Below are 114,083 nucleotides of genomic sequence, written 5' to 3' on the forward strand. Positions count from 1 at the left end.
ATGCCTGTTACCCTGCGCTGAGCACACGCACGCCTCTCAGTGAATCATGGCGCTCGACCCGTCGCTCAGAGCGACGTCGACAATGGATCGCTTACAACTAACCCACTTGGGAGAGGGCGTTGGTTTTTTTGCCGTCGATGCTGACTCCACTCAGAAGCAAGCAATGGTGGAAATCAAAGCGTTGGCAAGACGGGGAACAGCTGTGCGGGAAATAGCGTGGCAAACGGGCTTGTCGCACTACACGGTGCACCGCTCCGCTATTTGCACGATGAGCAGGTGGTTCGTTACAAGTAACGTAAGCCACACCTGATGAAATTAGCCACGTTCAAGGGCTGCAGTGCTCGACATCAGCGTCGACACACGAATCACGCTCAATGGCTGTTACAGCCCGTAACGGCTGGCGAGCGATACACGGCGCGAGGTATCGCATGCATCGCGAGGCCGCTGCCGACTTGTTCGAATACATCGAAGTGCTTTATAAGCGCAGTCGTCGTCATTCATCGCTTGGCTTCATGTCGCCAACCCAAGTCATGCAAGACTGGCTTGCAGCTCAGCGGACAAACGATACGGCCGCATAACCCAGGGCCTCTGGAAGGCGAAAAAACGAGGGAACGTCACGCTTTTTGCCACTGCAGCGGACCAATCGTTGACTTTAGCGATGCCCGATGCATAGCGCCTGCTTCAGTAAGCAGCTGGCAATCGCCGGCAGGCTGCCCGGGTACGTTCGTCTGTGAGTCTGCGAACCGAGCGCCTGCCCGTGCGAAGATGACGGTCGAACAACGCGTCATCGCAGAGGCGGGGGAGGCAGAGCGCGAGGTTTCGGGAGACTCGCCGGGTTCTCGCCTATGCCCCAGCCCGTCTGCGCTCTACGCTCCACTCAAGCGACCTTTGAAAGAGGGCCATCTCGATATCGGAAGCGCGCCATGTTAGTCGCTCCCCAGTCATGCTTGGACGAGGAATCGCCGCCTCTTCGAGGCTGGCCTTCAATTCCTTTAGCATTTCAATAAACTTTGCATAGCCTTTGACCATGCTTTTTCTATTGCCATCGAAGATTTTGTCGAAGAACGGCGGCTCTTTTCTGCTTTCAAGTAGAAATTTGCGAATCTGGCTATCGAGAGCACCATAAGTTTCAGGGCGAAGAAATCTGAGAAGTTTCGACGCGTATGAAAGTCCCATGCCCGGAATGTCTAAGGCCGCGTTAATTGCGTCCTCTGGAGTATCGAGTGCTGCTTGAATTCGTTCGAATGCATGGGCGAGGTTGTATGTGCCAAGCTGGAGCTCGAATTTTTCCAATACTCCATTCTGGCTTCCTCCCCAGTGAATCATCTCGCGAATCAGGTAAATTGGAGCTTGGGTAGGTGTAGCTTCAAGGTTGGAAAATCGTCGTTCAAGGCTGCTAATCCACTCAAAATTTGGAAATTCGTCGGCACGATAGCCCCACAGCGGGTGCCTGTCAGCCCATCGATAATGTTTATACAGTTCTGGTATTTCGCTGATGTTAAGTGGCAACTTTATTCCCCGTTAGAAATTTTTCGATGTGTGCGATTAGACTGCTGCGGCCAGTCTTCAGTTCACTCTCTGCGAATTGTACAGTTGTCTTTCCAATCCTTAACTGCTGGCACTGAGCAAATTATCGAGCAGCCGCAGTGTCTCTAGCGCCCTGCCCGAGATTCCTGTTCCTATGGACGACGGAATCGAGTAATCGCGCGGGTTGATGCGAATGACCCGAGGACCGTAGCGCTCGGTGAAGCGTCTGACGGTCGACACTGTCTGGCCGGCGCCCATTTCGACAACGACGAGCCGCTCTACTGAATCGAGCCACGTTGCAAGTCGCCGCTCCTGCTGGTCTGTGCCCCGGTCCACCCATTTACAGTCCCCGAACATCAGGATGTTCGGTCGTGCGAGCCCGCCGCAGTGCGGGCAACTGGGCATCTCGTTTTCGAGCAGGCATGTCGTCTCGTTGACGGTGGGCGTGAAGTCGTCAGCCGGCCAGGTCTCATCGGTACAAGCCTCGACGCATTGAAGCCGGTGGATGGTGCCGTGGCATTCCACAATGTGCTGTGCATCGAATCCTGCTTTCTGGAACTGCCCATCGACGTTGCTGGTGAAAACGAAAGCGCCGTACTTCATCGTCGACGCCCACCGAAGCAGAGTGCCGAAGCCGGCATGGGGAACGGTCGCGCGATAGAGCGCGAGGCGGTGACCATAGAATCCCCAGCTCAGGCGCGGATTGCTCGCAAAGCCCGCGGGGTTGGCGATGTCCTCGAACGAAAATCCATAGTGACGCAGCGCCGGGTATGCACGCCAGAAGCCTTCCGTTCCCCGGAAGTCGGGCAGCCCGGAATCCACGCCCATGCCGGCCCCCGCAGTGATGAGAAGGCCGTCCGCATCGCGAATCCACGCGGCCGCCTGTCTGATAGCAATTTCGTTTTCCATCCACTACCCCGATTACGCTGTTTAATTTGTCGGTGTGCCGTTCAAGCGGTGGTGCCGTAACGCTTCGCCAGTACAGCCGCCTCGCGGGCGAATTCGTCCCGGAGTACGGCCGGCGCCAGAATTTCCGCTGCAGCGCCGAGGGAGCGAAGCCACCATCGCAGCTTTACGCTTGGGACGACCGTCCCGGTCACCTTTATCCGGCCGTCGGGCAGCGGCGTGTGTCGCTGGTCCTCTGACATGCGCCGCTCCTCAAGTCGCTTCGCCTCGGGCGGCTCTAGCGCGAGCTCCAGCACGACAGGCGCCTCCGGAAGAAAGTCGAACACCTGCTCCTTTTCAATCGTCGCCTTCAGATTGAAATCCCGTGGGTACGCAAACGCCGTCCCGGAATCGACCGCCGAGATACAACGGTCCAGTCGATACATAATCCGAAGCCAGTTTGGCTTGCCTTCCTCGGGGCGAGGCGGGTGGTCCGGACTCTGGGCGACCAGGTACATGAGCCCGGCTGATTCGACAAGTGCGAGCGGCCAGAGCCGTTTCGGCTTAATGTCTTCGTCCCTTATCTCCTTGTAGGCCGGCCGATACCGGACAAGGAGTTCGCGCTCGAAGAACGTCGCGGTCACAACCGTCTGGAAGACTTCCGGGTCGATGGGCGGCCGCCCCAGCAGATAGGTAGGCTCCACTGAACCAATCTTGTTTACCCAGGCCCGATAAAGCCGGCTGTCCTCTCCGTCTTGCGAGAGCCGTGTATCGGCGGCCTTGAACAGTGGCTCGATGTCCATGGTAACCGCCGTGGGCAGCTTGTCCGCCACAAAGCGCCGGAGCGCGTGGAACGCAACCGCCTCCGAAGCACTCATCAGGCTAGCCATCTGGTTGGCACCCTGCAGCCACGATTTGCGCTGCCAGAGAAGCTGCTGCCCCTCCATCGTGGATAGTACAAGCTTTTCCCGCTCAAGCCGCGCAAGGCGGCGCCGGACCTGCCGCGGATAGTCGACCTGGTGGCCCCGGTCGGTCAGCAACTGGATAACCCGTGAAGTGGGCATCCACGAGTCCGATTCCCTGTCCGTGGGCAGAATTCGAAGAATCGCTTCATCAAGGCTGGAAGTCATCAGTCTGGGCGTCAGTCAAAGGTGGGGCAGTCGGATTTCAGGCTTGTCGTGATTCTACGAGACGACTGGGACAGTTTTTGTCTCTTGTGTCCCGCATCATTGTCTCCGGCCACAGGAGAGACCTATGACTTCGACCACAAAAATCACCATCGCTGTTTCCGCCCGAGCACTTTTCGACTTCGAGGCAGAGAACCAGGTGTTTCGGGAAGAGGACCCGTCGGCTTACTGCGCGCTGCAGGCCACGCGGCTGGATGTCCCTGCAAGCCCGGGCGTTGCCTTTCCACTGGTGCGAAAGCTCCTCGCCTTCAATAGCGGCGGGAACAACGACGTCGAAGTTGCCATCCTGTCGCGCAACGACCCGGTCACTGGGCTGCGGGTATTCACATCGGCGCGACATCATGAACTGGAAATCAGCCGGGCGATTTTCACCAGCGGCGCGAAGCCCCACCGATACCTCGAGCCGCTTGAGGCGAACCTGTTTCTTTCCGCTCATGCACCCGATGTCAGGGACGCGATGGCGGCCGGATTTCCCGCCGCCCGGGTCTATCCGATTTCAGGTTTGACCACCGCCGGCGACGATGGGGAGCTGCGCATTGCGTTCGACGGAGATTCCGTCCTTTTCAGCGACGAATCTGAGCGCGTTTTCAGGCTGCGGCAATTGCAGGAGTTCAACGCCCATGAGGCGCGCAATGCGCGTTCGCCGCTCCCCCCCGGGCCGCTAAAGCCGTTCTTCTCAGCCCTTTGTGCCCTGCGTGGCCAGCGCTGGTCACGGATGTCGGTACGAACGGCACTCGTTACAGCGCGCAGCGCGCCGGCGCACGAGCGGGCGATTCGCACGCTGATGGCATGGGGTGTCGCGGTCGATGAGGCCATGTTTCTCGGCGGCAAGGACAAGGCGCGCTTTCTCGCGGAGTTCAGGCCAGACATCTTCTTCGACGACCACGTAAGAAACTGCGAGTCAGCCTGCAAACTCGTGGCGACCGGGCACGTCCCGTACGGCATCAACAATGAATCCGGATGTGTTCTTCACTGAGGAGCGAATCGCAGATGAATCGAGAACTCGAAAATGGAATCGTCACGAGCTACCCGGCTCTCTACCGTTCGCTGGAACCCCGTTATTCGGGGGCGTGCCTATTTGAATGTGATGACGGCTGGTACCAAATCATCGACGAGCTGTCGAGAAAGCTTGAGACCCAAGCGAGGAAATCCGACCTGCAAGTCGTCTGCGTGAAAGAGAAACTGGGTAGTTTGCGTGTCTATCTCCGGGGCCCCGCCACGGGCAGGGTCCAGGACTGGGTTGCCACAGCAGAAGGTCTGAGTCGAAACACATGCGAACGCTGTACTCAGGCGGCGATGCTGCGCAGACACAAGGATGGCGGCGGGATACGCACGCTCTGTCCAGCGTGTGCCGCGGCGATGGACTACGTTATTGAGTGACGCAACACGACAGACCTTTCTGCCAGCAACCTACGGATGAACTGCCATGCCACAGCTCCTGGAACATATCGACGCCATCGCGCGAAAATTGAATCGGGATGTGCTTTATCTCGAGTTCCTGAAGGCGCAGCGTCCTCACCACATGGACTACAGGAGTCTGGAGTCCCGCTCGCACATCATGCGATGGCTCGACCGTGAAGGCATCGAGTGGCGCGAATGTGGGCAGGTCGCGTCCGAGACGGTAATGCGCTCCTACGCCGGGGAAATTTTCATCAATGTGCCGTTCGACGAGACCGACGACCAGTACAGGAAGCTCCAGGCATTTCTCGAGTATCCGGACGGAACGATGCGCTTTGAAGACGTGCGGTTCTACGTCGTCTCGCTGCAGTTTGCCATGAAGAACGCGCACCACGATGAGCCGGGCTTCTGGGACCGCTGGGCGGACAACTTCTAATTGGCAAGACAACAGAACGGAGGCGTTGTGAGCACAATCTATATTCGTGATGGTTCGTCAAGAATTGTTGGCCGTATCCAGACCGGCAGCCAGGGGAAGCAATTCGCCTACGTGGGTGGCAGAATGGTTGGAATCTACAATCCGCAACTGGACAAGACATTCGATTCCCGGCTTCACGTGTTTGGAAACGGCAATCAGTTGATGGCTTTGGTCCGTTGCGACGATGACGATTAACGTCGTTGGGGCGACGCATTGGTGAACACCGAATGTGCTGAACCAGTGCACGAGCTTCGAGTAATTGGTTTTGCGACTCAACGGGGCCAGCTTCCCGTCGCTTTTTCGTAATTCTCACATAAATGACATGAGAATCCTCGGTCCGTTCAAAGACTACTACGACAGCGCGATGGCGCATGGAAGTGACCAGTCCCGTGTCTTCGTGCGGGTGCCGGAATCCCGCGAACTGAAGCTCGAGCGCGATGGAAGCGGCACGTTTGACAGGTATGGCCAGCTCGCCGGAATGGCTGGTGCGTTCGACTTAACGCGCGAGTGTGTCGTGCTCGGCGTGTGCGCAATCGTTTTCTGCGGTCGGGTTTATAAGGCACTTCGCGTTCGCCGCGAGCATGGCGTGGATAGAGTCGGGAGGGCGGAGCCGGTTGAACCCGGTCAACATCGGGACACCGATGATATCGAGGAACGCGTATTCTACGAGGGTGCGGGGACCCGGGAGTACCTCAGGGGGCTGCTGGGCGATGAGCGGATGAACAAGAAGCGCGATTCATTCCTCGAGTACGACAACCCCCTTGCCAAGGGAACGCTGAACGAAGGGCTGGAGCGCTTTTTCCAGCGTCAAGGTAGCGACGAACTTATGCAATGGAGCGTAGAAAACCGGACGGCCATCGCCGTATTGCACGTCGGAGGCCGCTTCTATAAATCGCTTTTGGAAATCAATCCCCCACTGAAGGGCATCCAGTTTTATCGCCTCTTCGGTCCGGTCGAGGCCTTTCAGGAACTGGATATGTTCTGGGGTGGAGTTCTGGCTCCCGAATCCCAGCCAATGGTCAGCATTGCTGACAAGGACCGCATTACACAGCATGGCTTTAACAAGCGAAGCTTTCGGAAAGACCCCGCCAAGAAGCGCCGAGCTTTCCTGCATCGGTTCGCTGAAGGCTCATATACGACCGGTGCGGACGGCCCCTCAGGCACGCGAAATACACGCCGCGAGCGGTGCGAAGGGAGCGAAAGCAGCGCGCTTGCGGTCCGCAACAGCCAGGTCATCCGTGCCTCGTCCTTTTGCGTGGGTTCTTCCGGCGCTCGAAGCCGACGACTACTTGTATCGTGCAGAGAGCTTGCGATAGGCCTCCGCAAACTCATCGCGTAACGACTTCGGTTCCAGTACCTCAACCGTGTCGCCGAACGAACGTAACCACCAGCGCAACTTGAGGCTAGGAACGACCGTGCCTTCGACCACAAGGCGTCCGTCTTCCAGATAGGAGGCGGTCTGGTCGGCAGAAATGCGCGACTCTTCAAGCAGATGATTTCCCGCGACGCCGTCGAAGGCGATGCGAATGCGGACCTTGGGCTCGACCAGGAAGTTAAAGCGCTGGTCGTTGTCGATAAAATTGCGCAGCTTGAAGTCAGTTGGATATGGAAAAGTCTGGCTGACTTCTTTGCCGTTGATACTGGCTACTTCCGCCGCATGCAGGATGCGGTCCGCCCGAAGCAGGATGCGCACATCCATTTTATGTCGCGCTGATTGGTTGGCAACACCTTCAGGATGGCTTCATCCAGTACTTGGCTGTCTCGGTCCACGGTGGTCTCCCAGACGCGTTTTCATAGCGGCTGATTTTACGGCAGAAGAGGACAGGTTTTGTCCTCTACCCTGGGGAGAATCGGTTTTCTCGCAACGGCAGTACTCAAGACGTCCGGATTTCAGCCGACATCCGTAGTGCGGGCAGTACATACGAGCCACCCGAAAGGTGGCATTGGGCATGCAACCAAAGGAGAATACGTGGCCGACATCGTGGAAATCGCAGCAGCTCCGGACATTGACTGGTCCGAAGCCGGTACGGAAATGCAACTGAGCACAATCAAGAAAAAGACATTCTCCGCCACGTTCTCGGAGGAGACCGTTTTTCACCTGAGATACGGCGAAAGTGCCGTCAGCAAGATGAACAAGGGTGTACTTGACAGGCTGGTAGCGGCTCATCGCGGGGAGATACTTTCGCTCAAGGACATTAGCGCCTGTCTGGAAGATAAGAGCCAGGGGACCTTCTTCAGTAGAACGCGCGTGGCGTCGTACGTAGGTCCCTTGCTGGTCGAGCTCGGATATGCAGTCTGGGAAGGCAAACGACTTCGGTTTGCGTAAGGGAGTTCAGCACATGCTTCGACCAACAAAAGCAAATCTGGCCCGGTCTTCGGCTGGAATCAGCTTCTGCTCTGGCGACTATTCGCTCAACCAGAACCGGCGTGTCTACAAGTACTACTGGCAGGTGTTTACGGAAGACTCGCCTTGGGAGGATGCCGAGTTTTTCCAGAAGGCGCCCAAGCTCTCCATTGCAGCCTACATGGCGCTCGCTGCGGAGCTTAAGCGCGAAGGAAAGCGCGCGCTAGTCTACAACTCGAAACGGTTGCGCGAGAACCACGGGCTGCCACTCGACATGAACCACCCGCGGTGGAAGGGGACGGTGTTCGCACCGTCCCTTGAGGTCGATACCGACCCAGAGTACGACGGTTGGAAGTAGCCTCCAATGCACGATGAAAACGCCCCTCCGGGCTTTTTCATGTCGAGGGGACGGTACGACCCGTGGAGTAACGGCATGTTCGACGGATTCCTGAAGGACGCCAGGCAGTTCGCTGAAGGCTCCATGGCAACCTGTCGATACCACAACCGGCCGTTTTGATGGCGTAACAATACCAGGAGGAGAGGACACACGGTGTCCCCATCCTCACGTATGGTGAGCAGTCTGCGCAAAACCAGATGGAGAAGAGATGCTGCAACTTGGTGGGGTGAGAATCTATTCGGCGTCGGACCTGGTTTCCTTCCTTGAGTGTGAATACAGCACGACACTCGCGCTGATTGACCTAGAGACGCCGCTGCCGCGAAACCCGGCTGACGAACAGCTTGCGCTCGTGCAGGAACGGGGACTCAAACACGAGAAAGCTTATCTCGCTGACCTGACAGCATCCGGCAAGTCCATCATCGACATCAACGCGGTTGCGGGCAAAGACATCCGGGCGCGCGTGGACGCGACGCTCAAGGCGATGCGCGCAGGCTACGACGTCATCTACCAGGCCGCCTTCCTCGACTCGAATCTTCTGGGCTATGCAGATTTTTTGGTAAAAGTTGCCAAGCCGTCCGACCTTGGGTGCTTCAGCTACGAAGCTTTCGACACGAAGCTCGCGCTTTCGTCGCGCGGCAAGTTCATCACGCAGCTTACCTTTTACTCGCACCTGCTCGCCAAGGCACAAGGCGTCTATCCGGAGCACATGGCGGTCGTTCTCGGCTCGAACAAGGCGACGACTTACCGCTGCACCGAATACCGCCACTGTTTCGATATGGCGCTGTCCCGCTTTCTGGCACGCGTGACAAATCATAAGGCTGCGAGCATCACCGCTGCCGCAGCCGAGACGTATCCTGACCCGTGCGACAAGTGCTCCCAGTGTCACTGGAGCCAGCTCTGCGATAAGCGCCGTGTAGCAGATGACCATCTGTCGCAGGTCGCGGGCATCACGCGCGTGCAGGTGCGCAAGCTTGTCAGTGCAGGCGTGCCTACGCTCGAAGCGCTTGCAACGATGCCGCCCGGCGCGTCTGTCTCCAATATTGCGGACGAGACGCTCGCGCGTTTGCGCTCGCAAGCGGAACTCCAGCGCCACTTCCGCAACACCGGAAAGCGCAAAGTCATTCTTCTCCGTAAAGCCAAGGAGGACACCCGACTTCGCGGATTCGAACGCCTGCCGGAACCGAGCCCTGGCGACATGTTCTTTGACATGGAAGGCAATCCGCTGGAGAGCGGCGGCCTTGAGTATCTGTTCGGGGTCTGGGAAGTCGACCGGCCGGGCGGATATTTTCGTGCGTTCTGGGCGCATAACCGCGCCGAAGAGAAGCTCGCGTTCGAAGCGTTCATGGACTACCTCGACGAGCGCCTGAAGAAGCACCCGGACGCGCACATTTATCATTACGCGCCTTACGAGCCGACCGCACTCAAAAAGCTGATGTCGGTGCACGGCACGCGCGAATCGTCCGTGGACAACCTTCTCCGGCAGGGCAAGCTCATCGACCTGTACGCAGTCGTGCGCGAGGCGCTGCGCGTATCCGAGTCGAGTTATTCCATCAAGTACGTTGAACGATTCTACCGCGGTGTTCGTGCGGGCGATGTCACGAATGCCGGCGCGAGTATCGTGTTTTACGAGCGCTGGAAAGCCCTGCGTGAAGACCCGGAACAGAAAGCTGGTGCGGACAAGCTGCTGCAGGACATTGCGGACTACAACCGCGACGACGTCGTATCGACGTACCAGCTCCTCGAGTGGTTGCTTTCGCTTCGGCCGACGCCGCTTCAATGGTCAAATCGCCGCGACGCGACCGCAGTTGCGGCAGCAGCTGCTGCCGTCAAGGAAGAAGTTCTTCAAGCTCAGCTGCTCGTCGAGTCGATTCTGAAGCCGCTGCCCGCCGATGAAAAGGACTGGACACCAGACCAGCAGTCCCGCGCACTTATCGCGCAGATGGTGTTTTTTCACCAGCGCGAAGCGAAGCCGGAGTGGTGGGCGGTGTTCGCACGAAAGGAGATGTCGGATGTTGAGCTCATCGAAGATGCGGAATGCCTCGGTGGCTTGACGCGAGATACCACGCGCACGCCCGAAGCGGTCAAACGCTCAAAGCGCTACTTTTACAACGCACCACCGCAGGAGACCAAGCTGCGCAGTGACTCGCGCTGCATGGATGTGATGACGGGTAAAGGGCTGTCGAACCTGCTGGTCGACATGGACAGCCTGAGCGTCTCGTTCACCGCGACTTCGGAGCCGGAGAAGTTGTTGTCCATCGGACCGAACGGGCCCGTCGACACCACACACCATCGCGCCGCGCTTGTTCACTTTGCGACGGACTTCCGCGACGGCGGGAAGAGTTACAGCGCCGTTCATGCGCTGTTGCGCCGTGAGCCGCCGCGAATCAAGGGCATCGCGCCTGGTTCCGCGCTTATCAATCAGAAAGCCGACCTGCTGACCCAGGTTATCAATGTCGTCAAGGGCATGGACGAAACGTGCCTGTTCCTGCAGGGACCGCCGGGCGCCGGCAAGACGTTCACCGGCTCGCACGTCATCCTCGACCTGCTGAAGCAGGGAAAGCGCGTGGGCGTCACGTCGAACAGCCATCACGCCATCAACAATCTGCTACAAGCGGTGGAAACACGCGCGCACGCTGAGAAGTTCGTTTTCTCCGGCATGAAGAAGTCCACCGGCCCGGAATCGGAACTGCAAGGCTCTATCATCATTGACGTGGCCGAAGACGATGACGTCTTCTACGGCGAGGCTGACCTTGTCGCCGGCACCTCGTGGCTTTTTGTGAAGGAAGAGATGCGCGACCAGCTCGACTACCTGTTTGTTGACGAAGCAGGGCAGATGGCGCTCGCGAACCTCGCAGCCGTTGGCATGTGCACGAGGAACATCGTGCTGCTCGGCGACCAGATGCAGCTCGCGCAGCCGAGCAAGGGCATGCATCCGGGCCGTTCCGGAGAGTCCTCACTCGATTATCTGCTCGATGGCGTTGCGACTATCCCGTCGGACAAAGGCATCTTTCTTAAGACAACCTATCGCATGCACCCCGACGTCTGCGAATTCATCTCGGACGCCGTGTATGACAGTCGCCTGAAGCCAGCGCCTGGTACCTCCGCTCGCGTCGTGAATGCCCCCTTCGAAGGGCAGCGCGCCGCGCCGATGACGGGCATTCGCTTCATTCCCGTCCAGCATGACGGAAACGCGCAATCGAGCAAGGAAGAAGTACAGAAGGTGGTGAGCCTCGTCAACGAACTCCTTCAAGGGACGCGCGACGACGGCCGACGGATGGTTCCGATGACGCTTGACGACATCCTGGTTGTGGCGCCGTACAACGTGCAAGTCAATGAGCTCAAACGGGCGCTGCCCGCAGGCGCTCGGGTCGGCACTGTCGACAAGTTCCAGGGACAGGAAGCGCACGTCGTCATTATGTCGATGGCGACTTCGAACGCGGAGTACCTCCCGCGCGACATCGAGTTTCTGTTCAGCAAGAATCGCCTGAATGTTGGAATCTCGCGGGCGAAGGCGCTTGCTATCCTGGTCGCTTGTCCCGACCTGCTCACCGTGCCGTGCTCAAAGCCGGAGCAGATGGCACTCGTCAACACGCTGTGCGCGCTCGTGCAGTACTCGGACTGAGGACGGTGGGGCAACCTGGCAAGGCGCGGGTGGTCGTCTGAGCGCGACCCAGGCGAAGCTTGATGCGCTGGATGACGCGACTGGCGCGATACCAGTCGCGCAGGCGAAGGACATGGTTGATGCGGCGCGGGTACCCGGGACGACGTAACGCGTTCAAGTTCACATTGGTCCGCGCGGGTGGTTGGTCTATGAAGCTGCAACAGCTTCATAGACCAACCACCCTTTTGAAGCCCGATATTCTCGCCGGGTTCTTTTTAGAGGGACGTCCTGAGTAGAGGACGTTGCGCTGCTCGGCGTGCTGCCGAAATGCAATCCGCAGCGCGCCGTCTTCAAGGAACCAGTCTCCAGCGACCAGGAAGCCAATATCGAGCAGTCTGTTCATCAGGTCTCACACAGTTCTGTACGAGGGATGCATAGTGTACGTAGCTCTGTTCATGTGCGATAGCGCCACGTAGTTGCTATTGGATTCTGGCATGCCACAAGATGCCGGAGGACTTTGGGCGTATGCGCCTTGCGCTGTGGGCTAATCAAATGGCAGAAATCGACCGATTTGCGGCGCTAACTTTGGCGTAAACTTGATGCGTTAAGGTATCCTCGGACTCATCAACCGTACATGCAATGCCGATAAGTCTCCGCGCATTTTTGGTGAACTTGAACTGCGTAAATGGTTCCAGACACTGCTTGAACGTTCGACCATCAAGCTAGAAGTCTTGTCGTCCACCGCAATTCGCCTTCAATTGTCGGCGCATCCTGCACCAAATGAGTTGAATCCGATTATCGAAAAAGCCTAAACGGAGAAAATATTGAGATTCATCCATGCGGCAGACATACATCTCGACAGCCCCCTCATCGGCTTGAGCGCATATCAGGATGCCCCGGCAGACCTCCTGCGAGGGGCAACGCGCGCCGCGTTTACCAACCTGGTCAGTGAGGCTATCGAGCTGCAGGTCGACTTCATGATTATTGCGGGCGACTTATACGACGGACCGTGGAAAGACCACAACACAGGCATCTACTTTTCCAAGGAAATGGGACGCCTGAAGAAAGCGAATATTCCGGTGTATCTCCTCTACGGCAATCACGACGCCGAAAGCGAGATGACCAAGCAACTACAGTTACCGGACAACGTCTACGGATTTGGGACCAGAAAGTGTTCGACCTTCCGCATCGAGCACCTTAAGGTGGCATTGCACGGTCGAAGCTTCAAAGACGCCGCGACGTATGAAAACCTAGTCACGACCTATCCCGCGCCCGAACCCGGCATGTTCAACATTGGGGTGCTGCATACGGCACTTGAAGGAAATTCGGCGCACGCACCCTATGCTCCCTGCAGTTTGGATGAGTTGCATGCCATGAGCTACGACTACTGGGCCTTGGGTCATGTGCACGAGCATCGTGTTTGGGAGGGGCCTTCGACTATCGTGTTTCCTGGCAATCTCCAGGGGCGGCACATTCGGGAAACGGGGGCCAAGGGTGCTGTTCTGGTGAGCGTGGATAGCACAGGCCAGCGAACGCTTGAACGCCTGTATGTTGACGTTTTACGGTGGCACGACCTGGTCGTGGATGTCTCCGCATGCGAATCGCTGGCTGTGGCCATCCGAACTGTCGAACGCGAGCTGACCCAATTTCTGGATAACGCCAGCGGTAGCCTGACCTATGCCATGAGGGTGACGTTGGTTGGCAAAACGGCCGCGCACGGAGACCTGTTCGGGGAAGAGGCCCAACTCCGCCAGGAAGTGCTGGGGGTCGCTGCAGCGCTGGCACCCGAACGGTTGTGGATTGAAAAAGTGCGGGTTCGAACCGCCATGAAAAATGACGGGGAGACCATTAAGGCACGACACGACGCATTGTCTGACCTCAGTGAATTGCTGGCGACTGCCGAGGGCGACGAAGATTTCTTGAAAGCGCTTCAGGCGGACCTGCTCGGCCTGGTGACCAAGGCACCGTCTGAGCTGCAACAGATGATTGCTTACTTTCCGGAAATCAAATCAGGGAATCTGAGCGCACTGGTCAATGAGGCGCGTGCAGGTCTGCTGGCCCATCTTGAGAAGACGGAGTAACGGCTATGCGCTTCCAACGACTCGACCTGCTCAAGTTCGGCAAGTTCTCTGAACGGTCTCTTGAGTTCCGCGGCTCGACAACTGACTTTCATCTTATCGTCGGTCCGAACGAGGCCGGCAAATCGACGCTGAGAGCAGCGATTCTCGACCTACTCTTTGGCATTCCAGTGCGCTCACCGCACGGGTTCTTACATCCGTTGAACGAACTCAAGTTGGGTGCCTCTGTAAGCAATGGCGAGACGTCACTGGACTTCGTCCGAATCAAGGCCCAACGGCAGACGCTCAGAACGCCAGCAGACGGTGTGCTGCCTGATTTGGCACTTGAGCCATTTTTGGGCGGTATTGACAGAGACTTTTTTGACCGCATGTTCGGTCTTGACCACTTCCGACTGGTTGAGGGCGGCAATGACATCCTGAATGCCGAAAGTGACATCGGCCGAATCCTGTTCCAGTCTGCTGCAGGGGTGGCGAGCCTGGGAACAGTGCGAGACCAACTGGCCACAGAAGCCGACAAGCTTTGGGCGCCCCGAAAATCGGCTGAGCGCGCTTACTATGCCGCTGCTGACCAACTTGAGCAGGCGAATAGCGCTCTCAAGAAAGCCTCGGTTCGCACGAAGGTCTGGGCCGAAGCAAACAGCGCCGTCGAGACGTTACGAGAATCTCTGGAGGCAGCACGGACTAGTTGGCGCGAACTCGATATGCGTCGAGCGCGGCTCGAACGAGTGCGCCGACTGGCACCGCTTATTGACGCGCTCGGTCAAAACGATTCTGCCCTGGAACTCCTTAAAGAAGCGACCGACCTGCCGGAAGATGCGGCTCAAGCGCTGAGCCAGGCAGAACGCGACATCGCTCGCGCGGAAGCCGTGTTGAAGATTCGCAAGGGCGAGGTGACTGCCGCCAGGGAATCGCTGTCGGCGATTTCCGTGGATGAATTCCTGCTGAGCGCCGAGCAGCGCATTGCCGCACTGGAGGCGCGACGCGTCCGGTACGAGCCATACGCAAGGGACATCGAACGACGAAAAAGCGAAATTCAGGCGCTTCAGGGGCAAGTCCGCCGCGCCTGTCTCCAATTGAAATGGGCCTACGACTCAGAAGAAGACTTGCTGCTCAAGCTGCCGTCGTTGTTGATTCGTCGCAAGCTAGGAGACCTTGCGAGGAAAGCCAGTGGGATTGAACAATCCCTCAAGGCAGCGGACTCATCTGAGCGGACAAAGAAGGCCGATATTGAGTCGCTTGAAGCCCAATTGGGCGGTTTGTCCGAGGTCAAGGTAACAGCTGGCCTACGGGCGGCTTTGCGCAGGGCGCAATCCTTGGGTGACCTCGCACAGGTTCAGGAAAGGCAACGTGTCCAGGTCGAAAAAGCTGAGACCGGGCTTGAGACGGCCTTGCGAGCGCTGGGCATTTGGCGCATGGACATTGAGGGCCTGTCAAAGCTTCAGCTCCCATCCGGAGAGGCTATCGCACACCGACTGCGTGAACGGCAGAATCTCGACGTTCAGGTCAAGTCGCTGTCCGAGGACCTGTCCGAGCAAATTTCTGCTGTCGGGGAAGCCGAGCTTCGGGTCAATCAATTCACGGAACTGAGACATCCGACCACCTATGCGATGGTGGAACAAGCGCGAGCTGAGCGCGACGAGAAATGGGGGGCCGTCAAACAACGGGCAGACGATTTTGAGACTGACGCCGAACAGTTCGAATCGGCGATGCATAATGCAGATGCGCTGGCGGATACGCATTTGAGTAACGTCGAAGATGTGACGGAACTTCAATCGCACAAAGATGAGCTCGAAAGACAGCAACATGCCCAAACCCGCCTTGAGCGCCAGTTGGAAACAGCAAAAGGGCAACTGGACACTTTCTCTTCCGAATGGGGTGCCCTAACCGCGGCAGCGGGCCTCGACGGTCTGCCGCTTGATGATGCATTAGACTGGATTCGCAAGAAGGACGTCGCGGTTGAGCGCGGTCAAGCGCTTCTTGAAGCCCAGAAGGACTCTCAGTCCGCGTTGAATGCCATAGCGGACGCGACTCAGGAGCTGTTCACGGTCCTTGAGGAGAACGGGGTTGCCCCGGTGAGCGCTGAGAACTTGAGCGCGCTGTGCATTCAAGCCGAGCATCTTATTTCTGAAGCGGATGGCGTCAAAGGGCGTCGGGACACACTGAACGGTCAATTGGTCACGGCCCGCCAAATCTACGTGGCGCTCCAAGATGACTTGGTCGCGGCCAGAAGGGAGACGGCCTCGTGGGCTGACGATTGGGCTTCCACACTGTCGAATGCTGGACTGGACGCTGCCTACGATACCGGGACTGTCGAAGGCGCCTTGGAACTGATTGGCGAAATCGAGGAAAAGGCACGCAAGGTTTGCCAGATTCAGGCGGAGCGCATCGATACGATGAACGCTGACCTCGCCTTGTTTGCCGAGGATGTTGACGCGTTGTGCGGCGCTATTGCCGTGCCCCTAGACGGCCAGGAGCCTGCGGAGGCGGTGCAACAACTTGTCATCAAGGTGCGGCAGGCCAATGAAGCGCGAGGTGAACGAGAGAGGCTAGCCGCTGCGCTGCGAGCGGCGGAACAGCACGTTGCCGAGTTGGAAACTCGCCAAGCAAGAGGCAGAGGCCGTTGTTGAGCCTTTGAAGACGCGGGCCGGCGTATCTACGCGCGAGGCTTTGGCTGAAAGCATCGCTCAATCCGATGAAAAGCGTCGATTGCTGGAGGAAGCCTCCCGACTAAGGCGCGACCTGACAGCGGGCGGGGATGGCCAATCGAGACAAGACGTTGAGGCTGAGATTGCAGCGGCCAACTTGCCGGAGATTGCCACGGAGATTGCCGCGCTGTCCGGCGACCTTAAGACTGTCGTCGAGCGCCAGGGAGTGCTATCCGCAGAACTGGCGACCGCAGAGTCCACATTGACGGCGATTGGCGGCTCGGACGCGGCGGCGCAGGCAGAGGGTCAGCGGCAAGAGGCCTTGTCGAAGATGGCCGATGCGGCCGAGCGCTACGTGAAGGTGTTCGCTGCTGCCCGATTGTTGCGCTGGTCCATTGACCGCTATCGTCAGGATAAGCAAGGCCCGATGCTGGCCAAGGCCAGCACAATATTTGCGGAGCTGACCCAGGGTTCCTTTGAGCGCTTGGTCGTGGACTTCGACAAGCAACCCATGGTGCTGGAGGGGCGCCGGCCCGACGGCAAGCATGTGGGTATCTCGGGGATGAGCGATGGCACCCGAGACCAGCTATTCCTGGCGCTACGCTTGGCCGCTTTGGAAATTCGCCTGGAGCAGGCGCCCAAGCTGCCCTTCATAGCAGACGACCTGTTCATCAACTATGACGATGCGCGGTCGGCTGCGGGCCTGCGGTCATTGGCGTCCCTTGCCAAACAGACCCAGGTGATTTTTCTGACCCACCACCATCACATGGAAGCACTCGCTCGAGATACATTGGGCGATGCCATCAATGTCGTGCACCTGTAATCAACGACCTATCAGCTTTCGGGTATCGGTTCTGGCGCGACATCGGTTACGCGGTTGGGGCACTGATGGCGGGAATCGTTGCGGACCATTACGGGTTCAGTGCCGCAATCCTGTCCGTTGCCGCACTGACCGTTTTTTTTGGCCTCGTGGTTGCGTTGTGTATGCAAGAGCCTCGTTTGCTCGATTCCTCGCGTGTCGTCTCCAAAGGCACTGCTGCGGAAGATGCGTCTGCGCATTCCGACGAAACCACTAGAGGCGCTGAAATCAAACCATGAGCGAATCTAGCAAAGAATAATTTGTCGAGTCACGGTACTTGCGAAACACCTCAGCACGTGGCGACTCAGTGGTCGTCGTCAATGTCTGGTCTCCGAAGGATTATGACCGTCGTTTCGGTCGCGTTGGACAGAGCGTCGTGCCGCTGAGCGACAAGTTCTGGATACGTCAAGCTGAATGGTGCCGCCCAACATTCTGGTCGCGATGGTGTTTGGCGGTTGGGAACTCAATCAACGGACGTCAGCGTGCACGACTTTGCTCGTGGCTAATCGGCTGCCGGCGAACGGGTCTTGATTCCAATCTACATTTGAACGTTTCGGCGCATCCTGTTGGCGCGATACCTCAACGACGAAATGTTCGAGTGATTGGCCTGCACTGGTCGCCTTGACGACCCATTGAGGGGCTGCGCCGTGGCCATCCCAACTGTTCCCCGCAGCGTCGCGATATTTCACGGCATTGAGTCGACGCTGGTCCTCGGCGATTGAGGCTGCAATGGCCTCTGGGGTGATATCGAACTCGGCCATTCTGCGTTGCAGGTAGGCGACGATGCTATCTCGCTTTCTTTCATCCATCCTGGTTATCTCCACTCGCAACATGGCTGTCAGATTGAGCCTGTGCAAGTCGCGTGAGACGAGGATACCACAGAGCTATCGACTCTCTGTGCGGCCCGGATATGGCGTGCAGCCCGCTCATGCACAAGCATATAGATTCGGGCTTGGCGAGTTCCGCCACGTGTGCTGTTTACCTGTTCGCGTTAGCCGACGACGCTTCTAGGCCCCATCCCACGAAGACGCAGCGCTTGCTTTGCACGCGACCGGCTTCGTGATTAGAGACCTTGGCTGGGGAAACTAACCAACAGTCACCGCATATCGAGCATATGATGTTTGACAGCGCCTGACCGGGTCTCCACCTCAGCGACGAATGCTGCGAACTCGCGGCTGTATCCAGCGGGAAGTTGGGTGTTTTCTTCAATGCTGTGCCAACCCCTGTCCTGAGGGAGCGGGGAACTCAGTCGAAGCCGGGGCTCACGGCAGTCGGTTCGCGCGAGCCCAACAAGGGAAGTCACGTCGTACGCCGACGTCACCCAACGCCTGCTTGACGGAGCTGACGATGACAATGCCATATGAGCGCACGAAAGCAGTTATTGAGACGAGAGAGCTTTTGCAGATGCTCGCTGCTGGTGGCGACATAACCATAGGCAAGCCCGTCCAGATGGAGGCGCTATGCCTGCTCAGGCACTACCCACATGACATCGACCTGGATGTGTCGGCTGCAGCATTGCCCAGAATCTGGGGCGCACCGAAACACAGGCGGTTGGGCTCAGCAGCAGCCTCAAAATTTCGGAGTGGCACTCCCGGACGGGGCAATGCTGACGATATTCGCGGTCATGGAGAAGAAGATAGCGAAACTGCATCCGGTTCCTAACGATTTCCCGAGAGAATCGGCAGTCGGAATTGTATCGGATGCACGGCCCAGCTTCTTGTGCGCAAGATAGGCGGACGGTATCACGCCGGTCCTGCAGACGAGGAGTTCGCATTTGCCGGGCGCAAGGATTCTGCGGGCAGCACGACGGCCGGCCACGCGAAAGCACTCAGAAAAAGAACTTATGCGTCAGGTCCGTCAAACCAATCACGATTTCAAGGGCAATAAGCCCTATGACATACCATTCGAGGCGGTGAACGTGCTTGGTTTCCGCGATTTCTGCCAATGTTTGCGCAGTTCCTGAAATTAGTTGCAGCTTGCGTTCAAGCGCGGCCTGTCGCTCGTGCAGTTCGTATTCGTCCTCCAATAGTGCATAGAGGCCGCTGAGCTCCGGGTGTTCCCAAAGGGTCTCCGGCTTGTCGCCGATTTCAGCCCGGCCGACCATTCGGTGTTCGATTAGGAGCATCGCGCCAATTTTTGAGAGTAGCGTTTTGGCGTCCGCGCTCACCTTTCCTGTTCTTGCCAGTTCCGATGCCAACGGAATGATGCTATCGAACTCGCTCGCGGTCTTGTCTTCGTACATCGACAGCACAAGGCTTTTGCTGAGGCTGTCCGCTATCACCTGAGCCTTTTCCAACGTCAGCGCATCGAGCCAGACTGCACCGCCTTGCACTCCAACGTTCGTCTTGCCGCTCTGGATGGCGATTTCTTCGAGCTGAGGTCGCCCGTAGGCGTTGTACAGCAACTGAGCTAACGACGAGAGAAATCGTTGTTCATCACCAAGCGATACACCAAAAAGCACGACGACGCCGTACCGGAAAAGAACGGCGATGCCGTCAGCCCCCCCTACCGTTACCGTTAGCGGCGTGGTGGCGAGTGAATCGGTGATTTTGAAGTTCTTGAGTTCAATCCGGTCGGCGATGAGATGCGCACGCGCCTGTACCTGCGGAAGCGAACTGATGGCGAGATTCGACATTGGGTCACTTCAATTCGTTGGAGTCATCGAAAGTATAGGTGCGATTCTCAGCGGTACGTCACGTATCGACCCACAACACTTCATTCAAAACTCGTCGGGAAGAGTTTAGCTTGCAGGCATCGCGTCGAATCCAAACAGCCTGCGGAGCAGGCGAACCTTGTGGGTGGTCGCCTTAGCCGCAAACGATTGCGAGGGCGCCGGCATCGGAATGAATATTCAAATGGCGTAAAGTATTCGAATCCTCAGCCGATATTTCAGAAGTACACCGGTATTAGGTCTTGTCACAAGTTCCTGCGAAGCAGGCCGATTAATGTGTTCCTTCCGATAGCGAAGGTCATGCCTGCGACATAAGATTCAAGTACAAAAATGGAGAATTCGTCTGGTCACCGGCCGTCAGAACGACAAGCAGTCTCGCGTGCGTCGCGCTGTCCAGCCCTGCTCACCGACATAGGGCAGTTGACGATTGCGCTGGTGGTCACAACGCTAGCCTACCTCGCCAGCCAAACCCTCAAGGGTGTTGCAGGCGAAATCGCGCCGATATGGCTCAGCAATGCGGCACTGCTATCCCTGCTCATGGTCGCCCCACGTAGTCGCAAGCACTGGATTCTTGTGGGCGGCGTCCTCGGGAATCTGGTGGCCGCCCTTTTTGTGGGCGAGAGTCTAAGGGTACGGTCGGCCGAATTTCGGCGACTCGACCATCATGGGGCTGGAAATCGCGGGTGAGGTGCTGGAAGTCGGCGCCTCGGTCGAAGGCTATAAGGTTGGCGACCGCGTGATGGGCGTGATGGGCGTGGTCGGCGGGGGCGCATACGCCGAACTCGCGCGCATCGACTGGCGCATGGCGATGCCGATTCCGGCGCAGCTCGATTACGTGCACGCGGCGGCCATCCCCGAAGTGTTTGTCACGGCGCACGAAGCGATGATGCATCTCGGACGCCTCAAGCAAGGAGATTCCGTGCTCATTCACGCGGCGGCGGGCGGCGTGGGTTCTGCTGCGGTCCAGCTCGCATACGCGACTGGCGCGACCGTGTTCGCAACCGCAGAGGCATCGAAGCTCGAACGCGTGGTTCAACTCGGCGCCGACCATGCTATCGACTACCGCACGCAGGATTTTGCGGCGGTCGTGGCCCAGAAGACAGAAGGGCGGGGCGTCGATGTTGTGATTGATTTTGTGGGTGAGCCCTATTTCGCGCGCAATATCGCTTCGCTCGCGCATGGAGGACGGCTTGTGCAGGTCGGGATTCTGGGCGGCGGTGGGCAGGTAAGTGTCGACCTGGAGACCATTCTGTATCGCCACATCCAGATTATCGGTACGGTCATGAAGTCGCGTGCACAGGCTGAAAAACACGCCATGGTGCGTCGGTTCCGCGAGTACTGGCTCAATCGTTTCGCCGGCGGCCGGCGTCTCGAACCTGTTGTCGACAGCACGTATCCTCTGGCACGAGCCGCGGATGCTCACCGACGCATGGAGTCGTCGGCGAACGTTGGGAAAATCATCCTCACGACGGGCTGACTTTCTGAGCTGCACCGATTACAGGCGCTGACCCTGCGGCTTTATGTATGCCACGCGAACCGGTCGCGTGGCATCGTTACTTCAAGTGGTAGCGTGTTTCAAGATTCCCTCGTTTTCGTCATCGTAGAACCAGTTTGCTTCAGCCATCGGAACGCCGGCTGGGTCCGATTTTGATTGATTGCAAATGTATCGCAGCCTCAAAGTGGGCCGCCCGCGCTACCATATGTAATTCGGCGACGGCCCTGCTTATGAGACGGCGGCGCCTAATCGAAAAATCGTAGTGCAAACGTCGATACGAAAATCTTACGCTATGCGGTAGGATATGTCGTTCGGGGAACAGCCATATCTGGCCTATTCGCTACGCATAATTTTGGAGGTCATCGCGCTCACGCAATGAGTCGACGGCTGCGAGAATAAAAGGCGTTACGGTGTCACACAATCTTGAAGCGGAGTTAGACAGTCTGCTCGGGACAATGGATTGGGTTCCAAACTTTTGTACTGAGCGTCCTGAACTGCAATCAGAAAGCGCGTCAATCAGGCAGTTCTTTTTGGCGTTGCGCGACGATAAACCGATGATGATGGAGTTGGCGGCGAAGCTTGCTGACCAGATAATTGGCTATTGTCTTCCCCGCAAGCGGCTCGCGAAAGCGATAGTGCGGCATGGGAAAAATCTAGTTGATTTAGCTGCCGCAATGGCGACCCTGCGACGCGACGCACGGCACGCATTTCAGAAATATCGTACGGATTTTCCAGCGCGTTCGGGCGAGGGCGGGGAAATGCTCGCCTACGTATTCGTCGAGCATTTTCTGCGAGCGCCGATGGCGATTGCAAAGATGCATGCGAAGACGAATACCACGATGCCAGTGTTTGGGGCGGATGGTGTCCACGTCAAATATCGGAGCGCTTCGGACCAGCTCGAGGTAATCTATCTCGAGTCGAAAGTGCACAAAACGATTGACTCCGCAGCGAACGACGCCTCAAAGTCAATCGGCGATTTTCGCGATGGGATGAAGCAAACTGTCGAACTTCGCCTAACTTTGGATTTGGGCAACTTTGACCAGCTAGACGAAGCCGCACAACAGGCGCTGGAAGACTTTCTCGACCCTTACTCTGGCGTGCAGACGGCTAAGCGTCTCGACACGCACGCGTGCTTACTCGCATACAACGAGCCGGCGTTCGAGAGCGTGTCTGGTTCCAGCGCGACCGGAGTCCTAGAGAAGGCCTTCAGTGATGGCTGTGAAGCTCGGCGCGCGATGGTTAGCAATGCCTACAAGAAGCGCGACCTTCCTGAGGACAAGATTGTTACCTTTGTCTTAGGCTTTCCGAGTGTGGCTGAATTCCGTGAAGAGTTTGAGAGGGCGTTGAGCAATGGATAACTTTGCTGCGCGACTCGCGAAGCGCATTCGGAACAATCCGTCGTTCCAACGAGATTACTCGTGGTTGTGCGCCAGCGGAATTGCGGCGCTGACCGAAAACGCCGACCTCCAGCTCGATATCGACGATGACGAGGACGAAGACCTTCGGCTGACTAGGCTTGTCGAGTCTGCCAGCTGCTTCGCGATGGACGACGACCATCGCAGTCATCAGCTCGCGCAGACGATTGCGCTGTACGGTGTCGCAGCTAAGCGCGGTCCTGAAATTGTGGCGGCATGCAGCCACATTCTTTCGGAGCTCGGAAATTTCCCAGCATCGCGCTTTATTCGGGACAAGCACGACGTAAGCGAAGACAGCTTGCCGAGGGTCGTGCACATTCGTGATTTTACGCGGCGATACCACAATACCGTCAGTCTGCCGAGCGGCCAGGTCCCGCTTACGGACTTCCAGTTCGATATATGGCAAGACCTCGCACTAGGCCGTTCCACGGCAATCTCGGCACCCACCTCAGCGGGTAAGTCGTTCGTAGTCCGCGAGTATGTCGTCCAGAAAATCAAAGAGGCGTCGGCCGTACACGTTGCGTACATCGTTCCGACCCGTGCGTTGATGGCGGAGGTGCAGGACAAGCTCTCCCTGTCGCTTGGGACGGACGACCCGACACTTCGCATCACGAGTGTTCCGATTGAGGACGCCGATGCCCGCGCGCGGCAGGTCTTTGTCGTGACGCAAGAACGCCTGCTTTCCTATCTCGATGAAGTGCCGTTCGCGTCTTTCGACTTCGTCATTGTCGACGAAGCACAGCAGATGGGTGACGGGTCACGCGGGATGATTCTGCAGGAGTGTCTCGAACGCATCAATCGAGCGAACCCGAGATGCCATCAGCATTTCATTGCGCCTATGGCGAGCCGCGTAGATAACCTTGCCGCTGTCGTCGGTCGGCCGGAAGTAGAGACGCATCTTACGCAGGACTCGCCGGTCGTCTCAACGAAAATCGTGGTGAAGACGAAGGCTAATTCGACGACAGACTTGACGCTCGAGATGATGGACAACAGCCGTCGGGTAACGATTGCTCACCTGCATCGTGAGGATGGTTTCGGGGGGCGGAGTGGGCTGCTCGCTGCAGTCTGCCTAGAGCTCGGCGCGGCAGGCGGCTCGCTAATCTATGCATCGGGCCAAGCAAATGCGGAAGATATAGCCCTCCAGATTGCGACGAAACTTCCCGAAACGGAAAATCCGGAACTTATCGAGCTGGCGCGATTTATCCAAAGCGACGTCCACCGTGACTACACCCTGGAATACTGCATCCGACGTGGCGTCGGCTTTCACTATGGGTTTATGCCAACGCTGCTGAGGCAGGCGCTGGAAGATGCCTTCCGCAATGGCAGTCTGAGCTATCTCGCGTGTACGACGACCCTGTTCCAAGGGGTCAATCTGCCAGCAAGGAATGTGTTCATCGATAAGGTCAAGCGTGGCAAATCAGGCCAACTCGAAGAAGATGACGTATGGAATTTTGTCGGTCGGGCAGGACGACTCTCCCATGACGTCGCTGGCAACGTCTTCCTCGTGGACTACGACAACTGGCCGGAGAAGTTGCTCGACAGTCCTCCGCAAGTGACGGTCGAGCCTGCTCTGAGCAAAGTCCTCGGGCGCGGGCTGACGAAGCTGGAAGAGTACATCGCTAAACGCGGGCAGGTCGACGAGTCGTTCGACGACCCACGTGACTATGAGGCTGCAGCGGGCTTGATGTTAAGTCGCGTACGCCGTGGAACATTCGAGGAAACAATCGCGCGCTCGGCAGCACATCTCGACGCGGAGGACGCGCACAATCTGCGGACGCAACTGGAAGACGCTCTTGGCGAATTGAATGTGCCGTTGACGGTGATGGACCGGAACTGGCTCATTTCGCCGTGGCGTCTCCAGGCGATGTACGAGTTTCTTGAAGCTCGTGTCGAGGATGGCACGTGGCGGGAATACTACCCCACCCATCCTATGCAACCCGATAGTTATTCTCGCCACCAGCAGATGTTCATTGCCATCGAGGAGTTTCTAAAAGGCAAACCGGCAGTGAAGTGGGCCCGATACCTTAACCATCAGGCAAACGCATGGATGAAGGGCGCGACGATTGCCGCCCTGGTCGAGGGGGAGCTGACTTACCGCCGCGCACCGAAGCGCCCGAGAAAAGATGCTCGCGGATTGACCAATTCGAACACTGCCGTGCGGCGAATCTTCGAGCTGCTCGAAAAGACGCTTCACTTCACGTACGTTCAGTTGACGCGCGCTTACTGTGACTGTTTCTCCGCTGCGCTGCGTAAAGCAGGCCTTACGAAGGAAGCTGATGAAGTCTATCCGGTGTCGCTGGCCCTGGAACTCGGCGCCTGCACGCGAACAGTGATTTCGCTGATTGAACTCGGCATGTCGCGCATATCAGCACAACTTCTAGGCAAGGAAATCAGGAGCACGGACTGGACGGCGTCGCAAATTCGCTCTTGGCTGCGCTCGCGGCGTGGAGACGATTTGAAGGTGTCGAGCGTCATCCTCGGAGAATTGTCGCGGTTGAAGTTGCTGCAGCGGGGCTAATATCCCGTTGCGCGCCACGCCTCACTCGTCTGTGGTCGAGTGGGGCGTGGAGAACCGGGCGCGTTTAGTCGACAGCTATAGCGTAACGCGTGCTTTCGTGAACACCAGCACGGCAGCTGTGCGGAGCGGGCGATTGGGAGGTCTTTTGGACGGTCGATGCTTGAGCGTGACTAGCTCGTCCGGATGCGTGGACTTCAGGTCATCTACTCGCCCGACGACATGACGGATGCTTGAGAGTGTTTTCAATAGCCAATCCCTGAACTGGGTCTCGGGTGCCAATGTTGCTACCAGGCCGCGGCATCCCTTCTCCTCCGTGTGAACGATGGTGCCGCGCTTCTTGACGCTCTCCCTTCGTCGCTCAATCTCGAGCAGGTAAAAGACCTTCCAATCTTTCGACTCAGGCACCCGTACGCGGAAGCGCACGACAAGCACCCCTCGTGGCGCCTGCTTTTTGATGTCGCGCGTAACAAATTTTCTGGCATCTGGCGTTGCTGGCTCCGCATTGGCGAAAGGCTGTAGCGCAACAAGTTCCGGGGTCTCTGTGCTGACGAAGCCGTGCTTGACATGCAACCATTCGACAGCGCGGATGGTATCGGGGTGTTCGGCGTGGAGGCGACGCAACTCTTTCCACATTTCAAGCACTGTGCCGTGAGCGACGACCATCCGATGTGCTTCGGCGATAGCATCGGCGTTCGCGGCGTCAACCTTGACTGCTGGCGCGCCTTCGGATTGTGGCGGAATAACGAAGCGGGGTTTGGTTTCGAACCTGACCGTTATTTTGCGTCGTGGGCCGAGAATCAGTCTCCGCTCAGGGGCACCTTTGCTCTCCGGTGGAGCAATTCCTGTGTTGTCGAAGTCGTCGAGCGCGCGTACGACCATCTTCGATTCAGGGGATAGCGTGAAGAGAGGATTACCCTCACGCGCGACGTTATCGCCATCCTCGCGCTCTGAGCGCCACACTTCCTCATCCCTGGTTTTCACCAGGTCAATCGCGGTGCCGCCGGCCTCGGGGTGGGCGTTCAATTCAAAGCGCAATGCGAGGAATGTTCCTGGGCGAACCCAAATACCCTTAGCACTGACCTGCAACGATTTTGAGAACCACGGCGCTACTTGCAGATGTATCCATTTTCGATTTGCATTCTGCTGCGTGCATTGCTGAACGATGCCTTGCACGGCCGCCCGCGACGATGCGACATGCTGAATGTGGGCGAGGAAGGTCGCGTCGCCGTTTTGCATTCGCTCTGTCAGACGAATGACCCATTCACCCTTCGCATTTGTCTCCGGCGTTGTGTTCGTCAGAAACATCCCGAGAGCTTCATCCCAACCCATGCTTGTGAGTGCACGCGGAATCAGGCCGGACACACCGTATCCGCGCAGCAGGAATTCCATACACGGCACAATCATCTTTCGCCCGTCGAGCAAGCTCAGTTCGAGCAGCTTGCTGCGCTCTTCGCGTTCATCCGCATGAAACACGGGATATTTGCCGTTAAGCGGCGCAGGACGGCCGGCGTCAGCCTCTGATTTTGCCGACGTGATGCGCCAGCTGCCGGGGACGAAGTTCGCAGCCGTCGGCTCCAATTTTATGAGCTTGGCTTCTCCCACACGCCGCCGGCTTTGCCACACGGAGCCGAGTTGTAGCGCTTCGAGGTGGGCGAAGGCGATGTCACGGAAAAACGGTACGCCCGGCTTATCGTCCACTCGCTGGAAGGCGACCCGCACTCTGCGGGTCTTTCCGTCTAGGTTCGCGTGCAGAGCGCCGTACCAGAGCACCATCATCGGAAAATCTTCGTTCGGTATTCCTTCGCGCTCGCCTGAAGGAACGTTGCTTTGAGTCCATTCAAAAGGCATAAATCAAATCCCCGTAATGCCAATTCGACTGCTTTCGTTGCGATTTTGCGAACAGCGATAGTTGACTTTCCACAGTGCGAAATAACTGACGACGGCAACGTTTGCGCGCGCAGGTTCGGTCTGTGGTGCACAGAACCATAAACGATGTGAGCGAATTCGAGCCGCAATTTCTACCAGATTTCAACATTGCGGATTAGACGAATTTACCGTATGTTGTGAATTCTTTCCGGCAGTAAGACAAAACCGACACGACATTGAGGTTCGACTCCGGACCTGACGAAAACGCCGCAAGCATCGGCGGGGCGACGCACGTCTGCACGTAGTTCATTACGGCCGACCGAGGCGAAGCTCGAGGTGCGGGTGGTGAACTGAACTTGAAATTCCACGAAGACGTCGTGCGGACAGACAAAGAAAATGAGTGAGACGAATAAAACATTAATTAAGAAAGCGGTAACCCTTACACGCTCGCGCAGGATTGCATCGGGGAAGCGAAGAAAGCTGCGTAGTGCCGTCCGCCCGTGAAGCGCGTCGCGCGGCGAGGGTAATCACGTTCACGCCGACGAGAACATTTTTTTGCTGCAGGTGCTGTAAAGCGGTCTTCATATCAAAACCACAAGGAGCTCTACCATGAAGCAACCTGGACTCGATGGGCGCCATCGCGACAAGGATGGTCAGATTGAGCTGAAGCACGGCAACACGATGAACAAGAACTTGCCGAGGCCTATCGAGGGCTTCGGGCCGGATACGACCTTGAAGCAGATGAGGGATATAACGGGCAAGGAAAGCGAGAGGGCCATCAGGGCGGCGGCGAAAAAGCTCGGCGGTCGATAACCGCCGGGACTGAGTGCCGCGATGAATGGCACGTGGCGCAGCGGCGCGCGATAAAGCTTCGCCTAGGTGACTTGCTAGGCTAGTGCAGCGTGTTGCAGCGGTGGACGACGAACTGGGCGACGCATACGCCTCTTCGATGTCGTCTACAAGGCGGTGCTGCGTCGCCCAACGCGCCGTTCACGCGGTGCCTCAGATGCTTGTTTTCGCTCGGTATTCGCTCCGTATTGGCCGAGTTGAATCAATGAGCCGACGAAGGCCTCTGCAGCGCCGGCTCTTGAGAACTGGAAGCACTCCTGTATACCCTGTGCAGAAGACAGTTTTAGTTCCTCGTATTGGGCGATTGGAATCTGTCGGTTGTTATTGAAACGCCGGTCTGGGGTCCCGTTTTTATTGACGAAGCGCCAAGTGTGCCCGACAACCTGGGAGTCGGACGGAACACGCTCTTCTTCAATGAAACGAGTCAGTCGGGTGTCGATTTTGAGAGAACCGTAGGTACACACGGCCACATGTCTTCCACTAACGACGAAGACACGGTCTGGATAGAAGTAAAACAGATTGCGGCCAGCATTCAAGCAAGGGACGTCGATGTTGCATTTGACGTGTTTCACGCCGCCGGTGCCAAGCGCTGCGGTTTTGCGCTTCAATGTTCTCCCCGCTCCAGCATTGTAGCGACCGTCCAAAACTTGCCCGCTCGCCAGAATGCGCCATGAAGCGCGACAGTCCCTCAAGGCGGAGAAGGTACCTAAAACACGCTCATAAGTCTGCTCGGCGCTACTGTCGAAATCATAGAAGAGAACCGTACTGCGGCGCGCCTCGTCCCACATGTACAGCCAGTAGCTGCCGGCGGCCACCACAATCGACAGAACAGCCAATGTGCCTATCAAGATAGGGTTGGGATTCCCGTCTGCGGGCAGGGCATTGAGCCATAGGATACAGAGCAAGACCAACGGGCAATACCACACAGCGAACTTGCGGCGCTTGCCGTTGATTTCCTTGACCAGGTCAGCGGAGTCAGTGTCGGAGAGCTGCCGAACGTCTGCAGATTGAATAACCTCGAGCGGCGCGACGGTGGCACTACCGCTCGGGATGAATCGCTGCCCTTGTCGCGGCTCCGTCTCCTCAGAGGAGGCCGGCATCGGTGCTGGGACTTGAGTTCCTTGAGAGCGCATCGTCCCCATGGACTTGCGGTATGTGAACCCGCCACCCGACATCGAAATGTAGTTGCCGCGCGGGCCTGTCCCCACCCGAAATCCCGGTACTCCAACGGATACTCCAACGCCAGAACTCGAGAGATTAAATCGAAATGGTCCAGCCTTGATTGACTTCCTGAACGACAGCCCCACGATAATTCCCCGTAGACACTTTAGTTGATATGAGCTGGAGTATGGCTACAAGGTTTGCCCCAGCCGTCACCATGCGAATCGTCCAAATCCGCCTGGACGCTTACGGATGATTCATTTCCTCAAACGAACTAAACCGCCCTCGACAACGACCATCGTCTGAAGTTGTCCGTGGACGAGTGCTCGAGAAATGCGCGCACCGGCCTCAGCAGTTGTCCTGGCCACACCCAGCAACCGGCAAACTGCCTTCGACAGCCCATCCTGCGACGTGCTGCCTTGCTGCATCAGGATGTGTACGGCGGCGTTGCCCAGTTCTTCGAGGTTAATCTCGTCGATACTGCGGCGCGTTTCGGGGTCGCTTCCTGGCACCCGGATACCCTTCCAATCGTTCGGATTTGCATGCTCTGGCCAATAGAAAGTGACGCTATCATCCATCGTGCGGGCCACTTGCCGAGGCACCAATGCACTCAAATGAGCCTCGATGCGGCTACCGACCCTAGACAGCCCCCACGCCCGCGTGACGCGCTTGAATACCACTGCCTGCGATACTGGCCCTTCCGTTTGAATCACCCGAAGTAGTTGAGCAGCCAAGGTCGACATCGAACGGCTTTCATAGAAAAGGTCTGGATTGCCCTTATCTAGGTTGGCCAGTTCATATTCGGGAAGCTGCGCGTCAGGAGCAACCGGCTCCACGACCGACTCGGCTTCGGCGTACAAGGTATGCGACTCTTCCTCGTGCGCAGCTTCTTCTGGTAGTTCAACCGCCGGTTCGTCCTCGGTGGGCACCGTCGCTACCAACTCTTCCAGGCGGGCCACAAGCTTTCGCATCGGCTCTTCCGGATTCAGCCACCAGTCCGTGGACCAGATTCGATGCAGCTCCCAGCCAAGACCCTCAAGGACATGCTGGCGGAGTCGGTCTCGGTCACGAGCCGTCGCGCCCGAGTGGTACATGGCGCCGTCGCACTCAACGCCTAGCAGATAGCGGCCCGGCGCACGCGGGTCCACTACGCCAATATCAATCCGGTAACCCGACACGCCGACCTGCGGGTGAACTATCCAACCTTTCTCGCGAAGAGCGAAAATAACTTGCCGCTCGAACGGACTGTCAGGTTCTCTCCCAGTCGGCATGCTTTGTTCAACCAGGGCGCGCGGGCCCCGGATAGCGAATTCCAAATAGTTCTTCAGGTCTCGAACGCCGGCAGCCCTGACACGCGACAGGTCAATCTGCTCGGGCAACAGCGTACTGAAAATCACGATGCCGACACGGGCACGCGATACGGCCACGTTGAGACGCCGATGGCCACCTTCCAGATTCAACGGCCCGAAGTTGAGACTGACCTTGCCCGACTTATCCGGACCATAGGTGATGGAGAAGAAAATGATGTCGCGCTCATCACCCTGAACGTTTTCCAGGTTCTTGATGAACAGCGGTTCCTGCGCCGCCTGTGCAATAGCCTGGTCCAGCTGCTGGGATGCCCGGCGCCGTTCGTCCAGCATCCGTTCAATCAGGCTCTGCTGCGCTTGATTGAAGGTCACCACGCCAAGCGTCAGACGTCGCTTCGTCGCGTCGAGGTAATGCTGTTCAATTGCCTTGACGATGGCATCGGCTTCCGCGCGGTTAGTCCTCGAGCCGCCGCGGTCGTAGACACCATGAACGCGTTCGAAGTGCACACTCTGGTCGTTTGTGACGGGCGATGGGAAGGTGACCAGCTCATTGTCGTAATACGTGAAATTGCTGAAGGTAATCAGCCCTTCATGCTTGCTTCGGAAGTGCCAGGTCAACCGCAGTTCAGGCAGGCCGATACTAAGGCACTCATCCAGGATGCTCTCCAGGTCCTGGACGTCGTCGCTGTCCACGCCATCGTCAGAGTCATCTGAGCGGGAGAAGAAACTGGTCGGCGGCAGTTGCTTCGGGTCGCCGACGCAGACGAGCTGCTTGCCGCGCGCAATGGCACCGACGGCATCCCACACCGGAATCTGGGAAGCCTCGTCGAAGATGACCACGTCGAACTGGGCGTGCGACGCGTCCAGATACTGGGCGACCGACAAAGGCGACATCAGCAGGCATGGCTTCAGCCGGGTCATCAGGCTCGGCAGGTTTTGCACCAGTTGCCGAATCGGCATGTGCTTGCGCTGCTTCTGCAGTTCGCGTCGCAATTTCCCCAGCTCAGAATCTGCGCCGGGCGTGACCTCGACGCCCGCCGGAATCTGTCCCGCCAGTTTGGCCGCAATATATTGCTGGGTCAGCTTCTGGAAACGCTCGTCGGCCTCCTTGAACTCGGCAATCTTGCGGTCATGCTCGGCACTCGCGAAACTACAGAGTACGGGCTCCCGGTCAATCGCTTTCCGCAGCCACCAGCTCTGGTAGCTGTATTCGAAGAACACCGCCACGCTGGACAACGGTGCCTCACCAGCCTCCAGTGCATCCACAATTCCCTGCAATCCGTTGCTAATTGCATTGGCGCGGGATTTCCGCCACAGGCACCACGGCTGCAATTGTCGCGAGGCCGATTGCCATCCCTGAAGCAGGCTCGACAGTCGAGGAGTTATACCGGCTACGGTCGGGTCCAATCCGAGCTCGGCCTGACACTGTCCAAGCTCAACAACATGGCGGAGTTGGGCCGTGAACTCTCGATAGCAATCTCGGTACGACAGCAAACTTGCGCCAAGAGGCATGTCTGCCTTCAGCATGCTCCGGTTGTCGGAAACAAACGGCTGCAGCTTCGTGCGAAGCGTTTGGGCCAGTTCGATGTCATTGCCGGCAATAGCCGTTACCGCGTCGGCAAAGGATGTTGCCCACCGCTCGGCCGACTCAACGGCGGCCCAGTCCGTCTTCGACGCTGCGAACGTTTCATGCAGCAGCTGTGTCGCATCGTGCGACATGGCCTCGATGGCCTTGTCTTCGGCGTTGACGGCTGTCAGTGCCGTGATGACAGCCGGCACATCTCCACCTTGAGGGCGACGCTGGTCTTGGCGATACAGGCGCAGTTTTCCGGTAACCCCACGCTGGGCAAACAGGCTCTTCGGCCACCAGGTATTGGTTGCTGCCGCCCATTGCAGCTTCAGTTGGGACGCGTTCAGGGTAGCAACGTCATCCACGTAGTGTTTGCCCAGCGGTTCCCACACCTGATTGCGTGCCAGGCCGTGCTGTCGCAAACTGGCCAGTCTATTGCGAACGTACTCGTCATGCGCCGACCGGGCAACATCGACCGGGACGGTGGGTGCGGCAGAAAGCACGTCGGCTAGTACATCGACCGTGCCCAACCCATTCAGGGAAAATGCAATCTTGGGAAGACCCAGCTGATTCAGCAGGTTTAACGCGGCCTCGTCCAGATTCTTGGTTTGGGCATCGAACTTCGAAATCGCATCGATAAACTCCTGCTGCCAGGATGGCGTCCACTCAGTTCTGTGAACGACCGCCAGAGGATGGTTCTGCAAGCTGCTCAACTGGCTAGCCAATGCTCCCATCTGGCGGCAGGCGTCGCGCAGTGCCTCGAGTTGCGTACGGTCATGTACATCGGCATCGGCCCATGGCATCACGCCAGGTCGCCATTCCGCATACTGCAGGCTGGTTCCGATGGCATCGTAAATGGTCAGGTCGTTCGGATGGATGCGATGCAGCGCACGCGCAACGCCGTTGAGGTCTGTTCGAAGCGTCAGTAGCCGTTCCGACTCTCGCTCCCAGTCCTTGACCGTGCGTGTCCCGGCTGCATCGAGGGCGACGCCGAGCTGTTTCAAGACGTCTGCTTTCTTTGCCTTCGACGAATGCAGTTCGAGGCAAAACGGCCCCAAACCGAGGCTGCTGAGCCGGCGGTGCACCACCTCCAGCGCGGCCATCTTCTCCGAGACAAACAGCACGGTCTTTCCGGTAGCCAGCAGGTGCGCAATCAGGTTCGAAATGGTCTGACTCTTGCCCGTACCCGGCGGACCTTCAATGACGAGATTCTTGCCTTCCGCGGCGACGCAAACGGCACGTAACTGCGACGAGTCCGACAGCAACGGGGTGAACAGGTCCCGAGGCCGAAATTTCTCATCCAGGGTGCCAGGTTCGAAGCCCGTTGCGCTGTCAGCAAATGCCTTGCCGGGGTCGTTAATCAGATGAGCGACAACGCTGTTTTCCTGGAGCTGCTTCTGACGGTCCTGGAGGTCTTTCCACATCAGGTATTTCGTGAACGCGAAGATACCCAGATGGACCTGCTCCTTAACCTCCCATCCCTTCAACTCGGCTACATGCAGGCGGAAGGTTTGCAGAATCCCGCTGACGTCGATGCCATGGTCATCGGCGGGCAAGACGTCAAACGACGGCAGCTTCAGGCTGAAGTCCTGCTGCAGCTTTTGCAGCAACGTTGGATTCACGAGCGCGTCGTCGTCGTGACGTGCCAGGCGGAAACCACTTCGGACAGACTGACGGGTCAGCGTGACGGGGATTAGCAGAATCGGAGCCAGGTGGCTGGATTCGGCATCCTTGGTCTCCCGCCATTCCAGCATCCCGAAAGCCAGAAACAGCGTATTGGCACCGCCTTCCTCCATGCCTGTGCTGGCCGTCCGGAATATATCGAGAAGCCGACCTTCCAGCGTTTCTTCCTCGACATCCGTGACGATTTCGTTTCTGCCGAGTGCGTCAGTTGCGAGGTCATCCATTGCAGCCGTGCCGTTTCGACCGGCATACACATCGGCGTCGCGGCCGTCCAAACCGGACATCAGCTTCGGCTTCGCACGAACGCGGAATTCTTTTCCGTCCACAAGCCGGTCTTCCAGTGCACTCAGGTCGGGGCAGATGACCCGCAGCGAAGATTTCGTCGGCTTGAAATTCAGAAGCTTGTTGCGAAGCGTCAGGTCGAGCAGCTTGCTCTTCCATTTCGCCAGACGCCCCTCTGGAGTTTCTGGCGTGACATCATCGCGTAGAGGTATGACGACGGGGTCTAGCCGCGGCAACGGCGGTACGTCCTCGATGACGGGCGTTTCGGCCTTGGCAATCGGGACATTCTGCTCGTCGGACTGCGATGAACGGGACGGGAGCGGGCGAATCTGAACTTCGCGGGCGCGCCGGACATCGACGGCGTACGCGAACTCGGCTTCGTCATTCAGGTGTTCCCCGCCACGGGTGCAGGCCCAGCGAAGCGACGGCTTCTGTCCGCCTGCGACGCCCGTGGTTTCGAAGACCATGAACTCGCCGGATTTCACTCGCTTGCGAACCGCCTGAACATCGTCCACCAATGCGGTCGGGAAACTGGTGTCTATCAGCCAGACACCGACCCAGGCGTGACCTTCCTTGAAGAGCACGACGGGATGCAGACCTGCCTGCTCCAGGCAGGAGGCAAACAGCATGGCGAGGTCCAGACACGTCGCAAGCTTGCCGTCCAGGATGCGTTCCGGCGTCCGGATTTTCTGACCGTCATTTCCGAACGACGCTGGCGGGTTGGAGTATTGGATGTCTTCCGCAACTATCGTGCTGTAGATAGCCGACACCTGTTTCCAGACCTTTTCCCGATTTTTGGACTGGTATCCGTCCATAGACAGGTCGGCCGACGTCTGACGCAACAAGCCGGAGGCACGTGCGAGGAGCTTGTCTACGACCCGCGAGTTCGGCATGCAAAACGCGGCGAGCAGTTCGGGTAACGACCGCGTACCTGCCCACTGGTCGTAGGCGAGCACATCAATGTTGTGCGTTGCCGTTACGAGTTCCGTTTCATCGACGCGCAGCGTCGCTGTGATGATGGCTCGCTCAGACTCGTCGAGCTGGCTGAAATACTGGTGGTCCGGACGTAGGTCGACCGGTGCGAGGCGGCGGCTCTCGCCGGGCGCCAATGCCTCGAAGCGGAAGCGGGCACGCTCGGCAAAAGCTGGCACACATTTGACCAGTAGCTCGACATCAGAGAGCGTCGTCTCCCCATCATTTACGACAAGAATTTCACGGACGACCGGGACATTGTTCTGGATTGCCGCATACCCGATGGTCAGGTCGGCAATAACCTGAACGCTCGGTAGCTTCCTGTCGGTGTCGGTCGTCAAGTTCTCTGCGTCATCTGCCTGTCCTTGCGTCATCACCCCGTTCCTTACTATTCGGACATAAATTCAACCGGGTCGCCATTCCTTTGGACGGCGTCATCCAGGTTGAGCCACGATACTGATTGTGCGATTTCCTCGCATTCGCGCGTAAGAATTTTATTCTCTCTTCACACATGTCGGTTGTGTCAACATCGCGTTTTTATTCCCTCGGCTCAGCCTGAATATCCGGTATTACTGACTACTATTCGCGAGAATTCGCCGAATCCATGCGTAGTGCATAGGGGAGCTGCGAATCGTAATCCCGGTGAACTACGAGGCGACGAAGGATAGTGAGTGAGCGGCAGGAGGCCTTTGCCATCTTCCGACTGCGTCTGGGGATTCATCGCTATCCGTATGGGCGGCAGGTATTTGTATATCGCTCATTGCTCAAAACGCAAATGAGTCGTGTCAGGTTGATTCTACCTATGGTGTGGCGAAGGGCGGCTCGAACCGCATGACGGCGGGTCGGTTCAAGGGTTTTGAGCCCTTTAACGACCATAAAACTTGAAAAATTTCCACGATTTACTACGGTAAACCCACGCCGGTGCAATGCTGGCGTGTAGTTTTGAGAATGGACTTGCCACCGTAATGCTGCCCGCTCGCGCGGTTGTCCCCCTATTTATGAGAGGGTACGACAGGAGGTCGCGATGCGGCTGGGCCTTTTCAGCAAGGCAGTACGCCAGGCGAACAGTCTCGGTGCGCCTTCCCATGGACGGGGCATCCGTCCCCTTCGAATTTCCCACTTTGCTTTGCCCGGTCCCTCACCTTTCGAGTCGTGCCGGTGTACACACCGCTGTGTAGGCATCACGAAGGTAGGTGTTTACCCGTAAACGACCCTTGCGAGCCCCAACGCTGCCAGTTGCAAAATCTCCCTTGCGACTCTGGGAGATTTTCGATTTTATCTCGCAGCTTTTTGTGCGTTTATGGCTATTTTGGTGAATTTTGCTGCTTGATTGGCGAAAGATGTTGCATTAGAGTGCGCTCCGATTCGATTTTTTTCGGCAGCATTCATGCAGTCACATCACGATTCTTTGAGTTCCGCGCCTCCTCCGGGCACCCAAGGCAGTTGTTCTTCCGGAGGTCGCAAGCGCCGACCAGCAAATCCCCGAGCTCAAGCACACGCCAGCACGTCACGCCGCGGGGCGAGGCGTGTCGCAACTGTCGAATCCGTAGCGCGGACAGGTGCGGAGATGCTTGACCAGAAACAGCTCACGGACTTGTTCGACTGGCTCGGCACGCCTGAGGCCGGTCGGCGACTCATTCGGGATAGCCGGGTGCAGGCGCCGGTGCGCGATGTGCAGTCGCGGGGCGGGAACGTCATCACGGTCATGGCCAGCCGAAAGATGGGCTGCGAAATCGCGACCGAAAGCCGCCATATCGAGTTTGCCGCTGCAATCGACCATGAGTTCGACCCGAAGGTGCTCGAGTTCTACGCGCAGCCGTGCAAGTTGCGGTTGGAACTCATCGATGATTCGACCGGCGAGATTCGCAACATTACGCACTACCCGGATTTTTTGCTGATTTGCCGTGACGGTTTCGTACTCGAGGAGTGGAAATCCGAAGCGAAACTGGTGCGCCTGGCCGAAAAATATCCGTACCGCTACGTCCGTGATGTGGATGGTAACTGGCGTTCGCCGCAAATCGAAAAGCAGATGGCTGACTTGGGAATCCGCTATCGCATCTGTACCGAACGCGGCGTTCCACGCCGCCGCGTCGAGAACTTTCTGGCGTTGGCTGACTATTTTCATCCGGCGGCCGAACCGTGCCCGGAAGATGTTCTTACCCGACTGCAAGCTGCACTGAACGAACACGGCGCGTTGTTCTTCTCGGAACTGCTGACGTCCCCATACGATTTCGTAGCCGACCAGCTGAACTACGCCATCGCGCACAAACAGGTCTCCACCGACCTGGGTAACGACTCCCTGACCGAGCCGCGTCGTTTCCGGCTCTATCGCGATGACATGCTGCTCGAGTTCATGCATGCAGAAGTGCAGTCGACACATATGCCCGGACTCGAGAGCTTCGCGTTTAACCCGGCCGCCGGCACCCGGTTCGAGTACGGGGGGCGGGTGCTAACCATCGTTATCGCTGGCGAGACGTCAGTGGTCTGCAATGACTCGGATGGGAAGAGCCTCGAGCTGACGCTCAATTTTCTCCTGAATGCCCACGAAAATGGGCGTATCCGGGTCATTGAGATGGCCGAGCCCGAGGGTATCAATGCGGGGCAGTACAGCCGGGAGGAACTGGAAGAGGCGCTTCGTCGGATGGCGCTAATCGAGACCGGCGACGAAAGCAAGTGCCCGGCACGTAGCCAGCGTCGCTGGGCGGCCATGCAGCGCGAAGCCGAAGCAAATGGCGGGCATCCGATTCTGGCACTGGTGCCTCGCACGAGCGCACGTGGCAACCGGAATTCACGGTTGACCCGGGAGCAGGTCGAGATGCTTGAGCGGACTTATACCGAGTCGTGGGATACCTCGGAAGCGAAAAACTACAAGGTGTGCCATCAACATCTCGTAGTTATCTGCGATGAGGCAGGTATCAAGCCGCCGTCGTATCCAACGCTGATTAAATTCATCGACGCGCGCGCGACGCCGCACAACACTCGAAAACGCCACGGCAAGCGTCTGGCTTACCAGGAGAGCGGCTTTATCGACGTGCTGTATTTCGATACCCCGAAGCATGGCAGCAGACCGCTGCAGTATGTGCATATCGACCACACCTTGTTGGACATCGAACTGGTGTCGGGGCGAACGAGGAAGTCGCTTGGGAAAGCGTGGCTGACCCTGGCTGTCGATGCTTATAGCCGCCGTATCGTTGGCATCTATCTGACCTATGACCCGCCATCGTATCACTCGGTCATGATGGTGATACGTGACATCGTGCGCCGGTTTCATCGTCTGCCTGAATTCATCGTTGTTGATAACGGCACAGATTTCAGGTCCCATGCCTTCGAAGCATTCCTGATGGCGATGGGAACGCACCTGCGTTTCCGGCCGGCAGGGCAGCCGCGGCACGGGGCGATGCTCGAGCGGATGTTCGGTCGGCTGAATCTGGACTATATCCACAACCTGGCTGGCAATACGAAAGACATGAAAAATGTCCGCACCGTCTCTGGTTCACATTTGCCGAAGAAGCTCGCTGAGTGGTCCATCGAGGCGCTGTACTTCGGTATTCAACACTGGGCGACCGAGTTCTACGACACGAATGCCCATCCGGCGCTTGGGGAGTCGCCGCGTGACGCATTCCAGCGTGGCCTTCGCGAGAGTGGTGCTCGTGCGCACATGCGCATTCAGTACAACCGTGACTTCTTGATTGCGACATGCCCGCCCGTCGATAGAACGGGCACGAGAAAGGTCGACGCCCAGCGCGGCGTCAAGGTCAATGACTACCACTATTGGCACCCGGATTTTCGGCAGCCGCAGATTGCTGGGCAGCAATTCCCGGTGCGATATGACCCGTGGGATGCCGCATCCGTCTATGTCCGGATAAAGAACCAGTGGCTGCATGCGACCTGCCGCAACCTGCATGGACTGGGGCAACTTACGGAACTCGAGCGGCGGGCGATGACGGAAGAGTACCTCAATCGCACCGGCGCGCCTATTGATGACGAAAAAGCAGTTCAGCGGCTACGGGAATTCATGGCGACTTTCACGCCGGAAGGGGTAGTAGCGATTGCGCTCGAACGACAGGCAGAAGCCAAGGCGCTGTATGGAAGTCTTCTGGCCGGAAGCATTACGCCTGTTCCGCCGAAACCAAAATTTGGTCTGGCAGATGACGTGCCGGACCACACCGACGTGCAGCCAGATGCTGCTCAAACTTCTTCGTCTCAACAATCGCCTGCTGCGGATGTGGCGGCATGGGGCGACCTGACTGACCTTGACGAGTTTTAAAGAGAATCATGAAACAACAAGAGCAATCCTTGCTGTCGCCGGTGCAACCTTCGGCAGCCTCCCTGAATGGCAAGCGCTTCATGCATCCCCGCATCAAGCAGGTTATCGATGCCGTGCGTGCGGCGGTTTATCCCGGCAGCCAGGACAACCTCATCGCCATTTGTGGTCCGACTGGCGTTGGCAAGACCACGCTGACCAGGTATCTGGTCGAGAAGCAGCTCGAAGAATCAGTTATCGAAATGGATGCGAATCCGGGGATGATTCCGGCTATCTATGTGGAAGCCCCGGCATCTGGAGAAGACGAATTCTCCTGGCGGCTGTTTTACCAGCGCATCCTGGCCCAGCTTGGTGATGACATGGACGTGCCAAAATCTGCCTACGGTGTCGACCAGCACACCGGGCGGATGGTGCGCCCGTACGGCGGGCGCGGTGGTGGTCTGGCTGCGCTGCGCTCGGGCGTTGAGCGAGCTTTGGATGAGCGCGAGGTGAAATTCGTCGTGATTGACGAGGCGGCGCATATTATTCGCCAGACAAGCAGACGCAAGCTGCCTATCCAGCTTGATACGCTAAAGTCGCTGGCGAATGGCGGGACGCAGATGGTGATGGTTGGGTCGTACGATTTGCATCAGTTGATGGCATTGTCCGGACAGTTGACGCGCCGCACGCATGTGATTCATTTTGAGCGTTATCGCGAAGACTGTCCGGAAGATGTCAATGCGTTCAACGCTGGCCTGCGCTCCTTCCAGAAGGTACTTCCCCATCTGTGGGGAAATGACCAGCTGATGCCGTATGCCCAGGCGCTTCTCTCAAATACGCTGGGCTGTATCGGGACGCTGAGCGCAGTATTGAGCCGCGCTGCGCGGCTGGCCGAGGTCGACGGGAAATGGTCGGTGCACGCCTTGGAACGCGCGCTTCTCAATGAGACCCAGCATCGTCAGATTCTGAGTGAAATCCTGGATGGTGAAGCGGAAATCAGGCCGAGCCTGACGCGCGAGATGCCGGTTATCCGGCGTTCGACTCTTCGCCGCGACCGGAGCGTAGCATGAGCGGCGCACCAACGAATCCCCGCTCCGAGTTGCATGCCCTGGAGCCTATCGGACTGGGCACTCCTGCGGTGGAGAGCCTGCTGAGCTATCTGTGCCGACTGGCGGTTTCGCATAGCGTTTCGATGGTAGCCCTGTCGCGCAAGGTGGCATCGACCATGGGCTGGGAGATTTCCGGCCGCGACGATTGGAGCTTGGCGAATATCTGCGGTATGGGCGACGCGGCAAACAACTGGTCGGCGGCACTCTCGGCGATGACCGGTGTCGAGCGCCTGGATAACCTGACGTTGCTGCCGTGGCGAGACGTTGTCTCCCAGCTTGGGTTGACGAACCGGTCGTCGCGCTGGTGCCGGGATTGTTTCGCCCAGGACAAAGCAGACGGCCGGTTGCCGTACTTCCGTCTGGCGTGGACGGTGAATGAGGTGACAGGGTGCCCGGAACACAAGACCGAACTGGTTAACACCTGTCCTGATTGCGGGCGCACGGAAGGACGGCGGAAATCAGCTTACGTCGTGCCGGGTTGGTGCAGTCATTGCGGCGCATTTCTCGGCGCCGGCGGTGAACGTGCCGTGGCCACGCCCGAAGCGTTGTGGAAAGCGAATCAGGTCGGCGCGATGCTCGCCATGCAGCCGACGTTGGCTCATGCTCCTGAACAAGACGTGCTGCGGAGTACCATCCAACATCTCATTACTCGTCTCGACAACGGCAAGAGTGCCCATTTTGCCGAGCGAATCGGGTTGAATCGAGCGACAGTCCATCACTGGATGAAAAGTGGCGGTTGCCCGGGCTTGTCTGGGCATCTGCGTATTGCATCGCAGACCGGACTGTCACTCCCGAAAGTTCTCACCGGTGACATATCTGGCTGGACGCCAGTGTCTGCTAGCGTGCATCAGTTGGCACTGTTGTTTCCCGAGCATGGAACGAGGTCGACTCCGCGAACGCTCGATTGTGACAAGGTCCGAACGGAGATGACGGCGATGGCAAGGTTGCCAACGCCTATCAGCGTCGCCGAAGTTGCACGCCGCCTCGACATCAATCTGCACGGGCTTTACCGGAACGCCAATCGGGAGGCTCGCGTTTTGAGCGAGCGATGGAAGCAGTACATGAAGCGAAAAGGGGAGCAAAGCATCGAGCAGGCCAGGAGCATTGTCGAGGCCGCATGCCTGGGGATGGTTGCTGATGGCCAAGCGGTCAATCTTCGCTCGCTGAAGACGCGACTGACGCCCGAGGAGTTCGGCAAAGTCCAGGGCGCTGTCTACCTGCTGCAGGAGTTCAGGGACGAGCTGACGTAGGCTTGAACCCCAGACTGCTTGCCCTTCTGGCACAAAGAGACCGGCGCGATGCCGGTTTTTTTACGCCCATTATTGGCACCATCCAAAGCAAAACCCTATAAACTACCACCGTCTCGCGATAAAGCATAATGTGGCCCGTCGGGCAATAAACCATAATCTGGCCAGATGGCCACTTTATGCTTAACGGCACATAACGGCACACGAAGGAAGGCATTCGTATCGGGTGGTACGGCCGGGCTTCAAATCCGGTTGGGGGCGTCAGCCGCTCCCGGGTCGGTTCGACTCCGGCTGCCTTCCGCCACCTCACCCCATCAAGACGCCGCTTCGCCTCCGGGGCCCAACGGCACACCTTTTCAGGGTGCCGTCACTCGCCGGTCTCTCTACTCCGATCCTTATTGAAACCGGTGGCATTATGTCGGGGTAATTCATTGCGGAGCGTGCGCGATGAGTGTCACGAAGATCACCAGGCAATGCGCGACTTATGGCCGGCGCGCGGCAATGGTTGCGACCATCGTTTCCCTGGCTTCCGGTGCGCATGCGCATGCCCGGCACGACATCCCGCCGTTCTACACGGCCGCCCCGCAGGCCATTTCCGGCCTGCCTGGTACGCTGATCCGGCGCGAAACGTGGACGGGCAAGACCCCGCCGCATACGCACGCATGGCGCATCCTCTACCGGTCCACCGGACTGCACGGCGAGCCGATTGCGGTGTCGGCCGTGGTCGCCGCGCCGGACGGACCCGCGGCCGCCGGCGGACGGCCCGTCGTTGCGTGGCAGCACCCGACCACCGGTGTCGTTCAGGCGTGCGCGCCGTCGCTGACGCCCGACGCACTGCACACCATCATGGGACTCGCCGCGATGCTGCGGCGCGGATATGTCGTCGTCGCGACCGACTACCCGGGGCTCGGCACGCCCGGGCCGCATCCGTACCTCGTCGTTCGGAGCGAGGGGCGCGCGGTGCTGGACGCCGTGCGTGCCGCCAGCCATATTCCCGAAGCGCATGCGGGCACGCGCTTCGCGACATGGGGGCACTCGCAGGGCGGTCACGCGTCGCTGAGCGCCGGACTGCTCGCGCGCGATTACGCGCCGGAACTGCATCTCGTGGGCGTCGCCGCCGCGGCGCCCGCCACCGACCTCACGTCGCTGATCGTCGGCGATCCCCGCGATGCGGGCGCCGCGCAGTTGACGGCCATGGTGATGACGGCGCGGAACCGCGTGTTCGGCGCACCGCTCGATCCGCTCGTGCCGCCCGCCGACCAGCCTCACGTCGTGCAACTGGCAAGCCAGTGCTTCGCGCCGCTGCTCGACGGCAAAACGCAGCCGCCGGACAAGCCGGTTCCCCCCGTGACCTACCGGATGCTCGCGTTGCCCGGCGACACGCAACCGTGGCGCGGCATCGAGGCAGGCAACAGCACGGGCCCCGTGCCGGCGGACGTTCCGGTGTATCTCGCCCAGGGCGGCGCGGATACGACGATTCCGCCCGCCGTCACCGAACGTTACGTGCGCCGCCTGTGCGACGCAGGCGCTTCTGTACGGTATGCGATGTTTACCGGCGTATCACACCATTTCATCGGCCGCGACGCCGTGGCCTGGATTGCCGGGCGCTTCGCGGGACAGACGCCACCGAACGATTGCCGCTGACCGGGAGGCATCCATCATGAACGTCCGGCAGACCACCGTGACATCAGGATTCCGTAAATTCGCGTCGGCGGTGGCGGCCGGGCTCGTTCGGCTGACGGGAAACCACCCGAACGCCGTCGGTATTGCAGGCACGCTGGCGGCAATCGTCGTCATCGTGGTGCCGCTCGCGGTCGTGGAAGGAGGGCGCGAGAACGTCATCGCCCGCGCGCGGGAAAACGCCGAAAACCTCAATGCGCTCGTCGCCACGGACCTCGAGCAGCGCTTCAAGGTCTACGACGTGCAGTTGCAGGATCTCGTCGCCGTCGCAGAAGATCCCGATACGTGGACGTTCCCGGAGAAAACCCGCGAACGGCAGTTGTTCCGTAGACTGCCCGACGACGCGTACGTCGACGGCAAGTTAATCGTCGGCGCGGACGGAAGGATCATTGCCTCGCAGGGTGACCGGAAAGTGAATCCGGCATTGAGGCTGAACGATCGCGCCTATTTTCTGGATCAACAGAACGACCCGTCGGCGGGGCTCGTCGTTTCGCATCCCTTTCGCTCCCGGTTGCATGCGGGACGGCTTTCCATCGCGCTGACGCGGCGCATCAACGGGCCCGACGGATCGTTCGCCGGCATCGCCTTCTTCGAAATACAGCTCGAGCTTTTCGGCAGGCTGTTCAGCCGGGTCAACGTCAAGGAACCAGGAATCGTGGAGATCCTGCTCGACGACGGAACGGTCCTCGCGGCAAAGCCGTTCTCGGAAGCGCGCGTGGGAACGAGTGTCGCCCGCATCCCCGTATTCCGGGAGGCGATGGGGCACGAAAGCGGCACGATCACCGCGACGGGAAGCGGCAACGTCGAACGGCTCTACAGCTACCAGCGCGTGTCCGGCTTGCCGTTTATCGCAGTCGTCGCGCCGGCAATGGACGACGTCCTCGCGAACTGGCGCAGACAGCGGCTCATTACCGAAAGCGTGGCCATCCTGTTCGGCGTGGTGCTGACGATCGGCGCCTGGGTGCTCGCCTGGACGCTGCGCGACAAGCTGCGGGCCCAGGCCGAACTGGCCAGCCTCGCCGCGACCGACCCGCTGACGAAGCTGAACAACCGGCGCACGCTCGACCAGCGATTGCAGATCGAATGGAATCATGCGCTGCGCGAGCAGCGTCCGCTATCGGTTCTCTTCGTCGACGTCGACCGGTTCAAGCTGTTCAACGACACCTACGGTCACGTGGCGGGCGACGACGTTCTGGCGACCGTGGCGAGGTGCGTCGCGTCGGCGACGCGGCGTTCGGTCGATCTGGTCGCGCGTTACGGCGGCGAGGAATTCATGGCGGTGCTGCCTGACACGGGTCACGACGGCGCGGTGCAGGTCGCAGAAACAATCAGGGCCAACGTCGAGGCGCTCGGCATCGGCAACCCCGGAAGCGAAACCGGCAGGGTCACCGTGAGCATAGGTTGCGCGACCTGTGTGCCGTCGAACGATGGAAGCCCGGACAGGCTGGTGTCGATTGCGGACGAGCAACTGTACCGGGCCAAGTCGTCGGGCCGAAACCAGGTCCAGTCGATCATCGTGAATTCGATGGCGGCGTCGCCAGCGAACATGTCCGGCACGAACGCTGACTGAACCGGCCGTTGGCCCGTGACTGAACAAGTCTGCGGCGCCGGTGCTACGTTAACCGGCATTGGCCGCTGTCGCCGCCCGGGCGCATCGTTGCCCGCCGCAACGGCGACGGCTTCCCGGCGAGGTAAATCGATGCGGGCAAGCGATGATTCCGTCGTGGATGTCCGTCCTCCCGTCCTTAGGTGCGCGTGCCACAGTCCCGCTTTCGCGCGCCTCGACGGATTGCTGACGCGCCGTTTCGCCAGCCTGGCCGCGCCGGTTCCGGGCGCGGCGCACGAAAGCCCGTGGTCTGTCGACCGCATGTCGTCGGTCGTTCCCGTCGCGCCGGCGACACCCGTTGCGTTTGCAAACGTCCGCCTGTTCGACGGCCGGTCGGACAGGCTCGTCGGAGGCCGGCGCGTGGTCGTCGACGGCACGCGCATCCGCGCGATCGAGGACGCGTCCGCGCCCGCCGCCGAAGGCGTTACGGTACTCGATGGCGGCGGCCGCACGCTGATGCCGGGCCTCATCGACGCGCACTGGCACACGATCATGGCCGCGATGCCGAAGGCGGACCTGCTGACGGTCGACGTCGGCTACATCAACCTGGTCGCGGCGGCGGAAGCGCGGTGCACGCTGCTGCGCGGCTTCACGAGCGTGCGTGACATGGCCGGCCCGGCATTCAGCCTGAAACGCGCGATCGACAACGGGTTGACGCCGGGGCCGCGCATCTGGCCGTCCGGCGCGATGATCTCGCAGACGAGCGGCCACGGCGACTTCCGCGATACGTACCAGGTGCCCGCCGCGCAGCCTGCATCGCCGAGCCGCGGCGAAACCATCGGCCTTGGCGCGATCGCGGACGGTGCCGCACAGGTGCTTCAGCGCACACGCGAGCAGTTGATGCTCGGCGCGAGCCAGATCAAGCTCGCGGCCGGCGCCGGCGTGATCTCCGATTTCGATCCCATCGACGTGACCCAGTTCACCGAGGCCGAATTCCGCGCGGCCGTGGATGCGGCCACAAACTGGGGCACCTATGTCACCGTTCACGCCTATACGCCGCGCGCGGTCCAGACCGCGATCCGCGGCGGCGTGCGCTGCATCGAGCACGGCCAGTTGATCGACGAGGCCACCGCGCGCCTGATGGCCGGCGAGGACATCTGGTTCAGCTCGCAGCCGTTCCTGCAGGATGCCGCGCATCCGGCGCCGCCCCAACTGGATCCGGCCAAGGTGAGCCAGATCGTGACCGGCACAGACGGCGCGTACGGCTTCGCAAAGCAATATGGGCTGAAGACCGCATGGGGCACCGACATCCTGTTCGACCCGGACCGCACGGCGACCCAGGGCGCGATGCTCGCCGCGTTGTCGCGCTGGTATGCGACGGCCGCGATCCTGAAGATGGCCACCTCCGTGAACGCCGAACTGCTCGCGTTGTCGGGGCCGCGCAATCCGTATTCGGACGCGGCGGTCGGCGTGATCGAGGCGGGCGCCTATGCGGACCTGCTCATCGTGGACGGCGATCCGTTTGCCGATATCGGCCTGCTCGCCGACCCGGAGCGCAATCTGAAAGTCGTCATGAAGGATGGCCGTTTCTACCGCAACGATCTGAGTGCCTGACGCGGTTGCGGCGGCGTCCGGGCAACCGTCGACACACAGGAGAAAAGTCGCATGAAGCGCGATACGCAATTGATCCATGCCGGGGCGGAACGCAACGAGTACGGCTCCGTGACGGAGCCCGTCTACCGTTCCAGCACGTTCGGATTCCGCAGCGTCGAGGAGTCGGCGACGCGCGCCGCCGGCATCCTGAGCGGCCAGCAGGGCCTGTACGCATACACGCGGCTCGGCAATCCGACCAACGCGGCGCTCGAACGCCGCATGGCCGTGCTGGAGCATACGGAAGACTGCGTCGTCACCGCGAGCGGAATCGGCGCGATTTCGACCGTGATGTGGACGTTTCTCGAACGCGGCGACCACCTGCTCGCGGACACGGCGCTCGATGGCGACACGCACAAGCTGTTCGACGAAGCGCTCGCGAAGTTCGGCGTGGAGGTCGATTTCGTCGACTTCAACGATCCCGGTCTCGTCGAACGCTCGCTGAAACCGAACACGGCGATCGTCTACTTCGAGAGTCCCTGCAACCCGACGCTGAAGGTCAACGACATCGCGGCGATCAGCGCGATCGCGCATGCACACGACGCGAACGTTCGCGTCGTGATCGACAACACGTTCGCGACGCCGTATCTGCAGAACCCGCTGGCGCTCGGCGCGAACCTCGTCGTGCATTCGATGACCAAATATCTCGGCGGCCACAGCGACGTGATCGGCGGATGCATCTGCGGCACGAAGGCGGACATCATGCGCATCCGCTTCGACGGCATCGAGCATACGACGGGCGCGGTGATGGCGCCGGACAACGCGTACCTCGTGCTGCGCGGCATCGCGACGCTGTCGGTGCGGATGGCGCGCCACTGTGAGAACGCCGGCAAGATCGCGCGTTATCTGGAACGCTCGCCGCGCGTGACAAGCGTCCACTATCCGGGGCTGGAGTCGCATCCCGCGCATGCCGTTGCCGACAAGCAGATGCGCGCGCCCGGCGGGATGGTTGCCGTCGAACTGGCGGGCACGTTCGACGAGACCAAAACGTTCGTGAACGGCCTGAAGCTGATCCAGCTCGCGGTGAGCCTCGGCGGCGTCGAAAGCCTCGTCGAGCATCCGGCGTCGATGACGCATTCGATGTTTTCGCCGGCCGAGCTAAAGGCGGCCGGTATCGCGCCGACGCTGATCCGGATCTCGGTCGGTATCGAGGATGTGGACGATCTGATCGGGGACCTGGAGCAGGCGTTCGCGACATCGTAGCGGTTTGCGAGGCCGCCGCGAGACGCCGGCCGCGCGGCGGCGAGAGCGCAGACAAGGCCCCTGCTGAGGAAACTGCGTGGCTCACCTTCCATCGCCCGGCTGGTCCCGCTGGCGCGCAAACCTCGTTCTTGCCGCCGCCGCGATCATGCCCGTCGCGTTGTGCGGCGCGCTGACCCGGTACGAAGCGCGGCTCATCCAGCAACGCGAGGCCGCGCTGTCGACGGCGCTCGTCAAGACGCAGATAAACGCCTTGCTGCTGGACGTCGATGGCCGGCTGGCGCGACTCGCGCCGATTGCCGGCCGCCGTTGCCCCGAGTTGCTGCCGCGACTGATGCGCGAAGCGGCGGTCGTGCCTCATCTGCGGTCGCTGAACGTCGTCGACGGCGATGTGGTCCGGTGCTCGTCCGCGGCCGGAATGGACCAGACGCCGCCTGGCGCGATCGCGAACATTCCGGCCCACGCGCCATCCGGGCCGTGGCTCGCGATCGCTAGCGGAACTCCGGTCGTTCCGGACCGCCCGGCGCTGTTCGTTGGCCGGCCGACGGGGACAGGGCGGACCGTGTTCGCCGTGATCGACGACCGCTATCTGATGGATCTGATCCAGGACGTCGCGCCGCCGGACATGTTCGACGGCGCGGAGATCCAGCTCGGTACGGGCGTGATATCGCGCAGGGCCGAGCCCGACGGCACCGCGTCGATGCTCGTGATGACCGCGCAAACCACGATGCAAGGCCATCCCGTCGCAATCCGGCTCTATGGCAGCAGCGCGCGTCTCTATCGTAACTGGGGCGCCCTCGCGCTCCGCTTCGCGCCGATTGCGCTGGTCTTGTCGGCAGTGCTCGTCTGGCTGTGCTACCGCGTCCAGCAAAGCCTGAGCTCGATGCACGAGCGGATCCTGCGGGGCATCCGGGCACGCGAGTTTCACGTCGAATACCAGCCGCTCTACAGCATCGAAACCGGCGGTTGCGCCAGCGTCGAGGCATTGCTGCGCTGGCGCCGCCGCGACCTCGGCCCGGTCCGTCCCGACGTGTTCATCAGTTCTGCAGAAGATGAGCATGTGATCGTACCGCTCACGCAGCACATGCTTGCGCTGGTTGGGGAGGACATGCAGGCATGGGCCGCGCCGCCCGGCTTTCACGTGAGCGTCAACTTCGCATCCGGGCATCTGTCGAGTCCCGTGCTACTGGACGACGTCCGCGCATTCGCGGCATCGATCGCTGCTCGCAGGCCGCAGATCATCGCGGAGATCACCGAACGCAATCTGATCGGCAATGCCAGCGCGGCGCGACGGATGATTCCGGCGCAGGAGACCCACACGGGCGGACACGACGCCGCCGGGCATGACGGCGGTTGACGCAGCGACAGCTACGTCGCGTACCGGACCGGTGAGCAGCAGGTCACCATGCTCGACTGGCAGTCGCGGAATGCCGGGTTTCGGGGCGAGGCCGTTTCCCCGCGCGAGCTTGCCAAGATTGGAAGTCCTAAAGCTCTTTTTGCAGTTGTGAAGAGGTGGGGGAGCGAGTGGCGCTTCAGCGTTCCGACCGGACGGTCTCTTGCCTTACGACACAAAATCCGTGATGACCGTCACGCCGACGCCTTCGAACTGTTCATGTTCATCAGTGCATCTATCGATGCGCCCAGGCTGATTTTCTTGCTAATCAACCGGCCCGGTTGCAGTTTGCCTGAATGGACCATGTCCAGCATTGCGCCATAGCGGTGTGCCTGCATGCCGTGGCTACCTAAAATCTCCAGTTCGTGTGCAATGACCTGACTCATCGGCACTTGCGGCGTCGGGTGATCGCCAGGCATCAGGCCGACTTGTATGTGCTTGCCGCGACGACGCAGATTGTCGATCGAGTGAAAACAGGTCGTCGGATGGCCAAGCGCATCGAGCGAAACATGCGCGCCACCCTGTGTGATTTCCTTCACGGCCTCAACCACATTCGCCACACGCGCAGCATTGACGGTTGCAACGGCACCCACCGATTCCGCCAGTTCCAGTGCCCGCTCCGAAATGTCGACGGCGACTACATTCGCGCCGATCGCGTTTGCGATCATGATCGCCGACAGGCCGACGCCGCCGCAGCCATGCACCGCAACCCACTGGCCGGCGGAGGTTTTACCTTGATCGACCACGGCACGGAACGAGGTCGCAAAGCGGCAGCCAAGGCTTGCGGCAGTCGCGAAGTCGAGCGCGTCCGGGAGGCGCACCAGGTTGAGGTCAGCGTAATGGATGCCGACGTATTCGGCAAACGAGCCCCAGTGGGTGAAGCCGGGCTGGAACTGGCTTTCGCAAACCTGCTGGTTACCTGAATGACACTCCGGGCAGTGACCGCATCCAGCCACGAACGGGACCGTTACGCGATCGCCGACCCTCCAGCGCTTTACGTTTGAGCCGACTGCCGCGACGATGCCGGCCAGTTCGTGCCCCGGGACGTGCGGAAGCACAATATCTGGATCGTGGCCCATCCAGCCGTGCCAGTCGCTCCGGCACACGCCGGTCGCCATGACCTGGATGACCACGCCGTGGGGGCCGGGGTCGGATCGGCCACATTCATCAGTTTGGGGGTGGCGCCGAAAGATTCGTAGACTGCGGCTTTCATTTTTCCATCTCATATCGCATGATTGATGCAATATATCCCGGAAATGACGGGTTTATCTTTCTATTTTCTGGTCTATATCGGAACCTTCCGGAACATGCCTTCGGGGTCCCGCCGATATGGGAAAGGAAATTTCATGGAAAAGCTGGACAGCATCGATCGCGGCATTCTTGACCAGCTCCAGCGGGACGGGCGGATTTCCAATTCAAAACTGGCCGTGCTTTTTTCCTTGAGCGAGACGTCGTGCTGGCGGCGGCTGAAACGGCTGGAGGATGCGGGACTGATAGACGGTTACTACACGGCACTTAACCGGCGAAAACTCGGGTTGGGCGTAATGGCATATGTGCAGATCGTGTGTACGCAACATTCGGAGGAGGTCACGGCAGAATTCGAAAGGATCATTCAGGCCAGCCCGAACATACTGGCCTGCGACAACACGACGGGAGAAGCAGACTATCTGCTCCATGTGGTCGCAGCCGATCTCGACGACTATAGTCGCTTCGTGGAAAAGGTCCTGAGAAAACTCCCCGGCGTTTTTGGCATACGCTCGAGTATCTCCTTGCGCCAGGTAAAATCGACGAGGCGCCTGCCGATCATATAGGCTTGCCCTTTGGGCTCATGCTTGTTCTCGTGATTACTGCGTCCGTGCGGAAATGGATAAATGGATACCCCTCCTCCGCATAGCTGCCTCCGGCTTCCCGGTATCAGACCATTATTGCGCTGGGTGGACCGCGCGAAGGCATTCGAGCGCATGATCGACGCGATACCTGCGGTGCTGGTTCTGAATGCACCGTCGTGTTGACGAGCGGGTGCGGGAACCCGAAAGTAATTTGGGTAACGGACCGGCTGAATTACCTCGACTTTGAAATCGTAATCTGGCTAGAACGGAAGTTATTTGATTAATTTTCCGGAAGCCAATCGGGTTCCTCTACACCTTCTTCTTTTTTCAGAAATGCAGCGACGGCCGGCGCATCCATGGGCCGAGAACAGTAGTACCCCTGAACAAGGGTTGCGCCGAGTGCGGCAACCGTTTTTAGTTCGGCTGCAGTTTCGACACCTTCGATCACGCAGTCGAGCGCCATCTGCCGGCTGAGATTGAGCAGCGTGCGAACGACCGTGAACGCCGTCGTCCCTTTCTTGAGACCGCTGACAAACGTCCTGTCGATCTTCAGGCGCGTGAGCGGGAGATTGCACAGGTAGGAAAGACTTGAATAACCGGTGCCGAAATCGTCGACGGACAAGCCGCAGCCCAGACCGCGCAACACGTCGGCCGTCTTCTGGACCTGGTCGAAGTCGTTGGCCATCGCCGTTTCGGTTATTTCGAAGTCGAGCCGGGCTGGCTCGATACCGCTGCTGAGAATGCGCTGCGCCAGTTCTTTCACCGTCGGCTCGCTGGCGAAATCGTGAGCGGAGAGGTTAAAGGACAGGCCGATATGCGCCGGCCACTGTTTCGCGCAGGCTAACGCCTTCGTAAACAGCGCGAGGGTCAATTCGTTGATGACGCCGCTGCGTTCCGCGGCGGGAATGAACTCCCCGGGCGCGACGGTACCGAGCAATGCGCTTTGCCAGCGCGCGAGGGCCTCGAAACCGACGGTGCGCTGCTGGTCGAGCGAGAAGATCGGCTGGAAGGCGAGGTGAAGCTCGCTGCCCAGATCGGGGGAGCGCAGAGCCTGCGCGATCCGGGACTCGCGGATGATCTCGTTGCGGTGGGTCTCCGAAAAGATGGTGACCGTGCCCCGCGAGCAGCGTTTGCCTTCATAAAGCGCGTAATCCGCCGCCTCGAAGAGGTCCGCTTTGTTTCGCGAGGTATGCGGATACGTCGAAAAGCCGATTGTCGCCCCGAGTCGCACGGAGATATCCCCGGCGAGCACGGGATGACGAAAGACATCGCAGATGCTCAGGCCAAGCTGCGAGAGGCCGGTATCGGTGCAGTCGTCCGTCACGATGATGCCGAACTCGTCGCCGCCCAGCCTTGCAAGCGTCGTCGCGCCGCGAGCCGCTGTTGCGAGGCGCGACGCGACTTCTGCGAGAACGTGGTCGCCCACGGAATGGCCGTGGATGTCGTTGACGGACTTGAATCCATCGAGATCGACCAGCCCCACCGCGAGCCGGCTGCCAGACGTTTGGGCGGAATCGAAATGTTTGTCCAGCGAGGCGAAAAACGCCCGCCGGTTCGGGAGATTCGTGAGACTGTCGATATTCGCGAGACGCTTGTTTTCGCCTTGCGCAGCAACGAGGTCCGAAAAATTCTTGAAATGGGTGAATGAAACGACCAGCATGGCTAGCGAGACCAGCGACGTATCGATCGCAATTGCCTGGAAGACGCTGTTTCCCGAGCTCAGAAACGTGACCACGAGCGCGCCGTTCACAATGGCTGTGACGGTGAAGGCCGCCTTGATTACGTGCATCAGGCAAAAGATGACGCCAATGACCGTGATGGCCATGTAGAAGGCGACGTGGAGCTTGAATGCCGCGCCGCCGTAGGGCAGGAGGGACAGCGACCACGCCGTGAACGATATGGAGAAGACCCACGCCAGCCTGCCGGAGTTGCGCATGATCGCGGCCGCATTCCCGGCGGTCACGCCGGTCCTGGCCCGCCTTATCCATGAGACCACGCGCAGCACGCAGATTCCCGTGAAAACGACGGGGCAGGCGACTCCCTGCCAGCCCGGAATGGCGTCTTCGTGGGGCAGCACCATGCCCCATGTGTTGATGATCAGCAGCCCATACATCATGGGAAGCTGATAGATCATCACGCGCAACTGAGCTTGTTTGAGGGCAGCGCTGTCCGCGGCGGCGAATGAGCGCCGAATCGTCCCCCAATATTGAGCCAGAACGTTGAACATTGCTTTGCGAATCGATGCTGTCCCTTTGCCGCTGCCGGGAACGAAATGTAATGCATCGGTTTACGGCCGCATTCTGCCGGACATTAGCCGGACTGCATTGAATTGACACGGTTTCCTGTTGCTGCCATCGGCCGTCCGACGACGACGGATAGACGAACATTCAGTTTGACCACTGTGCTTTTTCGCATGACGCGCGGCCTAAAGTTCATGTGACGGGTGCCGAAATACCGGCCATGGCGCGCAAACTTCCTGAATATCCCGACAAACATCCTCTCTGGGCCGAAGCGCGCGCGCTTGAGGCCAGCATTCGCGTCATCCGCAGGGCACAAGGCAAAAAGAACCCGGAGGATTTTCCGCCGGGCAGCCCGGAGTGCGCCGCCGCCATGGAAGAGTTCGTGCGCGACGTGTGCCGCGTGCTCCAGATCGATATCGACGTGTTGGATAAAGACGCAGGCGAGGCCTAAGATTCGCCGTTCTCCCCGGTCGCGCTGCGAGACGCCGCATCGTCCACCACCGATCTATATTTCGATAATCGTTGAAATGTGGAATCGAAGCGTGTAAGCTCGCGCTCATGGACTCCAACCTCGTTGTGCGCGCCCTGGGCGCGCTTGCCCACGAATCGCGACTCGCGATTTTCCGCGCGCTCGTCGTCGCCGGCCCGGAGGGCATGGCCGCCGGCGAAATCGCGCAGGAGCTGGGCGTCGCTCCGTCGAGCCTGTCGTTCCATCTGAAAGACCTGTCCCACGCCGAATTGGTGAAGTCGCGGCAGGATGGGCGCTTCGTGATTTACACGGCGAATTTCGAGGCCATGACGGGTTTGATCGGTTTCCTCACGGAGAATTGCTGCGCCGGTGCGAATTGCGCCGCGAGCGATCTCCCAAGCGCCTGCGGAGGCAAACAATGAAGCGCATGCATATTCACGTGTCGGTCGATAACCTCGACGAAAGCATCCGGTTTTATCGCGCGATGTTCGGCAACGCCGAGCCCACGGTACTCAAGCCCGACTATTGCAAATGGGAGCTGGCCGACCCGGCCGTCAACTTTGCGATTTCGAAGCGCGGGGCGAAGCTGGGCGTCGATCACATCGGCATCCAGGTCGAAACCGAAGCTGAGCTGGCCGAAATGAACGCGCGTTTCGCGGCTGCGGGTTTGCCGGTGGACGAGCAGATCGGCACGACCTGCTGCTATGCGAAGTCGGACAAGGCATGGACCGTCGATCCGCAGGGCGTTGCATGGGAGACGTTCCGTACGCTCGAATCTGCGCCCGTTTATGGCATGTCGCACGCGCCCGCGGCGACATCGGGCGCGTGCTGCTCGCCGGTCGAATCGCTCGTTACGTCACGGAGCCGCGCATGAGCGACAAGGTTTATTCCGTACTGATTCTCTGCACGGGCAACAGCGCGCGCAGCATCATGGCCGAAGCGCTGTTCAACATCCTCGGCAAAGGCCGCTTTCATGCGTATAGCGCGGGCAGTCATCCCACCGGCAAGGTGAATCCGTTCGCGGCCGAGCGCTGCGCGGCTTTCGGCTACGACACATCCGCACTGCGCAGCAAGAGCTGGGACGAGTTCGCGAAGCCCGGCGCGCCAAAAATGGATTTCGTCATTACCGTATGCGATCAGGCGGCGGGAGAAACCTGCCCGTTCTGGCCGGGCGAACCGCTTACCGCGCATTGGGGCTTCGAAGACCCGGCCGCTTTCGAAGGGACCGACGACGAGAAACGTCAGGTCTTCGACAGGGTCTTCCGCCAGATCATGAACCGCGTGACGCAGTTCGTGAATCTGCCGCTACACGTGCTCGACCACAACGCGATGCATCGTGAGCTGCGGGCCATCGGCGAACGCGCGCCGGAGGAAGCGGATGGCCCGCACTGATACGGTAATCAATGGCAGCCGGCCTCCAATTGGCTTCTTCGAACGCTACCTGACACTGTGGGTCGCGCTGTGCATCGTCGCGGGCGTCGTGCTTGGCCGGGCGCTGCCGTCAGTGTTCCAGGCGATCGGCGGGATCGAAGTCGCGCAGGTGAATCTGCCGGTCGGCATGCTGATCTGGGTGATGATCGTGCCGATGCTGGTGAAGATCGACTTCTCGGCGATGGCGCAGGTCGGCCGCCAGTGGCGCGGGATCGGCGTCACGCTGTTCGTGAACTGGCTCGTGAAGCCGTTTTCGATGGCGCTGCTCGGCTGGGTGTTCGTCCGTCACGTGTTCGCGCCGTGGCTGCCGGCCGCGCAGCTCGACAGCTACATCGCAGGCTTGATCCTGCTGGCTGCCGCGCCTTGCACGGCGATGGTGTTCGTGTGGTCGCAGCTTTGCAAGGGCGATCCGTATTTCACGCTGTCGCAGGTTGCACTGAACGATGCGGTTATGGTCGTTGCGTTTGCGCCGCTGGTTGCGCTGCTGCTCGGACTTTCATCGATTACGGTGCCGTGGAATACGTTGCTGATCTCGGTGGCGTTGTACATCCTGATTCCCGTCGCGTTCGCGCAAGCGCTGCGCCGCCGCTTGCTTGCAAAGGGCGACGCGTATTTCCGGAAAACGATCTCGCGTTTCGGCCCGTGGTCGATCGGCGCGCTGCTGCTCACGCTCGTGCTGCTGTTCGCGTTCCAGGGGCAGGCCATCCTGTCCGAACCGCTCGTCATCGTCATGCTGGCCGTGCCGATCCTGATCCAGGTCTGCTTCAACTCGGGGCTTGCGTATCTGCTGAACCGAAGGCTCGGCGTTGCCCATTGCGTGGCCGGCCCATCGTGTCTGATCGGCGCGAGCAACTTCTTCGAGCTCGCCGTCGCGACGGCGATCAGCCTGTTCGGCTTTCATTCCGGCGCTGCCCTCGCGACGGTGGTGGGCGTGCTGATCGAGGTGCCGGTCATGCTGCTGGTCGTTGCCGTCGTCAATCGTTCGAGGGTTTGGTACGAGTCCGCCGGTTCGAGCCGGTAACGCGGCGCAACGGAGTCATTGTGCAAAGCAACGCGGCCGTTTTTGGGCTTGGCTTTTCACATGCGGGAACGCGGATTGCTGGCCTTCGTAGATCATAAGGAGTCCACGAGGTAGCGTGTGAAAACGGCTCTTGTGCTCGGGTTGTCGTCCTGCTCCGCCTTGGCGTTTCTGACAATTCAGCCTGCATGTGCCGCCGATTCCGCGCCCGACGAAACACCGCCGTGCGGCAGGCTCGTGGGGGCGAACGCCGCGGGCGGCTTCGCATTGCGCAGCGGAGAGGCGGTCGATTTCGTCAGCGCGGGTGAAGCGACACACGGCATGCTGCGCGTCTTCAGCGACGGTCCCGTGTATCGCGCGTATTGGCAACCACAGGGCAGCGAAGAGAAGTATGCACTCGCGAACGCCGGGCCAGGCAGCGTGCGTCTCGTCTCGACGCGGCCGCGGGGCGCGCCCGCCGGCGAGGGTCAACCCGGCATCATGACGGCGCCGTTGCAGGTGCTTTCGTGCCCGAAGCTTTAATTGCCGGTCCCATCATGTGAACCGGTCTTTCGTATCGCGCCATGACCGACTAGTCTTTAACGACATCAAACGGATCGGTCCGTGGCCGGCACACGACATCGCAGCGCGATGCCCGCCTCGAAGGAGACACTTATGGAGCTCGAAACCCGCACCATGGCGCGCGTAACCGCAAGGCTCGTGCCGTTTCTGATCGTCTGCTATTTCGTGGCGTATCTCGACCGCGTCAACGTCGGCTTTGCTGCGCTGCAGATGAACAAGGCGCTCGATCTTTCGGCAAGTGCATTTGGCTTTGGTGCGGGCGTCTTCTTCATTGCCTATTTTTTCTTCGAGGTGCCGTCGAACTTGCTGCTCGAACGCTTCGGCGCGCGGCGCTGGATCGCGCGCATCATGTTCACATGGGGCGTCATCGCGGGCGCGATGGCGTTCATTCCGTATATCGCACGGCTGACGGGCATGTCGAACGCACACGTGTTCTATGGGCTGCGGATTTTGCTGGGCGTTGCCGAGGCCGGTTTCTTCCCCGGCATCATCTTTCTGCTCACGCTCTGGTTTCCCGCTAAATATCGCGGGCGCGTGGTGGGTTATTTCATGGCGGCCATTCCCTTGTCGACGGTGATTGGCGGCCCGATTTCGGGTTCGCTGCTCTCGCTGGACGGGCGAGGAGGACTAGCGGGGTGGCAATGGGTTTACCTGATCGAGGCGGTGCCCGCGCTCGTGCTCGCGGTGGCCGTGCTGTTCTATCTGACCGACAAGCCAGCGGATGCAAGCTGGCTCGCCGACGACGAGCGCCGCTGGCTAGTGGAGCGCCAGGCGCAGGAGCGCCGGCATCGCGAAGCGGTGCGCACGTTCGGCGTGCTGGAAGCGCTCTTCAATTTGCGCGTGCTGGCCGTGGCGTTGATCTACTTCGGTGCGAACGCAACCAATTACGGACTGAGCTTTTTCCTGCCGCAGATCGTCAAGGCGTTTGGCCTCACGAATCTGCAGACCGGCTTCGTGACCGCGCTGCCTTACGTGGTCGGCGTCGTTTCGATGGTGCTGTGGGGAAGGCATTCCGACCGGCGCCTCGAGCGCAAGCGCCATGTGGCATTCGCGCTGGCCGTCGCGGCCGCCGGCATTGCGGCTGCCGCGGGGCTCGACAGTCCGGTGCTCAAGATGCTGGCGCTTTCGGTTGCGGGTTTCGGTATCTTCGGCTGCCTGCCCGTGATCTGGACGTTGCCTGCCGCGTTTCTTTCCGGTGCGGCTGCCGCCGGCGGCATTGCCGCCGTCAATTCGCTCGGCAATCTTGCGGGCTTTTTTGGCCCGTTTGCGATGGGCTGGATCAAGGACAGCACGGGCGGCTTCGGTGCGGGCCTGCTATGTCTTGCCGGTGCGGGGCTCGTGGGCGCGGGCGCGGCACTCATTCTTCCTCATAACCCGGCGCTCGAAACGCTCGATGAATTCGCGCATGGCGATACGCACAGGGCGCGCGGCGTCGTCAGGCCGTGAGCGGCGCGCTCGCACGAACTCCGCTTATTTCGAATGCGCCGCAACGACCGTCGCGGCCTTCCGGCAAACGCGCTTTGCCTGTTCCCATGAAAGCGCCAGCTCGATCAATCGCCCGCGCGCATTGAGCACGACGATGCGCGATTCATGCCGGGTCTCGCGATCCGCCCAACGCGCCTTGTAATCGCCATGCAGCGGCCGGAAATCGAAATCGCGCCCGTGCGCGTGTGCCCATTGGGCGATATATTCGACCAGCAGGTTGCCAACGGAATACACGCTGAACGCCTCGTCGTACGTCGTGATCAGATACTCGACGGTTCGTGTGCCGACGAGGTTGACCGAGGCCGCCACCGGCTGCCCATTGACCTGTATGCAAGCAACGAGCGGCATACTGTTCGGGTCGTTTTTCTGCGCGAGGCCAATAAAAAAATCGCGTGTGCGGTCGTCCATCAAATACGGCGATTCGATTCCGCGTTTGAGCGCCCATTGGCGTTTATTTGCGAATAGCCATATCAGCACGCGTTCCGTTTCCTCGACCGTATCACACCATCCGAAACTGACTTCGCCTTCGCGCCGGAGCCGCTTGATGCTCGAACGCAGCGCGGCACGCAGCGTGGAGTGTCGCGTCGCGAGGAAATCGTTCCATGCGGAATAGGCGCGCAGCCCTATCGAGTATCCGGGCATCACGCGCCAGCGAGGCGGCAGCGCGGCTTGCACCCACGACTGCGGCACGGCGTCGAGTGCGTGCTGCAGTGCGCTGCCGTTTTCGACCATTGGAATATGCAGCACGTCGGCATGAATCCGCATGACCGCCTGAAGCGCGACGGCGTAGAGTTCCGCGCGGCGCGTATCGGCGATCAGCGGGCCGCCATATTCCTCGCCGCATCCGCAGCCAGGCGCCTGCGCGGTTCGCAGGCCGCCTTTGCGTACGATCGCTACAGGCCACAGCGCGAGCAGTTCGTGTGCGTCGTGCACCGTCGCGACTTCGATCGTCGCGCCGCTTGCTAGTGCCCGCGCAACGGCAGCCTCGCAATATGCAAAGCTGATGAAGGGCGAGTGGCCATCGGCCGCCGTGGAAAGCGTGCGCCATTGCGGCTCGATTGCGCGAAATGCTTCGAGGGACTCGCAGGCGCGCAGTTCGTGCCGCAAGGAGGCGGCCGGCGACGACTCATACAGCGCAGCGGCGGAAGTCGGCACATGCGTCTCCTCAATGAATTCGTGGCGCTGATGATTCAACCCGAAAGGGAAGCGCTGAGACGGTCTTTTATCGCAATGCGGCGATTGCGGTCCGAGTGCGTGTCGGCACGCGCGCCGCGCAGGCTTTGCCAGATGACGACGCTTTCATGATCTTCCGGTCCGAAGCCGACCTCGTCGTGATCGTACGGAAAGACGCCCGCAAACCAGCGCTTCAAGTGGAGCGAGCCGTCGAACACGCTGCCGCACACGGGGTTGTCATAAACGACGAACAAATGCTGGATCGCGCCGCTCGCAAGGCTCGTCTCGAGCTTTTCCAGCAACGACGCCATCAACTCGGGCCCGAACGGATTGAACAAGAAGACGACCACGTTGCCCGACGGCACCTTCAGATCGGCGACGTTGGCGTGCAGGGCGCGGATGGGCGGCCGTTGCGGAAAGCGTCGCGCCAAGACGACCGCGTTCGCGTTCGCGGTCCTCACAAGGTCCGCGCTGATGTCATAGCCCAGGGCGAGGGAGAAAGGATATTCGGAAGCGACGATCATCGGCCGGCCCTTTCCGCAGCCGACATCGACGAACGTATAGCCGCTGATGTCGCCCAACGTGTCGAGCGCGCGGCGGATGATGGTCGGCTGCGAGCCCATGTAAGGCCTCAACTGGCCGACGAGGCTTGCGTCGCGCTGCAGTATCGTGGCGTCGACCAGACCACTCGTGTCCGTGCCATATTGCAGGTCGATGGGATGGCGGCGCAGGCAGCCGGAGTAAACGGCCCGCAGCAACGGCACGCGAATGCAGACGCGACGTACCGGCGGCATGAACATGGCACGCTGCACGCTGTCGGGCAACCGTGCTACTGCATTCAGCAAGGGTTGTTTCAGCGCACGTCTGAGCGCCATTCGGGGGCCGCCGTGTGTCGTCGTTCGCATGGATTTGCGTGCCGTGAACCGTTCCAGAATCTATCCTTGTGCCATCATCGCGCGGAAGGCCGCAGCTATGCCGCCATTCATCGGTTGTAATGCGACAAAAGGGCGGCATCATCGCGGTTCCAAGCGCGGTAATATGCGGCGTATCGTTATTGAAAGGGAAATCGAATCAACGCGAATGACGATCTCGATACTCTCCCCGATTTCTCCGCCTATACTTTCGTGCCTTAATGAACATCGTCGCGCGACCTTGCGCGAATGAAGCTCCGCCTTCGAACGTATCGGTGTAGATAGGCTTTCTGGTCTTTGGGTTTATGTAATCCAACCGAAGAGGCGATGAATGATCGCGCGAGTGCACACTGAAGCGCGCCGCAAGCAGTATGCAATGTACCGCCTGCGCCTGGCAATGAAGCGGCTGATGAGCGCCGAAGCGGCTACCGAAAGAATGATGGCGACGCGCTGGGTGAATGCCTGGAGCAGCGCCGTTGGCGAACGGTGGTTCGCGGCAACGTCGTATGGCAATCTTGGCAACGCCGCAACGGTTCGGCCGGAACTCAGGGGGCATACTCACCGGGCGCTGTAACGGGCCGCGCTCCAAAATGAAATAAAACGCATATTTATTTGACCAATGACGGCGCGAAACGATATTGTCATAATTTGGACATTTTCGCGCTTATCTTGGCTCTTGCAGAATACGAAACCACGCATCCCTTGAATGTCGAACTGGATGGCGTGAATTACGCGGGTGCTTACCGCGTGATGTCGGGTAGCGTCATCGTCTACTTCGAGAACGAAATCAAGTTCGCTCAGTACGGAACCCATCGCCCCGAGATCATTGCGCGCTGGCTCTTGACCGACCTTTGCCGTAAAGCCGACTCGCGCAAGCGCAAGGCGGTCAAGTGTTAATGTCGCGTGCGTGCGTGCGTGCGTGCGTGCGTGCGTGCGTGGCGCGTACACCGTGGCGCACGCAAGGAATCAGTGTGCACTCGTGCGCATGTTGCGAAGGTTTTCCCGCACGCGTCGCGTGACCAGCACGGTCAAATAATCCTTGATGCGTGCGCCTTCGCTGTATTCCGCCCACGTTTCCTCATACATTTTTGCTACGGTTTCCATCGGCATTTGCGTTTCTGCCGCAATGGCCTTCACGACTTCCGCTACAGATGGCTGTTTCATCACCGCCTCCCTGGCGCAAGCGCGCCTGGCGAGTGTCCATCATAAATCCGCTGTGTCTTTACTGGTCGGCAATCGGCTTGCGTACGACGTCATCGCTTTTGTCGGCGTGCCATTGCGCGCGGATTTTCGCCACGACGGCGGAGGGTAGCGGGATATAGTCGAGCGCCTGGGTCGTTGGTTCGCCGTGTGTGAATGCCCATTCGAAGAACTTCAATGTTTCTTCAGTGTGCGCAGGCTTGTCCGGCGTGGCTTGCAGCAGCACGTATGTCGCGCCCATCACGGGCCACGCATCCTTGCCGGGCTGATTGGTCAACACCTGATAGAGCGAAGCGGACCAGTCGGCGTTGGCGGCCGCCGCGCTGAACGTCTGGACACTGGGTTCCACGACAACGCCTGCCGCATTCGTCATGGCCGTATAGGTTAGATGGTTCTGCTTCGTGAAGTCCCAGGCGATATAACCGATTGCGCCAGGCAAGTAGCCGACGAACGTGGCGACGCCTTCGTTGCCCTTGCCGCCGATCCCCAACGGCCAGTGAACGCTGGTTCCTTCACCGACCCTGCGTTTCCACTCGGGGCTGACCTGCGAGAGATAGTGCGTCCAGATCAGCGTCGTGCCCGAGCCATCGAGGCGTCGTACCACGGCGATGGGTGTGTCGGGCATCTTGAGGTTGGGATTGAGCCGCACGATGGCCGGGTCGTCCCAGTACAAGATCTTGCCGAGAAAGATCTGGCCGAGCACTTCGCCGGTCAGCATCACCTGGCCGGCCTTGATGCCCGGAAGGTTCACGACGGGCACCACGCCACCGATGGCGGTCGGAAACTGCCGCAACCCTTGCTTGCTCAATTGCTCGTTCGTGAGTGGCGCATCGGATCCGGCGAAGTCGACCACGTGTGTCGAGACTTCCTTGATGCCGTCGATGGAGCCGGTGCCGCGATAGACGACCTTGCCGCCGCCGGACTTCTCGTAATCTGCGGCCCACCGGGTATAGAGCGGCGCGGCGAAGGTGCTGCCGGCGCCGGTCACGCCTTCTGCTCGGGACGTGACTGCGCAAATGCCGCACATGAGAGCGGCAAGCAGGGGGAGCAATGGTCTCACAGGCATCTCCCGTTAGAACGCGCTGCGGCATGTCGCGGAGCCCGATTGGTTTGGGCATTAAAGGTTCTTCGAGGGCTGCCGGTCCGGGCAAATGGTTTTGCGTCTTACTGGCCGGCGCTCGCCTCCTTTCATTGAACGCTCCGCATACCGCTAATTACAGGACGGTGACAGCCCGGATTCAAATTGAATCCAGCTATCGTGCGGCCGGGCATTCACTTGGCATCGCGTAAATGAAATAGCCGCATTCAATCCCATCAGGATGTTGCCGGGCGCGAGTGGATGGTGAGGATAACAAACGAAATGGGAAGTCTTCGTATCGATCTCTGGAGGGAGCATGACAAATTCCGCTGAAGGGAAAGTGTGCGCCAGGCCACATAGCTGCAACGAATTATTTACAAATAGCCGCTAGGGTACGTCCGATTGCCCCGGGTTCGTCTTGACAAAACGCTTTTAATCCCTTACGGAGACGCTACAGATGGCCATCAGCACACTTCGCTCCGCGTTTTGCGGTTCTTGCCTTGCAGCACGACCTTCACGTCTTTCCCTTGCGGTTGTTCTTGCCTGTGCGAGCGCCGGCGCGGCCGCGCAGACCGCCGACGCGTTCTTCGGCGGTTCGGGTCTTCTCGTCGTGAGCCGTAGCGTCTACGACAACCGGTCGGGCAACGTTACGCCGGGCATGTCGCTGCCGCCCGACTGCAATAGCGTGCAGGCGAGCTGCCCGACGGGCGGCGCACCCTATGACGGCACCTATCCCGCCGTCTGGAACAACGTGCTTTACGATCCGAGCTTCGGCATCACGTCGCGAATATTCCTCGACGCGATCACGCCGGGCGGACAACTGGTCCGCACGCTGGAGGTGCCGAACAGCACGCATCCGGGCAACGGCCACGATCAGCTCGAAGTCCGAACTCGCTCTCAATCTGTCGAGTGATGGCCGCTACCTGACGTTCATGGGCTATGTCGCGCCGGTCAATACGATTGACGTGTCGAACTCGAATACGCCGGGCGTGATCGATCCGACGAATCCTGATGGACAGACGTACTATCGCGCCGTTGCGCGTCTCGATGCAGACGGTCATTTTTCCTTTACGGAAACCAACGCATACAGCGGCAACAACGGCCGTAGCGCGTTGCTCAACAACGGCAACGACAACGGCAAGGGCAACGGTTTCTATTACACGGTGGGCAATGCGGGTAACGGCTCGAATCCGCAGCCGGTGGGCGTGATCCTCGGCGCCGGCGCGCAGTTCATCGAGGCGACGAATCAGCACGAGGCGCAGCAAATGCCGGGGACGCCGGCGCCGCTCGCGAGCTTTTCGGTCACCCAACTTGGCGCGAAAGCCGACAAGGTTGGCAAGGACGACAATTACCGCGGCCTGACCGTGTTCAACAACGTGGTGTACTTCACGAAGGGCAGCGGCAGCAACGGCGTGAACACCGTGTACTTCGTCGATACGACGGGCAAGGCTTGCCTCTCGGGCGGTGTTGGCGTGCCGGTGGCGGGTGCGAAACTGCCGGCCAATCCGCTTGCGTACGACGCGTCCACGGTTGCAGCCAACGGCTTGCCGGACAACGTGTGCGTGCTTGCGGGTTTCCCGGCGACGCCCAACAAGTCGGCGACGACGCTGGCCTATCCGTTCGGTTTGTGGTTCGCCGACGCCAATACGCTTTACGTTGCCGACGAAGGCGACGGCTATGTCGGCGGCACGGACCTGTACACACACGCCGCGCAGCAGACCGGGGCGGGCCTGCAAAAGTGGGTGTACAACGCGGGAGCGAAATCGTGGAAGCTCGCGTATACGCTGCAGAATGGCCTGAATCTGGGTGCTTCCTACACCGTGCCGGGCTATCCGGTCGGCACCAACAGCGCGACCAGCTTGCCCTGGTCGCCGGCGACTGACGGTCTGCGCAATATCACGGGCCACGTCGAAAACGACGGCACGGTCACGATCTGGGCGATCACCTCGATGGTGAGCGGCAATGGCGATCAGGGCGCGGACCCGAATCGTCTCGTTGCCGTGCGCGACAAGCTGCGCAATACGACGGCCTCGGGCGCTGCGAACGAGCGCTTCGTTACGCTGCGTAACGCGGGCTTCGGCGAAGTGCTGCGCGGTGTGTCGCTCGCGCCGGGCGGTCTGTTCGGCAAGTGGTTCTGAGCGCTCGGCGGCGTATACGGGCGTCAGGTCGCACTCGAAGCGGGATTCACGCACAAAGCCGTATGGCGCACTGGATGAACTGACTTCCCGGCGTCGCGCGCATTCGCGAAGGTGGCGAAATCGTAAGAGTGATTTCGCCGCCGCCGCGAGCCTTACTGGTTGACATCGACCACGAGGCGCCCGCGAACCTGGCCGGCAAGCAGAGCGCTTGCAGCCGGAATCGCATCGGCAAGGGCGATTTCGTGTGTGATCGTGTCCAGTTTTTCCAGATCGAGCGTTTCTCCCAATGCTTGCCAGGCCTGCCGACGTTCGGCAAACGGGCGCGTGACGCTATTGATGCCGAGGAGGCTCACACCGCGCAGGATGAAAGGGGCGACCGTTGCCGGGAAGTCCATGCCTTGCGCAAGGCCGCAGGCCGCGACGACGCCGTCCGCGCCCAGGCTCGCGCAGACGTTCGCCAACGTGTGGCCGCCGACCGAATCGATCGCGGCCGCCCAGCGCTCCTTTTGCAGCGGGCGGCCCGGCCCGGACAACTGGGCGCGATCGATGACCTCGGCCGCACCGAGTTGTTTTAGATATTCGGATTCCTGAAGTCTTCCGGTCGAGGCCACCACGCGGTAGCCTCGGCGCGCGAGCAAGGCAATGGCAAAACTCCCCACGCCACCGCTTGCGCCTGTCACGAGCACGTCGCCATGCGTGGGCGTGATACCGTGCCGTTCCAGCGCGAGGATGCAGAGCATGGCCGTATATCCGGCTGTGCCGACCGCCATCGCCTGGCGAGGCGTGAAACCCGAGGGTAGCGGAATGAGCCATTCGCCTTTGACACGCGCTTTCTGGGCGAGCCCGCCCCAATGCTGTTCGCCGACGCCCCAGCCGTTGAGCACGACCGCATCGCCCACGACGTACGCAGCATTGGCGCTCTGCGCGACCGTGCCCGCGAAGTCGATGCCGGGAACCATGGGGAAATTGCGTACGACGGGGCCTTTACCGGTGATTGCGAGCCCGTCCTTGTAGTTCAGCGTGCTGTAGCCGACTTCGACGAGCACGTCGCCTTCGGGTAGGCGCTCGTCGTCCAGTTCGGCGATGCCCGCTTCATATGATCCGGAATCCTTATCGATAAAAATAGCCTTGAACATGATGTGTCGTGCTCCTTAAGCGATGAACGATTGCCTTCGCATGCGCTTACGCGGCGGGCAATCCGGCGATGAACCCTCTAAAGAACGTGTCGAGCGGAGCGGCGCTGCGCGCGAGCCGGGCGCGCAGCACGGCGCCTTCCCAGCCGATCCAGAAAAATGCAGCCAGCGAGGCAAGGTCGATTCGCTTTGCAAGTACGCCTTCGCGTTGGGCCTCGCGCAGGCATGCCACGATACGCGCCTGCCAGCCCTGCAGAATGCGTTCGAGCGTTTCGCGGAAGTCCTCGGGCAGGATGCCGACTTCCACGCCCAGGTTGCCAACGAGGCAACCGCGCGTATAGCCGTGGCGGGCCATGCCCTTGCCGGCGTCTTTTACGAACGCGCCGAGTCGCTCGAGTGCGGGGCGCGTGTCGTCGAGCAGCCAGCGATCGAGTTTTGCGCAGAAGTATGCATCGTACGCGGCCATGAGTTCGCGCGCGAACGCTTCCTTGCTTTCGAAATAGTGATAGAACGAGCCTTTGGGGATGTTCACGCGCTTGAGCACAGCGTCGAGTCCCGTAGCGGCAAAGCTCTGTTCGGTCAGCATTTCCATGCCGGCGCGGACGAGCGATGCACGCGTGTCCGCATGCGCGCGCGGGTCTTTGGGCGGTCTGCCGCGACGCGGTTTGACAGTAGTCGGTTCCATGAGGCGGATATTAGACTGATCGTCTATAAAATTCAAGCAGGCGGCGGTGCCAACCACGCACACGATTCAAAATCGCTCGATCAGCCGGGTTTCGCCGCGCGCGCAAGACTCATGGCATGCCGTGCGCGCCGCGTTCGCAGCGCCGTGCGTGGATAGCGGCGCATCGGCGCGGCGTGACGTCGAAACGACGATCGAAGGCCGCGAAGGCCGCAGGGGCAATTCGATCAGGCGTTCTGGAGTTGCAAGGTCGGCTACATGCTCGACGGCATGGACACGCAGATGCCGTCTTTCGTGATTCGCGCGCCGGCGTCCAGCTGGGCGGGCGTGCAAGGCGGCTATTGCGCGATCATCACCTCGCTGCCTACGTTCCTGAAAAGCGAGTGCCATCTCACCATGATGGGCCCCCTGGGGGCTAGCTCGCGACGATCATCGCCGGCTCGTATGCGGGCTACCGGTCGAGCGCATGGCGCACCGACCGGCTCGGCCGCAAGCTCATCCCGTTCGCGACGGACTCCATGGCGATTGCGTTTGCCTATACGTTGCCGCCGCTCACGAACCGGCTCGATGCTGTGGCTCGGTTTTCCGCCCGGTTTCTTCGCGTCCGGCATTTTCCAGGGCACGGGCGCGTTCTTCACGGAGCGCTTTCCCAAATGCGTGCGCGGCTCGGGGCAGGGCTTCTGCTACAACGCGGGCCACGCGATCGGCGCACTTGCGAAGCAGTTCGGTCCCGGACCGGGCATCGGATGTTTGCGATGGCGGCCTATGGCGTGCGGATCGTCGCGGCGCTCACGCTGCCCGAAACGCGCGGTCGCGAACTCGAAACGGCGTGACGGCGCAGCAGCGTCTTTCGCGCTAAGGCAGTTCGCGCGCCTTGATCGTGTCGCCGGCGCGCACGAAATTGCCGGCGCCGAGATGGTGGATCGTGTGCAGGTCCGCGTTGCTGCTGTCGAGTTCCCAGTGGCCATGGCGGAACGCGCGCGGATCGGCCGCAGCGGCGATCACTTCGCCAAAACACGTGTCGTAGGCGTCTTCGGTATGCGGCTCGGGAATCAGTCGGCATTCCATCCACGCGGAGCAACCCGCTTCCAGCAGAGGTAGTCCGAGCTTCGGGCCCGCAACGGCGGCGATTCCGAAGCGCTCGAATTTGTCGATCTCGCGGCCGCTCACGCTGCCCACGGCATATGTGAGGTCAAGGGCGGCGGCGCCCGGAATGATTACGCCGAACGTGCCGCTCGCGTTGATCAGTTCGCGCGTAAACGTGCGCTTGTCGATGACGACGGCAATGCGCGGCGGCGTGAATTCCACAGGCATGGACCATGCGGCCGCCATGACGTTGCGACGTTTGGCGTCGCTGCTCGTGACGAGGATGGTGGGGCCATGGTTGATGAGGCGGCTCGCGTGTTCGAGCGCCACCGGCGCGAAAGTCGAAAGGGTTTTCATCGGGCGCTTGATGTGGTGTGAGTCGGAACCCGGGCGACTTTACAACAGAAACGGGAATGTCGCGGAACGAGGCGGTGGCGCTGGACCCAGGGCACGTCGATGTCGTCGGCGTTCATCGCAATGTGCTGACGATTGACGTGCGCGTCCCGGCCAGTTCGGGGTATGCGCGCGCCAGTAGCGAAAACGCTAAAGGTTCCCCCGCGAACGCCGTTAGAGCGGGCATGAAGACGCTATTCACCCAGTCCGATGCACGCTTCATCCTGTCCATCGCCCTCGAACTGGCCGAGAACCAGGCCGTGGAGGCGGGAGTCGAACTGGAGTCGGCGGCAGGATCGGCGATTTGCGACGACGTGATCGTCGCGACACTCTCTCAGTTCGCGCCGACTGTCACGATCGACGAGTTCTACGGCCTGCTGGCGCGGCCCGAGGTGCTGCATTGACTCGCGCGCCAATGCGCGCCTCAGCGGCAGCCGGAAATGAAACTGCGGGCGCTCGTCGCATGAGCGTCCGCAGTTTCATTGGACCCGCGACGAAGTTCGACGTTGTTTAGAATCTCTGGCGCAAACCCATGCTCACGATCGCCTGCGACTGCGCTGCCGGCGAGTGGCCGTTGCCCTTGTCGGACACCGAGGCCGTGGCCGCGACGGGCTTGCCCGCGGTATCGAGCGTCATGCCCGAGGCGTGCTGATAGCCCGCTAGCAGATATACGGTCGAGCGCGTCGAGAGGTCATAGGTGGCTCCCGCCGAAACGTTGTGGTACTTGCGCGTCCTCATCTACGCCTTCCGCGGTGCTCGTTGCTGCGATACGTCATGCCCGCGTCGGCAATGCTGTAGGGCGTGACCGAACCCTGTGCCGATGCGATGCCGGCGAAGGACAGCAGGACTGGTGCGGCGAGCAGGTGTTTTCTCATCATTTGTTGTTTCGATGTCGATGGATCGCTTCGTGAGCGATTTCTGGTTGTGCACGCAAGCGCTGGCTACCTCGCGAACGAGGCAGCCAGCGCTTGCGCGGGAAGGGAAAGGGAACGGCGCGGGTTACGTCAGCGTTTGAGCGAAGCGCCGGGCGGCATCTCCGGGGCGCTTACGGTGACGGTCCTGCGGACCTTCGCGACGGCTTCGGCGCTGACCGGCGCGCCGGCGCTGCCCCAGCTCGTGCGCACGAAGGTGGACACGTCGGCCACTTCCTGGTCGGACAGACGCCAGCCGAACGGCGGCATCGTAAACGACGAAGGCGCGGACTTCGTGCCTTTGAGCGTGCTGCCCGAGAGCAGCACGTGAATGAGCGAAGTGGGGTCCTTGCCCTGCACGACCGGGTTGCCGCCTGGCGCCGGAAACACGCGCATATAGCCGCGCCCGTCGCTGCGGTGGCAGGCCATGCAGTTGTCGCGATAGACGGCGGCGCCGCGCGCGCTCGCATCGCCGTTTTGCAGCTTGCCGGCGGCGGCTGGGTCGTAGGCGTGCGGCGTTTCCTTCGCACCGCTGGCGGGCAGCGTCTTGAGGTAGCGCGCCATGGCGAGCAGGTCCGCGTCGTCCATGTGCTGCGTGCTGTGCTGGACCACGTCGGTCATGCCGCCGAACGCCGCCGTATGCAGATTGCGGCCCGACTTGAGGAACCGCACGATGTCGTCCTCGCTCCACGCGCCGATGCCCGTGCGCGGGTTGCCGCGCAGGCTGGACGGCAACCAGCCGTCGACCGGCGCGCCGCCCGAGAGAAAGTCGTCGCCTTCGAGGTCGGTGAGCGCGAGTTCCTGCATCGTGCGCGCGCGCGGTGTGTGGCACGCGCCGCAATGGCCGAGGCCCTGCACGAGATAGGCGCCGCGCGCGACGATCGCGTCGTTGTAGCGCGAGGCGTCGAATGGCTGCACCTTCGGCGCGAACAGCGTGCGCCAGATGCCGAGCGGCCAGCGCATCGAAAGCGGCCACGGAATGTCCACCGCGCGATTGTGCGCCGGCACGGGCGCGACGCCTTGCATGAAGTAGGCGTAGAGCGCCTTCATGTCGTCGTCGGAGAGGCGCGCGTACGAGGGATAGGGCATCGCCGGGTAGAGCGTCTCGCCGTTGGGGCGCACGCCCTGACGCACGGCTCTGGCGAAGTCGTCGTAGCTCCACTTGCCGATGCCGGTGTTCACGTCGGGCGTGATGTTGGTCGAATAGATCGCGCCGATCGGCGTGTCGAATTTCAGGCCGCCCGCGAACGGCTTGCCGCCTTGTATCGTGTGGCAGGCGATGCAGTCGCCCGCGCGCGCAAGGTATTCGCCGCGGGCGGCCGGTTGTTCGGCGGCTTGCGCTGCGAAGGTCGTGAAAGCCGCGCCCGCGATCGTCACGCGTGCAACGTTCGCGCATGTGGAGAAAAAGTTCTTCTTCATACCGCTCTTCACACGCTCACCAGGGGGCCGGGATTCTTCAGATACTGGTTGCGAATCGCTCTCGCACTCCAGTAGGCGAGGGCGGCGACGAGGCCGGTCGGGTTGTAGCCGATCCCCTGCGGAAATGCGGAAGCGCCCATCACGAACACGTTGGGGACGTCCCAGCTCTGCAGATAGCGGTTGATGACGCTCGTCCTGGGGTCCGTGCCCATGATCGCGCCGCCCACGAGGTGCGTGGTCTGATAGCGGCGCGAGTCGAAGCGCACGCCGAACTGGCGCGTGTAGACGTTCAGGGCCTTCGGGCCCATCGCCTCGGCGATCTTCTGCATCTGGCCCGTCACGTACCGCGCCATCTTGATGTCGTTGTCCTTCCAGTCGAAGGTCATGCGCAACAGCGGTTGACCGTACGAGTCTCGATAGGTCGGGTCGAGGTCGAGATACACGTCGCGGTACGACATGTTGGAGCCATGCGCGTCCATCGAGATCGTGTGCGCGTAGTGGTCCTTCACGGCCTTCTTCCACTTGGCGCCTCAGTTCGGCGTGCCCGCGGGCGTGGCGATTCCGCTGACCGGTTTCATGCCAGCCTGGTTCACCCATAGCGGCGAGCCGCCCACGAAGCCGAGCGGGCCGTGGTCGAAGTTGTCGGCGTTGAAGTCGTCCACGGCCACGCCGTTGCCGCCCGCGCCGACGAACGGATTCGTCCACGTGTCGTTGTCGAAGGATGCCGTGATGGTCGAGAGATTCTGGTACGCGAAGTTGCGGCCCACCACGCCCTCGCCCGAGATCGGGTCATAGGGCTTGCCGATGCCCGAGAGCAGCAGCAGGTGCACGTTGTGATACTGGAACGCCGAGACGATCACGAGGTCGGCAGGCTGGAACACTTCCTGTCCGGCCGGATCGATGTAGGTCACGCCCGTGGCGCGCCGTTTCGTGTCGTCGAGTTCCACGCGCAGCACGTGGCATTTCGAGCGCAGTTCGAAATGCTTTTCCTGCTTGAGCGCGGGCAGGATGTTGAGGTTCGGCGAGGCTTTCGAGTACATGTAGCACGCGTAGCCGCTGCAGTAGCCGCAGAAGTTGCACGGCCCCATCTGCACGCCATACGGATTTGTGTAGGGGCCCGAAGTGTTGGCAGAAGGAAGGCGGTACGGGTGCAGGCCGATCGATTTCGCCGCGTCGAAGAAGCGCTGTTCCGAATACGTATTCAGTTGCGCGGGCAACGGAAAATTGTCGCTGCGCGCCGCTTCGAATACGTTGCCGTCGCCGACGACATTGCCGTTCACCTTGTATGCCTGGCCCGAGGTGCCGAACACCTTTTCCGCGAAGTCGAAGTACGGCTCCAGTTCGTCGTAGCTCACGCCGTAGTCCTGGATCGTCATGCCTTCGGGGATGAACTGCTTGCTGTAGCGCTCGTCGTAGTGGCTCTTCAGGCGCAGTTCTTCGGGCGTGATGCGGAAATGCACGCCGGACCAGTGCAGGCCCGCGCCGCCCACGCCTTCGCCGGGCAGGAACGCGGCGAGCTGGCGGTAGGGCAGGGCCGTCGGGGTAGGTGTCGCGATACTCGCCGCGCTCGAGCGCCACTACGGTGAGGCCCGCTTCGGTCAGTTCCTTCGAGAGGATCGCGCCGGTCCAGCCGAAGCCGACGACCACGGCATCGACGTGAGGTTTCTTGATTGCCATTCAGGTACGCTCCCCGGTGATCGAGACCGGGCCGTACGGATAGGCCTTGCCGTTCTGGTTGACGAAATCCATGAAATCGGCGCGCGCGCCGGGAAAGCCGATCATTTTCCATGCGGCCATGTCGCGGTTGCCGCCGTGGATGGGGTCGCAGAAATACCCTTCCCGCGTGTTCTGCAGCAACTGGCCGAAGAACACCGCCGCGGGCACGCCGTCGAGTTGAGCCTCGCCCGCTTCGAGCGCGGAGAGCACGCTGTCGCGCGTGGCGGCGTCGAGCGCGTCGAAATTCTTGCCGTATGCCTTCGAGCAATACGCGTTCGCGGCCGCGATGCCGAGCCGGTAGATGTCGCGCGGCACGAGCTTCAACTGGTAGCCGAGTTCGGGCACGCCTTGCTGAAACGGTCCCTGCATGTACCAGAGCGCGCCGTGCGCATAGGGCGTGTCCATCTGCCGGTCGATGAACTCGGGCACGCCGGCTTCCAGCGCGCCGGGGCCTTCGGAATCGGCGGGAATCAGGCGGTCCGTTGCGGCCTCGACAAAGGCCCACTCGCGCGCGTCGAAGAAGCGCGGTTTGTAGGCGGCTTGCGGGGCTGCGTGAGGCGCGGAGGCCGCGCTGCCTGCGGCGGCCTCCGCGCCCGGCGGCTTCGTGCCGCCCTCGCAGCCGGCCAGCGCGCTGGCGGGAACGAGCACCGCTGCCGCGCGCAGGAAGCCGCGGCGTGTCGTGAGAGGAGATTCAGGCATGGTGGAATTCTGTATGAGTTCGGCGCGACATGATCTGACCGCGTCCGCGCAGGGATCCTGCCCAGCCGTCATCGGGCCCGCCACCGCGGTCAATGTCTTTGGAACCGGTTCCATTCTTGGTGCGTGATTCTACAGTAATCCGTGGCCGGGCCTGCACCGACCGTGCATGAAAGGCCGGCGCAGAACGCCGCGAACCGGCCCTGACAAATTTGCTTTGTTGTTTTACAACACGGGCGACGCGATGATACCGTGCGCGGTATCGACAACGCTCCATCTCCAGCGCGAGGCCTTATGAACGTGTTCCCGATTGTCGAGAGCGAATTCGCCTCGACGGTGATGGCGGTGCCGCCGCTCGCACGCGGTTCCGGTCTCTCGCTCGACGTCGAACAGAACCGCAGGCTGATTCACCACATGGAAGCAGGCGGCATCCGCACGCTGCTGTACGGCGGCAATGCGAACCTGTATCACGTCGCCGTCAGCGAATTCCGCGAGTTGCTTGGCATGCTAGCCGACCTCGCCGCGCCGCAAACGCGCGTGATTCCGGCCATCGGTCCCGACTTCGGCAAAATGCTCGACCAGGCGCGGATTCTTGCCCAAACGCAGTACAAAACGGCCATGGTGCTGCCGCTCCCCGGCTTCACCACGCCCGCGGGGGTGGAGGCGGGCCTTGCGCGCGTCGTCGATGCCGCCGGCATGCCGCTCACGCTCTATATCAAGAGCGAGAACCACGTCGACGTCGACACGCTCGTGCGCCTGATCGACCGCGGCATGCTCATTGCGATCAAATACGCGATCGTGCGCGGGGACCCGGCGAACGACCCGTATCTGCGCCGCCTGCTGCAAAGCGTGCCGGCCTCGAAGGTCGTTTCGGGCATGGGTGAGCGGCCCGCGCTCGTCCACGTGCGCGATTTCGGCCTGGCTGCCTGGACCACGGGCTCGGGCTGTATCGCTTCGAACGCCGTCATGGCGCTGCTGAAGGCCGCGAAGGAGGGCCGTGCAGAAGAAGCGCAACGCCTCTACGATGCCTTCATGCCGCTCGAAACGCTGCGCGACGACATCTCGCTCATTCGCGTGCTGCATGACGCCGTGACGCTCTCGGGCATTGCCGACATGGGGCCGATCCTGCCGCTGCTCTCGCAGTCGCCTGCCGAAGCGCTGCCGGAGATCGGCGAAGCGGCTAGAGCGCTGCTCGCATTCGAGCAGAAACTGGCTGCCTCGGCGCGGGCCGCCCACGCCAGTCTCACGGGGTCGCCTTATGTTGCTTGACAACTCGACGTGTGGTTCGGCATCCTCTGCCATGGCCCGGCAAGAAAGGAATCAGCAGGTTGCGCAGAACAATTCCATAAAAGGACGTGAGGAGATGCGATGTTCGAGGGACGCCTGAAGGCCCGCGTGCTGGACGTATGTGTGGCAGCCGCGACGACATCGATCTCGTGCCGGCGGGCACTGGCGCGCTCGCTGCCGGCATCGAGCAGAACCTCTGGCTCGAGCGGCTGCCACGATCGGTTGGCGGCGCTCTCGTCTTCTCGACGGGCGTGCATGTGTCGAGTCCATCGGCGCCATGGCGATGATCTACATGGCCATCACGCTGGCGTGGTGCTGGCCGCCGTGCGGTTCGTCAGCCCGACACAACTCGTGTCGCGTGCGAAGGCGCAGCGCCAGGCCGGCGCCCTTGCTAGAAACACCCGGAGCAACGCAGGATGAGCAAGAAGCGAAAAACCCCCGAGGAACTGCGCAGCCATCGCTGGTACGGCGTGAACGACCTGCGGTCGTTCGGCCACCGCTCGCGCACCGCGCAGATGGGTTACAGCCGCGAAGAGTACGCGGGCAAGCCGGTGATCGCGATTCTCAATACGTGGAGCGAGATCAACCCTTGCCATACGCACTTCAGGCAGCGCGTGGAAGAGGTCAGGCGCGGCATCTGGCAAGCGGGTGGCTTCCCGGTCGAACTGCCCGTGCAAACGCTCTCCGAGCCGTTTCAGAAGCCCACCACGATGCTCTACCGCAACTTCCTCGCCATGGAGGCGGAAGAGACGATCCGCTCCTATCCGGCCGACGGCGTGGTGCTGATGGGCGGCTGCGACAAGACCACGCCCGCGCTGCTCATGGGCGCGATCTCGATGGATCTGCCCACGATCTTCCTGCCAGCGGGCCCGATGCTCAACGGCAACTGGAACGGCGTGACGCTCGGCTCGGGTTCGGACACCTGGAAGTACTGGGCCGACCTGCGGGCGGGCAGGATCACGGAGGAAGAGTGGAAGGGCGTGGAAGGCGGCATCGCGCGCTCGCCGGGCCACTGCATGACGATGGGAACCGCATCGACCATGACTGGCGCCGCGGAAGCGCTCGGTTTCACGCTGCCCGGTTTTGCGTCGATCCCGGCCGTGGACTCGCGTCATGCGCAGATGTCGGCGAAGACGGGGATGCGCGTTGTCGAGATGGTGTGGGAAGACCTCAAGCCTTCAGACATCATCACGCGCAAGTCGGTCGACAACGCCGTGACGACTTGCCTCGCGCTCTCCGGCTCGACCAATGCGATCGTCCACATGATCGCGCTCGCGCGCCGCGCCGGCGTCGATCTCACGCTCGCACAGTACGATGAAATCGCGCGCCGTACGCCGGTGCTCGCGAACCTCCGTCCGACCGGCAAGTACCTCATGGAGGACTTCTATTACGCCGGCGGTCTTCGCGCCATGCTCAAGGAACTCGGCGATCTGATCGATGGCGCGCAGATGACCGTGAACGGCAGGACGCTCGGGGAGAACATCGCCGACGCGCGAATTTACAGCGAGAACGTGATCTATCGCCGCGCGAAGCCGCTCATGCCGGATACGGGTCTCGCCGTGCTGCGCGGCAATCTCGCGCCGGATGGCGCCGTGATCAAGCCGGGCGCGGCGCAGAAGCGCCTGCACGTGCACACGGGCAAGGCGGTCGTGTTCAAGGACTACAACGACATGGCCGCGCGCATCGACAATGAGGAACTCGAGTGCGACGAGAACAGCGTGATCGTGCTCCAGCACGCGGGTCCGGTCGGCGCGCCGGGCATGCCCGAGTGGGGCCAGTTGCCGATTCCGCAAAAGCTCCTCAAAAAGGGCGTGCGCGACATGCTGCGTATTTCGGACGCGCGCATGAGCGGCACGAGCTATGGCGCGTGCGTGCTGCACGTCGCGCCGGAATCGTTCGTCGGCGGCCCGCTCGCACTTGTTCAGGACGGCGACATGATCGAGCTGAACGTACCGGCGCGCCGCCTGAACGTGCTGATCTCCGACGAGGAGATGGCGCGCCGCAAGGCCGCGTGGGTCGCACCGGAACCGCGCTTCACGCGTGGCTATGGCGCGATGTACCAGATGCACGTCATGCAGGCCGACAAGGGCTGCGAGTTCGATTTCATGCAACGTGACGGCGCGAGCAGTTCGCGCGCCAGCGCGGGTGACGAGCCCGAGATTCATTAAGGCGGCGTCGTGCCGGGCAGGAGGCAAGGCCGCAACCGGATTTCCACGGGTAGTCGTCTTCGTCGAGGCGTAGCAGCGCGGGGCGACCAGACGCCTGACCTCAACGGAGCGACATCATCGTGCGACTGCCGACATCGGCGACGGACAGAATAGCGCGCCGTCCTCCACGCGCAGCCAGGCGGCGCGCGCGATTGGTGTCGTTCACCGCTTCCGCGTCTTCACGCTCCCAAGGCGGCATGTCAGGCGGTGCCCTGGGCACCGCCGCTAACCGCGAGAGCCTCGGTGAGCGTGGAGACGAAACGCGCGGTGCGGGCGTCGCGCGGGCGCGAGAAGAGCTCATGCGACGGTGCGGCCTCGACGATCGCGCCGTCCTTCAGAAAGACCGCGTCGTGCGCGACCGAGGCCGCGAGCCGCAAATCATGCGTCGCCATCAACATGGTCGTGCCCTCCCGCGCAAGCTGCCGGAGTACTTCGACGACTTCGGCGGAGAGTTCGGGGTCGAGCGCCGAGGTCGGCTCGTCGCACAGCAGCACCTGGGGCGAAGGCGCGAGCGCGCGGGCGATCGCCACACGCTGCTGCTGACCGCCCGACAGCGTGGACGGCCAGGCGTCCGCCTTCTGCGCGATGCCGACTTTCGCCAGGAGCGCGGCTGCGTGCTCGCGGGCGCGCTGTTTTTCCCATTTGAGCACCGTGACGAGCCCTTCCATCACGTTCTCGATGACGCTCAGGTGCGGGAACAACTGGAAGTTCTGGAACACCATGCCCGTATGCTGCCGCACCGACGCGATTTCGGTGCGGGAGAGCCGGCGCTCGCGGCCGAACTCGACGCGGGCGCCGCCGATGCGCAGCGTACCGGCATCCGGCACCTCGAGCAGGTTGATACAGCGAAGCAGCGTGCTTTTGCCGCTGCCGGACGGCCCGATCAGCGCGGTGACGCTGCCGGGCTTGAGCGTGAGGTCGATGTCAGCGAGCACCTTATGCTCGCCGAAGGACTTTTGGACTTTCTCGATACCGATCATCAGCGTCCCGCCGAAAATAATGCGTGGCGGCCATAGCGCGTCTCGAGCTTGCCTTGTGCCTGCGAGAGCACGGAGCTGAACACGAGGTAGATCAGCGCGGCCTCGGTATAGAGGATCAGCGGTTCGTAAGTCACGGCCGCGATGCGCTGCGCCGCCTGGAAAATCTCCGGCACGGTCAGGACCGCCGCCAGGGACGTGTCCTTCACGAGCGAGATGAACGAGTTCGAGAGCGCGGGCAATGCCACGCGGATCGCTTGCGGCAGAATCGCGCGGCGCAAGGCTTGCGCGCGCGTCATGTTCATCGAATAAGCGGCTTCCCACTGGCCACGGGGAATCGATTCGATCACGCCGCGAATGACCTCCGCGTTATAGGCGCCGACGTTGAGGGAAAAGCCGATGATGGCGGCCGTCAACGGATCGAGCACGATGCCCACGTTCGGCAAGCCGTAAAAGATCACGAACAGTTGCACGAGCAAGGGCGAGCCGCGAAAGAGCCAGATATAAAAACGCACGGCGGCGACCGCCCAGCGTGGCCCGAACAGGCGTATGAGCGCCGCGCAGAACGCGAGCGCCATGCCGGACGCGAATGAAGCCAGTGTGAGCGGGACGGTAAAGACCAGTCCCGCGTAGAGCAGTGGCCACAACGATTGCGCCATCAGATGCAGCCATGCCGGCATCGTTCAACCCGCCTTATTGCGAAACGTCTTTGCCGAAATACTTCTGCGAGATGCGGGCGTAGGTGCCGTCAGCCTTGATTTCGGCGAGCGCCTTGTCGATGGCCGCGAGCAGTTCCGGGCTGCCCTTGCGGATCAGCACGCCCGATTGATCGTCGGCGGAAGAGGTGTCGGCTGCGGCGATCTTGAGCTTTGCGTCCGGCTTGTGCTTCTGGAAATCGAGGAACGACAGCGAGTCGTTCACGGTGGCGTCCACGCGGCCCGAAGTCAGGAGATCGATCGACTCGTTGAAACCCTGAACCGGTACGACGTCGGCGCCGTGTTCGGCCGCGAGCTTGCCGAAATTGCTGGTCAGCGTGTTGGCCGACTTCTTGCCCTTCAGGTCGTCGAACGAATGAATGGTCGTGTTGTCCGAGCGCACGATCAGCACGGCATGCGTGGCGATATACGGCGTCGAGAAGTCGTACTTCGCCTTGCGCGCGTCCGTGATCGAAACCTCGTTGACCACCGCGTCGTAGCGGTTCACGTCGAGGCCTGCGATCAGACCGTCCCATTTGCCCTCGATGAACTGCGGCTTGACGCCGAGCCGCTGAGCGATTGCCGTTGCGATGTCGACGTCGAAGCCTGTCAGCTTGCCCGATGCGTCGTGATAGGTGAACGGTGCGTAAGTGCCTTCGGTGCCGACACGGAACACGCCGGATGCCTTGACTTGCGCGAGGTCGTCGGCGGCGAGGGCCGGTGTCGCGGCGACGACCGAGAGGAGCGCGGCGAAGAGTGCGGAGCGGATGGTCTTCATGATCGAGACGTTGTGATGTTAAAGGTACGGCTAGCAATCACGCCGCCAGGTCAGGCGTGAAATGGCGCGAAATCCTCGCGCCGGAGGCCGCCTGTTGCGTGCGGTTCCCCGTCATTCGGCGAATACGAATCTTCCTTCGGCTGCGATCGCGGCGAGCGGGTATCTTCCGTTCGGAATTTCGCGGGCGCGCAGCGCTTCGTTGAGTTGCGCGGGATCGCCGGGGCGTCCGATCGCCACAGCGGCTTCAATGGCATAGTCGTCGGGCACGGCGAGCTGTTCGCGAATCCGCTCGTGCTCGATGCCGGCCAGGCCGTGCGCCTTCCAGCCGGAGAGGCTCGCCTGGAGCGCCAGTTGCGCCCACGCGGCGCCGCTGTCGAACGAATGCGTGGCGGAAGTGGCCGGCTCCTTTGCACCGGGCGGCACGAAGGTCTTTTTCGACAGCACGATCACGATTGCAGCGGCGTGTTGTGCCCAACCGCGATTGAACTCGTTGAGAAAGCCGACAAAGCGCGACCAGTGCGCGGTGCCCCGGCGCGCGTAAACGAAACGCCACGGCTGGGAGTTGTATGAAGACGGCGCCCAGCGCGCGGCCTCGAGAAACGTGAACAGCGTGGCTTCGGGCAGCGCATCGTCCGTGAAGGCTCGTGGCGACCAGCGGTCGAGGAACTGTCGATCGATGGCGTGGTCGGCGGTGCGTTGATTCGATACGGTCATGTGGACATCCTGTGGATCGGCGCAAAAGAGGACAGGAAGGCGGCGCGTGCGCGCTGTCTCGCGATGCGACGAGTATAAAATCGCTCCACTGACCGACTAACGTATTTGTTTTGGGTTGCTTATGAACGATTCGTGCGTCTGGGATACGGGGCTACCGGCCGTCAATGCGCGTCTGTCTTCGCAGGCCAGAACAGCAGCGCACGCAATTCGATGCTGCGGCGGGCAGGTGCATCCGGAAGACTGGTCGGGTCGTCGAACGCCGTGTGAGCAGTGAGCCGCGCCGCGCCGTTCTCCAGCGAATCGTATATCTTCAGCAGCAGCGCTTCGTCGGGACGCAGGCGGGGAAAGTAAAACCAGCGATGCTGCGGATTCGCGAGAAACGAATAGGTCTCGCCGGTCTTGTCGCGGTAGACCAGGTCCGTCGGCACGAGGTCGCCGGCCGCAATCGAGCGGGCATCGCACAGCGCGAGCGGCAGTTGTTCCACTACGCTGAGCGGCCGCCACAGGTTGACGATCGCAAAGCGATGCGAGAGCCGCCGTTGCGCCTCTTCGGCATCGAGATGGTCTCGAACCCGGCGCGGTCCGGACACGAAGGTCTGATCGTTGTGCACCCGCCGCACGGGCTCGCGAAGCGTGGAACTGGCGCGTGAACCGTTCGCGCTGTCACGAAGCGTATGGTCGAAAATGACGACTTTTTCCGCGCCCGTCATGTCGCGCAGCAACGCCTCGGCCTCGGGACGGTAGACGAGGCGTATCAGGCTTTCGTCAGTGAAGTCGCTTACTGCGCTCCGATGCGAAATCAGTTGAAAACCGTTGCGGTCTAGCGAGATCTCGCCGGCCTCCGCGAGCGGACGCGCATTGCGGATCGTCACGCGTCGAGGGTCGAGCGTGCCAGAACTCCACGGCGTTCCCGCCGGCGGTTCGAACGTGTAATTGACGGGCCGGGTAGTCCCTGGCGCGAGATAGTTGAGCTCCGCCTCGACGGCGGGCGTTCGCTCTGCGCAAGGAAGGGCGGCCATGACTGTGCTCATGAGTCATCCTCATTAAAATGGTTCGCGCCATGGGCGCTCGTCCAGCTCCTGTGTCCAGGCGCTGCGGGCCTGGCGGTGCAACTGCCAGTCGCTTTCTGCAATCGCTTCGGCTTGCGGCAGGCCATCGGGGCCAGCGGCATCCACACGCTGCGGCGCCGCGCAATCGTTCACCGTCGATGCCGCCATCTATGACGATATGTGCGACGTGCCCGCCGCGCGGTCCGAATTTGCGCGCCAGACTTTGCGCCGGCGAACGCAGGCCCGCCCTCGCGGCGGCAAACGCCGCAAACGGCGACCATCCGCGCAGCGAGGCCGCCGCGCCAAGATCTGCGCTCGCGCCGGCGATCCAGGCGACGAACGCGGGAAGAGAAGAAGAGCGTTCGCTCATGATCTTCTCAAGCTAGTCGTCGCGCGTGCTTTTGGAAACGAATGAAAGGTCATATGTTTATTCGCGCGTTTACTCGTGCGGAAAATCTGCAATGGTTTCCGGATTCGCGCAATTGCATCTGATGCATGCGCCCATTTGGATAGCAGTTTTAATTGGTTGGAAGTGCGCTGCCTCGCCCGCATAGTGGAATCCTGATGGCTAAAGGCGGCAGCCCCCGAGTGGACCGAAGGGACCAAAGAGACGCGATGGGTGCCGCCAACGTGACACGGAGGCATTGATGACAGTGGAATTGCAGGAAAAGCCGCTGCACGCGGATCTCGAAGCGGCGCGCGGCGACGCGCGGGCGGCCGGACTGCCGTATGCGGGCAGCGTGACGCCCCAGCAGGCGTGGGCGCTGCACCAGGCGGGCGAGGCGTTGATCGTGGACGTGCGAACAGGCGAAGAGCGCAAGTTCGTGGGCCACGTGCCCGACACCTTGCACGTGGCCTGGGCGACCGGCACGAGCCTGACGCGCAATCCGCGCTTCGTGCGCGAACTGGAGGCGAAGGCCGGCAAGGGCGTCGCAGTCGTGCTGCTGTGCCGCAGCGGCAACCGTTCGGCGCAGGCCGCCGAGGCCGCCGCCAAGGCAGGCTTTGCACATGTGTTCAACGTGACCGAGGGCTTCGAAGGCGAGCTGGACGAGGCGGGCCATCGCGGTCTGCGCAACGGCTGGCGCTTTCATGGCCTGCCGTGGGTGCAGGACTAGGGTCCGTTCACCCGTGCGCTGGATCGTTCATACGAAAACGAAGAGAGAACTGGCGTGAGCGTATTTCATGTGGCTGAGATCGTCGACGCACTGCAAGGCGTGCGACAACAATGGCGCGAGTTGCAGCGGCGCGCGCTGGAGCCGGGCGGGCGCGACCTGCCGGCGCGTGAGGCGTTGGCCGAAGTCATCGAGACGCTCAAGGGCGTGCTGTTCCCGATGCGGCTCGGGCCGCCGGATCTGCGCCAGGAGAGCGAGAACTTCTACGTGGGCCACGCACTGGACGCGGCGCTGCACGCGCTGCTCGCACAGGCGCGGCTCGAACTGCGCTACAAGGCGCGGCATGCCGAAACCGGTCCCGGCGAAATCGATGCGCGTGCGCTGGCGGCGGTGCGCGCGTTTGCGCAGCGCCTGCCGGCGATCCGCGCGTTGCTCGATACCGACGTGCTCGCCGCGTTCAACGGCGATCCCGCTGCGGGCAGCGTGGACGAGGTGCTGCTCTGCTACCCCGGCGTGCTCGCCATCACGCATCACCGGCTCGCGCACGAGCTGTACCGGCTCGGACTGCCGCTGCTCGCACGCATCATCTCCGAGCTGGCGCATGCGGCTACCGGCATCGACATCCACCCGGGCGCGCAGATCGGCAATGCGTTCTTCATCGATCACGGCACGGGCGTCGTGATCGGCGAAACGTCGGTCATCGGCGAGCGGGTTCGCGTGTATCAGGCCGTGACGCTCGGCGCGAAGCGATTTCCGCGCGATGCGGACGGCAATCTCGAGAAGGGGCTGGCGCGCCATCCCATTGTCGAAGACGATGTCGTCATCTACGCGGGCGCGACGATACTCGGGCGCGTGACGCTTGGCCGCGGCGCGGTCATTGGCGGCAACGTCTGGCTGACCGAGAGCGTGCCGCCCGGTGCCCATGTCACCCAGGCGATCTCGCGGCACGAAACGCGTGCGCCGGCTGCGGGCGTTTCTGGCGAAGCGGGCACGTCCGCACCGCTTGCGATTGCGGCGAGCGCGCCGCGATGAGCGCCATCGTTCACGACTTCGGGGCGACGGTGCGGCGTTTGCGCGAAGCGCATGCGTGGTCGCAGGAGCGGCTCGCCGAGCATGCGGGACTCAATCGCACCTATGTCGGCGAGATCGAACGCGGCACGGCCATCGCTTCGATCGTCACGGTGGAAAAGCTCGCTTACGCGCTTGGCGTGAGCATCGGCGAGCTGCTTGCCGGCGGGGCGGCGGGCGTGACGAACGCCGGGGCGCTGCCTCGCAATCCGTTGCATCCCTGAACGCTTCCTACATTCTGCCGTTTCCGCATGGGGCGATATCGCGCTTGATGCCCTTGATGTCTATAGCCGGTTGAACCGGGCAATCGGGCTTTCCATAATCTGTTGTCTTCATAAGCAATGCAGTTTTCCTCATAAGTAACCGGAGCCCTCATTCATGTCCACGACTCTGAGCGGCCAGACCGCGCTCGGCGACAATGCCGCGCGGCAACTGGCGAATGCCACCAAGACCGTCCCGCAGCTCTCCACGATCACGCCGCGCTGGCTCACGCATCTGCTGCAATGGGTGCCGGTCGAAGCGGGCATCTATCGCCTGAACCGCGTCAAGGACCCCGAAGCAGTGCGCGCCGCGTGTACGGCGCGCGAAGACGAGGGAACGCTGCCCACGACGTTTGTGCCTTATGAAGAACAGCCGCGCGAGTACTTCCTCAACGCGGTGAGCACGGTGCTCGACGTCCACACGCGTATCTCCGACCTCTACAGCAGTCCGCACGACCAGATCAAGGAGCAACTGCGCCTCACGATCGAGACGATCAAGGAGCTTCAGGAAAGCCAGCTCATCAACAATCCCGACTACGGTCTGCTGGCGAACGTCGAGGAAGAGCAACGCATTTTCCCGCTGACGGGCGCGCCTACGCCCGACGATCTCGACGAACTGCTCACGAAGGTCTGGAAGGAGCCCGCGTTCTTCCTTACGCATCCGCTCGCGATTGCAGCGTTTGGCCGCGAATGCACGCGCCGCGGCGTGCCGCCGCCGACGGTCAGTCTGTTCGGCTCGCAGTTCATCACGTGGCGCGGCATTCCGCTGATTCCGTCCGACAAGGTGCCGGTCGCCGACGGCAAGACCAAGATCCTGCTGCTGCGCGTGGGCGACAAGCGGCAGGGCGTGGTGGGTCTCTATCAGCCGGGCGTGGCGGGCGAACAGGGGCCCGGCCTTTCGGTGCGCTTCATGGGGATCAACAATCAGGCGATCGCGTCGTATCTGATCTCGCTCTATTGTTCGCTCGCCGTGCATTCGCCGGATGCGCTGGCTGTCCTCGATGATGTGGAGATCGGCAAGTACCATGACTACGCTGACACCTACCGTTAATCCCGCGCCGCTGCCGGGCGGACTGCCGGACCCCGCTACGCTCGCGCGGCTTGCCAATGAGTTTTTCAGCACGTTGCCGGGCAGCGCGGGCGCGCCCGGCGTCGCTGCGGGCAGCGGCGCGGTGGGCGGCGTGCCGTCCGCGTTGCCGGCGGCCGCGCCGATACTCGCCTCGGTCAGCAATCCCGCGCCGGCGGGCTCGCCGCTTGCGGGGCCCGGCGGCACGGGCACCGGCGTGCCGGGCTTCGCGCCGCCGCAAGGCAAGGTGCCGGGCGCCAATCTCGCGCCTTCCGCGCCGACGCACGTGTTCGCGCTGGGCAATCGTGCTCCGGCGCTCGCGCCGCATGCGGCGGCGGCGAACGGGCTGCCGGACAATGCCGTGTCGATCGCGCCTGCGCTCGAGCCGCGCGTGGGCGGCGCGTTGCTTGGCGTGCCGCAAGCCTATGCGGCCGCCGAACCGGCTCCGGCCGAGGCCAATGCCGGGACGAACGAGCGCTCGCCGTTCTATTTCATCGAATCGGCGGGATATGGCCGGCAGCTCGAGATGAAGGAGATCGCCGTGCCCGATTCCGGCCTCGCCGCGCCGGAGACATTCGGACTGCCAGGCGAAGACGCACTTCGCGGGCTGCTTGCGCTCAATCGCGCGGAATATGGTGCGCACGATGGCCACGCGCGCTACTTCCTCGAAGGGCGAGAAAACGCCGCGCCCGGCGTGCCGGGAGGCGATGTTCCGGGGGCCGGCGTGCTTCGCGGCGCCCACCCGCCTTTCGACGTCAATGCCGTGCGCCGCGACTTCCCGATCCTGCAGGAGCGCGTGAACGGCAAGCAACTGGTCTGGTTCGACAACGCGGCCACGACGCACAAGCCGCAGGCCGTGATCGATCGGCTCGCGTATTTCTACGCGCACGAAAACTCGAATATCCACCGCGCCGCGCACGCGCTGGCCGCGCGAGCGACCGATGCGTACGAGCACGCACGCAAGACGGTGCAGCGCTTCATTGGCGCTTCGTCGCCCGAGGAGATCGTGTTCGTGCGCGGCACGACGGAGGCGATCAACCTGATCGCGAAGACGTGGGGCGTGCAGAACGTCGGCGAAGGCGACGAGATCATCGTCTCGCATCTGGAGCATCACGCGAACATCGTGCCATGGCAGCAGCTCGCGGCGCTCAAGGGCGCGAAGCTGCGCGTGATTCCCGTCGACGACTCGGGCCAGGTGCTGCTCGACGAGTATCGCAAGCTGCTCAACGATCGCACGAAAATCGTTTCCGTGACGCAGGTGTCGAATGCGCTCGGGACCGTGGTGCCGGTGCGGGAGATCGTCGAGCTCGCGCATCGCGCGGGCGCGAGAGCGCTCGTCGACGGCGCCCAGTCGATCTCGCACATGCGCGTGGACGTGCAGGCGCTCGACGTCGACTTCTTCGTGTTCTCGGGCCACAAGATCTACGGGCCGACCGGCATCGGCGCGGTGTACGGCAAGCGCGAGGTGCTCGACGCCATGCCGCCATGGCAGGGCGGCGGCAATATGATCCAGGACGTGACGTTCGAGAAGACGGTGTTCCAGCCGGCGCCCGCGCGCTTCGAAGCCGGCACCGGCAATATCGCCGACGCCGTGGGACTTGGCGCAGCGCTCGATTACGTGAGCCGTATCGGCATCGAGAATATCGCGCGCTATGAGCACGATCTGCTTGCGTATGCAACGAGCGTGCTCGCGCCGGTGCCGGGCGTACGCCTCGTCGGTACGGCGCGAGACAAGGCCAGCGTGCTGTCGTTCGTGCTGAAGGGCTACACGACCGAGGAAGTCGGGCAGGCGCTAAGCCGGGAAGGTATCGCCGTGCGCGCCGGGCATCATTGCGCGCAGCCGATCTTGCGGCGCTTCGGCCTCGAGGCGACCGTGCGGCCTTCGCTCGCGTTCTACAACACCTGCGCGGAGGTCGATGCGCTGGTGTCCGTCGTGCGCGGGCTGGCGCCGCGGCAGTAGCGCAAGAGCAGGGCGGCCTGAAATCGTTCTGGCGCCTGAAAACAAGGGCGGCGCACGGCATTCGTCCGTGCGCCGCCTTTTCGTTACGGCTTCGCGGCAACGGTCTGCTGCACGGGCAGCAGCGCCCATTGACGGTCGCGCACGACGAGGTCGATGCTCTTCACGCCGTCGATGCGGCGCGTGCGCGGATCGAAGGTCGCCTTGCCGAATACCACGCTCGGCACGCCGCGCAGTTTCGGCAATGCGTCATGTACCCCCTGGCGCGTGGCGCCGCCCGTGCGCAATGCATAGGCGGCGATGATGACGGCGTCGTAGGCGTAGGCGTTGAACGCGTCGGGCTCGCGATGATATTTCGCCTTGAAGCCCTGCACGAAGCGCTGAACCTCGGGACGCGGATCGCCGGGGAAGAAGCTCGTGTTCGTCGTCACGCCGTTCACGGCGTCGCCGCCGAGTTCGAGAAATTTCGGCGAGTAGACCGAGCCCGCCGCGACGACGGGCAGCGCGATCCCGCTCTCGCGCGCCTGGCGCACGATCTGCGCGCCATCGGCGTAGTAGGCGATCAGCACGAGCGCGTCCGGGTGGGTATCGCGCACGCGCAGGAGCGTCGCGCGAAAGTCCTTGTCGGTGGGTTGATAGCCTTCGGCGGCCACGATCTGCGCGCCGCGCGCGTCGGCTGCTTTCGCGAAGACGTCCTTGCTCGCGCGGCCCCAGTCGGTGTTCTGGTAGAGCACCGCGACGCGCTTGAAGCCCTGCTTCACGGCGAGATCGGCGATGAGCGGCTGCGCGTCGGCCTGGCTCACCGACGGGCTCCAGATATAGTCGCCGCCCTTGGTGAAATCCGGATGCGAATTGGTGAAGCCGAGTTGCACGAGCCCCGCGCGCTGATAAATCGGCGATGCCGCCATCGAGGCCGGGCTCGAAAAATCGCCGAGTTCGATCAGGATGCGCGGATCGGAGACGAACTTTTGCGCGATCGTCACGGCCTGACGCGGATCGCTCTGGCTGTCTTCGAACGCGTAGCGCAGCGGATGGCCGTTGATGCCGCCTTCCGCGTTGATCTGGTCGAGCGCGAGATCGAAGCCCGCTTGCCACTGGGCGCCGTATTGCGCGTTCGGGCCCGTGAGCGGACCGCTCACGCCGAACCAGACGGGTTCGCCCGCCGCCGCCGCGGCTTGCGCGCCCACGCCGAACGCGAAAAGTCCGGCGACGCCCGGTGCAATCACGAGCGCGGCCGCGAGGCGTGCGAGCAGCTTGCGCCGCGCTGTGCGAAATGATGTCGTCATGGCTGTGCTTCCTTTGTATTCGTTGATTTCCCGTATGAAAGGAAAGGATTTCATGACGAGTCTCCAACGCGCACACCAATCTGTACAACGAATCGATTCAGCTATCGATATTTTCTTCGCACACGTTGATTCAGGCAGGAAACACCGGTTCTCCCAGCGTGAGCATGAGGCGGTTGGCCCAGGCGAAGATGGCGATCGCGTGGCTGAGGTCGAGTATCTCGGCTTGCGTGAGTCCCGTTTCGCGAAGGGCGTCGAGCGAGGTGCCGTTGACGGTTTCGGGCGCGAGCGTCAGATCGATCGCATAGCGCACGATCGCGCGTTCGCGCGGCGTGGTACCTGCGGTTTGCGGATCGGCGAAGATCTGCTCGATCACGTCGTCGCGTTTGGCTAGCTGCTGGAAGCGCTGAGCATGCACCGAGGCGCAGTAGACGCAGCCGTTTATGCGCGAGACCACGGTGCTGGCCAGTTCACGCTCGGCGCGCGGGAGGCCGCCGGGCGCGTACATGATGCTGTTGAACGCACCGGAGCGCGCCGCCAGCACCTGCGGCTCGTGTACGAGCAGCAGGTAGTAGCCGGAAGTCTTCGCTTGCGGGTGGCTCGATTCCAGCACGGCGATTTGTGCGGGGGTGGCCTCGTCGAGGGCGACTGTGTCGAGCCACGCCGACCAGCCGAGTGTTTGCGAGGTGAATCCGTGTGCCTGGCTCATGCCTGTGCCTCCAGCGCGCGCAGCGCGGCGATTACGCGTATCTGGTACGCGACGAAGGCGATCAACTGCGACAGCACGACGATGGCGCGCGTCGAAAGGCCCGCGCGTTGCAACGCCGCGAGTGCGGCGGGTCCGTTCGCGGCCGCTTGCGCGGGTGCCGAGGTCACGGCTTGCGTGTGGGCGAGAATCGCGGCGAGGCGGGTTGGCGCGGTGCCGAATGCGGCATCCGTATCGGCGGGCGTCGCTTCCGTCAATCTGTCGAGTAATGCGACGGCCTCTGTGCCGCGCGAACCGAGCGCGGCAAGGCGTTCGCGGTAGGCGCGTGCCGTTTCGCCCGCATGCGCGAGGGTAGCGGCGTAGGCCGCTGCCGCGAGGCGCTCGGCGAGCGGGAAATCGTCCGCTTGCGCGTCGAGCAGTGCGTCGAGGCTGCCTTGCGTGTGCCGCGTAGCCTCTGCGCGATGTGCGCGCAACGCAGCGACTTCGCCGTGCGGGTCGAGGCCTGCGAGGCGCGCGACAAAGTCGTCGCGCGCGCTGGTCGTTTCGGTTGACATGGTGATGAGCGTGTCAGAGAAGGGAGGCAGGTGGAGAAGCGGGATGAGAAGCGGGAGAAGAAGCGGGAGAAGAAGCGGGAGAAGAAGCGGGAGAAGAAGCGGGAGAAGAAGCGGGCGCATCGGCGTCGGTCCATTCGTCGCCGAGCAGTTCCGGCTTGTCGAAGGCTTCCAGCGCCGCAAAGTGGCGTTCGCGGTCCGCGTCGAACAGCATCGAGGCGATGGCGCGCGCGAGGCGCTGGGCCCCGTCGCTGATCGCGGGAATGTCGCCGGCGACCTTGCCGTGCGAGAGACTGGCCGCGTGGTTGAAGCAATGGATGCGAGCGAGCGCGGGACAGGTGCCCGCTTCGCGCTCCTGAAAGGCGAAGCGTCGATCGAGGTCGGGCGAGTTCGCCAGTTCCTCGTCGGCCAGCGCGGCGGGCGGCGCGTACCGCTCGCGCCAGCGTCGCACGCGAGGCGCAATGGTTGCGAACTCGGGGCGTGTATCGATATGGGTATGGAAGCCCGTGGCGAAGATCAGGTAATCCAGTTCATGGCGACATTTCGGTGTGCTGAGAATGATCGTTTCGCCTTCGGATGCGAGCGTTTCGAGCGGGCTCGACAAATGGAAATGCGCTTGAGGATGGCGCGAGACGCGCAGAACGCTGTCGCGCGGCGGCGGCGTTTGTGTCTGCCCCGCATAGTGCAGGAAGCGCCATTTCCAGTCGTCGTCGAGATCGGCGAAGCCGTGCACGAGGCCGGGGCTGCCGATGCCGGTGAGCTTGTTGATGGCGGGAAGCGTGGGGCGCCGCACGAACAGGTCCACGCGCTCCGCGCCCGCTTCCAGCGCGCATGCGGCGTTGTCGAATGCCGAAGCGCCGCCACCCACCACGCCCACGCGCTTGCCGTGCAGCGCCGCGAAATCGATCGCGTCGGACGAGTGCGCGCGCAAGTGGGCCGGCAAATTGCGGGCGAGCGCCGGAAGTGCCGGACCGCCCGTGCCTTCGCGGCCCGTGGCGAGCACGACATGGCGCGCGATCACCCGCTCCCGCGCGCCACGCGTGGGCGCGAGTTCGAGTTCGGAGAACCCGTCGGCGCGCGGGCGAAGCAATGCCAGTCGCGTGTCGTTGCGCACGGGCAGATCGAGCGCGCGGCGATACCAGCGCAGATAGGCCATCCATTGCTCGCGTGGAATCTTGTAGAGCGCTTCCCACTCTTCGCGGCCGAACTGTGCCTCGTACCACGCGCGAAACGTCAGCGCGGGCAGCCTGAGCGCGGGGCCCGCGAGTTGCTTGGGCGAGCGCAGGGTGAGCATGCGCGCGTTCGTGAGCCAAGGTCCTTCGAAACCGGCAGGCGCGGCGTCGAACGCCTGAACGTTGTCGACGCCGAGCAGCCGCAACTCCGCCGCGACAGCGAGCCCGGCCATGCCTGCACCGATGATCGCGACGTCGAGTACGGGGCGCCCGTCGATCTGGCGCGGGGGCACCCAGGCCGGCGCGGGCAGGTCGAGCCACGCGAGGTCTTCGCGCAGCCGCGCCTCGAGCGCGGCAAGACCAACCGCATCGGTTTCTGGCGAATTCGTCAGGGCGTGCAGGGCGGCGTTCATGCGATCGCTCCTTCGCTCGCATGAAGCGAGCCACTAGCTTCGCGCCGCGCGACCAGCGCATCGTGACGTTCCGCGCCGTGGCGTTTGGCGCCCGGCAGCAATTCGAGCGAAATGGTTTCCACCGCTTCCACGAACGCCTTCACGTCGTCGCGCGGGGGCCTGCCTGCCGCGCTGAACACGCCGTAGAAGAAAGGTATGTCCACGTCGAGTGCCCGTGTCACCACGCCCGCGACGGGCGTGCCGAACGCGGTGGCGGGATCGACGATCGCGACGGCGAGCCCTGCCTGCGCGGCCATCATCGCGTTGAGCGACGCATTGCTTTCGAGCACGACATGCGCGCGCAATCCGGCGGCTTCGAAAGCACGATCGATGCCGCGCCGCAGGCGATACCGGTTCGCGACTGTCGCGAGACCACGCGGCGCAAGTTGCGAGAGCGAAAGGGAAGCCGCTTGGGTGAGCGTATCGGCGTGGTGCAGGACGGCTACGCAAGGCGCTTCGATCACGTAATGCAGATCGATGTCGCCATGCGCGAGCGGCAGCGTGGCAATGCCGATGTCCACAGCGCGCGAGAGCAGGGCGTCCACGACCTGTTCGGCGGCAGCGCTGCGCAAATGCGTGTCTGCCGGTGCGCCGCTGCGCGCGAGCGCTCGCGGCACGAGCGCTGCCGCGAGCGCCGGGGTGGCGGCCACGCGCAGCGGCCGTGCCTCGTCGAGACCGATCGCGCGGGCGCTGGCGCGAATCGCCTCCAGCCCGACGAGCGAACGCTCGACTTCCGCGTAAAGCAGGAAGGCGCGTTGCGTGGGCGTGACGCGCGGCCCCTTGCGATCGAACAACGCGTAGCCGAGTTCGAGTTCGAGGTCCTGAATCGCACGCGTCACGCCCGGTTGCGATCGGCCCAGCAGGCGGCCCGCGCCTGTAATGCTACCGGCTGAAATCACGGCGGAAAAAGCTTCGAGTTGATGCAACTCCATGCGGCGCCTCGTTCATGTGGTGTGAGCATTCTAGGGCCGCCTGTATGCGCGATTCTTATAATAAATCGAGCTTTCCAAATGAGTGATCGGCGAATGATGAGGAATCTCCTGCGTTGCCCGCACGCCATTGTTGCCTGGCGACAACCGCGCAAAAGTCCCATAAGGCAAGCGATTGCGGCACTTCAACGCAGCCTGGGCCATCACGCATTTCACTCAGGAGAATAAGCATTTCACGGATGCGCTCGAATGCTTTGACTCGAAACTTGGTTGGACCGCCTCTTTGCTGCGTGATTAGATCGCAGCACTTCAATCCGTTGGATGGGAATCGAGCATGGCGAACCGGTTTGGCAAAGTGGGCGGCGCATTCGCGCCATTCAGATGGCTGCGCGCGCTGGCGTGCTTCGGTGCAATCGCGCTGCCCTGCGCGGCGCATGCGGCAGATCCCTTGTGGGTGGGTGTGAGCGGCCCGTTGACCGGCCAGGATGCTCAGTACGGCGAACAGTGGAAGCGCGGCTTCGACCTCGCGCTCGACCAGATCAACGGCAGTGGCGGCATTCACGGCCATCCGCTGCAATACGACTTCGAAGACAGCCGAAGCGACCCGCGTCAGGCCGTGGCGATCGCGCAGAAGTTCGTGGGCGACAGCCGCATACTGCTGGAGCTGGGCGACCTCTCCAGCGGCGCTTCGATGGCCGCTTCGCCCATTTATCAACGGGCGGGCCTCGTGCAATTCGGCTTCACCAATTCGCATCCCGACTTTACGAAGGGCGGCGACTATATGTGGAGCACGGCAATCAGCCAGGCGGAAGAGCAGCCGCTGCTCGCGCAATATGTGACGGGCGGGCTCGGCTTCAAAAAGATCGCGGTGCTCTACCTGAACACCGATTGGGGCCGCACGAGCGAGGACATCTTCGCGAAGGCCGCACGTGCGCACGGCGCGCAGATCGTGGCCGCCGAAGGCTACCAGCCCGACGAAAAGGATTTTCGCGCGACGCTCACGCGGGTGCGCAGCGCCAACCCCGATTCGATCGTGCTGATCTCCTACTATTCGGACGGCGCGCAGATCGTACGCCAGGCGCGCACCGCGGGCATTACGCTGCCGATTGCCGCAGTCGGTTCGGTGTACTCGCCGAAGTTTCTCGAACTCGGCGGCGATGCCGTGAACGGCGTTTATACCGAGTCGAACTTTTTCCCCGGCGACCCGCGCCCCGAAGTGCAAAGCTTCGTCCAGCGCTATCGCGCGAAATACGGCGCCGACCCCGACACGTTCGCCGCGCGCGCTTACGACGCCATGATTCTCGCGGGCGAATTGCTGCGCCGCTATGGCGCGACGCGTGCCGCCGTGCACGACGGACTCGCGAAGATCGACGATGTGCCGAGCGTGATTTTCGGCCGGTTTCGCTTCGACCCGCAGACGCGCCGGGTGGCGGGCGCGAAGAATCAGGATCTCGTCGTCAAGGACGGCAAGTTCGCGCGCTGGGACGGCGCGAGCGCGCTGCGTGCACAGTAAGCGTCGCTTCCTGGAGGAACCCCCGAGACCATGAGTGCATGGCTTGACTACACCCTCAACGGACTGATCGTCGGCAACATCTATGCGTTGCTGGCGGTCGGGCTCGCACTGATTTTCGGCGTATCCCACCTCATCAATTTTGCTCATGGCTCGGTGTACATGGTGGGTGCGTTCATAGGCTGGCTGTGCCTCATGCGGTTTGGCCTGCCTCTGCCCGTTGCGCTCGCCGTCACCGTTGCGGGATGCGCAGCGCTCGGCATGGCGATCGAACGCATCGGTTTGCGGCCGCTGCAGGGCGCCGCGCGTATCGCGCCGCTGCTCGCCACCATCGGCATCAGCTTCGTGCTCGACCAGCTTGCGCAACTCGCGTTCGGTCCTGATCCGCGCCCGGTGCCGTCGCCGCTGCCGAACTGGACGTTGACGGTCGGCGGCGCGACGCTCGGCTCGCTCGACGTGCTGATCGCGGCGATCGGCGTCGGCGCGGCCGCCGTGCTCTATGCTTTCCTGCGCTTTAGCCGCCTCGGCTGGGCCGTGCGCGCGACCGCACAGGACCGCGACGCGGCGCAGCAAATGGGCGTGGACGTCAACGCAGTCAACCGCGCGGTGTTCGCCATCGCGTGCGGACTTGGCGGCCTGAGCGGGCTGCTCGTCGGCATGTACTACAACAGCATCGACCCGGCGATGGGCTTCCAGGCCACGCTCAAGGGCGTCGTCGCGCTGCTGATCGGCGGGCTCGGCAACGTGCCGGGCGCGATCGCGGGCAGCCTTATCCTCGGGCTCGTCGAGAGCTACGGCGTGGCGCTCTTTGGCACGAGCTACCGGGATCTGTTTGCGTTCGTGCTGCTGCTCGCATTTCTGGTTTGGCGTCCTAATGGCTTGTTCAGCGCCAACCGGCGTTTGCCGCCGGAGCCGCTCACGGGCACCTTCGTCTCGAATCGCCGGGCGCTGAGCGTGCCCCGACCGGTGATCGCCACCCTGGTCGAGATCGCGGCCGCGCTGCCGCTCGCGATCTCGTCGTCTTACGTGCTGCAGACGCTCGCGAACGCGTGGATTTATGGCCTCCTGGCGTTGAGCCTCACGCTCGTCGCCGGCACCGTGGGGCAGATCTCGCTGGGGCACGCGGCGTTGCTGCTGATCGGCGCCTATGCGTCGGCGCTGCTTTCGGCCGATTTCGGCTGGACGCCCGCGTTGACCATTTTGCTGGCGGGGTTGCTGACGGCGGCGCTCGGCACGCTGCTCGTCTATCCGTCGTTTCGGCTTCGCGGCCACTATGTCTCGATCGCGACGCTCGGCATCGGCGAGATCGTGGGGCTCGTCGTGCTGAACTGGGACAGTCTCACGCGCGGCCCGATCGGCGTGTCGGGGATCGCGCCGCTCTCGTTGTTCGGCTGGACGCTCGACAGCGCCCGCTCTGTCTACTGGTTCACGCTCGCCGTGCTGGTCGCGCTCGCGCTGCTGCAGTTGCGGCTGTTGCAATCGCATCTGGGGCGCACGTGGCGCGCAGTGCGCGAAGACGACGTGGCCGCGCGGGCCTACGGCGTGAGTCCCAACCGCTACAAGGCGCTCGCGTTCGCGTGGGGCGGCTTCGCGGCGGGCATGGGGGGCGGCATCGCTGCGCACCTGTATAGCTACATCAACTATCAGACCTTCGATTCGCAGGTGTCGATTCTCGGCCTGACGATGGTGATCCTGGGCGGCCTCGGTAACGTTGCGGGCGCAATCATCGGCGCGACGGCGCTGATTAGCCTGCCCGAGCTGTTCCGCTTCGCCGCCGAGTATCGCATGCTCGTTTATGGCGTCGTGCTCCTGCTGCTCGTGCGGTTCCGGCCGCAGGGCCTGTTCGGTTCGGTTTGAGGGGAAGACACATGCCCACGAATGTCACGGCAGATGCCGAAATCCTCTTCGACGTGCGTAACGTGACGCGCCGGTTCGACGGACTGACCGCGGTCGCGGGCGTGAGCTTCTCGATTGCGCGCGGCGAATGCGTGAGCGTGATTGGTCCGAACGGTGCGGGCAAGTCCACGCTTTTCAATCTGCTGGCGGGCGCAGACATGCCCAACGAAGGCGTGATCCGTTTCGACGGCGAGGACGTGACCGGCTACGCGCCCGAGCAGCTCGCCGCGCGCGGCCTCGCGCGCACGTTCCAGCATGGCCGCGTGTTCGGCAACCTGAGCGTGCTCGATAACGTGTTGATGGGCGCGCATGCGCGCCTCGATGCTGCGCGCCGCGGCTTGCCGGTTGCCGGAGCGGTAGCGGAACTGCTGCGCGCATTGTTTCAGCCGCCCGCCGTGCGGCGCGAGGAAGCGGCACTGCGCGCCGAAGCGCGCGCCGTGATCGCTCGCTTCGGCGAGCGTCTTGCGCCGCGCGTCGATCAGCCCGCGCACAGCCTTTCCTATGCGAACCGGCGGCGCGTGGAAATCGCGCGCGCGCTGATGCTCGGTCCGCGCATTCTGCTGCTCGATGAGCCGACCGCCGGCATGAACGAATCCGAAACGGCCGAGATGCTCGCGCTGCTGCTCGAACTCAAGCGCGAAGGGCTGACCATCCTGCTCATCGAGCACAAGCTAGAACTCGTCATGACGCTGTCCGACCGCGTGCTCGTGCTCGACGAGGGCCGCGTCATCGCGGCGGGCGTGCCGCACGACGTGCGCCACGATCCCGCCGTGATCGAGGCCTATCTCGGTCATCGTCAGGTGGGCGCCAACGACCTTTCTCGCGCGGTAGCCATATGAGCGAGGCGCAAGTCATTCCGCTTTTCAACGATGCCTCACGCGAACGCCGCGCCATGACTACGCCGCTCTTGAAACTCGACCGCGTCGACACGTTCTACGGCCAGAGCCAGGTCCATTTCGGCGTGACGGTGGAGGTGCCGCGCGGCGAGATCGTTTGTCTGCTCGGGGGCAACGCGAGCGGCAAATCGACGACCATGAAAGTGATTCTCGGGCTGCACAAGCCGCGCGCGGGCACAGTGAGCTTCGACGGCGCGCCGCTCGACGGGCTCGATACCGCGCAGATCGTACGCCGCGGGATCGGCTCCGTGCCGGAGGCGCGACGGCTGTTCGGCGACATGAGCGTGCGCGAGAACCTGTTGATGGGCGCCTTCACGCGGCGCGACCGCGAGGGGATCGCGGAAGATTACGAGCGCATGCTTGAGCTGTTTCCTCGCGTGAAGGAGCGGCTCGGTCAGCGCGCGGGCACGCTCTCGGGCGGCGAGCAGCAGATGCTGGCGATGGCGCGCGCGCTGATGAGCCGCCCGAAGCTCGTCTGCATGGACGAACCGACCATGGGACTTTCGCCGCTTTACGTCGACAAGGTGCTCGACCTGATTCGCACGATCAACTCGCAAGGCGTGACGTTTTTCATGGTCGAGCAGAATGCGAGCCTCGCACTGCAGATCGCGCATCGCGGCTACGTGCTGCAGACGGGGCGTGTGGTGCTGTCGGGCGAGGCTTCGGCGCTGCTGGCCGATGAGCGTATTCGCGACGCCTACCTGGGCGGCCCGCTTGCTTCGAAAACTGCGTCGTGAGCGGGCCGACCCAGGATCAGGATACCCAGGTAATGCACGGGGTCAGGCGGACTGCCAGCGCGCGTCGGCGACCGTGAGTTTCTTCGGAATCAGCTTGAGGCTGGAGAACGTGTCGGCGATCTGCTGCTGGTAGGCGAGCGTGGCGCTGTCGACAGGCTGCACGCCGTAGCCGGTGCGACGCAGCGCGACTTCGAGCGTGGCGGCGTCGAGTCCGACGAGCGGCGCAAGCTGCGCGGCCACCGCCGGGACGTTGTCGCGCGCCCACGTGTCCACGGCGGTGACCTCTTCCAGCAGCGCGTGGACGACGGGCGCATGCGCATTGGCGAAGCTGCGGCTCGCAGTGTAGTACTGCGTGTTACGCACGAGATGCTCGCCGTTCGCGATCGTGCGCGCATTGGCCTGACGTTCGATCGCCGCGAGGTATGGGTCCCAGATCACCCATGCATCGACGCTGCGGCTCGTGAACGCGGCTCGTGCATCGGCGGGCGCGAGATAAGCGGGCTGAATGTCCTCGTACTTGAGCCCCGCGTTCTGCAGCGCCTTGACGAGCAGATAATGCACGTTCGAGCCCTTGTTGAGCGCGACGCGCTTGCCGCGCAAATCGGCGGTCGTGCGGATCGGCGAGTCCTGGTGGACGACGATGGCTTCGCCCAGCGGCGCCGGCGGCTCGCTTGCGATATAGACGAAATCCACGCCGCCTGCCTGCGCGAAAATGGGCGGCGTCTCGCCGACCGTGCCCACATCCACCGCGCCGGCCGCGACCCCTTCCAGCAGCTGCGGGCCGCCCGGAAACTCCAGCCATTGCACCGTGAAGCCGAGCGGTGCAAGGCGCGTTTCCAGTGTGCGGCGTGCCTTCAGCAGAACGAAGTTGCCGTATTTCTGAAAGCCGATGCGCAGGACCTTGCTGTCCTGCGCGCGCGCCGCTCCGCTTTGCAGCGCCAGCGCGGCCGTGCCCGCGAGCCCGGCTGCGCCGCGCAACGCGGCGCCGGTCGCCGCAAGCGAGGCGAGCTTGAGGAGTGTACGGCGAGAGCCGTTTGCGGTGTGATGGTCATGGTTGTCGTTCGACATTGCTTTTTCGGTCCTGTCCGGAAATGCGTGGAAATGCACGGAAACGGCCGCTGGCGCGCGGCAGATCGCCTCCCACCTTAATCCGTTTTATCGTCTGTACAACCAAGATATTGTCAGATGCTTATGGCGGCGCCGCCTTCTGCAAAGTGCGGCACGACCGAATCGTCGGCCTTGAACGCAAGCGGCGACTTCCCCGGGAGGAAAGCGGGCGGAGCTGGGCGGCGAGGGCGCGCGTCATTGTTCGGCGTGCCACGGCGTCAGCCTGCGTTGCAGCACGCGCAGTCCGAGTTCGAGGACGAGCGCAATGGCGCCGATCAGCAGAATGCCGGCGATCACCACGTCGGTGACAAGAAAGCGCGACGCGGAGTACACCATGAAGCCGAGGCCGCGTGTCGCGGCGATCAGTTCGGCGGCGACGAGCGTCGACCAGCCGGCGCCGAGCGCGATGCGCACGCCAGTGAGGATTTCCGGGAGCGCGCTCGGCAGCACGACGAGCAGAAGGAGCTGCCGGCGCGTGGCGCCGAGCGTGGAAGCCGCGAGCAACCGGCTCTTCGCGACGCGGCCGGCGCCGGCGGCGGTTGCAATCGCCAGCGGAGCGAAAATGGTCAGATAGATGAGCAGCACCTTCGAAAGCTCGCCAATGCCGAACCAGATCACCATGAGCGGCAGATACGCGAGCGGCGGCACCGGGCGATAGAACTCGATGACGGGGTCGAGCACGCCGCGCGCAATGCGGTTCGTGGCGATGGCGATACCGGCGGGAATGGCGGTGACGAGCGCCAGCGCGAATGCGAGCGCGATACGCGCGAGGCTGGCGCCAAGGTGCTGCATGAGCGTGGCGTCGTCGAAGCCGTCGGTGTAGAGCGAGATCAGCTTTCTTAGCGTCGCTTCGGGCGTGGGCAGCAGGACGGGCGGCAGCCATTGCAGGTGGCTTGCGAGCCACCACGCCGCGAGCAGCACGGCGAGCGTCGTCGCCGTGGCCGCGTGGCCCGCATGGAAGCGCGCGCCGGCACGGCGTGCCCCGGCGTCGCCGGGCGCGGCTTCGCCGACGTTGCCGGGGGCAAACGCGGGTTGCGCACGCGAGTCGTTTGTCGCCATGTCAGGCTCCTTCTGTTTCGCGCATGAGCTGATCGAGCAGCTCGAGATGAATCTGGATGAATTCGGGATCGCTGCGGATCGAGCGCAGCGATTCGCCCTCGGCATAGCGGCGAGAGAATGTCAGCCCGTGGCGCGCCACGACGCGGCCCGGCCGCGGCGAGAGAATCAGCAGTTCGGTCGCGAGCAGCACGGCCTCTTCGATGCTGTGCGTGATGAGGAATATGCCCTTGCTGGTTTTTTTCCAGACTTCCAGCAGCAGGCTTTGCATGTGTTCGCGCGTGAGTGCGTCGAGCGCGCCGAGCGGTTCGTCCATGAGAAGAAACGCGGGGTCTGCGGCGAGCGCGCGGGCGAGCCCCACGCGCTGGCGCATGCCGCCCGAAATCTCGCCGATGCGATGCCGCTCGAAGCCCTGCAGCTTCACGAGTTCGAGCACCTGAGCCGCGCGCGCCTCCCGCTCCGCACGGTTCGCGCCGCGCAGGCGCAAGCCGAACGAGACGTTTTCGATCACGTTGAGCCACGGCATCAAGGCGTCATCCTGGAAGACCACGCCGCGGCTCGCGTCGGGGCCCGTGACGATTTCGCCGTTCTTCGTCACGGTGCCCGACGAGGGCGTCTGAAAGCCCGCAAGCAGCGAGAGCAACGTGCTTTTTCCGCATCCGGAGGCGCCTAGCGCCACGACGATTTCGCCGCTTCGCACCGCAACCGAAACGTCCTGCAGCGCCGTAAGCGAGCCGCGCGCCGTCTGGTACACGACGCTCACGTTCCGGGCTTTCAGTTCAGCCATGATTCACTCCGTCAATCGATGCGCCCGCGATGGCCGACGCGCGTTACCTGTTTCGACGAGATTCGTCTTCTCATTTCGCGGCGGCAACGAAGCGCGCGTCGATCGCACCGCTGTAGTCGGGCAGAGCCTGATCGATCTTTTTCTGTTCCTGAAGGAAGTGCGCCGTTGCCGCGACCGCCCTGGCCGTGCCGCCGCCGAGCAGCGCGGGCGAAGCCTGCTCCGTCGCGTTGGGGTAGCGGTTGCCCGCGAGCAGTTGCGGCACGTCGGCCGGGCTTGCGCCGCTCAGCTTCGCGATGGCCGCGACCTGGCTCGACGTGCTCGTCCAGGACGAGCCATTTGCCTGGTAATCCGAATTGGCATGCACGGTCACCCGGACGAACTTCTGGACGAAGTCCGGATGCGCCTGCGCGAAATCCTTGCGGACGGCCCAGAGGTCGAAGGTCGGCGATCCCCATTTACCGACCTGGGTGGAATCGACGAGTACGTGCCCCGTTTCCTTCGCCTTGCCGAGCGCGGGGTCCCACGTGTAGGCCGCGTCGATTTCTCCGCGCGACCAGGCGGCAATGGTTTCAGTCGGACCGAGATTGACGATATGCACCTGGTCCGGGCGGATGCCCCAATGCTTGAGCGCGGCCAGCAGGCTGTAATGCGACGTGGAAACGAACGGCGTGGCGATGGTCTTGCCGATCAGGTCCTGCGGCTTGTCGATATGCGCGCCGTTGCGCACCACGAGCGCTTCCGAGTCGCCCGTGAGCGCATTGACCACGACCGCCTCGACCGGCACCCCGCGGCTGACGGCGGCGGCAAACGGGCTCGATCCCACGTCGCCGATCTGGATGTCGCCGGAAGCGAGCGCGGCGACGACGTCCGCGCCCGTGTCGAAGCGGCGCCAGTTGATGGTCCATCCGGTGGCTTTTTCATACGCGGCGGAGGCCTGCGCGAGCTTGGCGGGGTCGGCGCCGTACTGATAGGCGATATTGACCGTTTCCGCGCGGACTGCCGCGCCGTGCGTGAGGAGGACCGCCAACGCGGCGTTGGCGGCGATACTCTGGAGGAGGGGTTTGAGTTTCATGGTCGTCTGCTGTTCCAGTAGCGTATTGAAAAGGTTAGCGTGGGCGGTCTTGACGGCTAACCAACGAAACATCACTTGCATATGCGCGCGCGCTCAGAACGAATGCCGCAAGCCGATGCGAACGTCGGCCTGCGTCGAGGTGGTCGAGGGCATGAAGCTGTAGCCGATGACGGCATCGACGCCTTGCGACGCCTTGAGCCAGTCGCCGGAGAGGTAGACGTCCGTGCGTTTCGAGAGCAGGTAGTGCAGGCCCGCCGACACCTGGTTCCAGTGATGGCCCTCGAAGTGCGTGTACTGGTAGCCGCCGATCGCGCTGAATGCGTGCGTGACCTGCCAGTTCGCGCCGCCTTCCGCGACCTGCATGTGCGAGGTTTCGCCAAAGGCCTTGATGGTCGTGCAGGTGAAGTTGCCCATCAGCGTGACGTTGCTGAACGCATAGCTCGACCCGATGCCGAAGGTGCCCTGCCGCTCGACGGGGAATGACGTGCTCGAATAGAGGTCGGTGAGGGCGCCGGTTGCCGGGTCCACGCTCACTGTCGGGCGGCCGAGGAAGCTGCGCGTGCCGATCATCGCGTAGGGATCGAACGCGTAGATGCCGTGAGGATTGTTGAGCTGTGTGTAGGCCGCTCCAGCCGTGAAGTTGCCTCTGGCGAAGTGCGCCCCCAGACTGTAGGCGCTGTCTTCATGGAAGTTGCCTGCCACGTTGCCGAACGACCACATGCCGCCGAACGTGAAGCCGCCGAAGTCCTTCGAGAGAAACTTGATGGAATTCGGCAAGCGGTCGGCGTTCAGGCGGTCGAAGTCGCCTTGGTGAATGGCGTAGCCGCTGGCCCATGCGGAGATGTTGTATAGCGATACCATTTCGGCCGTCATGTCGAGCTGGTTGCCCAGCGAGAGCGTGCCCCATTCATTCGAAAGGCCGACGTATGCCTGGCGGCCGAACTCCGCGCCGCCGAAACCGAGCTGTCCCGTGCCGAGATGAAAGCCGCTTTCGAGGACGAAGACAGCGGAAAGTCCGCCGCCCAGATCCTCGACGCCTTTCAGGCCCCACCGGTTGCCATAGGAGACGCCATCGCTGAATTCGGCGAGATGCGCGCCGCCGCTATTGTTCACATAGGTAACGCCGGCGTCGAGAATGCCGTAAAGCGTGACGCTGCTTTGCGCGTGCGCCGTGCACACGCCTGTCAGGATGAGGCTTGCGAGCGTGCCGCGCAGGCCGTACGTGAGAGCGACTGGTTTTTTTGTACGCATGGAATTGTGATAGGTGCGCGTGGTAGGCGAATCTCGCGGCGAAAGCTTCGATTACCCGTGCGATGAGGCACGCATGCCTCATGAAATGCCAGGTAATCCAAACTATCGTCCGGCGACCCGGATTCGATTTCGAGTCGCCAATATCACCGACCGGCACCGTGCGCGTGAAGACACCGCGCGTTTATTCCCGCATAAGAGGCGCTTATACGGCGAGATTTTGTTATTTGCTTATGCCGCGCGGTCATTTGTGCGCGCAGATCGTCCTGCGCGACGTGGCGCATCGCCGGAGGGCGGACGCATGGCGCTCAGAGGGCCGTCTGCGGTTGGCAGGTGCGGAACATCCAGCGCCTGAATTGCTGCACGGCGCTCGCTTCGGGCCGCGCGGGAGGGCGCACGAGAAAATAGCCGCGTTCGGTTACGACGGGGGCATCGATGAGGCGCACGAGCAAGCCTCTTTCGATCAGGTCGTCGACCAGCGGTGTCCAGCCGAGCGCGACGCCATGGCCGAGCAGCGCCCCCTGGATCACGAGCGAATAGCTGTTGAAGGTCATGCTGCGCGCCGAGCCGGGCGTGGGGAGTCCCTTGGCCGCGAACCACGAGTCCCAGGCGAGCCAGCGCGCCGGTTCCAGCGCCTGCACATGGAGCAGCGGCAAATCCGCGAGATCGTCGGGTTTCGTTACCCCGCGGTGAGCGGCGAAAAACGCGGGCGAGCATACGGGTGTGACTTCTTCCGCGAAAAGACGCGTGGCCGTGCACGGCTTCCAGTTGCCGTCGCCAAACGCGATCGCCACGTCGACGCGGTCGTGATAAGGATTGAAGGCCGTCTGCGAGGTGACGATCTTGACGTCGAGCGCGGGCATGGCGTGCTTGAGCGACGCCAGGCGGGGCACGAGCCAGTACGCGGCGAATCCCGGATCGGTATGAATGGTCAGCGCGCTGGCCGCGCGGCTCGTGCGGATTCTCCCGGCCGTGAGCCGTATCGTTTCGAGGCTCGTGCGCACCGTTTCATGAAGCCGCTCGCCTTCGGGCGTCAGCGTCACGCCGCGATGGCCGCGCGCAAAAAGCGGGGCGTCGAGGTCGGCCTCGAGCTGAACGATGCGCTGGCTCACGGCGGGCTGCGTCGTGCCGAGTTCGCGCGCCGCAGCCGTGAAGCTCTTGAGCCGCGCCGCCGACTCGAACGCGAGCAGCGCCTGCATGGGCGGCAGCCGGTCGTGGGCGCTTTCGCGCGCAATGGCGGCAGTGGGCTCCGGCGGCGCGGACATGGCTGGCTTTGCGGACATATCGATCTCGAATGCGGGGTTGACGACGTGCCGCGCCGGCCGACGCGCGCTTATGTCGCTTATGCGCCCATAAGCGCAGCGGGGCTTCACGGGGCGGGGGCGCTGGCATAACGTCTTGCTGCACGATGTGCTGTACGTCCGCCCCGGCGGGCGCGCATCACGTAATCAGGACCGTTCATTCTATCCACGCAAGCAAATGGCTCATATTGCGAAACCGAATATCCTTATCTTGATGGGCGACCAGATCACGCCCGCGGCGTTGCGGCCTTATGGCAACACCGTCGCGAAGACGCCGCGCATCGACGCGCTGGCGCGTGAAGGAGTGGTATTCGATTCGGCCTACTGCGCGAGCCCGCTTTGCGCGCCTTCGCGCTATTCGCTGGTATCGGGCTGTCTGCCCTCGAGAATCGGCGCTTACGACAACGCCGCCGAACTGCCCGCGCAAACGCTGACCTTCGCGCACTATCTGCGCCACGCGGGCTATCAGACGGTGCTTTCGGGAAAGATGCACTTCTGTGGGCCCGATCAGCTCCACGGGTTCGAGTCGCGCCTCACCACCGACATCTATCCCGCCGACTTCGGCTGGGTGCCTGACTGGTCCGCGCCGCAGGTGCGGCAGAGCTGGTATCACAATATGACGTCAGTGCTCGACGCCGGCCCGTGCGTGCGCACGAACCAGCTCGACTTCGACGACGAAGTGACGTTCACGGTGCGTCAGAAACTCTTCGATATCGCGCGCCGGCGTGCGGCTGGCGACGACGAGCGGCCTTTCCTGATGGTCGCGTCGTTGACCCATCCCCACGATCCGTATGCGATTTCCCGACAATACTGGGACCTCTATCGCGACGACGAAATCGATTTTCCCAAGACGACGCTGAGCTACGAGGAGAGCGACGCGCACTCACGCCGTCTGCGCGATGCGTGCGAGATCGACGCGACGCCGGCGTCGCGCGACCAGGTGCGACGCGCGCGGCGCGCCTACTATGGCTCGCTATCGTATGTGGACGCCCAGTTCGGCACGATCCTCGACACGCTCGAGGCCGTGGGTCTCGCCGACGATACCATCGTCGTGTTCACCTCCGATCACGGCGATATGCTCGGAGAACGCGGGCTCTGGTACAAGATGACGTTTTTCGAAAACGCCGCGCGGGTGCCGTTGATCGTGCACGCGCCGGGGCGCTTCGAAGCGCGGCGCGTGCGCGAATCGGTCTCGCATGTCGACCTGCTGCCAACGCTCGTCGAACTCGCGACGGGCACGATGCCCATGCCGTGGCCCGACGTCATTGACGGGCGCAGTCTGCTGCCGCATCTGCGCGGCGGGAACGGACATGACGAGGCAGTCGGCGAATATCTGGGCGAAGGCGCCGCCGCACCGATCGTGATGATTCGCCGCGGGCGCTTCAAATACGTGTATTCGCCCGCGGACCCCGAGCAGCTTTTCGACCTGCTGGACGACCCCCTGGAGTTGCGCAACCTCGCGGCGGATTCCGCTTATGCGTCGCGCTGCGAGGCCTTTCGCGACGAAGTGTGCCGCAGATGGCGCCTCGAAGCGCTGCGCAGCGACGTGCTCGCGAGCCAGCGTCGCCGCCGCTTTCACTTCGAGGCCACGCGGCGCGGCCGCATCGCGCAATGGGACTGGCAACCCGGGGAGGACGCGAGCCAGCGATATATTCGCAGCCATCTCGACCTCGACGCGCTGGAGGCGCTTGCGCGCTTTCCTCGCGTGCGCTGAGCGGCCACGCCAGGCTCCCTGGCGGCGCGCGCATTTCCGTTGTCTCCGAGGAACGCAGATCGCGGTACGTTGATTTCCTAAGGCCTAAACATTCTTTGGCAATTGCACGGGCGAGGACTAGCATGAACCGCATTGGACGATACCGTCCGCTGTGTCTCCACGGAAAACTCCATGCAATACAAAGGATACGAAGTCGCGCCGTCCGCGCATGCACTGCCGAGCGGCCTGTATGCCGCGAATCTCACCATCGAATGCGACGTGGCGCTGCACGGACCGTCTTTCAGGTTCGATGCGCTCGACTACTTCTTCGAAGCCGATCACGCCGTCGCCTACGCATGGCGATGGGCGCGGCTCTGGATCGACAACCACCTCAAGCAAACGCGTCATGACGCTTGACCCGGGACCGGCCGGACATCCGACGGCCAGCGTTTGCTTGCGGCGATCCGCTCCGGACTTTGCGTGTGCACGTTTGGGCGCTGCTTCTCGTTGTGCCAAATCGCCGGCATCGCTTTCGATCTGAAAAATGGTTGGTTCCCCCGATCCCCTCGTGCCGATAGGCTGCGTGCTTCGCCAGCGCTAATGTCCAGCGACAGCGCACGGCAACAAACGAAGGAATCTCGACAATGAAAAACAGGATCTGGGGCGCAGTGCCTGCCGCACTGTTGACGGCACTTCTCTTCGTGGCGGCGAACGCCGCGCATGCGGATCGTCTGGACGATATCAAGCGAGCGGGTGTGCTGCGCGTCGCGGCATTCGACAGCAATCCGCCGTTCGGTTTCGTGGACCCGAAGGACAATCAAATCGTCGGGCTCGATGTCGACTATGCGCGCGCCGTGGCGAAAAGCCTCGGTGTGAAGCTCGAAGTCCAGCCGACCAACCCCGCCAACCGCATCGCATTTCTGAAGTCGGGCAAGGTCGATCTGGTATTCGCCAACTTCACGATCACCGATGACCGCAAAAAGGAAGTGGATTTCAGCACGCCGTATTTCGCATCCGGCACCCAGTTCATTGCGAAGAAGGGCGTATTGAAGTCCCCGGATCAACTGAACAGCCTGCGTATCGGCGCAGACAAGGGCACGACCAACGAGCAGCAGGTGCGCGCGAAATTCCCGAACGCGACCATCGTCGCATACGATGACACGCCTTTCGCTTTCGCCGCGCTGCGCACGGGCAACGTGCAGGCGATCACCCAGGACGGTCCGAAACTGGTCGCATTGCTCGCGCGCGCCCCGGACAAGGCGAACTACGAGATTTCCGCTTTCACGATATCGAACGACTACGAGGGTGTTGGCGTGCCCAAGGGCGAGACGCGTTTGCTCGACGTGGTGAACGGCACGCTGACGCATCTGGAAACCGACGGCGAAGCCGCGCAGATTTACGACAAGTGGTTTGGCCCGAAGAGCGCGGCGCCGTTGCCGCGTCTCTTCAAGATCGGCGATCCGCAAAAGAACAGTTGAGCGCTGCGACGGTCTTCAGGGTTCATGCCGTAGCCCCTTGAGCGCCGTGAACCCTTCTTGTTCCTCTTTGCCTGATTCATGCATAACTGGCTTGAACCGAAGTATCTCGCGTGGCTCGAACAGGGTTTCCTCGTTACGCTGATGCTGTCCGCCTGCGCGGCGTCGTGCGCGACGCCGCTGGGTTTTCTGCTGGCGGTTGCGCGCACGGCCCGCACCGGGGCGGTCGCGCGCGCGGCGGCGCTCTACGTGTTCGTCTTCCGCAATTCGCCGCTGCTCGTACAACTGCTGTTCTGGTATTTCGGTGCGGCGGCCGTTTTGCCTTCCGGCTGGATGACCTGGCTTAACGCGCCGCACATGGCAACGCTTGGTCCGTTGCCGCTACGCTGGCCGAGTTTCGAGCTGTTCGCGGGCTGGGTCGGACTGACCTGCTACACGACGGCGTTCATCGGCGAAGAGTTTGTGGCCGGCATGCGGGGCGTGAGCCGCGGCCAAGCCCAGGCGGCTGCCGCGCTTGGCATGAGCCGTTACACGACGCTGCGCCATGTGATCCTGCCGCAGGCGTTGCGCATCGCGACGCCGCCGCTCGCCGGCCAATACATGAACGTGATCAAGAACTCCTCGCTGACGATGGCGATAGGCGTCGGGGAACTGTCGTATATGTCGCGCCAGGTCGATACGGAAAGCTTCAGGACATTTCAGGCATTCGGCACCGCCACGGTGTTCTATGTATTGGCCATCGCGGTCATCGAGGTCGCGCTGGTGCTCTGGCAACGCACCGGCCAGCGCGGCGTGCAGCGAGGTCGCGCATGAACGGATTCGACTGGCTTCCCGCGCTGCGTTATCTGATGCTCGGGGCGTTTCCGGCAGGTCCCCTCGGAGGCGTTGCGCTGACGATCGCGCTCTCGGTGGTGTCCGCGCTGCTCGCGGCGCTGATTGGTCTCGCGGGCGGCATTGCCCTCGCCATGACGCGCGGATTCGTCCGTGCCGCGCTGACTGCCGTGGTCGCGTTCTTTCGCGCGATACCCGTGCTGATGCTGATTTTCTGGACCTTCTTCCTCATGCCGATCCTGCTGCATGTCGACGTTCCGGGCCTTGCGACCGTCGTATGCGCGCTGGCGCTGATCGGCGGCGCATATCTGTCGCATTCGGTCTACGCGGGCATTTCGTCGATCAGCGACGGGCAGCGGCAGGCAGCGCTGTCACTTGGTTTGACGCGCTGGCAGAGCCTGCGCGAGGTGATCCTGCCGCAAGCCGTGCGCGTGATGATGCCGTCGTTCGTCAATCAGTGGGTGGCGCTGGTCAAGGACACGTCGCTGGCCTATATCGTCGGCGTGCCGGAATTCACGTTTCTCGCCAATCAGCTCAACAATCGTCTGCTGGTGTATCCGGCGCAGATATTCCTGTTCGTCGGGCTCGTCTATCTGCTGCTGTGCGGTGCGCTGCAGTGGATCGCCAACGCGCTGCTCGCCGTTGGCGCGCCGCCCGCGCGCAAGGCCCGGTAGCGGCTCATTAGAGGCCCAATCGCGGTTGTTTCGCCGCAGCGTCGCCCGGCATGCCGAGCGGGCGGCGCGGGCCGCTGCGATCGAGCGTGCTCCCCGTGTTTCATCGCTTATCCTCTTCGCGGGCAAGCCGGCGGTTACGCGAGGTCGGTCAGCGCACCGTCGCGCGCGACGACGTGTCCGTTCGACACAACCAGCTTGCGCCTGGGCCGTGCCACCACCGCATGGGCAATCGTTTCGGCGTCCACCAGCACGAGATCGGCGCGCGCGCCGGCGTGCAGGCCGTAATCGGCGAAGCCGCAGCCGCGCGCGGCTGCGGCGCTCACGCAGTCGAACGCAATTGCCAGATCGTCGTCGCGCCGCAGGTCGTAGCGCAGGCCGATCAGCATCGCGCGTTCGAGCATGTCGGGTACGCCATACGGGGTCCACGTATCGCGTATGCCGTCGTTGCCCCCGAAGATCGTGATGCCCATTTCGCGGCACCGCTTGAGCGGCGGGACGGGCCGCGACGGCGGCGCGCTCGTGAGCAGCGCCACGTCGAGGCGCGCGATGCGCTCGAGCAGCGCCTGCGGTTCCGGCAGCGCGCCGAGGCAAAACGCATGGCTGACCACGACCTGTCCCTGCATGCCCGTCGCCTCGACGCGATCGAGCAGCAGCTTCAGCGTGAAGGCGCCGATGTCGCCCGGCTCGTGAAGATGGATATCGATGGGTTTTCCGTACCGCTTCGCCAGCGCGAAAGTGGCGTTCAGCGAGCCGACCGGATCGCCGTCGATCAATGCGGGGTCGAGCGCGCCGAGCACGTCGGCGCCGGCCGCGAGCGCGCTGCCGAGCAGATCCTCCGTGCCGGGGCGAATCAGCATGCCCGACTGCGGAAACGCGACGATCTGCATGTCCAGCACGTCGCGCAGCGCGTGGCGCGTTTCGAGCACGCCTTCGAGGTAGTGCAAGCCCGCGTCGGTGTCGATGTCCACATGGCTGCGAAGGCGCGTGGTGCCCGCCGCGAGGAAGGCGCGCGCGAGCGCGAGCGATTGCGCACCTGCATCGTGCCCGGCGGCCTTGCGCCATGCGCGCTCGTTCTCGATGCGGTCGACGAGATTCGGGCCGACCTCGTTGCGATACCACGCGCGGCCCCAGTGGCTCTTGTCGAGGTGCGTGTGTCCTTCGACGAAGCCTGGCAGCAGCAGCGCGCCGCCGCCATCTTCGATTGCGGCGCCGGGCGGCGGCGCAACATTCGGACCGGGCGCTTCGATGCGTCCGTTCACGACCGGGACGGACACCGGCGAGCCATCGGGCAAGCGGACGTTAGAGAGCAGGAGAGGGCGGGCAGCAGAGGTCATGCCGATTCCATGGTAGTGGTCATGGGAGTCTCGCAGCGCGCTGCGAGGCGCTGATGACGCTGAACGCCAGCGTTGGCCAACTCCGCAGAAAGGGTACGCCGAACGGCACGGGCGCACCACCGCGGACAAGCGCGTCAAGGGACTGCCGCGGACTTGTCTCGCATGCCGGGGACGCCCTGAAGCAAGGCCGCTCGCGGGCGACGGGCAGTTTCGATATTGGCCCGCGTGTGTCCCGCGTGTGTCCATTACGCGCGCACGCGCGTCACGTCGATGCAGAAGTCATGGACCGCAGCGACCATCTGATGCAGCCCCGGCTGTTCGAGCGGATAGTGCCCGGCGTTTTCCAGCATCGTCACCTTCACGGGCACACGCTTGATTCTTTGCAGGAACAACTGGCTCAGATGCAAGGGGGTCCAGCGATCCTGCGCGGGCTGTGTCAGCAGGATTGGGCATACGTCGAAATCTTCCGGCTCGATAGCCGGCTGATAGCCCGTGTAGCTCGCCAGAAAACGCATGGTCACCCACTTTCCGGCCGACGTTTTGTCCGCCATGCAGGCCCTCAGCGCAGCGGGATCGTTGACGAGCGCGCGCATCTTGCTCGCCGCGGCCATCGGCATGCGTAAGCCCGCGAGCGGCGTGCGCGCGGTCAGTGCCGCGAATGGCCCGCCGACACGGCTCATGAACCGGTTGTACGCGGTTTCGTCACGAACCTGCTGGATGCGTTGATCGAGAAAGGTCATGCCGACAATACCGCTGACTTTCCCGTTCTTCGCCGCGACGTGATACGTCTCCATGCCGCCCGCGCTCAGCCCGTAGAGCACGATGGGCCGGTCGTCCCTGGCCAGTTCCCTGTCGACCAGATCGCTTCCGGCCTGTACCCAGTCGTCGTACCGGACCGGCATGCCGCCGCCCACCTGCGTCAGTCCGTATTCCGGCATGTCGATCGCTATGGTCTCGAAGCCTTTGCGGGCAAGCGGAGCGCCGAGAATGGTCGACATCTGCCGGCCGTTTGTCCCGACTCCGTGAAAGAGAATCACCTTCAGCGGCGCGCCGGCATTGCGGTAGCAATCGAGATGAATGCGATGAGCGCCCCACGACCACCACTCTTCCCGCGGCTCCTGCGACGGCTTCAACTGAAACTCGACGGGGAGAAAGCCTTGAATCTGCCTCCAGTTTTCCTGTTGCGCATAGGTCGTCATGGGGTCTCCCGTTGAAAGGCAGGGTTCGCGTTGGGGATGGGATAGAATCAAACAAATGTCGGATACAAATCTAACTTATGTCGGATTCAAAATCAAGTCTCGCTAGCCGGGTGACACGTCGTCGTCCTGTCCAGGAGCGTTCCATGGCTCGCATGGCCAAGGTGCTCGAGGCGGCTGAACGGATGCTGGAAGCCGTCGGGCCGGAGAAAACGTCGATACCTGCTCTCGCCGAGGTGACCGGCGTGCCGCGCGCGGCGATCTATCCGTTTTTCCCGGACAAATACGCGTTGTTCTCGCACCTGGCCCTGATGCACATGGAGGGGTTGACGAAGGCGCTCGCCCATTTGGCCGAGGAGACGACGCGCGACTGGCGGGTTTGGGTGGAGGCCGCGATCGGCGTGGCGGCCGGCTACTACAACGCGCATCCGGCCGCGAGCATCCTGTTGTTGCGCGGCTCGTTTTCCGATACCGACCGCGCGGCGCACGAATCCAAGAATGCGACGCTCGGAGCGCTCTTTCGCGCGAGGGCCGCGAGCATGGGCGCGCTCGCCGCGCTGCCCACGACGCCCGACGCAGCCACGATCGGTCTGGAAATCGCGTTTGCCTGCATGAAGCATGGCTATGCGACGGAAGGCCGGGTGTCGCCGGAGATTTGTCGGGAGGCCTCGCGCGCGGTCATCGCGTATCTCGCATCATGGGATGAGCAGGGATAGCCGCTAATCCGTCGAGCCGGTGCGCCGTGGGCCGCGCCAGGGTGAGGGGAGGAAAAAAGCCGCTGGTCGTGAGAGCAGCGGCTTTTCTTGCGACAGATGCGAATGAGGGAAGCGTGTTCCGTTCGCGCTTGCGTTTATTGGCGCCTCGTTGTCGTGTCCGATTGCGGTTATTGGTCGGCTGGCGAAACGACGCTCGGGGTCGCGAGCGAATTGTTGCTCTTCGGACCGCTGGTGTGGGACGGTGGACCGGGGTTCGTGCTCTGCTGCAGAGGCGAGTTCGGTGGTGACCCGGAGCCCATGCCGCTGTCGGAATTGGCGGCTCCGGGCGCGCCATAGCCGCTCGTTGCCCCGTTCGTCGGGTTGGTCGCCGGGCCGACCGTGCCGCCCTGGCTCGGCGAACCGCCATCGCCGACCGCCTGTGCATTCGCCTGTGCATAAGCGCCGCCCGACAGGGTGAGTGCGGCGACGGCCGCGATCAATGCGCTGCTTGCCTTGTTCATGATCGGTTCCTCCTTGGCCGGATTGGAATATCACGCAGCCAATCGCTGCGCGTCTGACCATGAACTAATTCAGCAATTACCGTACCGCGGGCTCTTGTCCGCACTGCCCCGAGGTACGTCGCCGCGCTGGGGGCACCAAGGCCGATGCCCCATGCAGGCTCGCCGCATGTCACATCATGCCGCCGCTGGCGCCGGCACTGCCCGTGCCGGAAGACGGCGCGGACGTCGCGGTAAGCGGGTGGGCGAGACCCGCCGCGGACAGCAGAGAGACGGCCGTCTGGTCAGGCATGCCATTGGCGTCAATCGCTCCTGCTGCTGACAGTGCGTCCAGATCGCCGTCGACGCCTGCTTGCCCGACCGTAAAGGTCGTCGTTAGAAACACCGGCGCCGTCAGCGTGACCGCATAGCGCTGCTCGAGATTCGTGACGACTGCCGATTGCGCTGCCTGCGCGTCGGCCTGGTTCGCCAGCACCTGCTGGAACTGCGAACTGGTCGGGAACCCCGCTATCAAACCGCTCTCGCTCGTGCCGAGCTGCGACGCGATGTAGACGAGCATCAGTTCGGTCTCCGGCGTCGTATTGAAGGCGCCGCCGGCAAATGCCAGGGAATGCAGGCTCGTGCCACCGGAGGTCACGGTGAGGATGCAGGGCGGCGTGGCATTGAACGTGATCGTGTAGCGTCCGCCGGCGTCGGACGAGGTGGAGCCCGAGCCCTGCACGCAACTGAAGGCGATCGCCGCGTTGGCGAGCGCATGACCGGTGGCGGCCGTGCCGGATATGGCGACATTTGGCGTCACGTTTGCGCCGCCGCAATTGTCGAGGCCGATGCAGGCATTTCCGCCGCAAGCAGTGAGCGTTGCGAGGGAAGCAACGCCGATTGCAGCCAGCACCGGACGAGCGAAACACGCGTAGTGGGTGTCCATGGTTGCCTGCCGTTGGTGGATCGGGTTGGGGCAATGGGTTCCATTGAGCGGACCGAGGCCATGCGCGATTCTAGCGCCGCCTGGCATCGCGACCGTTTTGCGCGTCGATCGCATGCGCCGGTGTGGTCGGTTGCTGAATGGGGTTCGTCGGCTCGTCGAGAGGCGAAGGTCGAGTGCGCGCGGCCCCGGCGGCGCTCAGCCCTGGGTTTAGGCGTGGAAAAGAATGTCGTTATCCCTGGTGCCGCCCGTTTTCTGACGACCGTTCCGGCGCGAAAGAAAAATAGCAGGCATAGCGCGGCGGTGCGTCATCGCCCGAGTGTGCGGCCGACTAGTGCATAGCGGCCCGCCAACCAGAGGCGCAAGCGCGCATCGGGCCGCGAGCGGTTCAGGGATGTTTTGAATGGACGCCGAGCAACTGACGGTGGCGCGCTTCGGTTTCGTCATCGGCGGGGAACATGCATTCCAGCCGCAGTTCCTGTGCCACAACGGTTTGCGGTGCGCCCACGATCGTGACCATCGAAAAATAGCGAAGCACGACTCCCTCGCTGACGAAACCCAGCGGAATGACCGGCATGACGGGCGCGGCGCTCGGCTCATGATGCGTCTTCCAGTCGTGCGGAACGTCTGGATAGGCAAGCAGTTCGTCGAGCAGCCGCCTCGTGCCCGCGTCGACCATGTGGCCGACCGATTCCCGATACACGCGTTGCAGCAAGCTTCGCGAGACCGTATCCCAGTCGGCCACGAATGGACGCATCCCCTGTGGATCGAAGATCAGGTGAAGCATGTTGCGAGGACCTCCGCGCGAGGCCATGTCGATGAAACAGTCGAAGAAGCGCGGCGCTGCGTCGTTGGTCATCAGTACGTTCCAGTGGCGATCCATCACGATCGCCGGAAACGGCTCATGCTGGCGAACGACACGTTCGAGCGCGCGAACGACGCCATGCATCTCCTGCGCGTTCCATGGCGCCTCCGAATACATGGGCGCGTAGCCGGCGGCGAGCAGCAGGGCGTTGCGCTCGCGCAGCGGCACGTCGAGCGTCTGTGCGAGTGTCAGCAGCGTTTCCCGGCCCGGCACGCTGCGTCCGCTTTCGATGAAGCTGATCTGACGCTGCGAGACGCCGGCCTCGAGCGACAGATCGAGCTGACTGACGCCACGCACGTCGCGCCAATAACGCAGCAAGTCACCGAGTTCGCCTGGCAGTGCTTTCGGATCAGGGCGGGCGGCGTTCATTGGATTTCGCTAATCCAGGTGATGAATGGACCGGGTTCAGCGTTCGGGCGCATGCCACGCGAACGCCTCGAACCGTGCTTCCAGCGGCGGCCGGGTTACGTTGCTCGTGTAGTTCGTAATCGTCGATGCGGCAACCACCGCAATGACCTCGAGTATCTGCTCGACGCTGAACCCGGCTTCCAGAAAGCGCTTCTGATCAGACTCGCCCAGCCGGCCGCGCTTTTCCATGAGCGTGCGCGCCAATGCCGATAGCGCGGCCAGTCCGGGGTCATCAGGCAAGACGCCGTTCCGGATCGCATCGACATCGGCGGGGCGCACGCCCTCCTTCAACGCGAGCGCCGTGTGAAACGCGACCGGCCATTCACTGGCGTTCGTGACCGCGTTGGTCAGCAACAGTGTCTGAATTTGCGGCTCGGTCAGACTGCTCGCATGCACGCGTTCGAACAGGCCGATGAAACCGTTGATCAACACCGGCGACGCCGCCATTGTGGCCGCGATGTTCGGGACGACGCCGAACGTCTGTTGCAGTTGCTGGAGCACGGGCCTGGATTGTGCGGGAGCGGATTCGATCGTGTGAACAGGATAGCTGGACATGGTATCTCCTTGGCGGCGAGCGCTGCCGGAATGGCGCGTGACAGCCGAAGAGTAGAAGCGGTCATGAGTTGCGCCAATTACATGCCATGTAATCAACGCTGCGAAGCACCATGGCCGGCGGCATGTGAGCCGTCGTGCAAGGCGACCTCCTGCGATTCGCAACGAGCCCCAAAAAAAGCGCCCGCACGGCGCGCTTTCACATGCAATCCGCGAGGAGCAGTT

General features: G+C 62.1%; 97 protein-coding genes, 1 tRNA gene and 11 pseudogenes. 60 read left to right on the top strand and 49 right to left on the bottom strand.

What is annotated here, in order from left to right; all coding sequences use genetic code 11:
- Window positions 1-163: 163 nt before the first annotated feature.
- Both BLU17_RS32295 and BLU17_RS10800 read left to right on the top strand, forming a co-directional pair.
- A pseudogene (locus BLU17_RS32295) lies at window positions 164-291 on the top strand (IS21 family transposase); the annotation flags it as partial.
- 116 nt (window positions 292-407) lie between these two features.
- Window positions 408-578: pseudogene (locus BLU17_RS10800) on the top strand (IS3 family transposase); the annotation flags it as partial.
- Window positions 579-843: 265 nt separating this feature from the next.
- On the opposite strand, the gene BLU17_RS10805 reads toward BLU17_RS10800, so the two are convergent.
- From BLU17_RS10805 to BLU17_RS10815, 3 genes are all read right to left on the bottom strand, one after another.
- Complete coding sequence (locus BLU17_RS10805) at window positions 844-1,509, bottom strand: hypothetical protein (protein WP_143189222.1); 666 nt, start codon at window positions 1,507-1,509, stop codon at window positions 844-846.
- Window positions 1,510-1,608: 99 nt separating this feature from the next.
- Window positions 1,609-2,436, bottom strand: coding sequence for an SIR2 family NAD-dependent protein deacylase (locus BLU17_RS10810; RefSeq protein ID WP_091996735.1), 828 nt, complete (start codon window positions 2,434-2,436; stop codon window positions 1,609-1,611).
- A 41-nt stretch (window positions 2,437-2,477) separates the two neighbouring features.
- Window positions 2,478-3,542 (bottom strand): helix-turn-helix transcriptional regulator, encoded by a 1,065-nt coding sequence (locus tag BLU17_RS10815; RefSeq protein WP_091996736.1) that lies wholly within the window; start codon window positions 3,540-3,542, stop codon window positions 2,478-2,480.
- A 124-nt stretch (window positions 3,543-3,666) separates the two neighbouring features.
- Here BLU17_RS10815 and BLU17_RS10820 point away from each other — a divergent pair, with 124 nt between their 5' ends.
- From BLU17_RS10820 to BLU17_RS10835, 5 genes are all read left to right on the top strand, one after another.
- On the top strand, window positions 3,667-4,575 hold the full coding sequence (locus tag BLU17_RS10820) for a 5'-nucleotidase (protein WP_091996737.1): 909 nt from the start codon (window positions 3,667-3,669) through the stop codon (window positions 4,573-4,575).
- 14 nt (window positions 4,576-4,589) lie between these two features.
- Window positions 4,590-4,979, top strand: a complete 390-nt coding sequence (locus BLU17_RS10825) for a hypothetical protein (protein ID WP_091996738.1) — start codon at window positions 4,590-4,592, stop codon at window positions 4,977-4,979.
- Window positions 4,980-5,025: 46 nt separating this feature from the next.
- Entirely contained in the window at window positions 5,026-5,433 is a 408-nt protein-coding gene (locus BLU17_RS33715; protein WP_245746801.1) for a hypothetical protein, read from the top strand.
- A 27-nt stretch (window positions 5,434-5,460) separates the two neighbouring features.
- Complete coding sequence (locus tag BLU17_RS32300; RefSeq protein WP_143189223.1) at window positions 5,461-5,667, top strand: hypothetical protein; 207 nt, start codon at window positions 5,461-5,463, stop codon at window positions 5,665-5,667.
- A 127-nt stretch (window positions 5,668-5,794) separates the two neighbouring features.
- Window positions 5,795-6,811 (top strand): hypothetical protein, encoded by a 1,017-nt coding sequence (locus tag BLU17_RS10835; protein WP_176929017.1) that lies wholly within the window; start codon window positions 5,795-5,797, stop codon window positions 6,809-6,811.
- Here the strand turns inward: BLU17_RS10835 and BLU17_RS10840 are convergent.
- Window positions 6,758-7,171, bottom strand: coding sequence for a helix-turn-helix transcriptional regulator (locus BLU17_RS10840; protein ID WP_091996739.1), 414 nt, complete (start codon window positions 7,169-7,171; stop codon window positions 6,758-6,760). The two genes, BLU17_RS10835 and BLU17_RS10840, sit on opposite strands and share 54 nt — an antisense overlap.
- 270 nt (window positions 7,172-7,441) lie before the next feature.
- Here BLU17_RS10840 and BLU17_RS10845 point away from each other — a divergent pair, with 270 nt between their 5' ends.
- The 3 genes from BLU17_RS10845 (at window position 7,442) to BLU17_RS10855 (ending at window position 11,835) form a co-directional block, all read left to right on the top strand.
- Window positions 7,442-7,798, top strand: a complete 357-nt coding sequence (locus BLU17_RS10845) for a hypothetical protein (RefSeq protein WP_091996740.1) — start codon at window positions 7,442-7,444, stop codon at window positions 7,796-7,798.
- A gap of 13 nt (window positions 7,799-7,811) precedes the next feature.
- Complete coding sequence (locus BLU17_RS10850; RefSeq protein WP_091996741.1) at window positions 7,812-8,174, top strand: hypothetical protein; 363 nt, start codon at window positions 7,812-7,814, stop codon at window positions 8,172-8,174.
- 247 nt (window positions 8,175-8,421) lie between these two features.
- The gene (locus BLU17_RS10855; protein ID WP_091996742.1) at window positions 8,422-11,835 is read left to right on the top strand and encodes a TM0106 family RecB-like putative nuclease; all 3,414 of its coding nucleotides are present in this window, start codon (window positions 8,422-8,424) and stop codon (window positions 11,833-11,835) included.
- Window positions 11,836-12,040: 205 nt separating this feature from the next.
- Here the strand turns inward: BLU17_RS10855 and BLU17_RS33100 are convergent, their stop codons facing one another.
- Entirely contained in the window at window positions 12,041-12,217 is a 177-nt protein-coding gene (locus tag BLU17_RS33100) for a hypothetical protein (RefSeq protein ID WP_176929019.1), read from the bottom strand.
- 421 nt (window positions 12,218-12,638) lie between these two features.
- Here BLU17_RS33100 and BLU17_RS10860 point away from each other — a divergent pair, with 421 nt between their 5' ends.
- The 4 genes and pseudogenes from BLU17_RS10860 to BLU17_RS33720 form a co-directional block, all read left to right on the top strand.
- Window positions 12,639-13,895 carry a metallophosphoesterase family protein gene (locus tag BLU17_RS10860; protein ID WP_091996743.1) on the top strand — a complete coding sequence of 419 codons (1,257 nt, stop codon included), beginning with the start codon at window positions 12,639-12,641 and terminating at the stop codon, window positions 13,893-13,895.
- Between the two features lie 5 nt (window positions 13,896-13,900).
- Entirely contained in the window at window positions 13,901-16,519 is a 2,619-nt protein-coding gene (locus BLU17_RS10865; RefSeq protein ID WP_091996744.1) for a YhaN family protein, read from the top strand.
- Window positions 16,473-17,360: an ATP-binding protein gene (locus tag BLU17_RS10870; RefSeq protein ID WP_143189224.1), complete on the top strand. Its 888-nt coding sequence runs from the start codon at window positions 16,473-16,475 to the stop codon at window positions 17,358-17,360. The genes BLU17_RS10865 and BLU17_RS10870 overlap by 47 nt, the downstream gene beginning before the upstream one ends.
- Window positions 17,361-17,383: 23 nt before the next feature.
- Window positions 17,384-17,524: pseudogene (locus tag BLU17_RS33720) on the top strand (MFS transporter); the annotation flags it as partial.
- Between the two features lie 339 nt (window positions 17,525-17,863).
- Here BLU17_RS33720 and BLU17_RS10875 read toward each other — a convergent pair.
- Window positions 17,864-18,205: an H-NS family nucleoid-associated regulatory protein gene (locus BLU17_RS10875; protein WP_245746802.1), complete on the bottom strand. Its 342-nt coding sequence runs from the start codon at window positions 18,203-18,205 to the stop codon at window positions 17,864-17,866.
- Window positions 18,206-18,749: 544 nt separating this feature from the next.
- On the opposite strand from BLU17_RS10875, the gene BLU17_RS34385 reads away from it, so the two are divergent.
- Window positions 18,750-19,058 carry a BPSL0761 family protein gene (locus BLU17_RS34385; RefSeq protein WP_342713819.1) on the top strand — a complete coding sequence of 103 codons (309 nt, stop codon included), beginning with the start codon at window positions 18,750-18,752 and terminating at the stop codon, window positions 19,056-19,058.
- Between the two features lie 166 nt (window positions 19,059-19,224).
- Here the strand turns inward: BLU17_RS34385 and BLU17_RS10885 are convergent, their stop codons facing one another.
- The gene (locus BLU17_RS10885; protein WP_091996747.1) at window positions 19,225-20,031 is read right to left on the bottom strand and encodes an RMD1 family protein; all 807 of its coding nucleotides are present in this window, start codon (window positions 20,029-20,031) and stop codon (window positions 19,225-19,227) included.
- A 664-nt stretch (window positions 20,032-20,695) separates the two neighbouring features.
- On the opposite strand from BLU17_RS10885, the pseudogene BLU17_RS10890 reads away from it, so the two are divergent.
- The 3 genes and pseudogenes from BLU17_RS10890 to BLU17_RS10900 all read left to right on the top strand — a co-directional run.
- Window positions 20,696-21,544, top strand: a pseudogene (locus tag BLU17_RS10890) (zinc-binding dehydrogenase); the annotation flags it as partial.
- Window positions 21,545-21,972: 428 nt separating this feature from the next.
- Complete coding sequence (locus BLU17_RS10895) at window positions 21,973-22,920, top strand: HamA C-terminal domain-containing protein (protein WP_143189225.1); 948 nt, start codon at window positions 21,973-21,975, stop codon at window positions 22,918-22,920.
- On the top strand, window positions 22,913-25,495 hold the full coding sequence (locus BLU17_RS10900; RefSeq protein WP_091996749.1) for a DEAD/DEAH box helicase: 2,583 nt from the start codon (window positions 22,913-22,915) through the stop codon (window positions 25,493-25,495). Before BLU17_RS10895 ends, BLU17_RS10900 begins: the two co-directional genes overlap by 8 nt.
- A gap of 75 nt (window positions 25,496-25,570) precedes the next feature.
- On the opposite strand, the gene BLU17_RS10905 is transcribed toward BLU17_RS10900, so the two are convergent.
- Window positions 25,571-27,343 carry a hypothetical protein gene (locus BLU17_RS10905; RefSeq protein ID WP_143189226.1) on the bottom strand — a complete coding sequence of 591 codons (1,773 nt, stop codon included), beginning with the start codon at window positions 27,341-27,343 and terminating at the stop codon, window positions 25,571-25,573.
- A gap of 627 nt (window positions 27,344-27,970) precedes the next feature.
- Here BLU17_RS10905 and BLU17_RS32305 point away from each other — a divergent pair.
- Complete coding sequence (locus tag BLU17_RS32305; protein WP_143189227.1) at window positions 27,971-28,174, top strand: hypothetical protein; 204 nt, start codon at window positions 27,971-27,973, stop codon at window positions 28,172-28,174.
- A gap of 143 nt (window positions 28,175-28,317) precedes the next feature.
- Here the strand turns inward: BLU17_RS32305 and BLU17_RS10915 are convergent, their stop codons facing one another.
- The 3 genes and pseudogenes from BLU17_RS10915 to BLU17_RS10920 form a co-directional block, all read right to left on the bottom strand.
- On the bottom strand, window positions 28,318-29,310 hold the full coding sequence (locus BLU17_RS10915) for a hypothetical protein (RefSeq protein ID WP_245746803.1): 993 nt from the start codon (window positions 29,308-29,310) through the stop codon (window positions 28,318-28,320).
- Between the two features lie 60 nt (window positions 29,311-29,370).
- Window positions 29,371-29,517 (bottom strand): annotated as a pseudogene (locus tag BLU17_RS34530) (DUF4236 domain-containing protein); the annotation flags it as partial.
- Between the two features lie 111 nt (window positions 29,518-29,628).
- Complete coding sequence (locus BLU17_RS10920) at window positions 29,629-35,559, bottom strand: DUF3320 domain-containing protein (RefSeq protein WP_091996752.1); 5,931 nt, start codon at window positions 35,557-35,559, stop codon at window positions 29,629-29,631.
- A gap of 1,193 nt (window positions 35,560-36,752) precedes the next feature.
- On the opposite strand from BLU17_RS10920, the gene BLU17_RS10925 reads away from it, so the two are divergent.
- From BLU17_RS10925 to BLU17_RS10965, 9 genes are all read left to right on the top strand, one after another.
- Window positions 36,753-39,452: a DDE-type integrase/transposase/recombinase gene (locus tag BLU17_RS10925; RefSeq protein ID WP_091996753.1), complete on the top strand. Its 2,700-nt coding sequence runs from the start codon at window positions 36,753-36,755 to the stop codon at window positions 39,450-39,452.
- An 8-nt stretch (window positions 39,453-39,460) separates the two neighbouring features.
- Window positions 39,461-40,498 carry an ATP-binding protein gene (locus tag BLU17_RS10930; RefSeq protein WP_091996754.1) on the top strand — a complete coding sequence of 346 codons (1,038 nt, stop codon included), beginning with the start codon at window positions 39,461-39,463 and terminating at the stop codon, window positions 40,496-40,498.
- Entirely contained in the window at window positions 40,495-41,787 is a 1,293-nt protein-coding gene (locus BLU17_RS10935; protein ID WP_091996755.1) for a TniQ family protein, read from the top strand. The genes BLU17_RS10930 and BLU17_RS10935 overlap by 4 nt, the downstream gene beginning before the upstream one ends.
- Window positions 41,788-41,992: 205 nt before the next feature.
- A tRNA-Sec gene (locus BLU17_RS10940) sits at window positions 41,993-42,088 on the top strand.
- Between the two features lie 143 nt (window positions 42,089-42,231).
- A complete protein-coding gene (locus BLU17_RS10945) occupies window positions 42,232-43,428 on the top strand; it encodes a lipase family protein (protein WP_091996756.1) in 1,197 nt (398 codons plus the stop codon).
- 16 nt (window positions 43,429-43,444) lie between these two features.
- Complete coding sequence (locus BLU17_RS10950; protein WP_176929022.1) at window positions 43,445-45,034, top strand: GGDEF domain-containing protein; 1,590 nt, start codon at window positions 43,445-43,447, stop codon at window positions 45,032-45,034.
- Between the two features lie 153 nt (window positions 45,035-45,187).
- Window positions 45,188-46,624, top strand: coding sequence for a metal-dependent hydrolase family protein (locus tag BLU17_RS10955; protein ID WP_245746804.1), 1,437 nt, complete (start codon window positions 45,188-45,190; stop codon window positions 46,622-46,624).
- 51 nt (window positions 46,625-46,675) lie between these two features.
- On the top strand, window positions 46,676-47,863 hold the full coding sequence (locus BLU17_RS10960) for a trans-sulfuration enzyme family protein (protein WP_091996759.1): 1,188 nt from the start codon (window positions 46,676-46,678) through the stop codon (window positions 47,861-47,863).
- 76 nt (window positions 47,864-47,939) lie between these two features.
- The gene (locus tag BLU17_RS10965; protein WP_091996760.1) at window positions 47,940-49,217 is read left to right on the top strand and encodes a CSS-motif domain-containing protein; all 1,278 of its coding nucleotides are present in this window, start codon (window positions 47,940-47,942) and stop codon (window positions 49,215-49,217) included.
- Between the two features lie 204 nt (window positions 49,218-49,421).
- Here the strand turns inward: BLU17_RS10965 and BLU17_RS10970 are convergent.
- A pseudogene (locus BLU17_RS10970) lies at window positions 49,422-50,466 on the bottom strand (zinc-dependent alcohol dehydrogenase family protein).
- A gap of 133 nt (window positions 50,467-50,599) precedes the next feature.
- On the opposite strand from BLU17_RS10970, the gene BLU17_RS10975 reads away from it, so the two are divergent.
- On the top strand, window positions 50,600-51,064 hold the full coding sequence (locus tag BLU17_RS10975; protein WP_091996761.1) for an Lrp/AsnC family transcriptional regulator: 465 nt from the start codon (window positions 50,600-50,602) through the stop codon (window positions 51,062-51,064).
- A gap of 298 nt (window positions 51,065-51,362) precedes the next feature.
- Here the strand turns inward: BLU17_RS10975 and BLU17_RS10980 are convergent, their stop codons facing one another.
- On the bottom strand, window positions 51,363-53,309 hold the full coding sequence (locus tag BLU17_RS10980; protein ID WP_091996762.1) for a putative bifunctional diguanylate cyclase/phosphodiesterase: 1,947 nt from the start codon (window positions 53,307-53,309) through the stop codon (window positions 51,363-51,365).
- A gap of 233 nt (window positions 53,310-53,542) precedes the next feature.
- Here BLU17_RS10980 and BLU17_RS10985 point away from each other — a divergent pair, with 233 nt between their 5' ends.
- The 7 genes from BLU17_RS10985 (at window position 53,543) to BLU17_RS11015 (ending at window position 58,247) form a co-directional block, all read left to right on the top strand.
- Complete coding sequence (locus BLU17_RS10985; RefSeq protein ID WP_091996763.1) at window positions 53,543-53,773, top strand: hypothetical protein; 231 nt, start codon at window positions 53,543-53,545, stop codon at window positions 53,771-53,773.
- Between the two features lie 107 nt (window positions 53,774-53,880).
- A complete protein-coding gene (locus tag BLU17_RS10990) occupies window positions 53,881-54,213 on the top strand; it encodes an ArsR/SmtB family transcription factor (RefSeq protein ID WP_091996764.1) in 333 nt (110 codons plus the stop codon).
- On the top strand, window positions 54,210-54,665 hold the full coding sequence (locus BLU17_RS10995) for an ArsI/CadI family heavy metal resistance metalloenzyme (RefSeq protein WP_091996765.1): 456 nt from the start codon (window positions 54,210-54,212) through the stop codon (window positions 54,663-54,665). The genes BLU17_RS10990 and BLU17_RS10995 overlap by 4 nt, the downstream gene beginning before the upstream one ends.
- A complete protein-coding gene (locus BLU17_RS11000; RefSeq protein WP_091996766.1) occupies window positions 54,662-55,183 on the top strand; it encodes an arsenate reductase ArsC in 522 nt (173 codons plus the stop codon). Before BLU17_RS10995 ends, BLU17_RS11000 begins: the two co-directional genes overlap by 4 nt.
- Entirely contained in the window at window positions 55,170-56,243 is a 1,074-nt protein-coding gene (arsB, locus tag BLU17_RS11005; RefSeq protein ID WP_091996767.1) for an ACR3 family arsenite efflux transporter, read from the top strand. Before BLU17_RS11000 ends, arsB begins: the two co-directional genes overlap by 14 nt.
- A gap of 117 nt (window positions 56,244-56,360) precedes the next feature.
- On the top strand, window positions 56,361-56,762 hold the full coding sequence (locus BLU17_RS11010) for a hypothetical protein (protein WP_245746805.1): 402 nt from the start codon (window positions 56,361-56,363) through the stop codon (window positions 56,760-56,762).
- A 132-nt stretch (window positions 56,763-56,894) separates the two neighbouring features.
- Window positions 56,895-58,247, top strand: a complete 1,353-nt coding sequence (locus BLU17_RS11015) for an MFS transporter (protein WP_091996768.1) — start codon at window positions 56,895-56,897, stop codon at window positions 58,245-58,247.
- A gap of 24 nt (window positions 58,248-58,271) precedes the next feature.
- On the opposite strand, the gene BLU17_RS11020 is transcribed toward BLU17_RS11015, so the two are convergent.
- Complete coding sequence (locus BLU17_RS11020) at window positions 58,272-59,441, bottom strand: GNAT family N-acetyltransferase (protein WP_245746806.1); 1,170 nt, start codon at window positions 59,439-59,441, stop codon at window positions 58,272-58,274.
- 35 nt (window positions 59,442-59,476) lie between these two features.
- Window positions 59,477-60,334 carry a class I SAM-dependent methyltransferase gene (locus BLU17_RS11025; RefSeq protein WP_143189228.1) on the bottom strand — a complete coding sequence of 286 codons (858 nt, stop codon included), beginning with the start codon at window positions 60,332-60,334 and terminating at the stop codon, window positions 59,477-59,479.
- A gap of 367 nt (window positions 60,335-60,701) precedes the next feature.
- Here BLU17_RS11025 and BLU17_RS11030 point away from each other — a divergent pair, with 367 nt between their 5' ends.
- Complete coding sequence (locus tag BLU17_RS11030) at window positions 60,702-60,944, top strand: hypothetical protein (RefSeq protein WP_091996770.1); 243 nt, start codon at window positions 60,702-60,704, stop codon at window positions 60,942-60,944.
- 74 nt (window positions 60,945-61,018) lie between these two features.
- Window positions 61,019-61,267 carry a hypothetical protein gene (locus BLU17_RS11035; RefSeq protein WP_091996771.1) on the top strand — a complete coding sequence of 83 codons (249 nt, stop codon included), beginning with the start codon at window positions 61,019-61,021 and terminating at the stop codon, window positions 61,265-61,267.
- Window positions 61,268-61,336: 69 nt separating this feature from the next.
- Here the strand turns inward: BLU17_RS11035 and BLU17_RS11040 are convergent, their stop codons facing one another.
- Window positions 61,337-61,534, bottom strand: coding sequence for a DUF3562 domain-containing protein (locus tag BLU17_RS11040; RefSeq protein ID WP_091996772.1), 198 nt, complete (start codon window positions 61,532-61,534; stop codon window positions 61,337-61,339).
- A gap of 58 nt (window positions 61,535-61,592) precedes the next feature.
- Entirely contained in the window at window positions 61,593-62,597 is a 1,005-nt protein-coding gene (gene pstS / locus BLU17_RS11045; protein WP_091996773.1) for a phosphate ABC transporter substrate-binding protein PstS, read from the bottom strand.
- A gap of 508 nt (window positions 62,598-63,105) precedes the next feature.
- Here pstS and BLU17_RS33725 point away from each other — a divergent pair.
- Both BLU17_RS33725 and BLU17_RS11050 read left to right on the top strand, forming a co-directional pair.
- The gene (locus BLU17_RS33725; protein ID WP_245746807.1) at window positions 63,106-63,561 is read left to right on the top strand and encodes a hypothetical protein; all 456 of its coding nucleotides are present in this window, start codon (window positions 63,106-63,108) and stop codon (window positions 63,559-63,561) included.
- 19 nt (window positions 63,562-63,580) lie between these two features.
- On the top strand, window positions 63,581-64,786 hold the full coding sequence (locus BLU17_RS11050) for a hypothetical protein (RefSeq protein WP_245746808.1): 1,206 nt from the start codon (window positions 63,581-63,583) through the stop codon (window positions 64,784-64,786).
- Between the two features lie 152 nt (window positions 64,787-64,938).
- Here BLU17_RS11050 and acuI read toward each other — a convergent pair whose 3' ends face one another.
- The 3 genes and pseudogenes from acuI to BLU17_RS34390 form a co-directional block, all read right to left on the bottom strand.
- Window positions 64,939-65,922: an acrylyl-CoA reductase (NADPH) gene (gene acuI, locus BLU17_RS11055; protein ID WP_091996774.1), complete on the bottom strand. Its 984-nt coding sequence runs from the start codon at window positions 65,920-65,922 to the stop codon at window positions 64,939-64,941.
- Window positions 65,923-65,968: 46 nt separating this feature from the next.
- On the bottom strand, window positions 65,969-66,604 hold the full coding sequence (gene acuR, locus BLU17_RS11060) for an acrylate utilization transcriptional regulator AcuR (RefSeq protein WP_091996775.1): 636 nt from the start codon (window positions 66,602-66,604) through the stop codon (window positions 65,969-65,971).
- A 66-nt stretch (window positions 66,605-66,670) separates the two neighbouring features.
- A pseudogene (locus BLU17_RS34390) lies at window positions 66,671-66,832 on the bottom strand (LysR family transcriptional regulator); the annotation flags it as partial.
- A 93-nt stretch (window positions 66,833-66,925) separates the two neighbouring features.
- Between BLU17_RS34390 and BLU17_RS33730 the strand changes: the two are divergent.
- Window positions 66,926-67,434: pseudogene (locus BLU17_RS33730) on the top strand (MFS transporter); the annotation flags it as partial.
- A gap of 22 nt (window positions 67,435-67,456) precedes the next feature.
- Here BLU17_RS33730 and BLU17_RS11075 read toward each other — a convergent pair.
- Window positions 67,457-68,044 carry a flavin reductase family protein gene (locus tag BLU17_RS11075; RefSeq protein WP_091996777.1) on the bottom strand — a complete coding sequence of 196 codons (588 nt, stop codon included), beginning with the start codon at window positions 68,042-68,044 and terminating at the stop codon, window positions 67,457-67,459.
- A 56-nt stretch (window positions 68,045-68,100) separates the two neighbouring features.
- Between BLU17_RS11075 and BLU17_RS11080 the strand changes: the two genes are divergently transcribed.
- On the top strand, window positions 68,101-68,484 hold the full coding sequence (locus BLU17_RS11080) for a hypothetical protein (protein ID WP_091996778.1): 384 nt from the start codon (window positions 68,101-68,103) through the stop codon (window positions 68,482-68,484).
- Between the two features lie 106 nt (window positions 68,485-68,590).
- Here BLU17_RS11080 and BLU17_RS11085 read toward each other — a convergent pair.
- From BLU17_RS11085 to BLU17_RS11100, 5 genes and pseudogenes are all read right to left on the bottom strand, one after another.
- Window positions 68,591-68,828: pseudogene (locus BLU17_RS11085) on the bottom strand (porin); the annotation flags it as partial.
- Window positions 68,815-68,958, bottom strand: a complete 144-nt coding sequence (locus BLU17_RS32315) for a porin (RefSeq protein ID WP_143189229.1) — start codon at window positions 68,956-68,958, stop codon at window positions 68,815-68,817. The pseudogene BLU17_RS11085 and the gene BLU17_RS32315, both read right to left, overlap by 14 nt.
- A 126-nt stretch (window positions 68,959-69,084) precedes the next feature.
- Complete coding sequence (locus BLU17_RS11090) at window positions 69,085-70,410, bottom strand: c-type cytochrome (RefSeq protein ID WP_091996779.1); 1,326 nt, start codon at window positions 70,408-70,410, stop codon at window positions 69,085-69,087.
- Between the two features lie 8 nt (window positions 70,411-70,418).
- A pseudogene (locus BLU17_RS11095) lies at window positions 70,419-72,087 on the bottom strand (GMC family oxidoreductase).
- Complete coding sequence (locus tag BLU17_RS11100; protein WP_091996780.1) at window positions 72,088-72,825, bottom strand: gluconate 2-dehydrogenase subunit 3 family protein; 738 nt, start codon at window positions 72,823-72,825, stop codon at window positions 72,088-72,090.
- A gap of 291 nt (window positions 72,826-73,116) precedes the next feature.
- On the opposite strand from BLU17_RS11100, the gene BLU17_RS11105 reads away from it, so the two are divergent.
- From BLU17_RS11105 to araD, 3 genes are all read left to right on the top strand, one after another.
- A complete protein-coding gene (locus BLU17_RS11105; protein WP_091996781.1) occupies window positions 73,117-74,091 on the top strand; it encodes a dihydrodipicolinate synthase family protein in 975 nt (324 codons plus the stop codon).
- A gap of 137 nt (window positions 74,092-74,228) precedes the next feature.
- Complete coding sequence (locus BLU17_RS33105) at window positions 74,229-74,396, top strand: hypothetical protein (RefSeq protein ID WP_176929014.1); 168 nt, start codon at window positions 74,229-74,231, stop codon at window positions 74,394-74,396.
- Between the two features lie 129 nt (window positions 74,397-74,525).
- On the top strand, window positions 74,526-76,277 hold the full coding sequence (gene araD, locus BLU17_RS11110; protein WP_091996782.1) for an L-arabinonate dehydratase: 1,752 nt from the start codon (window positions 74,526-74,528) through the stop codon (window positions 76,275-76,277).
- A 239-nt stretch (window positions 76,278-76,516) separates the two neighbouring features.
- Here araD and BLU17_RS11115 read toward each other — a convergent pair whose 3' ends face one another.
- The 6 genes and pseudogenes from BLU17_RS11115 to BLU17_RS33735 all read right to left on the bottom strand — a co-directional run.
- A complete protein-coding gene (locus BLU17_RS11115; protein WP_091996783.1) occupies window positions 76,517-77,296 on the bottom strand; it encodes an amino acid ABC transporter ATP-binding protein in 780 nt (259 codons plus the stop codon).
- Window positions 77,296-77,973 carry an amino acid ABC transporter permease gene (locus BLU17_RS11120; protein ID WP_091996784.1) on the bottom strand — a complete coding sequence of 226 codons (678 nt, stop codon included), beginning with the start codon at window positions 77,971-77,973 and terminating at the stop codon, window positions 77,296-77,298. Before BLU17_RS11120 ends, BLU17_RS11115 begins: the two co-directional genes overlap by 1 nt.
- A 13-nt stretch (window positions 77,974-77,986) precedes the next feature.
- Window positions 77,987-78,766: an amino acid ABC transporter substrate-binding protein gene (locus BLU17_RS11125; protein WP_091996785.1), complete on the bottom strand. Its 780-nt coding sequence runs from the start codon at window positions 78,764-78,766 to the stop codon at window positions 77,987-77,989.
- A gap of 111 nt (window positions 78,767-78,877) precedes the next feature.
- Window positions 78,878-79,480 (bottom strand): nitroreductase family protein, encoded by a 603-nt coding sequence (locus BLU17_RS11130; protein WP_091996786.1) that lies wholly within the window; start codon window positions 79,478-79,480, stop codon window positions 78,878-78,880.
- 161 nt (window positions 79,481-79,641) lie between these two features.
- Window positions 79,642-80,511, bottom strand: coding sequence for a CmcJ/NvfI family oxidoreductase (locus BLU17_RS11135; protein WP_091996787.1), 870 nt, complete (start codon window positions 80,509-80,511; stop codon window positions 79,642-79,644).
- A 12-nt stretch (window positions 80,512-80,523) separates the two neighbouring features.
- Window positions 80,524-80,833, bottom strand: a pseudogene (locus BLU17_RS33735) (Rossmann-fold NAD(P)-binding domain-containing protein); the annotation flags it as partial.
- A 343-nt stretch (window positions 80,834-81,176) separates the two neighbouring features.
- Here BLU17_RS33735 and BLU17_RS11145 point away from each other — a divergent pair.
- The 5 genes from BLU17_RS11145 (at window position 81,177) to BLU17_RS11165 (ending at window position 85,995) form a co-directional block, all read left to right on the top strand.
- A complete protein-coding gene (locus tag BLU17_RS11145; protein ID WP_091996788.1) occupies window positions 81,177-81,644 on the top strand; it encodes a rhodanese-like domain-containing protein in 468 nt (155 codons plus the stop codon).
- A gap of 54 nt (window positions 81,645-81,698) precedes the next feature.
- A complete protein-coding gene (epsC, locus tag BLU17_RS11150; protein ID WP_091996789.1) occupies window positions 81,699-82,673 on the top strand; it encodes a serine O-acetyltransferase EpsC in 975 nt (324 codons plus the stop codon).
- Window positions 82,670-82,933, top strand: coding sequence for a helix-turn-helix domain-containing protein (locus BLU17_RS11155; protein ID WP_091996790.1), 264 nt, complete (start codon window positions 82,670-82,672; stop codon window positions 82,931-82,933). The genes epsC and BLU17_RS11155 overlap by 4 nt, the downstream gene beginning before the upstream one ends.
- 154 nt (window positions 82,934-83,087) lie before the next feature.
- Window positions 83,088-84,020, top strand: coding sequence for a family 2A encapsulin nanocompartment shell protein (locus tag BLU17_RS11160; protein ID WP_091996897.1), 933 nt, complete (start codon window positions 83,088-83,090; stop codon window positions 84,018-84,020).
- A complete protein-coding gene (locus tag BLU17_RS11165; protein WP_245746810.1) occupies window positions 83,995-85,995 on the top strand; it encodes a family 2A encapsulin nanocompartment cargo protein cysteine desulfurase in 2,001 nt (666 codons plus the stop codon). The genes BLU17_RS11160 and BLU17_RS11165 overlap by 26 nt, the downstream gene beginning before the upstream one ends.
- Before the next feature lie 83 nt (window positions 85,996-86,078).
- Here the strand turns inward: BLU17_RS11165 and BLU17_RS11170 are convergent, their stop codons facing one another.
- From BLU17_RS11170 to BLU17_RS11190, 5 genes are all read right to left on the bottom strand, one after another.
- A complete protein-coding gene (locus BLU17_RS11170; protein WP_091996792.1) occupies window positions 86,079-87,278 on the bottom strand; it encodes an ABC transporter substrate-binding protein in 1,200 nt (399 codons plus the stop codon).
- 130 nt (window positions 87,279-87,408) lie between these two features.
- Window positions 87,409-87,984, bottom strand: a complete 576-nt coding sequence (locus BLU17_RS11175) for a peroxidase-related enzyme (protein ID WP_091996793.1) — start codon at window positions 87,982-87,984, stop codon at window positions 87,409-87,411.
- Entirely contained in the window at window positions 87,981-88,535 is a 555-nt protein-coding gene (locus BLU17_RS11180) for a hypothetical protein (protein ID WP_091996794.1), read from the bottom strand. Before BLU17_RS11180 ends, BLU17_RS11175 begins: the two co-directional genes overlap by 4 nt.
- Before the next feature lie 13 nt (window positions 88,536-88,548).
- Window positions 88,549-90,117 (bottom strand): SidA/IucD/PvdA family monooxygenase, encoded by a 1,569-nt coding sequence (locus BLU17_RS11185; protein ID WP_091996795.1) that lies wholly within the window; start codon window positions 90,115-90,117, stop codon window positions 88,549-88,551.
- Window positions 90,114-91,088, bottom strand: a complete 975-nt coding sequence (locus BLU17_RS11190; protein ID WP_091996796.1) for a LysR family transcriptional regulator — start codon at window positions 91,086-91,088, stop codon at window positions 90,114-90,116. Before BLU17_RS11190 ends, BLU17_RS11185 begins: the two co-directional genes overlap by 4 nt.
- Before the next feature lie 331 nt (window positions 91,089-91,419).
- Here BLU17_RS11190 and BLU17_RS11195 point away from each other — a divergent pair, with 331 nt between their 5' ends.
- Genes BLU17_RS11195 through BLU17_RS11210 form a run of 4 tightly spaced genes read left to right on the top strand, consistent with a single transcriptional unit; the run spans window position 91,420 to window position 96,124 of the window.
- Window positions 91,420-92,598 carry an ABC transporter substrate-binding protein gene (locus BLU17_RS11195; RefSeq protein WP_091996797.1) on the top strand — a complete coding sequence of 393 codons (1,179 nt, stop codon included), beginning with the start codon at window positions 91,420-91,422 and terminating at the stop codon, window positions 92,596-92,598.
- Window positions 92,599-92,628: 30 nt separating this feature from the next.
- Entirely contained in the window at window positions 92,629-94,452 is a 1,824-nt protein-coding gene (locus tag BLU17_RS11200) for an ABC transporter permease (protein ID WP_091996798.1), read from the top strand.
- An 11-nt stretch (window positions 94,453-94,463) separates the two neighbouring features.
- Complete coding sequence (locus BLU17_RS11205) at window positions 94,464-95,330, top strand: ABC transporter ATP-binding protein (RefSeq protein ID WP_091996799.1); 867 nt, start codon at window positions 94,464-94,466, stop codon at window positions 95,328-95,330.
- 53 nt (window positions 95,331-95,383) lie between these two features.
- Window positions 95,384-96,124 carry an ABC transporter ATP-binding protein gene (locus tag BLU17_RS11210; protein WP_091996898.1) on the top strand — a complete coding sequence of 247 codons (741 nt, stop codon included), beginning with the start codon at window positions 95,384-95,386 and terminating at the stop codon, window positions 96,122-96,124.
- A 42-nt stretch (window positions 96,125-96,166) separates the two neighbouring features.
- On the opposite strand, the gene BLU17_RS11215 is transcribed toward BLU17_RS11210, so the two are convergent.
- The 6 genes from BLU17_RS11215 to BLU17_RS11240 all read right to left on the bottom strand — a co-directional run bounded on the left by BLU17_RS11215 (window position 96,167) and on the right by BLU17_RS11240 (window position 102,593).
- Window positions 96,167-97,192 (bottom strand): sulfonate ABC transporter substrate-binding protein, encoded by a 1,026-nt coding sequence (locus BLU17_RS11215; protein WP_091996800.1) that lies wholly within the window; start codon window positions 97,190-97,192, stop codon window positions 96,167-96,169.
- Between the two features lie 234 nt (window positions 97,193-97,426).
- Window positions 97,427-98,290 carry a taurine ABC transporter permease TauC gene (gene tauC, locus BLU17_RS11220; RefSeq protein ID WP_091996801.1) on the bottom strand — a complete coding sequence of 288 codons (864 nt, stop codon included), beginning with the start codon at window positions 98,288-98,290 and terminating at the stop codon, window positions 97,427-97,429.
- A gap of 1 nt (window position 98,291) precedes the next feature.
- The gene (locus BLU17_RS11225; RefSeq protein WP_091996802.1) at window positions 98,292-99,074 is read right to left on the bottom strand and encodes a taurine ABC transporter ATP-binding protein; all 783 of its coding nucleotides are present in this window, start codon (window positions 99,072-99,074) and stop codon (window positions 98,292-98,294) included.
- Between the two features lie 70 nt (window positions 99,075-99,144).
- Complete coding sequence (gene tauA / locus BLU17_RS11230; protein WP_091996803.1) at window positions 99,145-100,146, bottom strand: taurine ABC transporter substrate-binding protein; 1,002 nt, start codon at window positions 100,144-100,146, stop codon at window positions 99,145-99,147.
- A 93-nt stretch (window positions 100,147-100,239) separates the two neighbouring features.
- Window positions 100,240-101,397 carry a porin gene (locus BLU17_RS11235; protein ID WP_091996804.1) on the bottom strand — a complete coding sequence of 386 codons (1,158 nt, stop codon included), beginning with the start codon at window positions 101,395-101,397 and terminating at the stop codon, window positions 100,240-100,242.
- A gap of 305 nt (window positions 101,398-101,702) precedes the next feature.
- Window positions 101,703-102,593 (bottom strand): choline sulfate utilization transcriptional regulator, encoded by an 891-nt coding sequence (locus tag BLU17_RS11240; protein WP_091996899.1) that lies wholly within the window; start codon window positions 102,591-102,593, stop codon window positions 101,703-101,705.
- Window positions 102,594-102,873: 280 nt separating this feature from the next.
- Between BLU17_RS11240 and betC the strand changes: the two genes are divergently transcribed.
- The 5 genes from betC (at window position 102,874) to BLU17_RS11265 (ending at window position 107,368) form a co-directional block, all read left to right on the top strand.
- Window positions 102,874-104,409, top strand: coding sequence for a choline-sulfatase (betC, locus tag BLU17_RS11245; RefSeq protein ID WP_091996805.1), 1,536 nt, complete (start codon window positions 102,874-102,876; stop codon window positions 104,407-104,409).
- Between the two features lie 171 nt (window positions 104,410-104,580).
- Window positions 104,581-104,805 carry a hypothetical protein gene (locus tag BLU17_RS11250; RefSeq protein ID WP_091996806.1) on the top strand — a complete coding sequence of 75 codons (225 nt, stop codon included), beginning with the start codon at window positions 104,581-104,583 and terminating at the stop codon, window positions 104,803-104,805.
- Between the two features lie 227 nt (window positions 104,806-105,032).
- Window positions 105,033-105,866: an ABC transporter substrate-binding protein gene (locus BLU17_RS11255; RefSeq protein ID WP_091996807.1), complete on the top strand. Its 834-nt coding sequence runs from the start codon at window positions 105,033-105,035 to the stop codon at window positions 105,864-105,866.
- A 78-nt stretch (window positions 105,867-105,944) separates the two neighbouring features.
- On the top strand, window positions 105,945-106,676 hold the full coding sequence (locus BLU17_RS11260) for an amino acid ABC transporter permease (protein ID WP_091996808.1): 732 nt from the start codon (window positions 105,945-105,947) through the stop codon (window positions 106,674-106,676).
- Window positions 106,673-107,368, top strand: coding sequence for an amino acid ABC transporter permease (locus tag BLU17_RS11265; protein ID WP_091996809.1), 696 nt, complete (start codon window positions 106,673-106,675; stop codon window positions 107,366-107,368). Before BLU17_RS11260 ends, BLU17_RS11265 begins: the two co-directional genes overlap by 4 nt.
- 134 nt (window positions 107,369-107,502) lie before the next feature.
- On the opposite strand, the gene BLU17_RS11270 is transcribed toward BLU17_RS11265, so the two are convergent.
- Window positions 107,503-108,702 (bottom strand): amidohydrolase family protein, encoded by a 1,200-nt coding sequence (locus BLU17_RS11270; RefSeq protein WP_091996810.1) that lies wholly within the window; start codon window positions 108,700-108,702, stop codon window positions 107,503-107,505.
- 245 nt (window positions 108,703-108,947) lie between these two features.
- Window positions 108,948-109,901 (bottom strand): alpha/beta hydrolase, encoded by a 954-nt coding sequence (locus BLU17_RS11275; protein WP_091996811.1) that lies wholly within the window; start codon window positions 109,899-109,901, stop codon window positions 108,948-108,950.
- Window positions 109,902-110,053: 152 nt separating this feature from the next.
- Here BLU17_RS11275 and BLU17_RS11280 point away from each other — a divergent pair, with 152 nt between their 5' ends.
- A complete protein-coding gene (locus tag BLU17_RS11280; protein ID WP_218137000.1) occupies window positions 110,054-110,614 on the top strand; it encodes a TetR/AcrR family transcriptional regulator in 561 nt (186 codons plus the stop codon).
- A 167-nt stretch (window positions 110,615-110,781) separates the two neighbouring features.
- On the opposite strand, the gene BLU17_RS11285 is transcribed toward BLU17_RS11280, so the two are convergent.
- The 4 genes from BLU17_RS11285 to BLU17_RS11300 form a co-directional block, all read right to left on the bottom strand.
- A complete protein-coding gene (locus BLU17_RS11285) occupies window positions 110,782-111,114 on the bottom strand; it encodes a hypothetical protein (RefSeq protein ID WP_091996813.1) in 333 nt (110 codons plus the stop codon).
- Between the two features lie 169 nt (window positions 111,115-111,283).
- Window positions 111,284-112,036 carry a hypothetical protein gene (locus BLU17_RS11290; RefSeq protein ID WP_091996814.1) on the bottom strand — a complete coding sequence of 251 codons (753 nt, stop codon included), beginning with the start codon at window positions 112,034-112,036 and terminating at the stop codon, window positions 111,284-111,286.
- Window positions 112,037-112,421: 385 nt separating this feature from the next.
- Entirely contained in the window at window positions 112,422-113,267 is an 846-nt protein-coding gene (locus BLU17_RS11295; protein WP_091996815.1) for a helix-turn-helix domain-containing protein, read from the bottom strand.
- 36 nt (window positions 113,268-113,303) lie between these two features.
- Window positions 113,304-113,861, bottom strand: a complete 558-nt coding sequence (locus tag BLU17_RS11300) for a carboxymuconolactone decarboxylase family protein (RefSeq protein ID WP_091996816.1) — start codon at window positions 113,859-113,861, stop codon at window positions 113,304-113,306.
- Between the last annotated feature and the right edge of the window lie 222 nt (window positions 113,862-114,083).

It is taken from the genome of Paraburkholderia lycopersici (genome assembly GCF_900096975.1).
In the GTDB taxonomy this organism is placed as follows: Bacteria; Pseudomonadota; Gammaproteobacteria; order Burkholderiales; family Burkholderiaceae; genus Paraburkholderia; species Paraburkholderia lycopersici.

Coding starts and splice junctions, on each gene's coding strand:
- BLU17_RS10810 (WP_091996735.1), bottom strand. CDS start 2,436: ATGGAAAACGAAATTGCTATCAGACAGGCGGCCGCGTGGATTCGCGAT.
- BLU17_RS10815 (WP_091996736.1), bottom strand. CDS start 3,542: ATGACTTCCAGCCTTGATGAAGCGATTCTTCGAATTCTGCCCACGGAC.
- BLU17_RS10820 (WP_091996737.1), top strand. CDS start 3,667: ATGACTTCGACCACAAAAATCACCATCGCTGTTTCCGCCCGAGCACTT.
- BLU17_RS10825 (WP_091996738.1), top strand. CDS start 4,590: ATGAATCGAGAACTCGAAAATGGAATCGTCACGAGCTACCCGGCTCTC.
- BLU17_RS33715 (WP_245746801.1), top strand. CDS start 5,026: ATGCCACAGCTCCTGGAACATATCGACGCCATCGCGCGAAAATTGAAT.
- BLU17_RS10835 (WP_176929017.1), top strand. CDS start 5,795: ATGAGAATCCTCGGTCCGTTCAAAGACTACTACGACAGCGCGATGGCG.
- BLU17_RS10840 (WP_091996739.1), bottom strand. CDS start 7,171: ATGGATGTGCGCATCCTGCTTCGGGCGGACCGCATCCTGCATGCGGCG.
- BLU17_RS10850 (WP_091996741.1), top strand. CDS start 7,812: ATGCTTCGACCAACAAAAGCAAATCTGGCCCGGTCTTCGGCTGGAATC.
- BLU17_RS10855 (WP_091996742.1), top strand. CDS start 8,422: ATGCTGCAACTTGGTGGGGTGAGAATCTATTCGGCGTCGGACCTGGTT.
- BLU17_RS33100 (WP_176929019.1), bottom strand. CDS start 12,217: ATGAACAGACTGCTCGATATTGGCTTCCTGGTCGCTGGAGACTGGTTC.
- BLU17_RS10865 (WP_091996744.1), top strand. CDS start 13,901: ATGCGCTTCCAACGACTCGACCTGCTCAAGTTCGGCAAGTTCTCTGAA.
- BLU17_RS10875 (WP_245746802.1), bottom strand. CDS start 18,205: ATGGATGAAAGAAAGCGAGATAGCATCGTCGCCTACCTGCAACGCAGA.
- BLU17_RS34385 (WP_342713819.1), top strand. CDS start 18,750: ATGCCATATGAGCGCACGAAAGCAGTTATTGAGACGAGAGAGCTTTTG.
- BLU17_RS10885 (WP_091996747.1), bottom strand. CDS start 20,031: ATGTCGAATCTCGCCATCAGTTCGCTTCCGCAGGTACAGGCGCGTGCG.
- BLU17_RS10900 (WP_091996749.1), top strand. CDS start 22,913: ATGGATAACTTTGCTGCGCGACTCGCGAAGCGCATTCGGAACAATCCG.
- BLU17_RS10905 (WP_143189226.1), bottom strand. CDS start 27,343: ATGCCTTTTGAATGGACTCAAAGCAACGTTCCTTCAGGCGAGCGCGAA.
- BLU17_RS32305 (WP_143189227.1), top strand. CDS start 27,971: ATGAAGCAACCTGGACTCGATGGGCGCCATCGCGACAAGGATGGTCAG.
- BLU17_RS10915 (WP_245746803.1), bottom strand. CDS start 29,310: ATGCCGGCCTCCTCTGAGGAGACGGAGCCGCGACAAGGGCAGCGATTC.
- BLU17_RS10920 (WP_091996752.1), bottom strand. CDS start 35,559: ATGACGCAAGGACAGGCAGATGACGCAGAGAACTTGACGACCGACACC.
- BLU17_RS10925 (WP_091996753.1), top strand. CDS start 36,753: ATGCTTGACCAGAAACAGCTCACGGACTTGTTCGACTGGCTCGGCACG.
- BLU17_RS10930 (WP_091996754.1), top strand. CDS start 39,461: ATGAAACAACAAGAGCAATCCTTGCTGTCGCCGGTGCAACCTTCGGCA.
- BLU17_RS10935 (WP_091996755.1), top strand. CDS start 40,495: ATGAGCGGCGCACCAACGAATCCCCGCTCCGAGTTGCATGCCCTGGAG.
- BLU17_RS10945 (WP_091996756.1), top strand. CDS start 42,232: ATGAGTGTCACGAAGATCACCAGGCAATGCGCGACTTATGGCCGGCGC.
- BLU17_RS10950 (WP_176929022.1), top strand. CDS start 43,445: ATGAACGTCCGGCAGACCACCGTGACATCAGGATTCCGTAAATTCGCG.
- BLU17_RS10960 (WP_091996759.1), top strand. CDS start 46,676: ATGAAGCGCGATACGCAATTGATCCATGCCGGGGCGGAACGCAACGAG.
- BLU17_RS10975 (WP_091996761.1), top strand. CDS start 50,600: ATGGAAAAGCTGGACAGCATCGATCGCGGCATTCTTGACCAGCTCCAG.
- BLU17_RS10980 (WP_091996762.1), bottom strand. CDS start 53,309: ATGTTCAACGTTCTGGCTCAATATTGGGGGACGATTCGGCGCTCATTC.
- BLU17_RS10985 (WP_091996763.1), top strand. CDS start 53,543: ATGGCGCGCAAACTTCCTGAATATCCCGACAAACATCCTCTCTGGGCC.
- BLU17_RS10990 (WP_091996764.1), top strand. CDS start 53,881: ATGGACTCCAACCTCGTTGTGCGCGCCCTGGGCGCGCTTGCCCACGAA.
- BLU17_RS10995 (WP_091996765.1), top strand. CDS start 54,210: ATGAAGCGCATGCATATTCACGTGTCGGTCGATAACCTCGACGAAAGC.
- BLU17_RS11000 (WP_091996766.1), top strand. CDS start 54,662: ATGAGCGACAAGGTTTATTCCGTACTGATTCTCTGCACGGGCAACAGC.
- arsB (WP_091996767.1), top strand. CDS start 55,170: ATGGCCCGCACTGATACGGTAATCAATGGCAGCCGGCCTCCAATTGGC.
- BLU17_RS11015 (WP_091996768.1), top strand. CDS start 56,895: ATGGAGCTCGAAACCCGCACCATGGCGCGCGTAACCGCAAGGCTCGTG.
- BLU17_RS11025 (WP_143189228.1), bottom strand. CDS start 60,334: ATGGCGCTCAGACGTGCGCTGAAACAACCCTTGCTGAATGCAGTAGCA.
- BLU17_RS11030 (WP_091996770.1), top strand. CDS start 60,702: ATGATCGCGCGAGTGCACACTGAAGCGCGCCGCAAGCAGTATGCAATG.
- BLU17_RS11040 (WP_091996772.1), bottom strand. CDS start 61,534: ATGAAACAGCCATCTGTAGCGGAAGTCGTGAAGGCCATTGCGGCAGAA.
- pstS (WP_091996773.1), bottom strand. CDS start 62,597: ATGTGCGGCATTTGCGCAGTCACGTCCCGAGCAGAAGGCGTGACCGGC.
- BLU17_RS33725 (WP_245746807.1), top strand. CDS start 63,106: ATGGCCATCAGCACACTTCGCTCCGCGTTTTGCGGTTCTTGCCTTGCA.
- BLU17_RS11050 (WP_245746808.1), top strand. CDS start 63,581: ATGGGCTATGTCGCGCCGGTCAATACGATTGACGTGTCGAACTCGAAT.
- acuI (WP_091996774.1), bottom strand. CDS start 65,922: ATGTTCAAGGCTATTTTTATCGATAAGGATTCCGGATCATATGAAGCG.
- acuR (WP_091996775.1), bottom strand. CDS start 66,604: ATGGAACCGACTACTGTCAAACCGCGTCGCGGCAGACCGCCCAAAGAC.
- BLU17_RS11075 (WP_091996777.1), bottom strand. CDS start 68,044: ATGAAAACCCTTTCGACTTTCGCGCCGGTGGCGCTCGAACACGCGAGC.
- BLU17_RS11080 (WP_091996778.1), top strand. CDS start 68,101: ATGTCGCGGAACGAGGCGGTGGCGCTGGACCCAGGGCACGTCGATGTC.
- BLU17_RS32315 (WP_143189229.1), bottom strand. CDS start 68,958: ATGATGAGAAAACACCTGCTCGCCGCACCAGTCCTGCTGTCCTTCGCC.
- BLU17_RS11090 (WP_091996779.1), bottom strand. CDS start 70,410: ATGAAGAAGAACTTTTTCTCCACATGCGCGAACGTTGCACGCGTGACG.
- BLU17_RS11100 (WP_091996780.1), bottom strand. CDS start 72,825: ATGCCTGAATCTCCTCTCACGACACGCCGCGGCTTCCTGCGCGCGGCA.
- BLU17_RS11105 (WP_091996781.1), top strand. CDS start 73,117: ATGAACGTGTTCCCGATTGTCGAGAGCGAATTCGCCTCGACGGTGATG.
- BLU17_RS33105 (WP_176929014.1), top strand. CDS start 74,229: ATGTGTGGCAGCCGCGACGACATCGATCTCGTGCCGGCGGGCACTGGC.
- araD (WP_091996782.1), top strand. CDS start 74,526: ATGAGCAAGAAGCGAAAAACCCCCGAGGAACTGCGCAGCCATCGCTGG.
- BLU17_RS11115 (WP_091996783.1), bottom strand. CDS start 77,296: ATGATCGGTATCGAGAAAGTCCAAAAGTCCTTCGGCGAGCATAAGGTG.
- BLU17_RS11120 (WP_091996784.1), bottom strand. CDS start 77,973: ATGCCGGCATGGCTGCATCTGATGGCGCAATCGTTGTGGCCACTGCTC.
- BLU17_RS11125 (WP_091996785.1), bottom strand. CDS start 78,766: ATGAAGACCATCCGCTCCGCACTCTTCGCCGCGCTCCTCTCGGTCGTC.
- BLU17_RS11130 (WP_091996786.1), bottom strand. CDS start 79,480: ATGACCGTATCGAATCAACGCACCGCCGACCACGCCATCGATCGACAG.
- BLU17_RS11135 (WP_091996787.1), bottom strand. CDS start 80,511: ATGAGCACAGTCATGGCCGCCCTTCCTTGCGCAGAGCGAACGCCCGCC.
- BLU17_RS11145 (WP_091996788.1), top strand. CDS start 81,177: ATGACAGTGGAATTGCAGGAAAAGCCGCTGCACGCGGATCTCGAAGCG.
- BLU17_RS11155 (WP_091996790.1), top strand. CDS start 82,670: ATGAGCGCCATCGTTCACGACTTCGGGGCGACGGTGCGGCGTTTGCGC.
- BLU17_RS11160 (WP_091996897.1), top strand. CDS start 83,088: ATGTCCACGACTCTGAGCGGCCAGACCGCGCTCGGCGACAATGCCGCG.
- BLU17_RS11165 (WP_245746810.1), top strand. CDS start 83,995: ATGACTACGCTGACACCTACCGTTAATCCCGCGCCGCTGCCGGGCGGA.
- BLU17_RS11170 (WP_091996792.1), bottom strand. CDS start 87,278: ATGACGACATCATTTCGCACAGCGCGGCGCAAGCTGCTCGCACGCCTC.
- BLU17_RS11175 (WP_091996793.1), bottom strand. CDS start 87,984: ATGAGCCAGGCACACGGATTCACCTCGCAAACACTCGGCTGGTCGGCG.
- BLU17_RS11180 (WP_091996794.1), bottom strand. CDS start 88,535: ATGTCAACCGAAACGACCAGCGCGCGCGACGACTTTGTCGCGCGCCTC.
- BLU17_RS11185 (WP_091996795.1), bottom strand. CDS start 90,117: ATGAACGCCGCCCTGCACGCCCTGACGAATTCGCCAGAAACCGATGCG.
- BLU17_RS11190 (WP_091996796.1), bottom strand. CDS start 91,088: ATGGAGTTGCATCAACTCGAAGCTTTTTCCGCCGTGATTTCAGCCGGT.
- BLU17_RS11195 (WP_091996797.1), top strand. CDS start 91,420: ATGGCGAACCGGTTTGGCAAAGTGGGCGGCGCATTCGCGCCATTCAGA.
- BLU17_RS11200 (WP_091996798.1), top strand. CDS start 92,629: ATGAGTGCATGGCTTGACTACACCCTCAACGGACTGATCGTCGGCAAC.
- BLU17_RS11205 (WP_091996799.1), top strand. CDS start 94,464: ATGCCCACGAATGTCACGGCAGATGCCGAAATCCTCTTCGACGTGCGT.
- BLU17_RS11210 (WP_091996898.1), top strand. CDS start 95,384: ATGACTACGCCGCTCTTGAAACTCGACCGCGTCGACACGTTCTACGGC.
- BLU17_RS11215 (WP_091996800.1), bottom strand. CDS start 97,192: ATGTCGAACGACAACCATGACCATCACACCGCAAACGGCTCTCGCCGT.
- tauC (WP_091996801.1), bottom strand. CDS start 98,290: ATGGCGACAAACGACTCGCGTGCGCAACCCGCGTTTGCCCCCGGCAAC.
- BLU17_RS11225 (WP_091996802.1), bottom strand. CDS start 99,074: ATGGCTGAACTGAAAGCCCGGAACGTGAGCGTCGTGTACCAGACGGCG.
- tauA (WP_091996803.1), bottom strand. CDS start 100,146: ATGAAACTCAAACCCCTCCTCCAGAGTATCGCCGCCAACGCCGCGTTG.
- BLU17_RS11235 (WP_091996804.1), bottom strand. CDS start 101,397: ATGCGTACAAAAAAACCAGTCGCTCTCACGTACGGCCTGCGCGGCACG.
- BLU17_RS11240 (WP_091996899.1), bottom strand. CDS start 102,593: ATGCAGGCGCTGCTCGCGTTCGAGTCGGCGGCGCGGCTCAAGAGCTTC.
- betC (WP_091996805.1), top strand. CDS start 102,874: ATGGCTCATATTGCGAAACCGAATATCCTTATCTTGATGGGCGACCAG.
- BLU17_RS11250 (WP_091996806.1), top strand. CDS start 104,581: ATGCAATACAAAGGATACGAAGTCGCGCCGTCCGCGCATGCACTGCCG.
- BLU17_RS11255 (WP_091996807.1), top strand. CDS start 105,033: ATGAAAAACAGGATCTGGGGCGCAGTGCCTGCCGCACTGTTGACGGCA.
- BLU17_RS11260 (WP_091996808.1), top strand. CDS start 105,945: ATGCATAACTGGCTTGAACCGAAGTATCTCGCGTGGCTCGAACAGGGT.
- BLU17_RS11265 (WP_091996809.1), top strand. CDS start 106,673: ATGAACGGATTCGACTGGCTTCCCGCGCTGCGTTATCTGATGCTCGGG.
- BLU17_RS11270 (WP_091996810.1), bottom strand. CDS start 108,702: ATGACCTCTGCTGCCCGCCCTCTCCTGCTCTCTAACGTCCGCTTGCCC.
- BLU17_RS11275 (WP_091996811.1), bottom strand. CDS start 109,901: ATGACGACCTATGCGCAACAGGAAAACTGGAGGCAGATTCAAGGCTTT.
- BLU17_RS11280 (WP_218137000.1), top strand. CDS start 110,054: ATGGCCAAGGTGCTCGAGGCGGCTGAACGGATGCTGGAAGCCGTCGGG.
- BLU17_RS11285 (WP_091996813.1), bottom strand. CDS start 111,114: ATGAACAAGGCAAGCAGCGCATTGATCGCGGCCGTCGCCGCACTCACC.
- BLU17_RS11290 (WP_091996814.1), bottom strand. CDS start 112,036: ATGGACACCCACTACGCGTGTTTCGCTCGTCCGGTGCTGGCTGCAATC.
- BLU17_RS11295 (WP_091996815.1), bottom strand. CDS start 113,267: ATGAACGCCGCCCGCCCTGATCCGAAAGCACTGCCAGGCGAACTCGGT.
- BLU17_RS11300 (WP_091996816.1), bottom strand. CDS start 113,861: ATGTCCAGCTATCCTGTTCACACGATCGAATCCGCTCCCGCACAATCC.